107 protein-coding genes and 1 riboswitch (2 of these 108 only partly in view) are annotated in these 114,887 nt (G+C 70.0%); of the genes, 73 read left to right on the forward strand and 34 right to left on the reverse strand.

Features of this window, described 5'->3' with window-relative positions; translation table 11 throughout:
* The 10 genes from murD to ACT89H_RS14530 all read right to left on the reverse strand — a co-directional run.
* Positions 1–409, reverse strand: the 5' portion of a protein-coding gene (gene murD, locus ACT89H_RS14485; protein ID WP_445109335.1) for a UDP-N-acetylmuramoyl-L-alanine--D-glutamate ligase. It extends 1,049 nt beyond the left edge of the window; the window shows 409 of its 1,458 coding nt (coding positions 1–409); the start codon lies at positions 407–409; its stop codon lies beyond the left edge, outside the window.
* A gap of 47 nt (positions 410–456) precedes the next feature.
* Complete coding sequence (mraY, locus tag ACT89H_RS14490; RefSeq protein WP_445109106.1) at positions 457–1,533, reverse strand: phospho-N-acetylmuramoyl-pentapeptide-transferase; 1,077 nt, start codon at positions 1,531–1,533, stop codon at positions 457–459.
* On the reverse strand, positions 1,530–3,068 hold the full coding sequence (locus tag ACT89H_RS14495) for a UDP-N-acetylmuramoyl-tripeptide--D-alanyl-D-alanine ligase (protein WP_445109107.1): 1,539 nt from the start codon (positions 3,066–3,068) through the stop codon (positions 1,530–1,532). Before ACT89H_RS14495 ends, mraY begins: the two co-directional genes overlap by 4 nt.
* A complete protein-coding gene (locus tag ACT89H_RS14500) occupies positions 3,065–4,639 on the reverse strand; it encodes a UDP-N-acetylmuramoyl-L-alanyl-D-glutamate--2,6-diaminopimelate ligase (RefSeq protein WP_445109108.1) in 1,575 nt (524 codons plus the stop codon). Before ACT89H_RS14500 ends, ACT89H_RS14495 begins: the two co-directional genes overlap by 4 nt.
* 292 nt (positions 4,640–4,931) lie before the next feature.
* The gene (locus ACT89H_RS14505; protein WP_445109336.1) at positions 4,932–6,695 is read right to left on the reverse strand and encodes a peptidoglycan D,D-transpeptidase FtsI family protein; all 1,764 of its coding nucleotides are present in this window, start codon (positions 6,693–6,695) and stop codon (positions 4,932–4,934) included.
* A gap of 131 nt (positions 6,696–6,826) precedes the next feature.
* The gene (ftsL, locus tag ACT89H_RS14510; protein WP_445109109.1) at positions 6,827–7,606 is read right to left on the reverse strand and encodes a cell division protein FtsL; all 780 of its coding nucleotides are present in this window, start codon (positions 7,604–7,606) and stop codon (positions 6,827–6,829) included.
* A gap of 121 nt (positions 7,607–7,727) precedes the next feature.
* Positions 7,728–8,702 carry a 16S rRNA (cytosine(1402)-N(4))-methyltransferase RsmH gene (rsmH, locus tag ACT89H_RS14515; protein ID WP_445109110.1) on the reverse strand — a complete coding sequence of 325 codons (975 nt, stop codon included), beginning with the start codon at positions 8,700–8,702 and terminating at the stop codon, positions 7,728–7,730.
* Positions 8,703–8,887: 185 nt separating this feature from the next.
* Positions 8,888–9,319, reverse strand: coding sequence for a division/cell wall cluster transcriptional repressor MraZ (gene mraZ, locus ACT89H_RS14520; RefSeq protein WP_445109111.1), 432 nt, complete (start codon positions 9,317–9,319; stop codon positions 8,888–8,890).
* A gap of 404 nt (positions 9,320–9,723) precedes the next feature.
* Complete coding sequence (locus ACT89H_RS14525) at positions 9,724–10,131, reverse strand: SCO2097 family morphological protein (protein ID WP_445109337.1); 408 nt, start codon at positions 10,129–10,131, stop codon at positions 9,724–9,726.
* A gap of 174 nt (positions 10,132–10,305) precedes the next feature.
* A complete protein-coding gene (locus ACT89H_RS14530; protein WP_040865917.1) occupies positions 10,306–10,746 on the reverse strand; it encodes an SAV_6107 family HEPN domain-containing protein in 441 nt (146 codons plus the stop codon).
* 170 nt (positions 10,747–10,916) lie between these two features.
* On the opposite strand from ACT89H_RS14530, the gene ACT89H_RS14535 reads away from it, so the two are divergent.
* The 5 genes from ACT89H_RS14535 (at position 10,917) to ACT89H_RS14555 (ending at position 16,005) form a co-directional block, all read left to right on the forward strand.
* A complete protein-coding gene (locus tag ACT89H_RS14535; RefSeq protein ID WP_445109112.1) occupies positions 10,917–11,528 on the forward strand; it encodes a GNAT family N-acetyltransferase in 612 nt (203 codons plus the stop codon).
* Between the two features lie 7 nt (positions 11,529–11,535).
* The gene (locus ACT89H_RS14540; protein WP_445109113.1) at positions 11,536–13,101 is read left to right on the forward strand and encodes a phytoene desaturase family protein; all 1,566 of its coding nucleotides are present in this window, start codon (positions 11,536–11,538) and stop codon (positions 13,099–13,101) included.
* Positions 13,098–13,973 (forward strand): carotenoid biosynthesis protein, encoded by an 876-nt coding sequence (locus tag ACT89H_RS14545; RefSeq protein WP_445109114.1) that lies wholly within the window; start codon positions 13,098–13,100, stop codon positions 13,971–13,973. Before ACT89H_RS14540 ends, ACT89H_RS14545 begins: the two co-directional genes overlap by 4 nt.
* An 80-nt stretch (positions 13,974–14,053) precedes the next feature.
* Positions 14,054–14,836, forward strand: coding sequence for an LppM family (lipo)protein (locus ACT89H_RS14550; protein ID WP_445109115.1), 783 nt, complete (start codon positions 14,054–14,056; stop codon positions 14,834–14,836).
* Positions 14,837–14,871: 35 nt separating this feature from the next.
* Positions 14,872–16,005, forward strand: coding sequence for a glycosyltransferase family 2 protein (locus ACT89H_RS14555; protein WP_445109116.1), 1,134 nt, complete (start codon positions 14,872–14,874; stop codon positions 16,003–16,005).
* 28 nt (positions 16,006–16,033) lie between these two features.
* Here ACT89H_RS14555 and ACT89H_RS14560 read toward each other — a convergent pair whose 3' ends face one another.
* The gene (locus ACT89H_RS14560) at positions 16,034–16,741 is read right to left on the reverse strand and encodes a hypothetical protein (RefSeq protein WP_445109117.1); all 708 of its coding nucleotides are present in this window, start codon (positions 16,739–16,741) and stop codon (positions 16,034–16,036) included.
* Between the two features lie 362 nt (positions 16,742–17,103).
* Positions 17,104–17,197: riboswitch (SAM riboswitch) on the forward strand.
* Positions 17,198–17,224: 27 nt separating this feature from the next.
* Here ACT89H_RS14560 and ACT89H_RS14565 point away from each other — a divergent pair.
* The 11 genes from ACT89H_RS14565 to ACT89H_RS14615 all read left to right on the forward strand — a co-directional run bounded on the left by ACT89H_RS14565 (position 17,225) and on the right by ACT89H_RS14615 (position 27,904).
* Positions 17,225–18,235, forward strand: coding sequence for an amino acid ABC transporter permease (locus ACT89H_RS14565; RefSeq protein WP_445109118.1), 1,011 nt, complete (start codon positions 17,225–17,227; stop codon positions 18,233–18,235).
* Complete coding sequence (locus tag ACT89H_RS14570) at positions 18,232–18,999, forward strand: amino acid ABC transporter ATP-binding protein (protein WP_445109119.1); 768 nt, start codon at positions 18,232–18,234, stop codon at positions 18,997–18,999. The genes ACT89H_RS14565 and ACT89H_RS14570 overlap by 4 nt, the downstream gene beginning before the upstream one ends.
* 14 nt (positions 19,000–19,013) lie before the next feature.
* Positions 19,014–19,973 (forward strand): ABC transporter substrate-binding protein, encoded by a 960-nt coding sequence (locus ACT89H_RS14575; RefSeq protein ID WP_445109120.1) that lies wholly within the window; start codon positions 19,014–19,016, stop codon positions 19,971–19,973.
* Between the two features lie 4 nt (positions 19,974–19,977).
* Positions 19,978–20,187: a hypothetical protein gene (locus ACT89H_RS14580; protein WP_445109121.1), complete on the forward strand. Its 210-nt coding sequence runs from the start codon at positions 19,978–19,980 to the stop codon at positions 20,185–20,187.
* On the forward strand, positions 20,184–21,803 hold the full coding sequence (locus tag ACT89H_RS14585; RefSeq protein WP_445109122.1) for an ABC transporter substrate-binding protein: 1,620 nt from the start codon (positions 20,184–20,186) through the stop codon (positions 21,801–21,803). Before ACT89H_RS14580 ends, ACT89H_RS14585 begins: the two co-directional genes overlap by 4 nt.
* A 2-nt stretch (positions 21,804–21,805) precedes the next feature.
* Positions 21,806–22,810, forward strand: a complete 1,005-nt coding sequence (locus ACT89H_RS14590; protein WP_445109123.1) for an ABC transporter permease — start codon at positions 21,806–21,808, stop codon at positions 22,808–22,810.
* Positions 22,811–22,935: 125 nt separating this feature from the next.
* Positions 22,936–23,748: an ABC transporter permease gene (locus ACT89H_RS14595; RefSeq protein ID WP_445109338.1), complete on the forward strand. Its 813-nt coding sequence runs from the start codon at positions 22,936–22,938 to the stop codon at positions 23,746–23,748.
* Positions 23,745–25,367, forward strand: coding sequence for a dipeptide ABC transporter ATP-binding protein (locus tag ACT89H_RS14600; RefSeq protein WP_445109124.1), 1,623 nt, complete (start codon positions 23,745–23,747; stop codon positions 25,365–25,367). Before ACT89H_RS14595 ends, ACT89H_RS14600 begins: the two co-directional genes overlap by 4 nt.
* A 176-nt stretch (positions 25,368–25,543) precedes the next feature.
* Complete coding sequence (locus tag ACT89H_RS14605) at positions 25,544–25,876, forward strand: hypothetical protein (protein WP_445109125.1); 333 nt, start codon at positions 25,544–25,546, stop codon at positions 25,874–25,876.
* 67 nt (positions 25,877–25,943) lie between these two features.
* Positions 25,944–26,750: a DUF1684 domain-containing protein gene (locus ACT89H_RS14610; RefSeq protein ID WP_445109126.1), complete on the forward strand. Its 807-nt coding sequence runs from the start codon at positions 25,944–25,946 to the stop codon at positions 26,748–26,750.
* Entirely contained in the window at positions 26,747–27,904 is a 1,158-nt protein-coding gene (locus ACT89H_RS14615; RefSeq protein WP_445109127.1) for an LLM class flavin-dependent oxidoreductase, read from the forward strand. The genes ACT89H_RS14610 and ACT89H_RS14615 overlap by 4 nt, the downstream gene beginning before the upstream one ends.
* 222 nt (positions 27,905–28,126) lie before the next feature.
* On the opposite strand, the gene ACT89H_RS14620 is transcribed toward ACT89H_RS14615, so the two are convergent.
* Positions 28,127–29,128, reverse strand: coding sequence for a methylenetetrahydrofolate reductase (locus ACT89H_RS14620; protein ID WP_445109128.1), 1,002 nt, complete (start codon positions 29,126–29,128; stop codon positions 28,127–28,129).
* Positions 29,129–29,312: 184 nt separating this feature from the next.
* On the opposite strand from ACT89H_RS14620, the gene ACT89H_RS14625 reads away from it, so the two are divergent.
* The 4 genes from ACT89H_RS14625 (at position 29,313) to ACT89H_RS14640 (ending at position 34,810) form a co-directional block, all read left to right on the forward strand.
* The gene (locus ACT89H_RS14625; protein WP_445109129.1) at positions 29,313–30,446 is read left to right on the forward strand and encodes a polyprenyl synthetase family protein; all 1,134 of its coding nucleotides are present in this window, start codon (positions 29,313–29,315) and stop codon (positions 30,444–30,446) included.
* A 22-nt stretch (positions 30,447–30,468) separates the two neighbouring features.
* Positions 30,469–32,031, forward strand: a complete 1,563-nt coding sequence (crtI, locus tag ACT89H_RS14630) for a phytoene desaturase family protein (RefSeq protein ID WP_445109130.1) — start codon at positions 30,469–30,471, stop codon at positions 32,029–32,031.
* Between the two features lie 83 nt (positions 32,032–32,114).
* Positions 32,115–33,833, forward strand: a complete 1,719-nt coding sequence (locus tag ACT89H_RS14635; protein ID WP_445109131.1) for an alpha-(1->6)-mannopyranosyltransferase A — start codon at positions 32,115–32,117, stop codon at positions 33,831–33,833.
* Positions 33,830–34,810: a phytoene/squalene synthase family protein gene (locus ACT89H_RS14640; RefSeq protein WP_445109132.1), complete on the forward strand. Its 981-nt coding sequence runs from the start codon at positions 33,830–33,832 to the stop codon at positions 34,808–34,810. Before ACT89H_RS14635 ends, ACT89H_RS14640 begins: the two co-directional genes overlap by 4 nt.
* 701 nt (positions 34,811–35,511) lie before the next feature.
* On the opposite strand, the gene ACT89H_RS14645 is transcribed toward ACT89H_RS14640, so the two are convergent.
* Entirely contained in the window at positions 35,512–35,880 is a 369-nt protein-coding gene (locus ACT89H_RS14645) for an Rv2175c family DNA-binding protein (protein ID WP_445109133.1), read from the reverse strand.
* A gap of 117 nt (positions 35,881–35,997) precedes the next feature.
* Here ACT89H_RS14645 and pknB point away from each other — a divergent pair, with 117 nt between their 5' ends.
* Positions 35,998–37,959 (forward strand): Stk1 family PASTA domain-containing Ser/Thr kinase, encoded by a 1,962-nt coding sequence (gene pknB, locus ACT89H_RS14650; protein WP_445109134.1) that lies wholly within the window; start codon positions 35,998–36,000, stop codon positions 37,957–37,959.
* A gap of 69 nt (positions 37,960–38,028) precedes the next feature.
* Here pknB and ACT89H_RS14655 read toward each other — a convergent pair whose 3' ends face one another.
* Positions 38,029–39,414: a class II 3-deoxy-7-phosphoheptulonate synthase gene (locus tag ACT89H_RS14655; RefSeq protein WP_445109135.1), complete on the reverse strand. Its 1,386-nt coding sequence runs from the start codon at positions 39,412–39,414 to the stop codon at positions 38,029–38,031.
* Between the two features lie 625 nt (positions 39,415–40,039).
* Between ACT89H_RS14655 and ACT89H_RS14660 the strand changes: the two genes are divergently transcribed.
* Positions 40,040–40,540 carry a polyadenylate-specific 3'-exoribonuclease AS gene (locus ACT89H_RS14660; RefSeq protein WP_445109136.1) on the forward strand — a complete coding sequence of 167 codons (501 nt, stop codon included), beginning with the start codon at positions 40,040–40,042 and terminating at the stop codon, positions 40,538–40,540.
* A 65-nt stretch (positions 40,541–40,605) separates the two neighbouring features.
* Here ACT89H_RS14660 and qcrB read toward each other — a convergent pair whose 3' ends face one another.
* The 4 genes from qcrB to ctaE form a co-directional block, all read right to left on the reverse strand.
* Positions 40,606–42,225 (reverse strand): cytochrome bc1 complex cytochrome b subunit, encoded by a 1,620-nt coding sequence (gene qcrB / locus ACT89H_RS14665; RefSeq protein WP_445109137.1) that lies wholly within the window; start codon positions 42,223–42,225, stop codon positions 40,606–40,608.
* Positions 42,222–43,394 (reverse strand): cytochrome bc1 complex Rieske iron-sulfur subunit, encoded by a 1,173-nt coding sequence (qcrA, locus tag ACT89H_RS14670; RefSeq protein ID WP_445109339.1) that lies wholly within the window; start codon positions 43,392–43,394, stop codon positions 42,222–42,224. Before qcrA ends, qcrB begins: the two co-directional genes overlap by 4 nt.
* Before the next feature lie 46 nt (positions 43,395–43,440).
* Positions 43,441–44,304 (reverse strand): cytochrome bc1 complex diheme cytochrome c subunit, encoded by an 864-nt coding sequence (gene qcrC / locus ACT89H_RS14675; RefSeq protein WP_445109138.1) that lies wholly within the window; start codon positions 44,302–44,304, stop codon positions 43,441–43,443.
* An 88-nt stretch (positions 44,305–44,392) separates the two neighbouring features.
* Complete coding sequence (gene ctaE, locus ACT89H_RS14680; RefSeq protein ID WP_445109139.1) at positions 44,393–45,004, reverse strand: aa3-type cytochrome oxidase subunit III; 612 nt, start codon at positions 45,002–45,004, stop codon at positions 44,393–44,395.
* Positions 45,005–45,202: 198 nt separating this feature from the next.
* On the opposite strand from ctaE, the gene ACT89H_RS14685 reads away from it, so the two are divergent.
* From ACT89H_RS14685 to ACT89H_RS14695, 3 genes are all read left to right on the forward strand, one after another.
* The gene (locus ACT89H_RS14685; protein WP_445109140.1) at positions 45,203–45,634 is read left to right on the forward strand and encodes a hypothetical protein; all 432 of its coding nucleotides are present in this window, start codon (positions 45,203–45,205) and stop codon (positions 45,632–45,634) included.
* Between the two features lie 277 nt (positions 45,635–45,911).
* Entirely contained in the window at positions 45,912–46,973 is a 1,062-nt protein-coding gene (gene trpD, locus ACT89H_RS14690) for an anthranilate phosphoribosyltransferase (RefSeq protein ID WP_445109141.1), read from the forward strand.
* A gap of 137 nt (positions 46,974–47,110) precedes the next feature.
* Positions 47,111–47,392 carry a hypothetical protein gene (locus ACT89H_RS14695; RefSeq protein ID WP_445109142.1) on the forward strand — a complete coding sequence of 94 codons (282 nt, stop codon included), beginning with the start codon at positions 47,111–47,113 and terminating at the stop codon, positions 47,390–47,392.
* Between the two features lie 4 nt (positions 47,393–47,396).
* On the opposite strand, the gene ACT89H_RS14700 is transcribed toward ACT89H_RS14695, so the two are convergent.
* Together ACT89H_RS14700 and ACT89H_RS14705 are read right to left on the reverse strand one after the other, a co-directional pair.
* A complete protein-coding gene (locus ACT89H_RS14700) occupies positions 47,397–47,672 on the reverse strand; it encodes an Lrp/AsnC family transcriptional regulator (protein WP_445109143.1) in 276 nt (91 codons plus the stop codon).
* Between the two features lie 5 nt (positions 47,673–47,677).
* Positions 47,678–49,456 (reverse strand): DEDD exonuclease domain-containing protein, encoded by a 1,779-nt coding sequence (locus ACT89H_RS14705; RefSeq protein ID WP_445109144.1) that lies wholly within the window; start codon positions 49,454–49,456, stop codon positions 47,678–47,680.
* Between the two features lie 595 nt (positions 49,457–50,051).
* Between ACT89H_RS14705 and ACT89H_RS14710 the strand changes: the two genes are divergently transcribed.
* The 13 genes from ACT89H_RS14710 (at position 50,052) to ACT89H_RS14770 (ending at position 62,822) form a co-directional block, all read left to right on the forward strand.
* Positions 50,052–50,627 carry a C40 family peptidase gene (locus tag ACT89H_RS14710; protein WP_445109145.1) on the forward strand — a complete coding sequence of 192 codons (576 nt, stop codon included), beginning with the start codon at positions 50,052–50,054 and terminating at the stop codon, positions 50,625–50,627.
* Between the two features lie 218 nt (positions 50,628–50,845).
* Entirely contained in the window at positions 50,846–51,910 is a 1,065-nt protein-coding gene (locus ACT89H_RS14715) for an NlpC/P60 family protein (RefSeq protein ID WP_445109146.1), read from the forward strand.
* 132 nt (positions 51,911–52,042) lie between these two features.
* Positions 52,043–53,044, forward strand: a complete 1,002-nt coding sequence (locus ACT89H_RS14720) for a hypothetical protein (protein ID WP_445109147.1) — start codon at positions 52,043–52,045, stop codon at positions 53,042–53,044.
* A gap of 190 nt (positions 53,045–53,234) precedes the next feature.
* Positions 53,235–54,362, forward strand: a complete 1,128-nt coding sequence (locus tag ACT89H_RS14725; RefSeq protein ID WP_445109148.1) for a glycosyltransferase family 4 protein — start codon at positions 53,235–53,237, stop codon at positions 54,360–54,362.
* Positions 54,363–54,391: 29 nt separating this feature from the next.
* On the forward strand, positions 54,392–54,775 hold the full coding sequence (locus ACT89H_RS14730) for a polyketide cyclase / dehydrase and lipid transport (RefSeq protein ID WP_445109149.1): 384 nt from the start codon (positions 54,392–54,394) through the stop codon (positions 54,773–54,775).
* 37 nt (positions 54,776–54,812) lie between these two features.
* Entirely contained in the window at positions 54,813–55,247 is a 435-nt protein-coding gene (locus tag ACT89H_RS14735; protein WP_445109150.1) for an SRPBCC family protein, read from the forward strand.
* Between the two features lie 23 nt (positions 55,248–55,270).
* Entirely contained in the window at positions 55,271–56,545 is a 1,275-nt protein-coding gene (locus ACT89H_RS14740) for an ArsA family ATPase (RefSeq protein ID WP_445109340.1), read from the forward strand.
* Entirely contained in the window at positions 56,535–56,951 is a 417-nt protein-coding gene (locus tag ACT89H_RS14745; protein WP_445109151.1) for a hypothetical protein, read from the forward strand. The genes ACT89H_RS14740 and ACT89H_RS14745 overlap by 11 nt, the downstream gene beginning before the upstream one ends.
* Positions 56,952–56,959: 8 nt before the next feature.
* Positions 56,960–57,958, forward strand: coding sequence for an ROK family glucokinase (locus ACT89H_RS14750; protein WP_445109152.1), 999 nt, complete (start codon positions 56,960–56,962; stop codon positions 57,956–57,958).
* A 178-nt stretch (positions 57,959–58,136) separates the two neighbouring features.
* On the forward strand, positions 58,137–58,868 hold the full coding sequence (locus tag ACT89H_RS14755; protein WP_445109153.1) for a lysophospholipid acyltransferase family protein: 732 nt from the start codon (positions 58,137–58,139) through the stop codon (positions 58,866–58,868).
* Positions 58,869–59,091: 223 nt separating this feature from the next.
* Positions 59,092–59,856 (forward strand): sporulation protein, encoded by a 765-nt coding sequence (locus tag ACT89H_RS14760; protein ID WP_445109154.1) that lies wholly within the window; start codon positions 59,092–59,094, stop codon positions 59,854–59,856.
* Between the two features lie 70 nt (positions 59,857–59,926).
* Positions 59,927–61,492, forward strand: a complete 1,566-nt coding sequence (locus ACT89H_RS14765; RefSeq protein ID WP_445109155.1) for an alkaline phosphatase D family protein — start codon at positions 59,927–59,929, stop codon at positions 61,490–61,492.
* 52 nt (positions 61,493–61,544) lie between these two features.
* A complete protein-coding gene (locus ACT89H_RS14770; protein ID WP_445109156.1) occupies positions 61,545–62,822 on the forward strand; it encodes an FAD-binding oxidoreductase in 1,278 nt (425 codons plus the stop codon).
* 105 nt (positions 62,823–62,927) lie between these two features.
* On the opposite strand, the gene ACT89H_RS14775 is transcribed toward ACT89H_RS14770, so the two are convergent.
* Positions 62,928–63,431 carry an SPW repeat protein gene (locus ACT89H_RS14775; protein ID WP_445109157.1) on the reverse strand — a complete coding sequence of 168 codons (504 nt, stop codon included), beginning with the start codon at positions 63,429–63,431 and terminating at the stop codon, positions 62,928–62,930.
* A 125-nt stretch (positions 63,432–63,556) separates the two neighbouring features.
* Here ACT89H_RS14775 and ACT89H_RS14780 point away from each other — a divergent pair, with 125 nt between their 5' ends.
* Positions 63,557–64,003, forward strand: coding sequence for a MarR family winged helix-turn-helix transcriptional regulator (locus tag ACT89H_RS14780; RefSeq protein ID WP_445109158.1), 447 nt, complete (start codon positions 63,557–63,559; stop codon positions 64,001–64,003).
* Positions 64,004–64,090: 87 nt separating this feature from the next.
* Here the strand turns inward: ACT89H_RS14780 and ACT89H_RS14785 are convergent, their stop codons facing one another.
* The 3 genes from ACT89H_RS14785 to ctaC form a co-directional block, all read right to left on the reverse strand.
* Positions 64,091–64,531, reverse strand: a complete 441-nt coding sequence (locus ACT89H_RS14785; protein WP_445109159.1) for an RICIN domain-containing protein — start codon at positions 64,529–64,531, stop codon at positions 64,091–64,093.
* 315 nt (positions 64,532–64,846) lie between these two features.
* Positions 64,847–65,263, reverse strand: coding sequence for a cytochrome c oxidase subunit 4 (locus ACT89H_RS14790; protein ID WP_445109160.1), 417 nt, complete (start codon positions 65,261–65,263; stop codon positions 64,847–64,849).
* A 13-nt stretch (positions 65,264–65,276) separates the two neighbouring features.
* Positions 65,277–66,368, reverse strand: a complete 1,092-nt coding sequence (ctaC, locus tag ACT89H_RS14795) for an aa3-type cytochrome oxidase subunit II (protein ID WP_445109341.1) — start codon at positions 66,366–66,368, stop codon at positions 65,277–65,279.
* A 364-nt stretch (positions 66,369–66,732) separates the two neighbouring features.
* Between ctaC and asnB the strand changes: the two genes are divergently transcribed.
* Positions 66,733–68,676, forward strand: coding sequence for an asparagine synthase (glutamine-hydrolyzing) (asnB, locus tag ACT89H_RS14800; protein ID WP_445109161.1), 1,944 nt, complete (start codon positions 66,733–66,735; stop codon positions 68,674–68,676).
* 57 nt (positions 68,677–68,733) lie between these two features.
* Here the strand turns inward: asnB and ACT89H_RS14805 are convergent, their stop codons facing one another.
* Together ACT89H_RS14805 and ACT89H_RS14810 are read right to left on the reverse strand one after the other, a co-directional pair.
* Positions 68,734–69,702 carry a carbohydrate kinase family protein gene (locus ACT89H_RS14805; RefSeq protein ID WP_445109162.1) on the reverse strand — a complete coding sequence of 323 codons (969 nt, stop codon included), beginning with the start codon at positions 69,700–69,702 and terminating at the stop codon, positions 68,734–68,736.
* A 233-nt stretch (positions 69,703–69,935) separates the two neighbouring features.
* Positions 69,936–70,286: a HesB/IscA family protein gene (locus tag ACT89H_RS14810; RefSeq protein WP_039797033.1), complete on the reverse strand. Its 351-nt coding sequence runs from the start codon at positions 70,284–70,286 to the stop codon at positions 69,936–69,938.
* Positions 70,287–70,483: 197 nt separating this feature from the next.
* On the opposite strand from ACT89H_RS14810, the gene ACT89H_RS14815 reads away from it, so the two are divergent.
* The gene (locus ACT89H_RS14815; protein WP_445109163.1) at positions 70,484–71,155 is read left to right on the forward strand and encodes a DUF3043 domain-containing protein; all 672 of its coding nucleotides are present in this window, start codon (positions 70,484–70,486) and stop codon (positions 71,153–71,155) included.
* A gap of 175 nt (positions 71,156–71,330) precedes the next feature.
* Here the strand turns inward: ACT89H_RS14815 and ACT89H_RS14820 are convergent, their stop codons facing one another.
* Positions 71,331–71,492, reverse strand: coding sequence for a hypothetical protein (locus ACT89H_RS14820; RefSeq protein ID WP_445109164.1), 162 nt, complete (start codon positions 71,490–71,492; stop codon positions 71,331–71,333).
* Positions 71,493–71,577: 85 nt separating this feature from the next.
* On the opposite strand from ACT89H_RS14820, the gene ACT89H_RS14825 reads away from it, so the two are divergent.
* From ACT89H_RS14825 to ACT89H_RS14845, 5 genes are all read left to right on the forward strand, one after another.
* A complete protein-coding gene (locus tag ACT89H_RS14825) occupies positions 71,578–72,546 on the forward strand; it encodes a helix-turn-helix domain-containing protein (protein ID WP_445109165.1) in 969 nt (322 codons plus the stop codon).
* A gap of 94 nt (positions 72,547–72,640) precedes the next feature.
* Entirely contained in the window at positions 72,641–73,201 is a 561-nt protein-coding gene (cobU, locus tag ACT89H_RS14830; RefSeq protein WP_445109166.1) for a bifunctional adenosylcobinamide kinase/adenosylcobinamide-phosphate guanylyltransferase, read from the forward strand.
* 151 nt (positions 73,202–73,352) lie between these two features.
* Positions 73,353–74,432, forward strand: coding sequence for a nicotinate-nucleotide--dimethylbenzimidazole phosphoribosyltransferase (gene cobT, locus ACT89H_RS14835; protein WP_445109167.1), 1,080 nt, complete (start codon positions 73,353–73,355; stop codon positions 74,430–74,432).
* 106 nt (positions 74,433–74,538) lie between these two features.
* A complete protein-coding gene (locus ACT89H_RS14840) occupies positions 74,539–75,294 on the forward strand; it encodes an adenosylcobinamide-GDP ribazoletransferase (protein WP_445109168.1) in 756 nt (251 codons plus the stop codon).
* 87 nt (positions 75,295–75,381) lie between these two features.
* On the forward strand, positions 75,382–76,095 hold the full coding sequence (locus ACT89H_RS14845; protein ID WP_445109169.1) for an MBL fold metallo-hydrolase: 714 nt from the start codon (positions 75,382–75,384) through the stop codon (positions 76,093–76,095).
* A 1-nt stretch (position 76,096) separates the two neighbouring features.
* On the opposite strand, the gene ACT89H_RS14850 is transcribed toward ACT89H_RS14845, so the two are convergent.
* The 3 genes from ACT89H_RS14850 to ACT89H_RS14860 all read right to left on the reverse strand — a co-directional run bounded on the left by ACT89H_RS14850 (position 76,097) and on the right by ACT89H_RS14860 (position 79,051).
* Positions 76,097–77,194 (reverse strand): branched-chain amino acid aminotransferase, encoded by a 1,098-nt coding sequence (locus ACT89H_RS14850; RefSeq protein WP_445109170.1) that lies wholly within the window; start codon positions 77,192–77,194, stop codon positions 76,097–76,099.
* Positions 77,195–77,300: 106 nt separating this feature from the next.
* A complete protein-coding gene (gcvT, locus tag ACT89H_RS14855) occupies positions 77,301–78,401 on the reverse strand; it encodes a glycine cleavage system aminomethyltransferase GcvT (protein WP_445109171.1) in 1,101 nt (366 codons plus the stop codon).
* Positions 78,398–79,051, reverse strand: a complete 654-nt coding sequence (locus tag ACT89H_RS14860; RefSeq protein ID WP_445109172.1) for a GNAT family N-acetyltransferase — start codon at positions 79,049–79,051, stop codon at positions 78,398–78,400. The genes gcvT and ACT89H_RS14860 overlap by 4 nt, the downstream gene beginning before the upstream one ends.
* 109 nt (positions 79,052–79,160) lie before the next feature.
* On the opposite strand from ACT89H_RS14860, the gene ACT89H_RS14865 reads away from it, so the two are divergent.
* Both ACT89H_RS14865 and ACT89H_RS14870 read left to right on the forward strand, forming a co-directional pair.
* A complete protein-coding gene (locus tag ACT89H_RS14865) occupies positions 79,161–79,967 on the forward strand; it encodes a TetR family transcriptional regulator (protein ID WP_445109173.1) in 807 nt (268 codons plus the stop codon).
* A 9-nt stretch (positions 79,968–79,976) separates the two neighbouring features.
* On the forward strand, positions 79,977–81,488 hold the full coding sequence (locus ACT89H_RS14870) for a leucyl aminopeptidase (RefSeq protein ID WP_445109174.1): 1,512 nt from the start codon (positions 79,977–79,979) through the stop codon (positions 81,486–81,488).
* Positions 81,489–81,698: 210 nt separating this feature from the next.
* Here the strand turns inward: ACT89H_RS14870 and ACT89H_RS14875 are convergent, their stop codons facing one another.
* Entirely contained in the window at positions 81,699–82,061 is a 363-nt protein-coding gene (locus tag ACT89H_RS14875; protein ID WP_445109175.1) for an oxidoreductase, read from the reverse strand.
* 260 nt (positions 82,062–82,321) lie between these two features.
* On the opposite strand from ACT89H_RS14875, the gene sucB reads away from it, so the two are divergent.
* The 6 genes from sucB (at position 82,322) to ACT89H_RS14905 (ending at position 89,333) form a co-directional block, all read left to right on the forward strand.
* On the forward strand, positions 82,322–84,103 hold the full coding sequence (gene sucB, locus ACT89H_RS14880; protein WP_445109176.1) for a 2-oxoglutarate dehydrogenase, E2 component, dihydrolipoamide succinyltransferase: 1,782 nt from the start codon (positions 82,322–82,324) through the stop codon (positions 84,101–84,103).
* Between the two features lie 19 nt (positions 84,104–84,122).
* A complete protein-coding gene (locus ACT89H_RS14885; protein WP_445109177.1) occupies positions 84,123–85,031 on the forward strand; it encodes a TIGR01777 family oxidoreductase in 909 nt (302 codons plus the stop codon).
* Positions 85,028–85,564, forward strand: coding sequence for a GNAT family N-acetyltransferase (locus ACT89H_RS14890; RefSeq protein WP_445109178.1), 537 nt, complete (start codon positions 85,028–85,030; stop codon positions 85,562–85,564). Before ACT89H_RS14885 ends, ACT89H_RS14890 begins: the two co-directional genes overlap by 4 nt.
* A gap of 261 nt (positions 85,565–85,825) precedes the next feature.
* Positions 85,826–86,572, forward strand: a complete 747-nt coding sequence (lipB, locus tag ACT89H_RS14895; protein WP_445109179.1) for a lipoyl(octanoyl) transferase LipB — start codon at positions 85,826–85,828, stop codon at positions 86,570–86,572.
* Positions 86,573–86,657: 85 nt separating this feature from the next.
* The gene (gene lipA, locus ACT89H_RS14900; protein WP_445109342.1) at positions 86,658–87,698 is read left to right on the forward strand and encodes a lipoyl synthase; all 1,041 of its coding nucleotides are present in this window, start codon (positions 86,658–86,660) and stop codon (positions 87,696–87,698) included.
* Between the two features lie 1,050 nt (positions 87,699–88,748).
* Positions 88,749–89,333 (forward strand): transglycosylase SLT domain-containing protein, encoded by a 585-nt coding sequence (locus ACT89H_RS14905; protein ID WP_445109180.1) that lies wholly within the window; start codon positions 88,749–88,751, stop codon positions 89,331–89,333.
* A 364-nt stretch (positions 89,334–89,697) separates the two neighbouring features.
* Here ACT89H_RS14905 and ACT89H_RS14910 read toward each other — a convergent pair whose 3' ends face one another.
* Positions 89,698–91,206, reverse strand: coding sequence for a sugar transferase (locus ACT89H_RS14910; RefSeq protein ID WP_445109181.1), 1,509 nt, complete (start codon positions 91,204–91,206; stop codon positions 89,698–89,700).
* 442 nt (positions 91,207–91,648) lie between these two features.
* On the opposite strand from ACT89H_RS14910, the gene ACT89H_RS14915 reads away from it, so the two are divergent.
* From ACT89H_RS14915 to ACT89H_RS14930, 4 genes are read left to right on the forward strand one after another with little or no spacing between them, the layout of a single operon-like run.
* Complete coding sequence (locus ACT89H_RS14915; RefSeq protein ID WP_445109182.1) at positions 91,649–92,899, forward strand: class I SAM-dependent methyltransferase; 1,251 nt, start codon at positions 91,649–91,651, stop codon at positions 92,897–92,899.
* Complete coding sequence (locus tag ACT89H_RS14920; RefSeq protein ID WP_445109183.1) at positions 92,896–93,678, forward strand: glycosyltransferase family protein; 783 nt, start codon at positions 92,896–92,898, stop codon at positions 93,676–93,678. Before ACT89H_RS14915 ends, ACT89H_RS14920 begins: the two co-directional genes overlap by 4 nt.
* Positions 93,657–94,325 (forward strand): PIG-L deacetylase family protein, encoded by a 669-nt coding sequence (locus tag ACT89H_RS14925; protein WP_445109184.1) that lies wholly within the window; start codon positions 93,657–93,659, stop codon positions 94,323–94,325. Before ACT89H_RS14920 ends, ACT89H_RS14925 begins: the two co-directional genes overlap by 22 nt.
* Positions 94,326–94,327: 2 nt before the next feature.
* Positions 94,328–95,371, forward strand: coding sequence for an NAD-dependent epimerase/dehydratase family protein (locus ACT89H_RS14930; RefSeq protein WP_445109185.1), 1,044 nt, complete (start codon positions 94,328–94,330; stop codon positions 95,369–95,371).
* On the opposite strand, the gene rfbC is transcribed toward ACT89H_RS14930, so the two are convergent.
* Entirely contained in the window at positions 95,355–95,915 is a 561-nt protein-coding gene (gene rfbC, locus ACT89H_RS14935) for a dTDP-4-dehydrorhamnose 3,5-epimerase (protein ID WP_445109186.1), read from the reverse strand. The genes ACT89H_RS14930 and rfbC overlap by 17 nt on opposite strands.
* A 14-nt stretch (positions 95,916–95,929) precedes the next feature.
* Between rfbC and ACT89H_RS14940 the strand changes: the two genes are divergently transcribed.
* From ACT89H_RS14940 to ACT89H_RS15010, 15 genes are all read left to right on the forward strand, one after another.
* On the forward strand, positions 95,930–97,027 hold the full coding sequence (locus tag ACT89H_RS14940) for a class I SAM-dependent methyltransferase (protein ID WP_445109187.1): 1,098 nt from the start codon (positions 95,930–95,932) through the stop codon (positions 97,025–97,027).
* Between the two features lie 8 nt (positions 97,028–97,035).
* Positions 97,036–97,872: a glycosyltransferase family 2 protein gene (locus ACT89H_RS14945; RefSeq protein WP_445109188.1), complete on the forward strand. Its 837-nt coding sequence runs from the start codon at positions 97,036–97,038 to the stop codon at positions 97,870–97,872.
* A 26-nt stretch (positions 97,873–97,898) separates the two neighbouring features.
* Complete coding sequence (locus ACT89H_RS14950; protein ID WP_445109343.1) at positions 97,899–98,954, forward strand: glycosyltransferase family 4 protein; 1,056 nt, start codon at positions 97,899–97,901, stop codon at positions 98,952–98,954.
* Positions 98,951–100,105: a glycosyltransferase family 4 protein gene (locus ACT89H_RS14955; protein ID WP_445109189.1), complete on the forward strand. Its 1,155-nt coding sequence runs from the start codon at positions 98,951–98,953 to the stop codon at positions 100,103–100,105. The genes ACT89H_RS14950 and ACT89H_RS14955 overlap by 4 nt, the downstream gene beginning before the upstream one ends.
* A 143-nt stretch (positions 100,106–100,248) precedes the next feature.
* On the forward strand, positions 100,249–101,553 hold the full coding sequence (locus ACT89H_RS14960; RefSeq protein ID WP_445109344.1) for a lipopolysaccharide biosynthesis protein: 1,305 nt from the start codon (positions 100,249–100,251) through the stop codon (positions 101,551–101,553).
* A complete protein-coding gene (locus tag ACT89H_RS14965) occupies positions 101,550–102,554 on the forward strand; it encodes a CgeB family protein (protein ID WP_445109190.1) in 1,005 nt (334 codons plus the stop codon). The genes ACT89H_RS14960 and ACT89H_RS14965 overlap by 4 nt, the downstream gene beginning before the upstream one ends.
* Positions 102,541–103,926 carry a hypothetical protein gene (locus ACT89H_RS14970; RefSeq protein WP_445109191.1) on the forward strand — a complete coding sequence of 462 codons (1,386 nt, stop codon included), beginning with the start codon at positions 102,541–102,543 and terminating at the stop codon, positions 103,924–103,926. Before ACT89H_RS14965 ends, ACT89H_RS14970 begins: the two co-directional genes overlap by 14 nt.
* Positions 103,923–105,407, forward strand: a complete 1,485-nt coding sequence (locus ACT89H_RS14975) for a Wzz/FepE/Etk N-terminal domain-containing protein (protein WP_445109192.1) — start codon at positions 103,923–103,925, stop codon at positions 105,405–105,407. The genes ACT89H_RS14970 and ACT89H_RS14975 overlap by 4 nt, the downstream gene beginning before the upstream one ends.
* Entirely contained in the window at positions 105,404–106,729 is a 1,326-nt protein-coding gene (locus ACT89H_RS14980) for a glycosyl hydrolase family 28-related protein (protein ID WP_445109193.1), read from the forward strand. Before ACT89H_RS14975 ends, ACT89H_RS14980 begins: the two co-directional genes overlap by 4 nt.
* Before the next feature lies 1 nt (position 106,730).
* A complete protein-coding gene (locus tag ACT89H_RS14985; protein WP_445109194.1) occupies positions 106,731–107,327 on the forward strand; it encodes a YdcF family protein in 597 nt (198 codons plus the stop codon).
* A gap of 19 nt (positions 107,328–107,346) precedes the next feature.
* On the forward strand, positions 107,347–108,675 hold the full coding sequence (locus ACT89H_RS14990) for a glutamate-1-semialdehyde 2,1-aminomutase (RefSeq protein ID WP_445109345.1): 1,329 nt from the start codon (positions 107,347–107,349) through the stop codon (positions 108,673–108,675).
* A 43-nt stretch (positions 108,676–108,718) separates the two neighbouring features.
* Positions 108,719–109,870 carry a glycosyltransferase gene (locus ACT89H_RS14995; RefSeq protein ID WP_445109195.1) on the forward strand — a complete coding sequence of 384 codons (1,152 nt, stop codon included), beginning with the start codon at positions 108,719–108,721 and terminating at the stop codon, positions 109,868–109,870.
* A gap of 574 nt (positions 109,871–110,444) precedes the next feature.
* Positions 110,445–110,942 carry a hypothetical protein gene (locus tag ACT89H_RS15000; RefSeq protein ID WP_445109196.1) on the forward strand — a complete coding sequence of 166 codons (498 nt, stop codon included), beginning with the start codon at positions 110,445–110,447 and terminating at the stop codon, positions 110,940–110,942.
* 59 nt (positions 110,943–111,001) lie between these two features.
* Positions 111,002–111,157, forward strand: coding sequence for a hypothetical protein (locus ACT89H_RS15005; protein WP_445109197.1), 156 nt, complete (start codon positions 111,002–111,004; stop codon positions 111,155–111,157).
* Between the two features lie 116 nt (positions 111,158–111,273).
* Positions 111,274–113,469, forward strand: a complete 2,196-nt coding sequence (locus tag ACT89H_RS15010; protein WP_445109198.1) for an elongation factor G-like protein EF-G2 — start codon at positions 111,274–111,276, stop codon at positions 113,467–113,469.
* 25 nt (positions 113,470–113,494) lie between these two features.
* Here the strand turns inward: ACT89H_RS15010 and ACT89H_RS15015 are convergent, their stop codons facing one another.
* Positions 113,495–114,887: the 3' portion of a hypothetical protein gene (locus tag ACT89H_RS15015; RefSeq protein WP_445109199.1), read on the reverse strand. The gene runs 755 nt beyond the window's last position; 1,393 of the gene's 2,148 nt are visible here — the last part of the coding sequence; its start codon lies beyond the right edge, outside the window; it ends in the stop codon at positions 113,495–113,497.

Raw genomic sequence — 114,887 nt, forward strand, 5'->3', positions numbered from 1 at the left:
CGCGCAGGATCGCGTGGGTCATCTGCGTGGTGGTGGTCTTGCCGTTGGTGCCGGTGACGACCAGCCATTTACGGACCGGACCGTAGATCCTGGCCTGATCGACCCACCAGGCGAACTCCACATCGCCCCACACCGGCGTGCCCTCCGCGACCGCGGACGCCAGCACCGGCGAGTCCGGCCGCCAGCCCGGGCTGGTGATCACCAGCGCGAACCGGCTCCAGTCCGCGGTCTCCAGTTCCGCGGTGGTGGCCACGTCCAGCCCGAGCCCGGCCGCCTCGGCCAAGGCAGCGGCGCCGCCGTCGGTCACCACCGGACGCGCGCCGATATCGTGCAGCGGTTCCACCAGTGAGCGTCCCGACACGCCCCAGCCCGCGACCAGGACGTCGCGTCCGCGTAGGAATTCCAGCATGGGCCCCGGTGTGCGCAGAGCCCGCGGAGAATGTTCGACCATCTCGTTCACCCGACCGCGGAGAGGTATTCGCTGTAGAACAGCCCGAGGCCGACAGCGGAGGCCATCGCGGCCAGGAGCCAGAATCTGATGATCACCGTCGTCTCGGCCCACTTGCTGAGCTCGAAGTGGTGGTGGAACGGCGCCATCTTGAACAGCCGGTTGCGCGTGGTGCGGAAGACCGCGACCTGCAGCACCACCGACGCCGTCTCGGCGACGAACAGCGCACCGATGACGATCATCAGCAACTCGGTGCGGGTGGTGATGGACAGGCCCGCGAGCAGGCCGCCCAGCGCGAGGGAACCGGTGTCGCCCATGAAGATCTTGGCCGGTGCGGCGTTCCACCACAGGAACCCGACGCACGCCGCCGCGCCCGCGGCACAGACCAACGCCAGATCCAGCGGATCGCGCACATTGTAGCAACCGGTCGCGGGCTTGGTCTCGCAGGCGTGGTAGTACTGCCAGAACGTGATGATCACGTATCCGCCCAGCACCAGGCTCATCGATCCGGCGGCCAGCCCGTCGAGTCCGTCGGTGAGGTTCACCGCGTTGGACCACGCGACCACCACGAAGCAGACGAATACCAGGAACACGACAACGCCCATGGTCACGGTGCTGATGTCGCGCACGTAGGACAAGTGCCTGCTGGCCGGAGTGAGCCCACTGCCGCCGCGGAACTGCAAGGCGAGAATGCCGAAGATCACGGCCGAGAGCAGCTGGCCGAGGTATTTACCCGCCGCGGTGAGGCCCAGGTTGCGCTGCTTGCGGATCTTGATGAAATCGTCGACGAAACCCACCGCGCCCAGCGCGGTGGCCAGCCCGAGCACGAGCAACGCCGACGCCGACGGCCCGTCGGCGTCGTAACCGATGCCGATCAGGTGGGAGCCCAGGTAACCGGCCCACATGCCGACCAGGATGGCGACACCGCCCATCGTCGGTGTACCGCGCTTGGCCTGGTGGCTGGCGGGACCGTCGACCCGGATCTCCTGCCCGAAGCCCTGCTTGGCGAACAGCCGGATCAGCAGCGGGGTGAGCAGGATCGAGACCGTCAGCGCGATCGCCGCGGCGAAGAGAATCTGTCTCATCCTGCTGCCTCCGTGTCCTGTCCCACCCCGTTGTCCGCCGTGCCGCCGCGTGCGGCGACGGCGCCCGGGTCGGTCAGATGCTCGGCGACCCGCCACAGACCGACCGACTTCGATGCCTTCACCAGCACCACGTCGCCGGGGGCCACTTCCTGGTCGAGCAGCGTGATCGCCGCCGCGATATCCGGCACGAGGACCGACTCCTCACCCCACGACCCTTCCATCACCGCACCTTGGTGCAGCGCGCGGGCGGGCCGTTCGGTACCGACGACGACCACCCGGCTGACGTCCAGCCGCACGGCGAGCCGCCCGATGGCGTCGTGCTCGATGACGGATTCCTCGCCGAGCTCGGCCATCTCCCCGAGCACCGCCCAGCTGCGCCGCGGCGCCCGGCCCGCGCGCGCCATGCTCACCAGCGCTTTGAGCGCGGCGCGGACCGAGTCCGGATTGGCGTTGTAGGAGTCGTTGACGACGGTGATCCCGTCGGCGGTGGTCCGCACGTCCATCCGGCGGGCAGACGCGGCGCGCGCACCGGACAGCGCCGCGGTGACGGTGTCGAGGTCGGCGCCGCATTCCAGCGCCACCGCGATCGCCGACAGCGCGTTGCCCACATGATGCTCGCCGTGCACGGCCAGGCGCACCTGGGCGCTGCCCGCGGGCGTGTGCACCGTGAATGCGGCCCTGGCCTGGTCGTCGAGCCGGATGTCGGTGGCGCGCACCTCGGCGGTCGCCGCTTGCCCGGCCAGCACCACCCGCGCCTGCGTGCGCGCTGCCATCGCGGCGACCTGCGGATCGTCGGCGTTGAGCACCGCGAGCCCGGTCGGCGGCAGCGCCTCCACCAGTTCGCCCTTGGTCTTGGCGATGGCCTCGCGGCTGCCGAACTCGCCGAGATGCGCGGTGCCGACGTTGAGTACCACGCCGATGCTCGGCGGCGCCACCTCGGCCAGCGCCGCGATGTGCCCCGGCCCGCGTGCGGACAGCTCCAGCACCAGGAAACGGGTGTCCGCGTCGGCACGCAACGCCGTCCACGGGTGACCGAGTTCGTTGTTGAACGACCCGGGCGGGGCAACCACCGTGCCCAGCGGCGCCAGGACGGCGGCCAGCAGGTCCTTGGTGGACGTCTTGCCGGACGAGCCGGTGACGCCGACGACGGTGAGCCCGCCGTCGGCGGCCAGACGCGACACGCTGGCGCGGGCGAGCGCGGCGAGCGCGGTCAGCACGGCGGCGCCGGATCCGTCCGCATCATGGCTGAGCGCAACCGAACTCGACGGCACGGCGCCGCCGCCGGGCTGGACCACGATGGCGGGCACGCCCACCGGCCGCGCCGCCAGCACCGCCACCGCGCCCGCGGCGATCGCCGCGCCCGCGTAGTCGTGACCGTCGGAGCGCTCGCCCGGCAGTGCCAGGAACAGACCGCCGGAAACGATTCGGCGCGAGTCGAATTCCACCCCGCCGGTGACTCGCACCTCCGGGTCTGCGACGTCGTGCAGCGTGCCGCCGACGACCTCCGCGATCTCCCGCAGTGTCATCTCGATCATGAAACCGTCAAGTCCTCCGCGTGGTTACCTTGCGGACTGCGTCTTTCCAATGCGGCCGCGAGTACCTCGCGGTCGTCGAACGGGTGCTTCACGCCCTGGATCTCCTGCCCTGCCTCATGTCCCTTGCCCGCGATCAGCACCACGTCACCGGGGCGCGCCCACGCCACCGCGGCCGCGATGGCTTCCGCTCGGTCCCCGATCTCCCGCACGTCACCGCGTTCGGCCGCCGGGACTTCCAGCGCCCCGGAGCGCAGGGCGGCGCGGATGGCCGCCGGGTCCTCGGTACGCGGGTTGTCGTCGGTGATGATCAGCAGATCGGCGCCACGGGCGCCCACCGCGCCCATCAGCGGCCGTTTCGCCGCGTCCCGGTCACCGCCCGCACCGACCACCACCGCCAGCCGCCCCGCGGTGTCCGCCGCGAGATGACCACGCAGCGTAGCGATCACGGACTCGAGCGCCGCGGGCTTGTGCGCGTAGTCGACGATCGCCAAGAAGTCCTGCCCGCGCTCCACCCGCTGCATGCGGCCGGGCACGTCCACCGTCGCCAGCGCCGGGGCCGCGACCGACGGCTCGATGCCCACCGCGGCGCACACCGCCACAGCGAGCAGGCCGTTGGCGACGTTGTAATGGCCGGGAAGCCGCAGGCGCACGGGAATTTCGCCGTGCGGACCCGCCGCGGTGAAGTCTTGTTCGCCGCCGTGCGCCGACACCGCGCCGGTGACGCTCCAGGCGGCGGTCCGGGTGGTCGACACGGTGACCGGGTTCGGCAGACCCGCGGCCAGCCGCCGCCCCCACTCGTCGTCCACGCAGACCACGGCGGTGCGCGCCGCGACCGGCGAATCCGGTTCGAACAGTTTGCGTTTCGCGGCGAAGTAGTCTTCGAAGTCGGCGTGGAAGTCGAGGTGGTCCTGGGACAGGTTGGTGAACGCGCCCACCGTGAACCGCACCCCATCCACCCGGCCCAGCGTCAGCGCGTGGCTGGACACCTCCATCACCACCGCGTCCACGCCCTGCTCGACCATCAGCGCGAACATCGCGTGCAACTGCGGCGCTTCCGGAGTGGTCAGCGCGCTCGGCACCCGCCTGCCGCCGATCCTGGTCTCGATGGTGCCGATCAGCGCGGTGGACAGTCCCGCGGCGGCCAGACCCGCCTCCACCAGATAGGAGGTCGTGGTCTTGCCCGAGGTTCCGGTGATGCCGACGATGCGCAGCCGCTCGGACGGATTGCCGTAGATCGTGGCCGACAGCTCACCGAGCACCGCTCTCGGGTTCTCCCGTACCAGCACCGGCACGTCGAGCGGCCCGGCGAGCCGCGCGCCCGCCGGGTCGGTCAGTACCGCGACCGCGCCCCGCGCGACGGCCTCCCGCGCGAAACGCGCGCCGTGCGCGCGGGCGCCGGGCAGCGCGGCGAACAGGTCACCGGGCAGCACGGCATCCGAGCGCTGCTCGACACCGGTGACCGACACGTCCGATGCGGGGCTCGTCGCAGCCCCGATGACGGCGGCCAGCGACGCCAGCGGCGTCGACGGCGAACGCTCTGGCCGCACTGCGCGCGGTTGACCGGACTGCACAGAAACCAGGCTCCTTTCGGGGGCGGCGATCGACGTGTCAGGTTACCGGCGACCGGTCACGGCGGGACCATGCGCCCCGTCGCAAAGCCGGGGAGGTCGCCCACCGCACCCTACGGCTTCGTCCGCCCGGCTCGGACCGCGCCACGCGGCACGCGGACGCCACCGGGTGCGGACGCGGCGCGCACGGCGGGCATTCGCTCGCCTCCGGCCCTCGAACACCGCACTCACCTGCTGTTTCCTCCGCACAGATTCGATGTCTTCGCTACCGATCCCACACCCGGAGCGGGTTCGATCACCCTGCCTGCAAGACGAATTGCCGCGACGGCTGGGGGGATGGCGGGATACGGTCGCGCTGCAGCGCCCACGACGCGATGTTGTGGAACAGCGGAGCCACCGAACCGCCCCCGGAACCGTCGGAACTGCGGACGGGCGCGTCGAGCATGAGCCCGATCACGTACCGCGGATTCTCCGCGGGAACCATGCCCGCGAACGTGATCCAGAACGACGATGTGGAGTAGCACCGGCAATCGCGATCGACCTTCTGCGCGGTCCCGGTTTTTCCCGCCACGTGATAGCCCGTGATGGCCGCGGGCCATCCGGTGCCGTTCTGGTTGGCGTTCATCGGGTCACGCTGCACCACCGCCTGGAACATCGTCCGCAAGGTGGCGGCGGTCTGCTTGCTCACCACCCGCACGCCGTCCGGCTGGGTCTCCTCGGTGCGGGTGCCGTCCGGGGCGATCTTCGCCCGCACGATCCGGGGCGGAATGCGGACGCCGTCGTTGGCGATCGCCTGGTACATCCCGGCCATCTGCAGCGCCGTCATCGAAAGGCCCTGGCCGATCGGGAGATTGGCGAAGGTGCCGCCGGACCACTGCTCCCGGTCGGGCATCAGGCCCGCGCTCTCTCCCGGCAGGCCGATGCCCGTGCGCTGCCCGAGCCCGAACCGGTGCGCCATGTCGGCGAAGCGGTCCTCGCCCACGCGCTGCGCGAGCATCAGGGTGCCGACATTGGAAGACCTACCGAAAATTCCGGTGGTCGTGTAGGGCTCGACACCGTGCGACCACGCGTCGTGCACCGTGACGCCCGCCATCTGGATCGCGCCCGGCACCTGATGCACCTCGTCGGGATCGGTCAGCCCGTATTCGATGGCCGCGGCCGCCGTGACGATTTTGTTCACCGAACCCGGTTCGAACACGTCCGTGACCGACGGGTTGCTCAGCTGGGCATTGGCCCACTTCTGCGGTCCCAGCTGGGGATTGAAGGTGTTGTCGTTGGCCATCGCCAAGACCTGGCCGGTCTTGGCGTCCAGGACGACGGCCGACGCGGAACCCGCACCGGAGACGTCCTTGGCCTGCTGCACCTGCTGCTGCACGTAGTACTGCAGATCGGAGTCCACGGTGAGTTCGACGGCGGACCCGTTGACCGCGGGTTGTTCGTCCCGCCAACTGCCGGGGATGACCGCGCCGTCGGAGCCGCGGTCGTAGGTGTGCGATCCGTCGGTACCGGCCAGCACCGAGTCCAGCGACGACTCCAACCCGATCTGCCCGTGACCGTCCCAGCCGACGGCGCCGACGACATTCGCCGCCAGCGAGCCGCCGGGATACACCCGGGGACTCTGCTGATCGGAACCCACTTGCGGGTATTTGTCGGTGATCTCGTCCGCGATCCGCGGATCGACGTTCTGGGCGAGGAACACGAATTGCTCGTCGCTGTTCAGCTTGGCGAGCAGGTCCGATTCCGCGGGCGCGTCTTTGCCGAGTTTGTCGTGGATGGTGCGCGCGATGTCGCGCAACCGCTGGTCCGGATCGGGCGCCTTGTCGTTCTTGGCCTTGGCGTCGGCCAACTCCTTCCGGACCGCGACCGGCCGGAAGTGCAGCGCTTTGGCCGACACGGTGAAGGCCAGCGCCTTGCCGTAGCGGTCGGTGATCGGCCCTCGGGTGGCTGGATCGGGCTGATGGGTGGTGCGCTGGCTGGCCGCCTGTGCCGACAGTCCCGGCGCGGCGATGCTCTGCACCCACAGCAGTTGCAGCGTGACGACGGCGAGCGCGACGAGCATGACCACCCGGCCGACGCCGAGGCGCAACCGGAGCGGACTGTCCGAGACAGCTGAGCGGGGGGGTCGCTGCCCACCCGTGGTGCGGGGCGCCGAGGGCCCGCCCCGCCGGCGCGGCGCAGGGCCGGGATGCCTCACCGCGGCCCTCCGTCGGGCGCCTGCGCGGCTTCCGGCTGCGTCGGCGCCGCGTCCGTGGGCGGCTGGGGCGCGGCGGCCTGGGGCGCGACCGAAGCTGCGGGCGGTCCGGGCTGTGGCGGGTTGATCGCCGAGGCCGGGGTCGGGCTCGCCGCGGTGGGCGCCGCAGTCACCTGCGCGTTGTTCGGTGATCCCGCGTTCGGCTGACCCGGCACCGGCGCACCGGGCGTGGTGGTGACCGGCACCACCCGCTCCCCTCGCGGCGACCGCTCGGAAGGCGAGGCGTTCAGCGGCGGCACGGGAGTGCCCTGAGCCGGGGCCGGCTTGCCGATCACCGTCACCGAGCCGTCCGGGCCGACCAGCAGTCGAGCCGGATCCTTGGCGGGGATCATGCCCAGTTCACGCGCCCGCAGAGCCAGCTCGGGGGCCGAATCGGCGACCTCGACCTCGCGCTGCAAGGCCGCGCGCTCGTCGGCCAACCGCCGGTTCGTGGCCCGCGCGTCACCGAGCTGATAGCTGTCCTCCGCGGCGCGGGTGGTCAGCAGCAAGGTCAGCGCGAGGCCGCAACCGAGCAGGGCGATGATCGCGGTGACGAACGGGATGCGCGCCGCCATCGCCGAGCGCCGGACAGCGGGCAGAAACGTACTGTCCGAGCCGGTTTCGCGCATTCGCCGCCGCGCGTAGGCGCGCTGCGCCGCGCCCGACTTCACCCGCTCGGCGTCCTGGACCCGCCGGGCGACCCGGCCCGGCGCTTCGACGGTCCGCGTCCGCACGCTCATAGATTCCCCTCCTCTGTCCTCCGGGGACCCCGGCCGAGCACAGCGCCGCGCTGTCTCATCCGGTCTCCGCTACCGCTGCGCGACATCCGCACCCGGCCGGCGCGGTGCGGGCATTGCTCGCTCACCGCGCCTCCTGGATCCGCTCGGCGGCGCGCATGCGCACCGGCGCCGCCCGCGGGTTGTCTTCGATCTCCTGTTCGGTCGCCTTCTCCGCGCCACGGGTCAGCATCCGGAACTCCGGTCCCATGCCGGGGAGCTCGACCGGCAGGCCCACCGGCGTCCTGGACGCGGTGTGGGCGGCGAGCTCGTGCTTGACCACCTTGTCCTCCAGCGATTGGTAGGACATGACGACGATGCGGCCGCCCACCCGCAGCGCGGCGAGCGCGGCGGGCAGCGCGGCTCGCAAGGAGTCGAGCTCCCCGTTGACCTCCACCCGCAGCGCTTGGAACGTCCGCTTGGCCGGGTGCCCGCCGGTGCGGCGGGTCGCGGCGGGGATCGTGGCGTACAGCAGCTCCACCAGTTCGGCACTGGTGCGGAACGGTTTGCTCTGGCGACGGCGGATCACCTCGGCGGCGATGCGGCCGGCGAAGCGTTCCTCTCCGTAGGTTCGCAGCACCCGGGTGAGGTCGCCGTGACTGTAGGTATTGAGCACATCGGCGGCGGTGAGTCCGCTGGTCGGGTCCATCCGCATGTCCAGCGGGGCGTCGACGGAATAGGCGAAGCCGCGGTCGGCCTCGTCCAACTGCATGGAGGAGACGCCCAGGTCCATCAGGATCGCCGACACCGAACCGGTGGCGGGCAGCCCCGCCTCCGCCAACGCGTCGACGATGCCGTCATAGCGGGTGTGCACCAACGTGATTCGATCGGCGAACGGCTCGAGCCGCTGGCCGGCCAGCTGCAACGCGGTGGTGTCGCGGTCGAGCCCGACCAGACGGACGCCCGGGTAGGTGCTCAGGAAATGCTCGGCGTGACCGCCGAGGCCGAGCGTCGCGTCGACGTAGACCGAGCCCGGCTCGGCCAAGGCCGGACCGAGCAGCGCGTCGGCTCGCTCCAGCAGAACCGGAACATGGCGGGGACCGCGCTGTTCACGGTTCACCTAGACCTCCCGGAGTCTGCCTCGCGTCGTCGCGCACCGCACACGGGTCGCCTTGATACACAGTGCTTTCTATACGGATACGAATGCCCCGTGGTCTCTGACCGAACTTCGGCACCTGGCGTCGGGGAAGTACGTCAGGGTCCGCGTCCGGGCAGAGACCGCGTGGCACTCGCGCGCGCCCGCGGCTAGAAGATTCCGCCCAGCGACTCGTCTCCGGCTTGCGAGAAGTCCTCCTCGTGCTCGGCGAGGTAGGACTCCCACGCCTGCTTGTCCCAAATCTCCAGGAAGTCGACCGAACCGATCACCACGCAATCCCTTTGCAGGTTGGCGTAGCGACGATGGTCGGCGGACAACACGATCCGGCCCTGCGCGTCCGGACGTTGCTCGTCCGTTCCGGCCGCGAGTGCCCGGACGAACGCACGGGCCTGCGGATTGCTTCGAGACGCGGCCGCGGCCCGCCGGGCGAGCGCGGTGAACTCCTCTTTCGGGTACACGGCAAGGCTGTGGTCCTGCCCCTTCGTGACCATCAACCCTCCCGCCAGATCGTCTCGAAACTTCGCAGGCAACGTGAGTCGCCCCTTGTCGTCCAAGCGAGGTGTGTAGGTACCGAGAAACATCTCGATACCTCCCTAGTCGATCACCTCGATGGTCGGCCCTTCGGTACTGCGCGCTCCACATTACCCCACTTTCCCCCACTTTCAATCGAAACAAGCGGTGATCTGGCTCCCCACTCAGACGATTCCGCAGGTCATGTCAGCTATCACCGGCGTGGAGAACTTTTGCGAGTTCCGCCGACACGCGTCGGCTCAGGTGACAAATGCCCGAAAACACCCAGCAAACCCCCTGGTGCGGCACCGTTCGGGGGCGAAGTGGGGGAAGTTTGTGGGGAGGTGTGGGGGAAGGGGAAATCGGACTCGAAAATCATCCGCGGCGCGATCGGTACACGCACGCGAACCGGCGACGCCGCACCATTACGGTGCGGCGTCGCCGGTTGTGCTGAAGTTGTCCGACTACGGGCGAGCTATTCCTGGTCGAACCGCCGCCGGAAGCGATCCTCCATACGCTCGGAGAAACCGCCGGACTTGCGCTGGCGCCCGCGCCCTCCGCCGGAGGATGCCTGCCCGCCGGACCGGTCGTTCTTGGCGATGTTCTTGGAGGTGCCCAGCAGCAGGAGCACGCCGGCACCGAACATCACGATGAACCCGATCAGGCTGATGATCGGGAAGCCGCCGGGCTTCACGGGCGCCGCGATGCCCGCGACGAGGAGAAAGAGGCCGAGGACGAACAACGCCGCGGCCTGGAGTCTGCGACGACTCGAGGTCGAACGTAGCCGTCCGCCGCGGACGGACGAGGCGAACTTGGGATCCTCAGCATAGAGAGCGCTCTCGATCTGTTCGAGCATGCGCTGCTCGTGCTCGGAGAGTGGCACGGTACCTCCCCCGGCACTAGGACGTGGCTGTCGCCTCCGGGTAGACGACAGATAGCCGACCTTGGCGGCCATCTGTCACCAATGATACGAGTTCGATCAGGGCCAGACCACCTAATGGGCACAGTCGGACGTAGTCCGTCATCAGCCCCGCGCACGGCCGGAGCGAAGGGATACCTAAGCGGTCATATCGCCGGTCACTCCAGGAGCGGGCCGCAACCTGGCCGATGCCGCGAGGAGATCTTCCACGTCATGGAGGAATGCCGCCACCCGCGAAGAGAACTCGTCCGCCTCGTGTTCGTCGACATTCCGGTCCAGGCCTGCCTCCAGCGCCGCCCGGATCTCCGAGCGCGCACTGAAGTAGTCCGCCCACATCACGAATTCCGGCGCGGCGCGCTGCATCAGCACCCACGCGTTGCGCGAGCGCGCCCGGGGCGCGGCATCGGCGCCCGTGAGCGCGATCACGGCGCCCGCGCCGCGCAGCGCGGCCAGGTAGGCGGTGCGGAACCGCTCCCGCGGATCTCGTTCCCCCGCCGCCTGCATGAGCAACCCGTCCGCGCGCTCCAGCAGCTTGCCGGCTCGGCCGGGCCGGCCCGGATGTTCCACTCGACCAGACATCGCCGTCCCTCCACCCTCGCGTACCTTGGCCGGTATACCGCGCTGGAGGTGGCGTGCCCCACCACTTTCCAGCACCGCCCGGACCGAACAGGTATTCGAACGTTTGAATTGAGCTTCAATATAGAGACGCCCACCGACAAACTTCCGCGTCCGCGCGACCGACGAGAGCCATGACCGCCGTCAAGCCCAATCACACTCCCGCGCCCGCCGTCATCGATCTCTCGGTGGCGGCCCTGCGCTCCCGGCTGCACGACGCGCTGGCGGTCTACGTGGCCGCCATGGACTATCCGCGCGGGACCGAGAACCATCGCGCGCCGATGTGGACCGAGCACACCACCCGGCCCGGCTGGCAGGCGGTCGCCGCGGTGCTGCCCGACGACTCCGGCCGGATCGATCTGCGGCGCGCGCCGATCGTGGCGATCGCCTACGGCTATCGCGGGGCCGCGCACCAGTGGTGGCACCAGCAGGTGCACAGCGGAATGCGGCGCTCGGGCTGGCCGGAACACGCCACGCGCGAACTGCTCTCGGACTATTTCGAGCTCACCGAGCTGCATGTGCATCCAGCCGCGCAGGGCCGCGGCATCGGCGGCACGCTGCTGGAACGGCTGCTGCGCGACCGCACCGAGCGTGCGGTGCTGCTGTCGACCCCCGAGGTCGCCGGTGAGGACAACCGCGCCTGGCGTCTGTATCGCAGGCAGGGATTCACCGACGTGGTCCGGAATTTCGTCTTCGCGGGCGACAACCGTCCGTTCGCGATCCTCGGCAGGCGGCTGCCGCTGTGAGGATCACGTGACGGTGATCGTCGTCGGCTCGGGCCACAACGCGTTGGTGGCCGCGTGCTACCTCGCCCGCGCCGGGCACGAGGTCGAAGTGCTCGAACGCGACGAGGTCCTCGGCGGCGCGGTGTCGACGGTCGAGCGGTTCCCCGGCCATCGGGTCGATCGCGGATCGTCGGCGCACATCATGGTCCGCCACACCGGCATCGTCGAGGACCTCGAACTCGACCGTTTCGGCCTGCGCTACATCGACTGCGACCCATGGGGTTTCACCCCGGCGCACGCGGACCGCCCCGCCATCGTGTTCCATCGCGACCTGGATGCCACCTGCGCCGCCATCGCGGCGGCGTGCGGCCGGCGGGACGCGGACGCCTACCGCCGGTTCGTCCTGGTGTGGGGTCCGCGCAGCGCCAGAGTGATGCGGGCCTTCGGCGGCGCACCGACGCCGGGCAGACTGGTCCGATCGTTCTGGGGACTGGACGCGAAGAACGGCGGCAGCGCGCTGTCGCGGGAGTTCTTGCAATCCGGCGATGCGCTGCTGGACTCGCTGTTCGAGGACGAGCGGTTGAAGGCGTCGCTGGCCTGGTTCGGCGCGCAGTCCGGGCCGCCGATGTCGGAGCCGGGCACGGCGCCGATGGTGGGCTTCGCCGCGCTCATGCACACGCTGCCGCCGGGTCGTGCGGTCGGCGGCAGCGGGGCGTTGACCACCGCGCTGGTGGCGCGGCTGCGGTCCGACGGCGGGGTGGTGACCGCGGGCGACGCTGTGTCGGCCCTGCGCCGCGACGGGGACCGCTGGCGGGTGCGCACCGGGTCGGGCCGAGAGTTGCGCGCGAGCGTCGTCATCGCCGGTTGCCACGTCCTGACCACGCTGGATCTGCTCCGCGGCGGCGGCTTCGACGGCGCGGTGCTCGACGACTGGCGCAGGCGCATCCGCGTCGGTCCAGGGATTGGGATGGTGGTGCGAGCCGCCACCTCGGCGCTGCCCCGTTATCCCGGCAGCCCGATCGATCACTCGGCTCGCGGCCTGCAATTCCTGGTGTCCGATCGCGCGCAGTTGCGTCGCGCGCACGGCGCGGCGCTGGCCGGTGACCTCCCGCCCCGGCCGGTCGTGCTGGCCATGAGCTTCAGTGCCGTTGACCCGACCATCGCGCCGCCCGGTGAGCACCAGTTGTCGCTGTGGGCGCAGTGGCACCCGTACCGACCGGCCTCCGGCGCCGACTGGGCCGACCTCGCGCAGCGGGAAGCCGACCGGATCGTCGCCGAAGTCGATTCCCGCGCGCCCGGTTTCGCGGATACCGTGCTGCGCAGGCACGTGCAGACACCCGTGGACCTGGAGCGTGAACTCGGGCTCGTCGGCGGCAACGTGATGCACGTGGAGATGTCGCTGGACCAGATGATGCTATGGCGCCCGCTGCCCGAGCTGGCCGGCCAGCGGGTGCCCGGCGCGCCGGGACTGTATCTGACCGGCGCTTCTACCCATCCCGGCGGCGGCGTCTCCGGCGCCAGCGGCCGCACGGCCGCCACCCTGGCGCTGCGCGACTTGAACCGGCCCGGATTGTCGCGGTGGCTGCGACGATGACGGACTCGGGCGATCGGCCGCCCGCGGTGACACAACGGTCCGCGTCCGCGCGGGAGAGCCCGGCGCAACCCCGGCCCGGATACCGCTCGGCGAGCTTTCTGCTGCCACTGGTCGTGGTCGTCCTGACGATCGTCGCGCAGATCGGCTACCCACTGGCCGCAGGCGCGGCGCGCGACCGGGTCACCGTCGCGGTCGTGCTGCTCTCCGCCGCCGTCGCGCTGACGCACGCGACGGCGACCAGGGGACTCCGCTATGCCGTCGGTTTCCTCCTCATCGTCTCCGGTATCGGGCTCACCGCGGAGGTGATCGGTACCGCGACCGGCATACCGTTCGGCTGCTACGAGTACGCGACCGACCGGCTCGGACCCGCTCTGCTCACGGTGCCGCTGCTCGTCCCGCTGGCCTGGACCGGCGGGATCTACCCGGTGTGGGTGGTGGCCGGGATATGCACGCGGCGCACGGTCGCGCGGGTCGCGGCGACGGCGGTGGGCGCGGTGGGCTGGGATCTGTTCCTGGATCCGCAGATGGTGACCGACGGGCAGTGGACCTGGTGTGACACCCACTCCGGACTACCCGGGCTGGACCGGATTCCGGTGACCAATTATCTCGGCTGGTTCGGCGTCGCGCTGGTGATGGGCTGCTTGCTCGCGGTCTGGGAGCGGGCGGCGCCGGATCCGGCGCGGGTACCACGACCGGCCGCCCGCGCGCTCACGGTCGCCGTCCCGGTGGCCTTCTTCCTGTGGACCTGGCTCGGATCGGCGCTGGCGCACGCGGTGTTCCTCGGTCTACTGCCATCGGCCGGATACGGGTTCGCCGGCATGGGGCTGCTCGGCATTCCGCTGCTCATCGTCCTGGCTCGCGCGCGCCGCTGATCCGGCGCGATTCCCCGGACACCGCACGCCGACGCGCGCTACGACTGGCGCGTTTCATTCCGCGCCGATGGCCTGGCACGATGTCACCCGTGCAGCCGAGTCCCGTCACCACGAAGCTCGATACCCCGGATCTCCCGCCACGGCGGGTCCCACGCCGCGGGGTGCGTGCCGCTTCGATCGTTCTGCTCGCGGCGATCCTGGTCCCGATGCTCGCCGGCTGCCTGCGGGTCCAGGTTTCGATGGGGGTCTCGTCCAATGACCGGGTGTCCGGACGGATCGTCGCCGCCGTGGTCCCCGCCGACGCCGGGGACAAGGGCCCGCAACTGAAGGCGCCCGAGACGCTGGCCGCCAAGGTGCGGGTGGAACCGTACGCCCAGGACGGATACGTGGGCAGCCAGGTCTTCTTCGAGGATCTGTCCTTCGGCGAGGTGCAGCAGCTCGGGGGACTGTCCGAGCAGACCCAGGGCATGTTCCAGTTGCAGTTCCAGCGCACCGGCGACCTGGTCGGCCTGACCGGGCGGGTCGATCTGAAATCGGTGCCGCCGCACGGGTCGGACGTGCAGTTCACCATCGCGTTCCCGGCCCGCGTCGCCAAGACCAACGGCAGCCGCGAGGGCGACAACGTCGTCTCCTGGAAGCTGCCGCCCGGCGATGTCTCCACGTTGCGCGCCGAGGTCAGTTACGCCGACCCGAACACCCGCTCGTTCGCCGGCTGGGCGGGCATCGCGGGCGGCATCACGCTCGCGGTCGCCGCCATCGTCGCCGCCATGGCGTACATGGACCGCAACCCCGCCGCGCCCGGTGCGCCGGAAGCCGGCTTCTCGCTGAGCCGCTGGTGGCGGTCGGTGACGCAGAATCGCTGAGCGACAGGTCGGTATGCCGGGATAGCGTGGCCCGCATGGTGCGGATCCTGCCTTCCTTCGCCACCGCGGTGTCCGTGCTCGGCGCGGGCATCGCGCTGTACAACCGGATCACCGTGCGGCGGCTGCCGAACAACCCGACGACGGTGATCGAACCGGTCACCGTCTGTATCCCGGCACGCGACGAGGCCGACCGGCTACCCGAGCTGATCGGCGACCTGCGCGCCCAGGTGGGCGTGCCGCGCATGGCGGTACACATCCTCGACGACGCGTCCACCGACGAGACCGGCGCCGCCGCCCGCGCGGCGATCGACGGCGACCCGCGTTTCATCCTGCTGCGCAGTGAGTCCGACCCGGGGTCCGGCTGGACCGGAAAGGCGGCCGCCTGCGTCCGGCTGGCCCAGGAGGTGTCGACGCCGGTGCTGATCTTCGTGGACGCCGACGTGCGGCTGGCCCCGACCGCGATCGCGGCGGCGGTCGGCGCGCTGCGCGGACGACGAGCCGCCCTGGTCTCGCCCTGGCCCTTGCAGGTGGCGGGTTCGGTGGCGGAGGCCGTGGTGCAGCCGCTGCTGTGCTGGTCATGGGCCTCGACGCTGCCGGTCACCGCGGCCGATCGAAGCCTGCGGCCCGCCACGGCGGTGGCCTGCGGCCAGTTCCTCGTGTTCGACAACGCCGCCTACCAGGCGGTGGGCGGCCACACGGCGGTGGCCGCAAGCGTCACCGAAGACCTCGACATCGCCCGGACGCTGCGGCGAGCCGGTCACTCCACCGTTCTGGTGGCCGCGGGATCGCTGGCCCGCACCAGGATGTATCGCGGCGCCGCGGAAGTGGACGCGGGCTACACCCGCTGGCTCTGGTCGGCCTACGACGGCACGATAGCGGGCGGAGCGGTGGTGGGACTGGTTGCCGCCCTTGCGTACTGGGTGCCGCCCGTGGCCGCGGTGCTCGGCCATGGTGCGGTCCGCCGGACCGGCCTGATCGGCTGGCTCGCCGCCGTTGCCGGGCGACTGCTGGCCCGTTCGACCGAAACCGGCGGCCCGCTGAAACCCTCGGATGTGCTGGCCGCCCTAGCGCATCCGGTGTCGGTGGGGGCGTATCTGCTGCTGTGGGTGCGATCGCACCGGGCCCGCCGCCGCGGCACGGCGCGCTGGAAGGGGCGCTCGCTGCCCTGAGCGCAGCGCGCCGCGGCGGCCCGGAAACTCATGGGACCGGCGTGATTCCGACTGTCGGCAGGAAGACGCAGGACTTGGCGCCGTTCTGGACCGAGCCGAACACCGCGGCGAGAACCGTGCCCTTGCCGGTATCCACCGGTACGGCACGCACCCCGCCCATCGGCAGGGACGCGACGAGGAAGTCCCGGATCGCCTGCTCCGCGGCGGGACGCAGGTCCAAGGGAACGGCCGCGGGGATCATCGAGCGCGCGACCTCCGGCAACGGTCCCATGGCGGCCGTACCGCCACGGCCGGTGTTCAGATTGAACCAGGCCACTTGCATTCCGGCGGTGTTCGGGCCGTCCGGGCCGAGGCCGTAGGGCACGAAGGTGAACATCGCCTGCCCGGCCTTGACCGCGCTGAGGTCCTGGCCGGGAATCTGGACGGTGTTCTTCGGCCACGGTCCCGGGATGGCGCCTGCCACGGCGGGCGCCAGACCGGCCGTGGTGTTGTCGAGGCAGAACGCCGACGCGCTCGGGTACGCGAACGGCTGGATACCGAGCGCGCGCAGCGCGTCGAGCGCGGCTTGATACGCGCCGAACAGGTCACCGGGGGCGGCGATCGGCACGGGATTCTCGGAGAACGCGGGAAGCGTGACATCCGGAGCCGCGAACGCGGCGGACGGCCCGGCGAACACGAGGGCGATCGAACTGGTCGCGACAGCGGACAACTGGGTCAGACGGCGCAATATGGTCACGAAACCTCCTCATCGGCGGAACAATCGAGGGGGACAGTACTCCGGCAAACGCATTCAACAGCCGAGATTGGGCACAGCAATTCCGTGGCGAGTCCTGTTTGCCCGGAACCGAGCTCACGCCGCGTGTCCGAGCGTCGGCGATACCCGTATGCTGCTTCGGACCATCTCGGTCCCGCGTCGCTCGCCGGCGAAGCTCGGAGCCGGTCTCGGTAGCGCAGCGCACTTCTGGCTACTACATAGATCCGATGAATGCGCGTGGACAAGCTCTACGCTCACGGTGATTACTTCTCTTGTTCCGAGCTTCCCTTGCTTGGCATCATGATTCGGCTCGCCCCTGACACCGCCTGTCAGGGGGTCGGCGCCAACCATCCAGAGCGACCGAGAGACCTGGCTCGTCGACGTCGCAGCAACCCCCCGGTCATCGGGTGCGGGTGCTTCCGCCGGGACCGATGGAGGAACCGAAGTGATCATCGAGGACCCGTCATGAGCGCGTCCACCGCGCCGGACGCCGCGCCCGAGGCCGCCGCGCCGAGCGAACCGGCCCCGACCGGCGCACCGGCCGCCGCCGAGAGCGGCACGACGCCTACCGTCGCGAAGACCCGGCACCCTTGGCGCTGGGTGGTCAGCGCCGTCGCCCTGATCCTGCTCGCCCAGTTCGTGCACGGCCTGGCCACCAATCCCGGCTGGGACTGGCCGACGTTCGCGCAGTACATCACCGCGAAGTCGGTGCTGTCGGCGTTGCGGGTCACCCTGGAGCTGACCGTCTGGGGCACGGCGCTGGGCTTTCTGCTCGGCACCGCGCTCGCGGTCGCCCGGCTGTCGAACAACCCGGTGCTGCGGGTGATCTCGTGGGTCTACATCTGGGCGTTCCGCTCGATCCCGCTGATCGTGCAACTGCTGTTCTGGTTCAACATCGCCTACCTGTACCGGACCCTGTCGGTCGGCATCCCGTTCGGCCCCGCGTTCTTCACCGTCGAGGTGAACGGGGTGATCAGCGGTTTCACCGCCGCCGTGATCGGCTTGGCGCTGCATCAGGCCGCGTACTCGGCCGAGATCATCCGGGCCGGGTTCATCTCGGTGGACGCGGGTCAGCTGGAAGCCGCCGCCGCGCTGGGGATTCCACGGCTGCGGCAGTTCCGCACGGTGGTGGTACCGCAGGCGATGCGCTCGATCCTGCCGAACGCCACCAACGAGGTGATCAGCCTGTTCAAAGGCACCTCGATCGTGTCGGTGATGGCGATCGCCGAGCTGTTCTACCAGGTCCAGGTCATCTACGGGCGCAACGGACGGGTGGTGCCGCTGCTCATGGTCGCGACGGTCTGGTACATCGTGCTCACCACCGTGCTGTCGGTGGCGCAGTATTACATCGAACGCCACTACGCCAAGGGCGCGCACCGCACGCCGCCGCCGACACCGCTGCAACGCGGGTGGCAGAAGCTGCGCGAGATCGCCGCCGAGGCCGGCCCCGCCGCACCGCGCGGAGCGACCCGATGAGCGCCGTACCCGCCGTGCAGGTCCGCGGCGTGCGGAAATCCTTCGGTTCGCAGGAAGTGCTGCGCGGCATCGACCTCACCGTGCGCTCCGGCGAGGTGGTGGCCGTGATCGGCCCGTCCGGGTCGGGCAAGTCGACCCTGCTGCGCGTGGTCAACCACCTGGAAACGCTGGACGCGGGCACCGTGCACATCGACGGCGAGCTGATCGGGTATCGACTGCGCCGCGATCGCCTGCACGCGCTGCCCGATCGCGTGGTGCGCAAGCAGCGCGCCCGGATCGGCTTCGTCTTCCAGCAGTTCAATCTGTTCGGGCACCTGACCGTGCTCGAGAACGTCACGCTCGCACCACTGGCGGCGCAGCGGCGCGACCGCGACGAGGTGGAGCGCGAGGCGCGCCTGCTGCTGGAGCGGGTCGGCATCGGGCACCTGTCCGACGCGTATCCGCGCAGGCTGTCGGGCGGACAGCAGCAGCGGGTGGCGATCGCCCGCGCGCTGGCGCTGCGCCCGCGCGTGATCCTGTTCGACGAGCCCACCTCCGCGCTGGACCCGGAGCTGGTCGGCGAGGTGCTCGACGTGATCCGCGATCTGGCGCACCGCGGCACCGCGCTGGTGATCGTCACCCACGAGATCGGCTTCGCCCGTGAGGTCGCCGACACCGTGGTGTTCCTCGACGGGGGCGTCATCGTCGAGCAGGGGCCACCCTCGGTCGTCCTCGACCATCCAGAACACCCGCGCACCCGCGCGTTCCTTTCCCGAGTCCGTTGACGAACAGGTATCCGATGAAGTTCTCCGCCCTGGTCACCGCCGCCGCGACCGCGGTCGTGCTGCTGGCCACCGGCTGCACCGAACCCGAGGCGGACACCGCCACGCAGCCCGCCGGTTCGATCACCTTCGACCTCTCCCCCGCCCAGTCCGGCCGCGTCCGGGCCGCCAAGGTCGATGCCATCGCCGCCGAAGTGCCGAAGGCGATCCGCGATCGCGGCACGCTGATCGTGACCGGCGCGTCCGGCACCGCGCCGCCGCTGCGGTTCTACGCCACCGACGACAAGACGGTGGTCGGCTCGGAAGTCGACTTCGCCTCGCTGATCGCCGACATCCTCGGCCTGAAACTCGACGCGCAGGTGGCCGATTGGTCGCAGAACTTCGTGCGGGTGGACTCCGGCGAGGTGGACGCGTTCATCTCCAACGTCACCGTCACCGAGGAACGCAAGGAGAAGTACGACTTCGCGACCTACCGCAAGGACAACGTCGCGCTGGAGGTACCGATCCAGAGCAAACTGGACTACAAGGACCGCACGAGCCTGGCGGGCAAGCGGATCGGCGTCGGCAGCGGCACCAACCAGGAGCAGCTGCTGGTGAAGTGGAACGAGCAGAACCGCGCCGAGGGCCTGCCCCCTATCGACATCGCCTACTTCCAGCAGGTCAGCGACTACTACCTGGCGCTGGCCTCGCAGCGGCTCGACGGCTACCTCGGACCGAACCCGACGGCGATCTACCACGCGGCCACCGCGAAACAGACCCGGATCGTGGGCACGTTCTCCGGTGCGGGCGAGGCGCTGCAAGGCGAGATCGCGGTGCTCACCAAGAAGGACAACGGTCTGATCACCGCCGTGCAGCACGCGCTGGCCTACGCCATCGAGCACGGCAGCTACCAGCAGGTGATCGACCGCTGGGGCCTGCAGAGCGAGACGGTCGCCGAATCGCGGATCAATCCGCCCGGCCTGCCGAAAAAACGCTGAGCCGATGACACAGCCAGTGTCGACCAGGACGCCGCGCGTGCACCGGATCGCTCAGGGCGATCCGGTGGCCGCGCGCCTGCGGGCCGAACAGATCGGACCGCACCTGTTCGAGAAATACCTGCCCCTGTCCGGCCCAGCGCTGGCAGCGGCCGACATCGACCCCGACCTGGGCGAGGAACTCGCCCGACCCGAAGTATCTGGAGTTGCCCCGTGATCCGAACCCGTCACCGAATCGTCGCGCTGGCCGGCGCGCTCGCCGCGGCCACCACCGTGGCCGCCTGCGGCAGTGATTCGGCCGCGCCCGGCGGCGACGCGGGCCCGCCCCAGCCGGGCGGTGTACTGCGCTACGGCCTGTCCCAGGCGCCGACCTGCTCGGATCCCGCCCAGGCCGGCACCAATCAGACGCTGTACGTCGCCCGGCAGATCGTGGATTCGCTGACCGACCAGGACCCGGCCACCGGCGAACTGAAGCCGTGGCTGGCGCAGAGCTGGGAGGCGAGCCCCGACGCGAAGGTCTTCACCTTCCACCTCGTCGACGGCGTCACCTTCAGCGACGGCACCCCGCTCACCGCCGACTCGGTGCGCAGCACCTTCGATTCGGTCGTGAAGCTGGGCTCGGGCAAGGCGCCGCTGGGCAGCAGCTACCTCACCGGCTACGTCGGCACCACGGCCGTGGACCGGCTCACCGCGCGGGTCGAGTTCAGCAAGCCCAACGCCGCATTCCTGCAGGCGTCATCGACCGCCCAGCTCGGCATCCTCGCCGACGTGACCACGGCCAAGCCCGCCGAGCAGCGCTGCCTCGGCGACAACATCGGCAGCGGGCCGTTCACCTACGCCGCCTACCGCCAGGACGCCGCGGTCACGCTGGCCAAACGGACCGGCTACCACTGGGGTTCGGCGGTATTCGCCCATCGCGGCGAGGCGTACCTGGACAAGATCGAATTCACTGTGGTGCCCGAATCCGGCGTCCGCACCGGCAGTCTCGCCTCCGGGCAGCTGGACGCGATCAGCGACGCGCTGCCGCAGGACGCCGCGCAGATCGAGGCGGCGGGCGGCCGGGTGCTCAGCACCGCCAACCCGGGTGTGCCGTTCCACTTGCAGCTCAACGTCACCCGGGGACCGCTGCGTGATCCCGCGGTGCGCCAGGCGCTGCTGCCGGCGATCGATCGCAAGCAATTGGTCGACACCGTACTCGGCCCGCAGTTCAAGCCCGCCACCAGCGCACTGGCCGGCACCACCCCCGGCTACACGGACCTGTCGGCACGCCTCGCCTACAACCCGGCGAAGGCGCGCACCATCCTCGACCAGGCCGGTTGGGTCCCCGGCGCGGACGGCATCCGGGCCAAGAACGGTGAGCGGTTGTCCTTCTCGGTGTTGTTCAGCCAGGTGTTCGCGGGCAACCAGGCGATCCTGGAGCTGGTGCAGCAGCAGCTGCGGCAGGTCGGGGTGGAGCTGAAATTGGACCTGGTGTCGGCGGCGGAGTTCACGGCGCGGCAGAACAGCAAGGATTTCGACGCCTCCTACGGCAACACCACCCGCGCCGACGGCGACATCCTGCGCACCTCCTTCGGACTCGACGGGCGCAACCTCAATGCCCGCGGCCCGATCCCCGCACTGGACGACGCGCTGAACGGGCAGGTCGGCACCGTCGACACCGCGACACGCAACGGACTCATCCGGGTCGCGCAGGAGCAGGTGCTCGACGCCGGACTGATGATCCCGACCGTGGAGCTCTCCCAGGCGATCGGAGCGAGCGCGAACACGCGGGATCTGAAGTTCGAGGCTTCGGCACGCTTGCAGTTCTTCGACACCTGGCTGAGCGGACGATAGTCATGGCGCGCTATCTCGCCCTGCGTGCGCTGCAAGCGATCTGGGTGCTGTGGGCGGCGTTCACGCTGTCGTTCGTGGTGCTGTACCTACTGCCCTCCGACCCGGTCTCGATCGCGGCCGACGGCGGCGGCACGGGCACGCCGGTGGACCAGGCCGCCATCGCCGAGCTACAGGCCCGCTACGGGCTGGATCGGCCGCTGTGGGAACAGTATTGGACCGCGCTCGGACACGCCGTGCGCGGTGATCTCGGCCATTCCATCGCGACCGGGCAACCGGTCACCGGCGCGATCGGCGACGCGCTGCCCGCCACGCTCGAATTGGCGGGAACCGCGCTGCTCTTCGCGGTCGTCGGCGGTGTCGCACTGGCGTTCGCGGCGACCCAGACTCGGCGGCCGTGGTTACGCAACGCTCTGGCCGCGCTTCCGTCGTTCGGCGTCTCGGTGCCGACGTTCTGGACCGGACTGCTGCTGTTGCAGGTGTTCTCGTTCCAACTGCGGCTGGCGCCCGCGTTCGGCGGGCACGGTTTCGCGGGCACGGTGCTGCCCGCGCTCACCCTGGCCCTGCCGATCGGCGCGGTCATCGCGCAGGTGCTCACCGCCGGGCTGGAGACGACCTGGCGTCAGCCGTTCGTCGACGTGGCCCTGGCCAAGGGCGGGTCGCGCTGGTGGGTACAACGCACGCACGTGCTGCGCCCGGCCAGCGTGCCCGCGTTCACCATCGCGGGGGTCCTGGTCGGCAACATGCTCGCCGGATCGGTGGTGGTGGAGACGGTCTTCGCCCGCCAAGGTGTCGGGCGGCTGACCCAGACCGCGGTGCTGGCGCAGGACATCCCGGTGGTGCAGGGCATCGTACTGCTCACCTCGGTGGTGTTCGTCAGCGTGAATCTCACGGTGGACCTGCTGTATCCGCTGCTCGACCCGCGCATCGCCGCCCGCTCCCGCGGTGCGCGCGGTGTGTCCGAGCGCAGCGCCGCCGACACTGCCGAGGAGGCGATCGTTCGTGTCTGACCCAGCTCCCATCGTTCCCACCGGGCTCGTGCTCGGCGCGCCGCTCGCCGAGGGGGTGCGGACTCGTGGTTGACGTCACCGAGGAACAGCGCACAGCGGTGCTGCCCGGCCTGCGGCGACCGGTCGTGCGGTGGAAGACGTTGCGCGGCAGCGCCGGACTGGTGGTGGCGGCCGCCGTCGCGCTGCTCGCCGTGGGCTGGGCGCTGGCGCCGTCGGTGTTCGCCGGTGGCGACCCGCTGACCGGCGTGCCCGCGCAGAAGTTGCAGGGCCCCAGCGCTCAGCACTGGTTCGGCACCGACAATCTCGGCCGCGATCTGTACACCCGGACGGTGCACGGCGCAGGCCTCTCGCTGACCGCCACCCTGGCCGCGGTCGGCATCGCGCTGGTCGCCGGGTCGCTGCTCGGGGTGCTGTCCGGCGCGATCGGCGGCGTGGTGGACGCGGTCGTCATGCGGCTGGTCGATGTGCTGCTGTCGGTGCCGGCGCTGCTGCTGTCGCTGGCCCTGGTCACCGCGCTGGGCTTCGGCACCCGCAACGTGGCCGTCGCGGTGGGCATCGCGCTGGTCGCCAATTTCGCCCGCGTGATGCGTTCGGAAGTGCTGCGGGTGCGCCAAGCGGTGTTCGTGGAGGCCGCACACGCCGCGGGTGTGCGCTGGTACACGGTGCTGGCCAGGCACGTGCTGCCCAACTCCTACCAGCCCGTACTCGCCTTGGCCGCGGTGGAATTCGGTATGGCGGTGCTGTCGGTGTCGGCGCTGAGCTTCCTCGGCTACGGCGCGAAGCCGCCCACCCCCGAGTGGGGCACGCTGATCTCGGAGGGCCGCAACTATCTCGCGACCGCGTGGTGGATGACCACCCTGCCCGGTCTCGTCATCATCGCCGTCGTGCTCGCCGCCCAGCGGCTCGGACGCGCGATCGTGAAGGGAGAATCCGCGTGAACGTCCCGGTATCTCCGCTGCTGCACGTCGAGGACCTGCGGGTTCGTTATCGCTCCGACACCGGCCCGGTCACCGCGCTCGACGGTGTGTCGCTGACCGTGGCCCGCGGCGAGGTGGTGGCGCTGGTCGGCGAGTCCGGCTCCGGCAAGTCCACGCTCGCCCACGCCGTGATCGGATTGCTCGGCGCGAACGCCGAGATCGCCGGAGGAACCGTGACCTTCGACGGTGCCGTGGTCGACACCGGTTCCGAACGCGCGCTGCGGCGGCTGCGGGGAGCGCGCATCGGCTTCGTCCCCCAGGACCCCGGACTTTCGCTGAATCCGGTCCGCCGGGTCGGCGCTCAGGTGGCCGAATCGCTGCTGGTGCACGGACTGGCCGAGCGCAAGGCGGCGCGCGGGCGGGCGATCGAGCTGCTGGCCGACGCCGGACTGGACCGGCCCGAACTGCGGGCGGCCCAGTATCCGCACGAGCTGTCCGGTGGGCAGCGTCAGCGGGTGCTGATCGCCGCGGCGCTGGCCTGCGCACCGGATCTGGTCATCGCCGACGAGCCGACCAGCGCGCTCGACGCGACGGTCGCGCGCCGGGTGCTGGATCGGCTCGCCGAGCAGATCGCGGCGCGCGGCACGGCGGTGCTGCTGATCACCCACGACCTGGCGGTCGCCGCCGAACGCGCGGACCGGCTGGTCGTGCTCAACGGCGGCGAGGTGGTGGAGAGCGGCCCCACCGCCGAACTACTGGCCACCCCGCGCCACCCGTACACCAAGCGCCTCCTCGCCGCTTCGCCCAGCCTCGGCCCCACCGACGGCTACCGCGAGCCCAAACCGAGGACCGGCGAGCCGCTGCTGGTCCTGCGCGAGGTGCACAAGACCTTCCGCGCCCACGGGGGCGACAGCGTGACCGCGGTATCCGGAGTCGGCTTCGAACTCGGACGCGGCGAGACGCTCTCGCTGGTCGGCGAATCCGGATCGGGCAAGTCCACCACCGCGCGGATCGCCTTGCGGCTCACCGAACCCGACCGCGGCGAGGTCACCTTCGACGGGCAACCGTTGTCGCGGGCCCGCGGGTCGCGGCTGCGCGCGCTGCGCAAACGCTTCCAGGTGGTGTACCAGAACCCCTACGCCTCACTGGATCCGCGCTGGCGGGTCGGTGCGATCGTCGAGGAACCGTTGCGCGCGTTCGGCATCGGGAACCGCGCACAACGCCGCGACCGGGTGGCGGAGCTGCTCACGCAAGTCGCGCTCCCGGCCGGGTTCGCCCAGCGCAGGCCCGCCGAGCTATCCGGAGGACAGCGTCAGCGGGTCGCCATCGCCCGCGCGCTGGCGCTGCACCCGGAACTGCTGGTGCTCGACGAACCGGTCTCCGCGCTGGACGCCTCGGTGCAGGCGCAGATCCTCGAACTGCTCGACCGCCTCCAGACCGAGCTGTCGCTGAGCTACCTGTTCATCTCGCACGATCTGGCGGTGGTGCGGCGGATCAGCGATCACGTCGCGGTGCTGCGGCACGGCCGCATCGTCGAATCCGGCCGCACCGCCGAGATCTTCGGCGATCCCCAGCACGAGTACACCCGCGAGCTGTTGTCGGCCATTCCGGCACCAGCCGTGACGAACGGCGTGTCGTGATGCCGAATCCGACTTGTCACCACAGTCGCGTACTGAACCGGCAGCGCACGGCTCCTTGCCGCAGCCGTCCGGAACCCGCCATCCCGTCCTCCGCGATTGCCCCTGCCCGCTCACCGGAGCCCACCAACGGCCACAAGCCGAGCACCTGGTGGCACCGACCGAAAAGGATCGCTCTGATGGTGTACTCCGCCTTCGATCGCAAACCCGCCGCCGACGCCGCACCGGCAGCCGCGCAGGACGTTCCCGCCGACCCCGCCGCCTTCGCGGCCGACCAGGCCCGCTGGTGGCGCACCCGCCTGCGCGCTCCACGCGCCGCCGACACCTCCGGCAACGCGCGGGTGCACGCTGTCGCGCCGATCCGCGCCGAGCGGGACCGCCGCGTCGGCCGGTCCGCACCCCGAACGCGCGCCGCACTGTGGCAGCAGGCTTTGTTCCTGGCGCCCGATACCGCCCTGACAGGTATGCACCCGGCGCTGCGGCAGCAGATCGACGCGGAAGGCACAGCCTGATGACGCATACCGTCCCACAGCCCAGCCACTCCTACCGCACTATCGCCCCCGAAGGAGCCATAGCGTCATGACCACCAGCATTACCAGTGTTTTCGAAACCGAGTGGGCACGCTGGCACCACGCGCGCGAAGACCAGCTGCGCGACCCGCTCGGGTTCCTCGGCCTGACCGGGCTGCACTGGCTCACCGACCGCCCGGAGCGGCTGCCGGATGTTCCCGGCACCTGGTGGGTCACCGACGAGAAGGTCTTCATCACCGCCCAGCCCGCCGACCGGCTGGAGTACGACGGGCGCGGCATCGCGGGCGTACAGATCGTCACGCCCGCCGAGGGCGCGCCCGGACTGCACATCCGGCAGGAGAGCCGGGTGCTCGAAGTGATCCGCCGCACAGGTCGCTACGCCGTCCGCGTGCACGACCCCGCCGCGCCCGCCCTGCTGACCTTCGACGGCATCCCGGCCTATCGACCCGATCCGCGCTGGGTGGTCTCCGGGCGGTTCACCCCGTTCGAGCGACAGCGGACCGTGGTCACCGGCGCGGTGATCGAGGGACTCGAACACCACCACAGCGCCGCGGGCACCATCGAGTTCCGCATCGGCGAGGTGACCGAACGGGTCGTCGCGTTCGGTGACCGGAACGACCTGCGTGTGCTGTTCACCGACGCGACGAGCGGTGTGACGACCTACCCGGCCGCACGTTCGCTGACCGTCGGCGCGCCGGACGCGGACGGCACGGTGGTGTTGGACTTCAACCGCGCGGCGAATCTGCCCTGCGCGTTCACCGACTTCGCGACCTGCCCGGTGGCGCCCGCGCAGAACCGACTGCGGGTGGCCATCGAAGCGGGCGAACAGGATCCGCGGCAGGGGCGTGCGGCATGAGCGGATTCGTTCCCCTATCGATCCTGGACCTGTCCCCGATCAGCGCGGGCTCGACCGCGCAGCAGGCGCTGCGCAACACCGTCGACCTGGCCCAGCACGCCGAACAGTGGGGCTACCACCGCTACTGGCTGGCCGAACACCACTTCGTCTCGGTGGCCAGCTCCTCCTCGATCACCCTGATCGGGTTGGTGGCGGCGGCCACCGAGCGCATCCGGGTGGGCTCGGCGGCCGTGCAGGTGGGTCATCACACCTCGGCCTCGATCGTGGAAGCCTTCGGCACGATCGACGCGCTGTACCCGGGCCGGCTCGACCTCGGGCTCGGCCGGTCGGGTCATCGGCGCGGCCGGTTCGGGGCGGAAGCCGCGCGGAACAATGGCGGGAAACCAGTGGCCGACGCGGTGACCGGGCGCACCGAGATCCGCGACGGCGTGGTCATCCCGCCGCCGTTCGACCCCGGCCGCGTCCTGGATCGGTCGAGGTTCATCGCCTCGGTGGGCGCGTTGCAGCAGCGCGGCGCGGAACCGCTGGATTTCGCCGAGCAGATCGACGAGGTGCGCGCCCTGCTGGCGGGCAGCTTCGTCAGCCCCGAAGGTGTTGCGCTGCACGCGGTTCCCGGGGAGAAGGCACAGGTGCGGCTGTGGCTGTTCGGCAGCACGGCGGGCGAGAGCGCGGAACTGGCCGGACGGCTGGGACTGCCGTTCGCCGCGGCCTATCACGTCTCGCCGGGCACCGCGCTGGACGCGGTCGAGGCCTATCGCGCGGCGTTCCGCCCATCCGCCGAACTGGCCGAGCCGTACGTGGTGATCTCCGCCGACGTGGTGGTGGCCGAGGACGACGCGACCGCGCAGCGGCTGGCCGCAGGCTACGGCCAGTGGGTCTACAGCATCCGCAGTGGCGCGGGCGCGGCCGACTATCCCGACCCGGCGGCCGTCGCGCCGCTCACCGCGGAGCAGCGGCGCCTGGTCGACGATCGCCTGGCCACCCAGTTCGTGGGCGCACCCGGCACCGTCGTGGAGCGGCTCGCCGCGTTGCAACGCGTCAGCGGGGCGGACGAGCTGCTGGTCACCACGATCACCCATCGGCACGCCGATCGTCTGGAATCGCATCGGCTGCTCGCCGAGGCATGGGGACTGCGCGCGGCTCGCGCCGCCTGACCGGGGACTCGCCGGTGCGCCCTCGTGCGCACCGGCGGACCCCGGTGATCATCGCGCCCGCGCTCCGGCGATCGGGGTCCGGCCCAGCCGCACCGGAGCACCGTGCGCGACCAGGGATCGCCGACTCGGCGCTACACCCACGTTCCGGACAACCGCCCATCCGCGATCGGTGCACGCCCGGTTCGGCTCGACGTGCACGTTTCGGACGACCGCCCCGCCCGCTCAGGCGTTGACCGGGGTGGCCGTGACGCCGTAACCGAGGTTGGTCAGCACCTCGCTGGTCGCCTTGGCGAAATTCAGCGTGATGAAATGCAGGCAGGGCGCACCCTCGTCGATCAGCCGCTGGGCGATCTCGGTGGCGATCTCGATACCCGCCGCGCGCACCGCCGCGGTGTTCTCCTCGCCGCCGTCGCCCGCCGCCTTGTGCAGCCGGTCCAGCACGGCGCCCGGCAGCGGCCTGCCACACAACTCCTCGGCGCGCTGCACCGTGCGCAGCGACGTGATGGGCATCAGCTCCGGGATGATCGGCTTGGCGCCCTCGATCGGGTCGAGCGCCACGAGGCGATCGCGCAGGCGCAGGTAGTGCTCGACGTCGAAGAACATCTGAGTAATCGAATACTCCGCTCCCGCACGCAGTTTCGCGGCCAGGAACGCGGTGTCGGTGGCCAGGTCCGGCGAGCGGTGATGGCCCTGCGGGAAGGAGGCCACACCGACGTGGAAATCGCCGAGGTCGCGCACGATGCGCACCAGCTCCTCGGCGTAGGAGACGCCGTCGGGATGCTTGTGCCACTCGCCGAGCGGGTCGCCGGGCGGATCGCCACGCAGCACCAGGATGTTGTGGATGCCGGAATCGGCGTACGCGCCGACCAGCGAGCGCAGCTCCGCGACGCTGTGCCCCACCGCGGTCAGATGCGCGACGGGCAGCAGGGTGGTCTCCTGCGCGAGCCGGCCGGTCACGCGGACGGTGCGGTCGCGAGTGGAACCGCCCGCGCCGTAGGTCATCGACACGAACGCCGGGTGCATGCACTCGAACTGCCGGACGGCGCGCCACAGCCGTGCTTCGGCGGCGGCGTCGCGGGGCGGATTGAACTCCACGGAGAACGGCACCGCGTGCCCGGCGTGCGCCCGCAGACTCTGTACGACCGAAGGTGTGCCGGAGACGTTCGGGTGCGTACGGGACGGCCGGCCAGGGGTCGAACTGCCCCGCACGTTGTCGAAAGTCACCGGTTCAGTGTAGAGAGGTGGCCGATGACGGCCCTGTCGGGTCGCTCGGACGCCGCGCGTATTCTTCGCATCGGGCGAGTTGTTCGCCACGCCGAGCGACACGCGACCGCCTCCGCTCGGCCCCGAATCATCCGCAGCGCCCGGGCACCCTCCGCGACCCCGTGCGTTTATCACCCGCACGACCTTGGAGGCTCCTCTGTCCGCCGCAACCGGTACTCAGACGCCGCGCCCCGCGGTGCCGCAGCCGGGCACCCCCGCCTTCGTCACTGCCGTGGAAGACGCTCTGAGCGGCTTCTTCGCCACTCGCCGCCCGGCGGCGCAGCGTCTCGGCCCGGTCTTCGCCGAGGCCACCGAGGCGCTCGAGCAGTTCGTGCTACGCGGCGGAAAACGCACCCGGCCCGCGTTCGCCTGGACGGGGTGGCTCGGAGCCGGCGGCGATCCGGACGCGTCCGACGCCGCGGCGGTGCTCACCGCCTGCTCCGCGCTCGAGCTCGTCCAGGCCTGCGCCCTGATCCACGACGACATCATCGATTCCTCCCACACCAGACGCCGCTTCCCCACTGTGCACGTCGACTTCGGGCAACGCCACCGTGACCGCGGGTGGTCGGGCGACTCGGCGCACTTCGGCGCCAGCGTGGCCATTCTGGTCGGTGATCTGGCGCTGTCCTGGGCCGACGACATGGTGCACGCGTCCGGCCTCGCGTCCGCGGCCATCGCCCGGTTCGCTCCGGTCTGGGCCGACATGCGCACCGAGGTGCTCGGCGGCCAGCTGCTCGACATCAACGGCGAGGCGGGCGGCGACGAATCGGTCGAGGCCGCGCTGCGGATCAACCGCTACAAGACCGCCGCCTACACCGTCGAACGCCCGCTGCACCTCGGCGCCGCCATCGCCGCCGCGGACGAGGAGCTGATCGAGGCCTACCGCGGGTTCGGCACCGCCATCGGGATCGCCTTCCAGCTGCGCGACGACCTGCTCGGCGTGTTCGGCGATCCGGCGGTCACCGGCAAGCCCTCCGGCGACGACCTGCGCGAGGGCAAGCGCACCGTGCTGCTGGCCGAGGCGCTGCGGCGCGCCGACGACACCGATCCCGCCGCGGCCGCACTGCTGCGCTCGAGTATCGGCACCGACCTCGGCGCCGAGCAGGTGCAGCGGCTGCGCGCGGTGCTGGTCGAACTCGGCGCGGTCGACGATGTGGAGCGCCGGATCACCGAACTCACCGACACCGGCCTGGCGGCCATCGAGGCCAGCTCGGCGACGCCCGCCGCCAAGGAGCGGCTGCGCGCGATGGCGCTGGCCGCTACCAAGCGCGCCGCCTGAGCGCCACGACAAGGAGACGCAGATGAGAAGTGTGGCAGGACCGACCGATCGCGTCGTGGTGGTCGGCGCGGGACTGGCCGGGCTGTCGGCCGCGCTGTATCTGACCGGCGCGGGCCGCACGGTAACACTGCTCGAGCGAGCCGACCACCCCGGCGGCCGGGTCGGGCGCTACCGGGGCGCCGACTACGACATCGATTCCGGCGCCACCGTCCTCACGCTGCCCGAGCTGGTCACCGACGCGCTCGCCGCCGTCGGCCGCACCCCGGAGACCTGCGTGCCCCCGCTGCGCATCCACCCGCTGGCGCCGAGCTATCACGCACGGTTCGCCGACGGCGCCGAGATCAGGGTCTTCGCCGATCCGGACGCGATGGCCGCGGAAGTCGAGCGGACGTGCGGCCCGGCCGAAGCACGGGGATACCGGCGTCTGCGCGCCTGGCTGGCGCGGGTGTACGCGGCCGAGTTCACCGAGTTCATGGACACGAACTTCGACTCACCGCTGGATATGGTGCGCATTCCCGAGAAGCGCCGCGCGCTGGCCGAATTGGTGCGACTCGGCGGCTTCGGCAGGCTCGGTCCCCGGGTGCGCGGGTTCCTGCGCGACCCGCGCGCGGCGCGACTGTTCACCTTCCAGGCGCTCTACGCGGGCATGTCGCCCGGGCGGGCGCTCGCCGTCTACGGCGCGATTCCGCACATGGACACCTCGCTCGGCGTGTATTTCCCCGAGGGCGGGATGCAGGCGATCGCCGCGGCGCTGGCGCAAGCGTTCACCGATGCGGGCGGCACGCTGGAACTGAACGCCGAAGTCGTCGGGATCGACTACGCCGCCCGGCGGGCCCGGCGGGTCCATACCGCCGACGGGCGTTCGTTCGACTGCGACGCGCTGGTGCTCACCGCCGACCTCGGCTCGCTCGACCGGTTCGGCGTGCGGCCCCGGCGGGGGCTGCGCGCCTCGCCGTCGGCGGTCGTCGCGCACGGCACCGTCCCCGCCGCGGTCGCGGCCGACTGGCCGGTGCAAGCGCACCACATCATCGAATTCGGGCAGGGCTGGGACCGAACGTTCGCCGAGATCACCGCACGCCGAGGCCGGGGCAAGCTGATGAGCGACCCCTCGCTGCTGCTGACCCGGCCTGCGCTGACCGATCCGAGCCTGTTCATCACCCGCGCCGACGGACGACACGAACCGTTCTCGCTGCTGGCGCCGTGCCCGAATCTCGTGGCCGCGCCGCTGGACTGGCCGCGCCTGGCACCGGCGTACCTCCACGAACTGCTCGCCGTGCTGGAAGCGCGCGGCTACCGTGGTATCGCCGACCACTTCGCCGTCGACCGACTCGACACCCCGCAGACGTGGCTCGATCGCGGCATGCTCGCGGGCACACCGTTCTCGGTGGCCCATCTCTTCGGTCAGACCGGCCCCTTTCGGCCGAGCAATTTCCCACGTTCCAGCGACAATGTGGTTATCGCTGGTTGCGGCACCACTCCGGGCGTGGGCGTGCCGACCGCCCTGCTCTCCGGGAAACTGGCGGCAAACCGCATCGTGGGCGAGATCGGCCCACTTCGCCTGGAAGCCCACGCACCAGCCGGATAGTGTTCCGGACGACGCCGTAAACTAAGCGCCGACCTATTCGCTCGCGGTTGCGACCGCCGACCACTCGGGGGGACCGACACCAGATGGCATCCCCCGAAACGCGCACCGCAGAGGCCGCCTCCGCCGGTGACATCCGTTCCCCGTCGCCCGCCTCCGCAGGTCGCGAATCGGCCACCCCCCGCGGTCTGCTGTGGTGGATCCGCACCGCCGCCGACTTCGCCAGAAGCCCGGAGGGCCATGCCGCCCTGCTCGGCTTCTGCGGCGCGATCATGATCATGTTCGGCGGCTTCGGCGCGGGCAGCGTCCGCAAGCGGGACCCGCTGCTCGAGGCGATGCACCTGTCCTGGCTGCGGTTCGGGCACGGCTACGCGCTGTCGACCATCTGCGTCTGGGTCGGCGTGCTGCTCATGATCACCGCCTGGGTCCGGCTCGGGCGCGCCACGATCGGCACGGGCGACCGGATCGGCGCCGAGGTGACGCTCAACGAGTTGCGCGCCATCGTCGGCATCTGGATCGCGCCGCTGCTGTTCGCCGTGCCGATGTTCAGCCGCGACGCCTATTCCTACCTCGCGCAGGGCGCGCTGCTGCGCGACGGGTTCGACCCCTACCAGGTCGGGCCGGTGGCGAATCCCGGTGTGCTGCTGGACAACGTGAGCCCCGTGTGGACCACCACCACCGCGCCGTACGGCCCGGTGTTCCTGCTGCTCGGACGAGCGATCACCGCCGTGACCGGCGACAACGTGGTGGCGGGCACCATCGCGATGCGGCTGGTCATGCTGCCCGGCCTCGCGCTGATGATGTGGGCGGTGCCATATCTGACCAAGCACCTCGGCGGCAAGCCGACCGTCGCGCTGTGGCTGGCGGTGCTCAACCCGCTGGTGCTCATCCACCTGATCGGCGGCGTGCACAACGAGATGCTGATGGTCGGCCTCATGTGCGCGGGCATCGCGCTGGTGCTGGAACGCCACCACGTGGCGGGCATCGTCGTCGTGGCCATCGGCGTGGCCATCAAGGCGACCGCGGGAGTGGCGCTGCCGTTCCTGGTCTGGATCTGGATGCTGCACGAGCGCGAACGCCGCGCCGCGCAGCGGGTCGGGCGCGACCCGGCGCATCTGCCCGCCGGCGAGCAACCCGGCGACGCCGCGGAACCCACCGAGGACATGCCGCATCCCGCGCTCGTGTTCGGCAAGATCGCGGGGCTCGGTCTGAGCGTGTTCGCGGTCGTCTTCGTCGCCGCCTCGGCCATCGCGGGCGTCGGCATCGGCTGGCTGACGGCGTTGTCCGGGTCCAAGAAGATCATCAACTGGCTGTCGCTGCCGACCGTGATGGCGCACGCGGTCACCTGGGTGACCCCGTTGCGGCTGGAATCGGTGCTCGAGGTGACTCGCGCGATGTGCGCGCTGGCGTTGGTCGCGGTGCTCGCGTGGACCTGGTGGCGGTTCCGGCACAGCGAGCGGGAAGCGGTGCTCGGCATCCTGATCGCGTTCGTCGCGATCGTCATCCTCTCGCCCGCCGCGCTGCCCTGGTACTACTCGTGGCCACTGGCGCTGGCCGCCGGGTTCGCGCTGTCCACCACGACGTTGATGGCGCTGGTCGGCGTATGCACCTGGCTCATGCTGGTCTTCCAGCCGGACGGTTCGATCGGCCTGTACGACTTCTGGCACGTCGTCGCCGCCACCTTCGCCGCGGTCGTGGCGGCGCTGTCGCTGCGCACGGTGGACCCGCTGCGCCTGCGCGCCACGCCGCCGGGCACTGTCGTGGCCGGACCCGGCGAAGCCACCGCGTCACCCGCCGCCCCATGACCGAGGGCCGCCTACCTGGTTCCGCCCTGCTCCCGCTCGCCTACCGCGAGTGCAGGCAGATCGCCGCCACCCACGGCCGCACCTACTTCCTGGCCACCCGGCTGCTGTCGGCCGAGCGACGGCCCGCCGTGCACGCGCTGTACGCGTTCGCGCGCATGGTAGACGACGTCGTCGACCGGGCCGGCCGTCCCGCCGGGGCGCACGATCGCGACCCGGCCGCGGAACTCGACCTGATCGAGCGGGACCTGCGGGCCGCGCTGGAATCGCACCCCGGTTCCGTCGACCAGAGTTCGGCAGCGGGTCCCCGTCCGCGCGCCCTCGTCCTGGCCGCCGTCACCCACACCATCCACCGCTACGGCATTGCCGCGCAGCACTTCTGGACGTTCCTCGATTCCATGCGGATGGACGCGCCCGGCGCCCCCGCGTTCCGTAACCGCTACGCCACCATGGCGCAGCTGCGCGAATATATGCGCGGCTCGGCCGCCGCCATCGGATTGCAGCTGCTACCCGTGCTCGGCACGGTCGTCCCGGTATCCGAGGCCGAGCCCGCCGCCGCCGCGCTCGGCGAGGCGTTCCAGCTGACCAACTTCCTGCGCGACGTCGCGGAGGATCTCGACCGCGACCGCGTCTACCTGCCCGCCGATGCCCTGGCCGCGTTCGGCGTCGACAACGACCTGCTGTTCGAGTGCCGGCGCACCGGGCGGACCGATCCGCGCGTCCGCCGCGCCCTCGCCCACCTCATCGCGGTCAACCGAGACCTCTACCGCCGCGCCGAACCGGGCATCGACCTGCTCCAACCGCGGGTACGCCCCGCTATCCGCACCGCGGCCACCCTCTACGCGGACATCCTGCACCACATCGAACGCAGCGACTACGCCATCTTCGACCACCGTGCGGTAGTCCCCCGCCACCACCGCCTCCGCATAGCCGCCACCGAATTCACCACCGCCACGCTCCGCGGCCGCCGCACCCGCTGACAGCGGGCGTTCTTCTCCGCCACCGCCCGGAGCGCAACTTCACGATCCGTCCCGCATCCGAGCGGCAGCTCCACGAGAAGATGCCACCATCAGCACCGCATCCCGCCCGCCCGAGGCGTACCCGAACCCATGCCGGCACCGTGCACGTAACCGCACCAGCTCAACGCCTGTTTCCGAAAGCAGCCGCTCAGACGAAACGCTCCCCACGCAACCCACCTGAACCACCGATTCCGAGCGCGTACGAGCACGGCAGAACCGACCCAGCAGCCGTAGCGATGCCACCAGCGCCGACCTCGACCCACCGGCAACGGCGCACCCCCGGGTCACGAGGTCACCACCCGACGCGACCACACCACCTCAACCACAGACTTCGAGCCACCACCACCCGAATCACCACGCCGCCTCAACCACAGACTTCGAGCCACCACCACCCGAATCACCACGCCGCCTCAACCACAGACTTCCAGCCACCACCACCCGCCCTACCACACCACCTCAACCACAAATTTCGACCCAACCATCCGACGCGACCACACCACCTCAACCATAGATTTCGAGCGCAGCGAGACCGAGCATGCGCCGTTCGCGGCCCGGCTCGCGTCCGAGTGGCCGCCGCGTACGCGACGAAGGAGCAAGCGGCGGCCACTCGGACGCGAGCCACAAAGGGGCCGCGAACACCCAGCGCCGCAGGCGCTGGAAATTCAGAACGGCTCCGCTGCCGCCCGGCGCAGGACTTCACGGGCCAGGGGCCCGTGCAGGGCGTCGATCGGCTTGCCGGGCAGGGTCTCGTCCTCGGTGAAGATCCACTCGAGGATCTCTTCGTCGGTGTACTTGGCGTCGCGCATCACGGTGATCAGGCCGGGCAGCGGCTTCACGACCGCGCCGGTTTCGTCGAAGAACCGCTCGGGGACGCCCACCAGGCCTTCTCTGCGGACGGCGATCAGTTGATGATCGCGCAGCATCTGGTGCACCCGGGTCACCACCAGCCCGAGTCGCTCGGCCACCTCCGGCAGCGACACCAGGGTCACCGACTGCGGAAGGACGTCGTCACTGCAGGGAAATGCACTCACCCGGACAACGGTAGACGGTCCCGCCCGCACGTCGTGAGACACCCGGGGTGGTGCGAGTCGATACCATCGTGGGGGCCGCACGGAGCGGCCGACTTTGTGAAAGCCGGAGGACTTCTCTTGATCGGCCAGATGCTGGAAGGGCGCTATCGGATCGATGCGCCGATTGCCCGCGGCGGAATGTCGACGGTCTTCCGCGGGGTCGATACCCGCCTGGACCGGCCGGTGGCCATCAAGGTGATGGATCCGAAGTTCGCGGGCGACCCCCAGTTCCTCTCCCGATTCGAGTTCGAGGCGCGCGCGGTCGCCAAGCTCAAGCATCCTTCCCTGGTCGCGGTGTACGACCAGGGCGTCGACGGCGATCATCCCTTCCTGATCATGGAACTGGTGGAGGGCGGCACGCTGCGCGAGCTGCTGCGCGAGCGCGGCCCGATGCCGCCGCACGCGGTGCGCGCCGTCGCCGAACCTCTGCTCGCGGCGATCGGCGTCGCGCACTCCGCTGGGCTGGTGCACCGCGACATCAAGCCGGAGAACGTGCTGATCTCCGACGCGGGCGAGGTGAAGATCGCCGATTTCGGCCTGGTGCGGGCGGTTGCGGCGGCGAACACCACGTCGGCGAGTGTCATCCTCGGCACCGCCGCCTATCTGTCGCCCGAGCAGGTCACCAGCGGTTCGGCCGACTCGCGCAGTGACGTCTACTCCTTCGGAGTGCTGATCTTCGAGTTGCTCACCGGCCGGGTTCCGTTCATCGGCGACACGTCGATCTCGGTGGCCTATCAACGCGTCGAGAACGATGTGCCCAGCCCGAGTGAATTCATCTCGGGGGTGCCGCCGGAATTCGACGAACTGGTCGCCAAGGCGACCGCGCGCGAACCCGGGCACCGGTTCGCGGACGCGAACGAGATGGCGGCCGCGCTGCGGCTGATCGGCGCGGAACTGCGGCTGCCCGCTTATCGGGTGCCGGCGCCGCAGGATTCGGCCGAGCATCTCAGCGCCGGCTATCGAGCCGTCCGACCGGATCATGACGACCGGCCGGGCTTCGCCGGGGCGTCCGCCCACCCGCCGCAGCCGTTGCAGCACACCCGAGTGGTCACCGCCCAGCAGGCCCGCCTCGACAACAACGCGCCGGAGAACTACGACCGGCCACAACCGGTGCGCCAAGCGCACGCCGTACCGCCGTATCCGCCGTACGCCGACGGACTCCACCGTTCCCGGCGAACGGTGTGGCTGTGGGTGGCCATCGTCGCGGTTCTCACGCTGCTGGTCGGCATCGGCGGCTGGTGGCTCGGTGTCGGCCGCTACTCGGCGGTGCCGCCGATCGCCGGGCTGGACACCGACAAGGCGGTCGCCACCCTGCAGAACGCCGGGTTCGAGACCGAGATCCGGCAGAAGGCCTCGGACGCGATCCCGGTCGGCGGCGTGGTGGGCAGCGACCCGTCCGCCGGATCCAAGATCACCAAGGGATCGACGGTCGCCGTCCTGGTTTCCAACGGCAAGCCGAAGGTGCCGGATGTCAAAGCGGGCGACCAGGTCTCGAAGGTCAACCAGTTGATCCGGGACAACGGGTTACAACCGGTCGACGCGGGCGAAGAGGGCAGTACCGCGCCCAAGGGATCGGTTGCCCGGGTAGAGCCGAAGCCCGGCACCGTGCTGCCGCTCGGCGCGCAGGTGAAGGTTTACCGCAGCAAGGGCTCCCAGCCGGTGAAGGTCCCGGACGTACGCGGCAAGTCGACCGAGGAAGCCACCAGGATCCTCACCGCCGCCGGGATCGCGGTCCGCGAGACCAAACCTCAGTTCGATCGCAGCATCGAGGCGGACAAGGCCATCGGCACCCAGCCGGGTGCGGGCGCCACCATCCAATCCGGCGACGGCGTCGTCCTGCTGATCTCCAATGCCCTCCAGATGCCCGATGTCCGGGGGTGGACGGTGGCCAACGCCCGCGCCAAGCTGGAAGGTCTTGGGTTGCGGGTCGAGGTGAAGCAGTTGGCGCGCGCCGACAGCTCTCTGGTGGTCTCGCAAACCCCGGCCATCGGAGTCAACCTCGAGGCGGGCGACACGGTCACCCTGGTGGCACTCCCCTGACGGACGGAGAAGCAACCGAACGGCAGGCGCCCACCCGCCTGCCGTTGGGCGGGATCGTGGTGCGCGACCTCAGCGCAGCATCTCGGCGACGAGGAACGCCAGTTCCAGCGACTGCTGGGTGTTCAGCCGCGGGTCGCAGGCGGTCTCGTAGCGGCCGGACAGATCGAGGTCGGAGATGTCCTGGGCGCCGCCGAGGCATTCGGTGACGTCCTCGCCGGTGAGTTCGATGTGCATACCGCCGGGATGGGTACCGAGCGCGTGGTGCACCTCGAAGAAGCCCTGCACCTCGTCGACGATGCGGTCGAAGTGGCGGGTCTTGAAGCCGGTGGACGACTCGTGGGTGTTGCCGTGCATCGGGTCGCACTGCCAGATCACCTGGTGACCGGTGGCCTGCACCTTCTCGATGATGGGCGGCAGCACGTCGCGGACTTTGCTGTGGCCCATGCGGGACACGATGGTCAGCCGGCCGGGCTCGTTGTTCGGGTCGAGCCGCTCCACGTACTCGACGGCCTGCTCGGGCGTGGTGGACGGGCCGATCTTCAGGCCGATCGGGTTGGCGAGCAGTTCCGCGAAGGCGATGTGCGCGCCGTCGAGCTGGCGGGTGCGCTCACCGATCCAGAGGAAGTGCGCCGACAGGTCGTAGAGCACGGGCTCGCCGATCGCGTTGTGGCTCAGGCGCAGCATGGCGCGCTCGTAGTCCAGTACGAGCGCTTCGTGGCTGGCGTAGATGCGGGCCGCCTTCAGACTCGGGTCGTTCACCCGGCACGCGGTCATGAACGCCAGGCCGCGGTCGATCTCCTCGGCCAGCGCCTCGTAGCGGGCGCCCGCGGGCGACTTGGCCACGAAGTCGCGGTTCCAGTCGTGCACCTTGTGCAGGTCGGCCATGCCCGCGCCGGTCAGCGCGCGCACCAGGTTCATCGCGGCGCTCGCGTTGGCGTAGGCCCGGATCAGGCGCGACGGGTCGTGTTCGCGCAGCGCCGCGTCGGCGACCAGCGAGTTCACCATGTCGCCGCGATAGGACTTGAGACCGCGGGAATCGGTGTCCGAGGATCGCGGCTTGGCGTATTGGCCGGCGATCCGCGCGACCTTCACCACCGGCAGGCTCGCACCGTAGGTGAGCACCACCGCCATCTGCAGCAGCGTGCGAATGTTGCCGCGAATGTGCGGCTCGGTGTTGTCGGCGAAGGTCTCGGCGCAGTCGCCGCCTTGCAGGAGGAAGGCCTCACCGCGGGCCACCTCGGCCAGTTGCCCGCGCAACTCTTCCACCTCGGCGGGCACGCAGATCGGTGGGACGCTCTCCAGCACTGTGCGCATGTTGGCCGCCTGCTCCGGATCCCAGGACGGCTGCTGCAGCGCGGGTCGCGTCAGCGCGTCGTCCAACCGCCTGCGCAGCTCGACGGGCAGCGGCGGCAGTTCCGGCAGGCGATCGATGGGTACGTCGACGGTCCAGTTCACGAGTTCAGCTTACGGACCGCGCACCCCGCGGGGACACCCAGTCCCAGGGGTGGAATCGCTCCACCCAAGGTGATCGAGTTCTGCCCGGAGGGTACCTCCCCGGGCGCGACCGCGGGTCGATTCGTCGCTTCACCGCTACCGTAGAATTCGAGGATTTGTCCACGCGATTCGCTATCGGCTCGGTCGATACCGGAGCTTTTCGGACCGATTGCCCGATTCGCCACCGTTGATATGGTGGATATTCCTGCCGACATAGTTTCCACCCACTCGAGCTTTTGACGGGTAATCGAATTGGCCCTGCGGCTATATCCGCCGATCGCCATGTGAACTTCCGCGACACGCATCGAATGCCTCTCACCCCGCGCCGGAGTCGATACTGCTTTCGGCCCGCCAGGCGCGGATGTACTCGACAGATCCCACACTCCATAGCCGCCGGCCAGGAAGAGCTCCCGATATCACAACGCAGGAGTACTCCACATGATGCCCGCACAGGAGGCTTGCCACGCGACCGTCGCGCTCGTGCCTCGAGCGCGCGACCTTCTACACTGCATACGAGAACACCAGCCATTCCGCCCCCAGTTGCTGCCGAAATGCCGCCGGCGTGAATATCAGAGAGGCACAGTGCTTGAGATATTTTTATGACTGCGAATTCATCGAGGACGGAGTGACCATCGATTTGATCTCCATCGGCGTCGTGTGCGAGGACGGCCGGGAGTACTACGCGGTGTCCACCGAATTCGATGCCGGACGTGCTGGGCCCTGGGTGCGCAAATTCGTGTTACCCCAGCTGCCTTCGCCGTCCTCTCCGCTGTGGCGCAGCCGCGCTCAGATCCGCGACGAGCTGTACGCGTTCCTGGTGCCGCGCCCGACCGTGCAGCCGGAGCTGTGGGCCTGGGTGTCGGCCTACGACCACGTCGCCCTGTGCCAGTTGTGGGGCTCGATGGTCGACCTGCCGAACGCGCTGCCGCGCTACACCAACGAGTTGCGCCAGCACTGGGAGTCGCACGGCCGTCCCGAGCTTCCGCCGATCCCGCCGGACGCGCACGACGCGCTCGCCGATGCCCGGCACAATCTCGCCAAGTTCGAGGCCATCGAGGCCGCGCGCCGCGCGGCACCACGCCTGTGACATCGGCGGTATGACGCGGAAAGGCCCCGAGTCGCTCGACTCGGGGCCTTTCACGTGACCGGCCGTCAGTGGCTGTGCTTGCCGTTCGCGGCCTCCTGCGCCTGCTGCAGCACCTTCAGCTGCCTGTGCTCTTCGGCGTGCTCGATCTCGAAGTGCCGATCGCTCTCCTCCTGCGGGTCGGGCCGCAGGAAGCTGCCGATGCCGGGCTTGCCGGCGGAACCCAGCTTGCTCATCTTCTTCGGCACGGGCGCGCCCTGGTACGCCAGCGGGATCGGGTGACCGTGCTCGTCCACCGGGCCCAGCGGCTGATGCACCTCGATGTACTCGCCGTGCGGCAGACGCTTGATCACACCGGTCTCGATACCGTGCTCGAGCACCGCCCGGTCGCTGCGCTGCAGGCCGAGGCAGAACCGGTAGGCGAGGTAGTACGCCACCGGCGGGACCACGAGCATGCCGATGCGACCGATCCACGTGGTCGCGTTCAGCGAGATGTCGAACTTCAGCGCGATGATGTCATTGACGCACGACAGCGTCAGCACCACATAGAACGCGATGGCCATCGCGCCGATCGCGGTCCGGACCGGGACGTCACGCGGACGCTGCAACAGGTTGTGGTGCGCGCTGGTGTCGCCGGTCAGCCGCTTCTCGATCCACGGGTAGGCGATCAGCAGCGTGAACACCAGACCCATGATCAGCGCGACCCAGAACACCGCAGGCACGGTGTAGCGGCCCAGATACAGCTCCCACGGCGGCATCAACCGGGCCATGCCGTCGGTCCACATCATGTAGAAGTCCGGCTGCGAACCCGCCGACACCTGCGACGGATTGTACGGACCCAGATTCCAGACCGGGTTGATCTGGAACACACCGCCCATGATGCCCACGATGCCGAGAGTGAAGGCGAAGAACGCACCCTGATCGGCGGCGAACACCGGCACGATCCGCGCACCGACCACATTGTTCTCCGTGCGACCCGGACCGGGGAACTGAGTGTGCTTCTGATACCACACCAACGCCACATGCGCGGCGATCAACGCCAGGATGATGCCGGGGAACAACAACACATGCGCGATGTACAACCGCGGAATGATGATGTCACCAGGGAAATCACCACCGAAGATCAGCCAATGGATCCACGTGCCGATGATCGGGACGCTCATCACGATACCGCCGAACGCGGCCCGCAGACCGGTACCCGACAGCAGATCGTCGGGCAGCGAGTAACCGAAGAAGCCCTCGAACATCGCCAGGATCAACAGCACCGACCCGATCACCCAGTTCGCCTCCCGCGGCTTGCGGAACGCACCGGTGAAGAAGATCCGGAACAGATGCACGATGATCGACGCCGCGAACAACAACGCCGCCCAGTGATGCACCTGCCGCACGAACAAGCCACCGCGCACCTCGAAGGAGATGTTCAGCGCCGTCTCATACGCCCGCGACATGGTCACCCCACGCAACGGCTGATACGCCCCGTTGTAGACCACCTCGCTCATCGACGGGTCGAAGAACAACGTCAGATACACACCCGACAGCAGCAGGATGATAAAGCTGTACAGCGCGATCTCACCGAGCAGGAACGACCAGTGCGTCGGGAAGACCTTGTTGATCGACCGCTTGACGAACGCGGCGGCGCGGTACCGCTCGTCCGCCTCGCTGGCTTGGGCTGCGACTGAAGGACTCATGAACGGCGCTCCCAGTAGGCCGGGCCGAGTGGCTCGATGAAGTCGCCGTTGGCGACCAGGAAGCCCTCGGCGTTGACGGTGATCGGCAGCTGCGGCAGCGCGCGAGCGGCGGGACCGAAGACCGGCTTGCCCCATTCGGTCGCGGAGAACTGCGACTGGTGGCAGGGGCACAGGATCCGGTTGGTCTGCTGCTCGAACAGCGAGGTCGGGCAGCCGAGGTGGGTGCAGATCTTCGAGTAGGCGAAGTAGTCGCCGTAGTTGAAGCTCTCCTGCCCCTTGCGCTTGATCGCCTTCTGCGCGTCCTCGGTGCGCAGGCGGATCAGCATGACGGCATTGCGGATGCCGCGCAGCGACTGCAGGGTCGCGTGCTCGTCACCGCGCCACTTTTCCTTCCACGGGAACACCGTCTCCATGGCGCCCGCGTCCAAGTCCTCCGGACGCACCAGCACCACGTCCTCCGGGCGACCGGTGTCGCGGCGGATGTAGATGGTCTCGCCCGGGTAGTCCGGAGTCCAGCCGGAGACCCACAGCGGCGACTTGTCGCCCTTGGCCCACGGGTTCTTGACCAGACCGCCGACGAACACCAGCAGCGCGCCGATGCCGAGCACGCCGACACCCGCGCCCGCGGTGCGGGTGATCAGCTTGCGGCGGCCGAGCGTCGAGGTATCCAGCGCGTCCTGCAGCTCGGCGACCAGGGTGCGGCGCTCGACCTCGGGCGACGGGCCGTCGTGCCGCTCCTGGATGGACAGCTCGGCGGGGATGAACAGCTTGCGGATCAGCACCACCGCGACACCGATGACCAGCACCGAGACGCCGAAGGTCAGGCCGACCAGCGGGGTGAACAGCGAGTAGAGCCCGTGGCCTTCCTCATCCTTGGCCTTGAACTCCCACGGCCAGAACAGGAACACACCGACCAGCGCCGCGGCCGCGATGCCGGACACGGCGAACCAGAAGGCGACCGCGCGCTCGGCACGCTTCTCGGCCCGGGTACCGGGGATCGGGAAGCGCTCGCGGCGGTAGGCGACGTCGACGCCGTCGCGCTCGGTACCGAGCTTGACCAGCTCGTCGCGCGACATCCTGTCGAGGTCCGCCTCGGTGGGCTCCGCCGGGGCGGCGTTCACCGGCTGCTCCTTCGACAGCTGCGCGTCGTGGCCCTCATCCGGCCCCATGTCGTCTCGCTCCTTCTCGCTCATGCTTCCACCTCGCTGCGCTCGCTCATGACCTCGATCCGATCCACATCGCGGCGCCGACGACGAGCGTGATGCCGACCACCCAGATGGCCAGGCCCTCGGTCGCGGGACCGAACCCGCCGAGATCCCAGCCGCCCGGGCTGCGCTCCTCGGTCGCGTTCTTGACGTAGGCGATGATGTCGCGCTTCTCCTCCGCGCTCAGCTGGCGATCGGAGAACTTCGGCATGTTCTGCGGGCCGGTGAGCATCGCGGCGTAGATCTGCTGCTCGCTCGCCGGTTCCAGCGGCGGCGCGAACTTACCGGAGGACAGCGCGCCGCCGCGTCCGGTGAAGTTGTGGCAGGACGCGCAGTTCATCCGGAACAACTCCGAGCCGCGGGCGATGTCGTCGCCGCGCATCGACTCCTGGGCGACCTCGCCGTTGGCGTCCCGGACGACGGTCGGACCGCCGCCGTTGGAGGCCACGTACGCGCTCAGCGCGTCGGTCTGGTGGGCGTCGAACTTCGGCGGCTTGCGCTGCGCCTGGGCCTCGTTGCGGGCCATCGGCATGCGGCCGGAGGACACCTGGAAGTACACCGCGGCCTCACCGACGCCGATCAGGCTGGGGCCGCGGTCGGCCACACCTTGCAGGTTCGCGCCGTGGCAGGTGATGCAGGACGTGTCGTAGAGCTGCTGGCCCTCGCGGATGAGCGCGGACTGATCCTCGTGCGCGGTGGCGCGCTGCGGGTCCGGCGTGAGGGCCGATGCCAGGAAGCCTGCTCCGACGAGGCCCACCAGCAGCGCAAGCCCGCCCGCGATGCGACGGCGAACGCGCCGCTGCCTGCGCGTCTTGCTGGCCTGGCCGTTCCCGGGGCTGGCGGGCTCTGGCGCTGACGGGGGAGATGAACTCATCTGTGTCCCTTTGGAGTAGACGGAACCGACTTGTGCAAAAGATCTTGGGTCGCACCGCGCCCGCTCCAGGGCGGCGCGGCGTCCACGATCAGCGGACGAAGTAGATCGTGGCGAACAACCCGATCCATACGATGTCGACGAAGTGCCAGTAGTAGGAGACGACGATCGCCGCGGTGGCCTGCGCGGGGGTGAACTTGCTGACCTTGGTGCGCACCAGCAGGAACACGAACGCGATCAGTCCGCCGATCACGTGCAGACCGTGGAAGCCGGTGGTGATGAAGAACACCGAGCCGTAGGAGCTGCTGGAGATCGAGGTGCCCTCGTGCACGAGGTTCATGTACTCGTAGCCCTGGCCGCCGACGAAGAACGCGCCCATGATCAAAGTGATGACGTACCAGCGGCGCAGGCCGAACACGTCGCCCTTCTCCGCGGCGAACACGCCCATCTGGCAGGTGAACGACGACGCGATCAGCACGGTCGTGACCGGCACTGCGAGCTTCATGTTCAGCTCGGTCGGCTCCGGCGGCCAGTTACCGTGCGCCTGGGCGCGGGCGACGAAGTACATCGCGAACAGGCCGGCGAAGAACATCAGCTCGCTCGACAGCCAGATGATGGTACCGACGCTGACCATGTTGGGCCGGTTCAGCGAATGCACACGCTGGGTAATGGCCGATCCTGGGGTCCCTACTGCGGTCGTCACGGGGGTAAGTATGACTCGTCGTAGTACGACGGCCGTACCCGGGTACGAAACTCGTTCCTCCGTGTCGGAAAACGCGGGAGAAGACGGGCTCTCGACCAGGCAGGGGCCGGGGCGAGTGATGCGCGCGGCGCTGTGACGAGGCACCCGCGCGGACGAATGCCCGGTCAGCATGACAGGCGAGGGTAAGGAGAAGCTGAGATGAAGGTGAAGGTGGCGCCCGGATTGTGGCGGCGGCTGTTGCGACGGGACCGGGACATCGCCCTCGACCCGGACCGAGCGGATTTGGTCGTGGTCGCGTCGGGCTTCGACGACGCGGAGGCGTGTTCGGCCGCGCTGGCGCGCGCGACCGGGCTGACCCCGGACGCGCCCGCGGTGCTGCGGCATCACCTGCGCATCCCGCCCGGGCAGGTGCGGACCGTCTGCGCGATCGCCGCGCAGGACGGCTACTCCCCCGCGCCGCGGGAGGGTGGCGCGGGCACCGACGAGTTGGAGACGGTGATCCTGCGCCGCGTGCAAGTGCTCGACGCCCTGCACTGCTCTCAGGAACGCTCCCGCATGGCCGGTCTCGCCCAGCGGCACGACGGCATCGCCGACGGCTGGGACGCCCTGCAACCGGGTCCGCGACCGTAACGGTCCCGCCGACCCGGTTTCCGGCCGCTACTCGCCCGACCACAGCGGCTCCACCACGGGTTTCGAGGGCAGCGAGACCGAGCATCCGCCGTTCGCGGCCCGCGCCCTGGGCGCTGGAACAGCGAACACAGCTGGGCGTACCTCCGCCTTCGCTCGGCCATGCGCGGGCTGAGGACGGACTACGTCCGACCGCACCCATTAGGCTGCTTGCGGACGGACTGGTGCCGAACCGGTGTGCCGGGACAGGTCGCGACCAGTGTGACGGGAGAAGTGTGGAATGAGCGTGCGCAGCTGGCCCCAGGTGCTGGGAACCCTCGCCGAAGGTGGCGACCTGACCGCGGACGACACGGCGTGGGCGATGAGCGAGATCATGTCCGACAACGCCACCCCCGCGCAGATCGCGGCGTTCGGCGTCGCCATGAAGATCAAGGGCCCCACTCCGGCCGAGCTGACCGGCTTGGCCACCGGGATGCTCGAGCACGCACGGCTGGTGCGGATCGACGGCGACGCGGTCGACATCGTCGGCACCGGCGGTGATCGGTCCGGCTCGGTGAACATCTCCACCATGTCCGCGATCGTGGTGGCCGCGGCGGGCGTGCCCGTGGTCAAGCACGGCAACCGGGCCGCGTCGTCGAAGAGCGGCGGCGCCGACGTGCTGGAGGCGCTGGGGGTGAAGCTCGCGCTCGGTCCGGAGTCGGTGGCGCGCTGTGTGCGGGAAGTCGGCATCGGTTTCTGTTTCGCGGCCGCGTTCCATCCCGCCCTCAAGTACGCGGGCGCGGCGCGCAGCCAGATCGGCATTCCGACCGTGTTCAATGTGCTCGGGCCGCTGACCAACCCCGCGCAGCCGCGCGCCGGGCTGGTCGGCTGCGCGTTCCCCGACCTGCTGCCCGTGATGGCGGGCGTGTTCGCCGAACGCGGCGCGAGCGCGCTGGTGGTGCGCGGCAACGACGGCCTCGACGAGATCACCACCTCGGACACCACCGAGGCGTGGGTGGTGTCGGGCGGAGGAACGCGACAGGTCACCATCGATCCGACCCGCATCGGTATCTCGCGGGTCGATCTGGACGCGCTGCGCGGCGGCGACGCCGAGGTGAACGCTGGCGTGGCCCGCGACGTGTTCGCCGGCCGCGGTGGCGCGGCCCGGGACGCGGTGCTGCTGAATTCGGCCGCGGCGATCGTGACCTACGACTGGTCGCGCGGCGTGGGCGATCCGCATGCCGATCTGCACGCGGCGCTCGCGGCCGGCGTCGAACGCGCCGCCGAGGCGATCGACACGGGCGCGGCCGCCGCGCTGCTGCAGCGCTGGGCGAAGCTGACGCAGACACTCGGCAACAGCTGACGCGGGCGCCGACACGCCGACCCGAGCGAAGGCCGCGGCCGGGATCGTCGCGGCCGGTAACCTCGGCCGGGCAATTCGGCGCATGCCGAGTCCGCCGGGCACCGCGCCGATCGGTTCGACCGACGAGGAGCACCGACATGCGACCCCTTGCTGCGCTACTCACCCTCCTCGCCGCCGCAGGCATCGCCGCCGCTCCGGGAGCGCATGCCGCCGGGGGCGTGTTGTTCGCCGACGGCGCCGTATACGAGAACCCGGTCGGCTGCCTCGAGGTCGGCGACGGGTCCGACGTGGCGATCCGCAACCGCACCGACAGCGTCGCGCACCTGTACGAGTCGCCGGACTGCTCGGGCGATGTGGTCGTGCTGCCGCCGAACGACGGCGCCTATTTCGCGGTGCGCAGTGTGCGGGTGGCCGACTGAGGGGCTACTCGCCGAGCGAGAACGCAGCCTCCACTTCGGCGCTTGAATACGACTTGAACGCGATGTGCGTGGTGGTGCGCAGGACACCTGGTGTCTTGTCGATCCGGCCGGTCACCACATCGGCGATCTGCTCGTGGTCGCGTACCCGCACGATCGCGATCAGGTCCACGTCACCGGCGCAGGAGTAGACCTCGGTGACGCCCTGGGTGTCGGCCACCGCCTGCGCGGTCTCCGGGATACGGCCGTTGTCGGCGTGGATCAAGACGATCGCGGTAATCATGAGGCTCAGCCTAAGCGGTCCAGATAACCCTGCTCGGTCGGTTGGGCGCGGACCGCGGCGTCGGCCAGTTCCGCCCAGCCCAGCCAGCGCGCCGCGCCGAACATCGGCTCCTGATATCCGTCCGTGGTCCGCACGATCCGGACCCCTGGCCGGGCCAGCCACCGGGCGATCAGGGCTACTTCGTCCGGCGACGCGCCGCGCAACGGCGGGGCGTCCTCGACGGGTTCGTTGCCGGAAATGGCCGCCCCGGTCGGAACCACTGTTTCGGCGGCGGCGACGATCTGCTCCACGACGGGCATCGGCGGCACACCGCGGCGGGCGGTGCCGGACCCCGCCAGGCGCCCGTACCGGATGACCGCGAACTCCCACCCGCCCGTGCCGTCGGGCTGCGCTGCGATCAGTTCGGCGATGCGCGCCACCGCGGCCAGTCGCTGGGTGCGCCGCAGCGCTCGCACCACTCGCGCCGCACGATCGCGCAGCCGCGCCGCCGCCTCGAAATGTTCCGCGCGCGAATAGGTGTCGATGCGGTCGAGCATGAACCGGATCGGCGCGTCACTGTGCCCGGCGAACAACGCGCGCACGAGCGCGGGGGCGGGAGCGTACTGCGCCATGTCCAACGGCTTTCCCGCTGAGCCCGCCGGGCATCCGCCCACCAGGGCGGGTGGGCACTCGTGCGCCGCCTTGCGGGACAGCCGCGCCGTGCAGGTGCGCAACGCGGTGAATTCGGCGATGATCACGCCCAGATCGGCGGCGTCGTTGCGGGAGTGAAACGGTCCCAGCGCGTCACGTCCGGGGTCGCGCACCACCGCGAACCGCGGGAACGGCTCCTCGGTGAGGGTCAGCCACCAGGCCCGCTTCGGGAACTTGGACCGGCGGTTGTAGGGCGGAGTGTGCGCGACCAGCAATCGCAGTTCACGTACCCCCGCCTCGAGCGCGTGCGCGCACACCACGTGGTCGACCCGAATCGCCAGCGACACCATCTCTTTCATCCGCCCCCGGGTCTCCGAACCGGTGAAGTAATTGCGGACGCGGCGGCGCAAGTTCACGGCCGTGCCTATATATAGGACTTCATCGGAAGGACCGCGGAACAGGTACACCCCCGCGGCAGCGGGCAGATCGGCCGCTAAGACGCGTTTGGAGCGCTGCCGGGGCGTGACGTCGGGCAGATAGTCCAGCAGCTCGGTGAGACTGTGGACGCCTTGGTTCCCCACGCGAGCGATCAGCGCGTGCAGCACGTCGACGGTCGCGCGGGCGTCTTGCAGTGCGCGGTGCGTCGGCTGGGTCGCGGCGCCGAGCAGCCGGGCCAGCGAACCCAGCCGCACCGAGGGCGCCTCGTCACGCCCGAGCACCCGTCGTGCGAGCTTCACCGTGCACAGCACCTGCGCGGCGGGCCAGGGGGTGTCGCACCGCGCCGCGGCGGCGCGCAGGAACGCCATGTCGAACCGGGCGTTGTGCGCGACCAGCACCGCGCCCGCGGCGAACTCCAGGAAGCCCGGCAGCACCGCCTCGATGCGCGGCGCGGCGTACACCATCGCGGTGGTGATGCCGGTGACGTGCACGATCGCGGGCGGAATCGCTCGTCCCGGGTTGACCAGCGTCGCGAACTCGCCGAGCACCTCGCCGCCGCGCACCTTCACCGCTCCGATCTCGGTGATGCCGTCGGCCCCGGGGCTCGTCCCGGTGGTCTCCAGGTCCACGACCACGAAAGTCGTGTCGTACAAGGGCGTGTCGAGCTCGTCGAAAGCCAGCTGCTGGACGGCCTGGCGCGGCACGGGATCGGACACGGCGAGCAGCGTAGAGCCACGGTCCGACAGGAACCGGACGCGCGCGTACGCCACGGAATGCGCGAATAACACCGTGGGGATTCCGCGGCGATACCCGGGAAATGATCTAGAAATGCGAAAAAGAGACCCAGATCACAGAATGATCAAAACTGTATCAAACATTGCCGCGAGCCGCGCGGAACGCGATCCATCACCGTCGGGCGTGTCGGGTATCGCCGGCGCTACGGCATACGAACGGACGACCATACCGGCACCTACGGCCGGTTACCGCCTCCTACTTGGTAAAACACCGCAAACACCAACCGCGGGTCGGCGACCCGCCCACCCGACCGTGCGCCCCACCCGAATGCGTCCCACCGCGTGAATTCCCCGCCGTTATCTTTTCGTGATTCGCTGGGAGATATCTCACATGCATTCGCCGGTGAAATTGTCGAGTGACCCCTTTTCGCACTGCCGACGCTTTACAAACGACCGTGATGTGTTCGTAACCTTCTCGAGACCTCACGGAGTCCCGCCGCGCCGACCGGTGCGGCGCCGACGAAGTCCGCGGCACCACCGGGTGCGGCGTCGTGAGGCAGATTGGGAGTACCGCATCATGACGACCAACGCCGCCAAGCGTCACGCAAAGCGCGCTCTTGCCGCCGGGGCCGTCGGCGCTGCCACCATCGGCGCGTTCCTGCTGCCCGCAGCCCCCGCCTCGGCCCAGCCGGTGACCATCCCCGGCGTGGGAACCTTCGACGTTCCGAACGAGATCCCGGTCCCGCCGGGCATCCCGGGCCTCGAGCTGCCTGCTCCCGCTCCCGCTCCCCTGCCCTTCGCCGCGCCCAAGTCGTCCGGCGAGATCGCTCTGGACGCCGCGCTGAGCAAGATCGGCTCGCCGTACGTCTACGGCGCGGCGGGCCCGAACGCGTTCGACTGCTCCGGCCTGGTCCAGTGGTCCTACCGCCAGGCGGGTGTCGAACTGCCCCGCACCAGCGGCGCACAGCTGGCCGCGGGCACCCCCGTGTCCCTGGACGACCTGCGCCCCGGAGACCTGGTCTCCTTCTACGGAGGCGGCCACTCCGGCCTCTACGCCGGTGACGGCAACGTCGTGCACGCCTCCACCTCGGGCCAGCCCGTGAAGCTGGCGCCGATCTCCTCCATGCCGGTGGCCGGCGCTCGCCGCTTCTGAGAAGCAGCTGGTCGGGCCGCGAGATCGCGGCCCGACCGCACCACGGCCCGGTGATCGTCTCGTTCTCTACTGGACATCGACAAGGGCCGTTCCGTAACCTAAACGAGACCTTCGACTGATCACCCCGGTTCGCCCGGCGCAAACCAGGGGCCTGTCGAAGGCATTCCGCGTCGGTTTCGCGAGAGATCGCTTCACAAAAGAACGGGGCACCGCGGGCTGTGGCTGAGCATCACCGGAGACAGCAGACCCAACGTCTGGCGGGAGCGACGCTGGCCGCCGGATTGCTGGCCGCCGGTCTCTACGGCGGCGGCCCGGCGGGAGCGGATCCGGTAGCGCTTCCCACGACCGCCACCGAAGCCGTGCAGCGAATGATCGATCTGTCTCGCCAGTCCGAACAGCTCAACCAGCAGGCACTGGGCGCGGAAGCCGAGCTGGAGGCGAAACTCGCCGTCCAGCGTGACGCCGACGCCCGCCTGGCCGCCGGCACCGATCTGGTGAACCGGGCTCGGGACGAGATCCGCAGGTATCAGCCGGTCATCGACCGGACCGCCATCGCCGCCTACCAGGGCGCCCGCACCAATCGCCTGTTCGCCGTGCTGGTCAGCGACTCACCGCAGCAACTGCTCGACCAGATGTCCACGCTCGATGTGGTGGCCGCGCAGACCTCCGAGCAGCTCGACCACTACAAGAAGGCCACCGACGCCGCGACCGCTGCCGAATCGTCGGCTCGCGCCGCCGCCGACGCCGCACGGTCCGCCGCGCAGAAAGCCGAGGCGGTGCGCATCGATCTGGAACACAAGCGCAGCGACCTCGGCGGCGCCATCGCCCAGGTGGTGCAAGCCTGGGGCACGCTGTCGGCCAAGGACAAGTCGGCTCTGGCCGGATCACCCTTCCCGCCCGGCTTCGACCGCGACAGCCTCTTGCAAGGCCTCGTCCCCGGCAGTGGGACCAGCGCGCTGGCGGCGGGGCTCACGCGGGTGGGCGACCCCTATGTCTGGGGCGCCACCGGTCCGAACCAGTTCGACTGCTCCGGCCTCGTCCAATGGGCGTTCAAGCAGGTCGGCAAGAACGTGCCGAGGACGAGCTCGCAGCAGGCCACTTACGGCACGCCCGTGGCCAAGGAGGATCTGCAGCCCGGCGACGTCGTCTTCTTCTACTCCGACATCTCGCACGTCGGCATCTACGCGGGTAACGGACTCATCCTGCACGCCTCGACCTTCGGCGTGCCGGTCGCGGTCGCGCCCATGGGCTCGACACCGTTCCATTCGGCTCGGCGATACTAGCGGCCGTGAGCGAGCCATCCAGCCGCACCGCATTACCAACGGCCCGACCGACCGGCGACGGGCGACGGTGAGCCACCCGCCCGCTCGACGCGGCACTTCCGCCACCGCCCTGTCCCCGGCCGGGCCGCGCCGATGACCGGCATCCGGAGAGTGCGCGCGTGGTGGTCGGCGCGGCGGCGATTCGAGTTCTGTCTCACCGTCGCGATGGTGGTGGTGCTCACCGGCGTGTGTGTCGCCCTGATCATGTTGCCGAGCACGGTGTTGCCGAAACTGCGGGCCGCGGAGCCCGGGGGGACCGAGGCGGTGGGTCAGGCGGCGGCTGCCGATCCCAGGCTGGCCGAGGTGCGGCGCATCGTCGAACCGTTCGGATCGATCATCGCCCGCCAGGTGCCGACCGGAGACGGGCAGCGATCCCTGGTCGTCGGCCATCCCGACCAGCGGATCGAAATCGACGTGCTCGAACGTGCACTCGCCGACGCCACCGAGGCGGTGACCGACGTCTGGGGTCCCGGCTGGGCACAGTCCGCACTCGTCGTCGTCGCCTCGTCGCCCTCCGAATTCGCGGCCCTGCTGCGCTCACCCGGCCTCCTGCCCACCGAAGTCGCCGCCGCCTCCATCGCCGACCCGGTCACGCCCGGAAGCCGGCCCACCGGCCAGCGCGTCGTCTTCGGTCCCGACACCGGGCGCCGCCTCGATCCCGAGGGCATGGCCGCCTTGCTGCGGCATGAACTCACCCACATCGCCGCTCGCGCCGACACCGCCGACGGCGCCCCGCTGTGGATGCTGGAAGGATTCGCCGACTACACCGCGCACCATCGCGACGGCCAGCGGTTCGCCGACATCGCTCCCACGCTCACCGCGCGCGCTCACGCGGGCCGGATTCCGGAGGATCTGCCGCCCGACCCCGACTTCTCCGGTCCCGACGCCGCTTTCACGTATGAAAAGGCCTGGTCGATCTGCGCCTTCGTCGCCGAGAAGTACGACCGGGCCCATCTCGTCCAGCTCTACCGCCGCATCGCGGCGGGCCCACAGGACGCGGCCACCGAAGACGGCATCCTCCGCGAAGTCCTCGGCACCACCCGCACCGATTTCGTCGACGACTGGCGCGAGTGGCTCCGCACCCGGACCGCCTGACCCATAGCTCGCGTTTGCACCGCCGCCGCGTAGACGACGAAGGAGCAAGCAAGCCACACAGCCGAGCTTTGCGCGGCCGCCGCGTCGGCGACGAAGGAGCAAGCGGCGGTCGCGCACACGCGAGCCACAAAAGGGCCGCGAACACGCCGCGCCGAAGGCGCGGCCGAACAAACACAGTATTTTGTTGCGCATGGCCCGAACTTTGCTGGTTACCAATGATTTCCCGCCACGGCCGGGCGGTATCCAGTCGTATCTGCAGGCTCTGGCCGGCGAACTGCCGCCGGACGACCTCGTGGTCTACGCTCCACGCTGGCGTGGCGACAGCCATCTGAAGTTCGATGCCAGGCAGAAGTTCCAGGTCATTCGCCATCCCACCACGCTGATGCTGCCGACTCCGCTGGTGCTGCGCCGCGCCACGCGGCTGCTGCGCAGCGAGCAGTGCGACACGGTGTGGTTCGGGGCGGCGGCGCCGCTGGCGCTGATGTCGCCCGCGCTGCGTCGGGCGGGCGCCGAACGCATTCTGGCCAGCACGCACGGCCATGAGGTCGGCTGGTCGATGCTGCCCGCGGCCAGGCAGGCGCTGCGCGCGATCGGCGAGCACACCGACGTGGTCACCTACGTCAGCCGCTACACCCGCCGCCGGTTCGCGTCCGCGTTCGGCCCGAATGCGGCGCTCGAGTACCTGCCGCCCGGCGTGGATTCCGAGGTCTTCCGCCCGGATCCGGCCGCACGTGCCGAGCTGCGCGGCCGGTACGGCCTGGGCGAGCGCCCGACCATCCTGTGCCTGTCCCGGTTGGTGCCGCGCAAGGGTCAAGACGCGCTGATCCTGGCGATGCGCGAGATCCGCGAACGAGTGCGCGGCGCGGTCCTGGTGATCGCGGGTGGCGGTCCCTCCGAAGACAAGTTGCGCGCCCTCGCGGCGACCGCGGGCGTCACCGAGGACGTGGTGTTCACCGGCCGCGTCCCGTCCGGCGAGCTGGCCGCGCATCACACGCTGGCGGACGTCTTCGCCATGCCGTGCCGGACCAGGGGCGCGGGGCTCGACGTGGAAGGGCTCGGCATCGTCTACCTGGAAGCGTCGGCGTCCGGCGTCCCGGTGGTCGCGGGCAATTCCGGCGGCGCGCCGGAGACCGTGATCGAGGGCAAGACCGGTCGGGTGGTGGACGGCCGTTCCGTGCAGCAGATCGCCGACGCACTGGTGGAGATCCTGTCGGACCGGGACGCCGCCGCGCGGATGGGCGCGGCCGGGCGCGCGTTCGTCGAGCAGCAGTGGCGCTGGGACAGCCTGGGCGCGCGGCTGCGCCAGCTGCTGCGGTGATCGGCGTCGCATCTACTACGCTCAGCGGAGTGAGCAGTATCCAGGTCGCAGATCAGACCTTCGTCGCCGCACCGGGGGGTGCCGTGGCCGAGCTGCTGGCGGCCCCGAGCAATTGGCGCCGGTGGTGGCCGGACCTGTCCCTGGAGGTCCGGGAGGATCGGGCCGAGAAGGGCGTCCGCTGGGCGGTGTCCGGCGGCCTGACCGGGACCATGGAGGTGTGGCTGGAGCCCGCGCTCGACGGGGTGATCCTGCACTATTTCCTGCACGTCGAGCCGGTGCCCGCGCTGCCCGAGGGCAAGCTCGCCGCCGCCAACCGGGCGCGCCGGGTCGCGGGCAAGAACATGTCGTTCGAGGTGAAGTCCCGGTTGGAGGCGGGCCGCCCCGCCGGTGTCACTCCCGCGCCCCAGCCTTGATCTACCAGCACCGACGCTGAAAGGAACCGCTGTACGCATGGCCGACCGGACCCAGAGATCGATCGTCATCGAGGCCCCGTCGCAGCAGGTGATGTCCGTCATCGCCGATCTGGAGTCCTACCCGGAATGGGTATCGGCGGCGAAGTCGGTGGAGGTGCTGGAGGTGGGGCCGGACGGTTTGGCCGAGACCGCGCGGTTCGTGCTGGACGCCGGGGTGGTCAAGGACACCTACGTCCTGTCCTACGACTGGCGCGCCGACCGCAAGGCGGTCAGCTGGCGGCTGCTCAGCGGCGAGTTGCAGAAGACGCAGAACGGCACCTATGAGCTGTTCGATCGGCCCGGTGGCACCGAGGTCATCTACACGCTGACGGTCGATCTGAACATCCCGATGATCGGCATGTTCAAACGCAAGGCCGAGAAAGTGATCACCGATACCGCGCTGAAGGAACTGAAGAAACGGGTCGAAGGCTGACCGCGCGCGCGACCCGGGTCGAACTGTTCATCGGCAAGGGTGGAGTGGGCAAGACCACGCTCGCGTGCGCCACCGCCATGGCCGAGATCAGGTCCGGCCGTCGCGTGCTGGTCGCCTCGCTCGATCAGGCGCATTCGCTGGGCGATGCGCTGGGTTTCCGGTTCCCGCACGATCCGGGCACCGTCACCGGTGTGGCCACTGTGCTGCCCGGGTTGGACGTGATCGAGATCGATTCGCTCGCGCTGCTGGAGGACCGGTTCCGTGACGTGGTGCGCCTCATCTCGACCGGCCGCGGGCACGAGCACGGTTTCGACCTCACCGCGCTGGACCCGGCGGAGCTGACCGGACTGCCCGGCGTGCAGGAACTGCTGATGTTGGTGGAGATCGCCCAGTTCGCCGCGGAGGACGACTGGGATCTGATCGTCGTCGACTGCCCGCCCTCGGCGGACATGCTGCGCATCGTCACCGCGCCGGGGACCCTGCTGGGCTACATCGAACGGATGTGGCCGCCGCACGCGCGAGCGATGAGCGCCGTCGGCACCGACCTGCGGCGCGCCGTGCTGGCGGCCACGGTGGAAAGAATCGTCCAGGCGGTCACGGAAGTTCGCGATCTGCTCGCCGACCACCGGCGCACGAGGGCGCGGCTGGTCACCCTCGCCGAGCGAGTCGCGGTGGCCGAATCGCAGCGGGTGCGTTCCGCCGCGGCGCTGCTGGGCCTGCGGCTGGACGCCGTGGTGGTGAACAAGGTGCTGCCCGACCTCGCGGCGGCCGCCGGAGCCGAACACCCAGCGGTGCAGTGGTATTCGAACCGGCGCGGCGAGCAATCGGACGCCATCGCCGAGTTGCGGAGCACGATGCCGGGTATCCCGGTGCTGATCGCGCCGCACACCGGTCCCGAGCCGATCGGGCTGAACTCGCTGGCCGCGCTGTCGTACGCGACGGACTCGGCGGGCGACACCGGGGACGCTGCGCTTATGCTGAGCGACAATCAGACGGAGGTCGACGCGAGTTCCAGCGAACCGCTGGTTCTCCTGGAATCCGGCACCGGATCGCAGTCGGTGTACGCCCTGCGCATGCACCTGCCGGTGGTCGACGCCGCCACATTGCGCCTTGGCCGAGTGGAGGACGATTTGATCGTGGGAGCGGACGGTGTCCGGCGCAGGGTGCGCCTCGCGCCGGTATTGCGGCGGTGCACGGTCGACGGCGCCGAGCTCGATGACGGATACCTGGTGGTCCGCTTCCGGCCGGACCCTCGGGTCTGGGCGCACACGTCCGAAAGTGACGGATATGACCGGTGATCCGCACTCGCCCCGAGGCGACCGGGTCGGCGGCCGCACCGCGCCCGACGGTGTCGCCGAATTCGCCGAGGAACTGAAGTTGTTGGCCGAGGCGGTGCTGGAACGGGTCGAGCCGGTGCTGCGGCGCGCGGCCGACGGACCGGTCGAGTGGTCCAGTTGCAGCTGGTGTCCGGTGTGCGCGGCCGCGGCGCTCGTGCGCGGCGAGCACCACGACGTGCTGGCCGCGATCGCCGATCACGGCACCGCGATCGTCACCGTGCTGCGCGAAGCGCTGGCGGGAGAGCCGGTCGAACCCGTCATGCCCAGCGACGTCGACCCGCAGACCGGCGCGCCGCATCGCCACGGTCCAGCCGAGGACGGCAACGGTCCTCGTTACGTCGACATTCCCGTGACGATCAAGGTATGACGCACCAGATGGCCGGTACACGACCGCTGACCGTCGGAATAGACGTCGGCGGCACCAACATTCGGGCGTCGGTGATCGATGACAGCGGCGAGGTGCTGGACACGGTCCAGGCGCCCACGCCGCATTCCGCGCGAGCGCTGGAGGACGCGCTGGATCGGGCCGTGCGCGACCTGTCCGGCAGGCACGCCATCGGCGCGGTCGGCCTGGCGGTCGCCGGATTCATCAACGGTGATCGCTCGACCGTCCGGTTCGCCCCGCACCTGCCGTGGCAGGACGCCCCGGTCGCCCAGCGGCTCACCGAACGGCTGGGCCTGCCGGTGATCCTGGAACACGACGCCAACGCGGCGATGTGGGCCGAGTACCGGTTCGGCGCCGCTGCGGGCGGGCACAACGTGGTGCTCGTCGCGATCGGCACCGGCATCGGCGCCGCGCTGCTCATCGACGGCCGGCTGTACCGGGGCACGCACGGCGTCGCACCGGAACTGGGTCATCTGCAGGTCGTTCCGCAAGGGCGGGCCTGCCCGTGCGGCAAGCAGGGGTGCTGGGAGCGCTACTGCAGCGGAACCGCCCTGGCGGACACCGCGATCGAGATGATGGCCAGCGACACGGTGCGTTCGGTGCTGGCCAGGGATGTGGCGCGCGATCCGGGCTCGCTGACCGGGCGGCGGGTGGCGGGCGCGGCGCAGGACGGCGACCCGCTCGCCGTACGGGTGATGGCCGACTTCGCGCGCTGGCTCGGGCTCGGGCTGGCGTTCGTCAGCGATCTCTTCGATCCCGACCTGGTGGTGATCGCGGGCGGGGTGAGCAGTTCGGCGCCGCTGTTTCTGGACGAGGCGCGCGAGGAGTACGCGCGCGCGATCACGGGCGCCGGACACCGGCCGCTGGCCCGTATCCGGACCACCCAGCTCGGCGAGGCAGCGGGCATGATCGGCGCCGCCGACCTCGCCAGGGCGGCCTTCTCCGCCGGCGCGCGCAAGTCCGCGCGCGTGGCACGGAGCAACCGGTGACAGCACCGGCCACGACCCTCGTGGCCTGCCGCGACACGCCGAAGGTCGCCATCGGTCGGCGTCAGGGCCGAAGTGTGGTGAGATTTCCCGCTGCGGTTGGATGTGATCTCGCACCGGCGGTAAAGTCGGCAACTGAAGCAGATGCCCGTAACTATCCCGGTCCCGGGGGAAGGACGTCATGTTCTACTGGCTGCTGAAGTTCGTGCTGCTGGGACCGTTCATTCATCTCTACAACCGGCCTACGGTCGAAGGTGTGGAGAACATTCCGGCGGACGGGCCGGCCATCATGGCGGGTAACCACCTTTCCTTCGCCGACTGGCTGTTCGCTCCTTTGCTGAGCCCGCGGCGGATCAACTACCTCGCCAAGGCCGAGTACTTCACCACCCCGGGCATCAAGGGCCGGTTGCAGAAGTTCTTCTTCAGCGCTTCGGGCCAGTACCCGATCGACCGCAGCTGCGCCGACGCCGCCGAGGACGCGCTGAACGCCGCCCGCAAGCTGCTCGATCAGGGCCGTCTGGTCGGCCTCTACCCCGAGGGCACCCGCTCCCCCGACGGTCGCCTGTACAAGGGCAAGACCGGCTTGGCCCGCCTCGCTTTGGAGACCGGCGTGCCCGTCATCCCGGTCGCCGTCATCGGCACCGACGAGGTCAGCCCGCCCGGACCGTTCCGCTGGCGCCGCAGGAAGGTGACCGTCAAGTTCGGCGAACCGATCGACTTCTCCCGCTACGAGGGCATGGGCGGCAACCGCTTCGTCGAGCGCGCCGTCACCGACGAGGTCATGTACGAGCTGATGCAGCTCACCGGGCAGGAGTATGTCGACGTCTACGCCCACAGCCTGAAGAAGGGCGTCCCCAACGGCAGCCGCCCCGCCGCCGTCCCCGTCCGCATCCCGGACACCGCCGCGGGCTGATCGCCGCGGCACAGTGTCGATCGCGGCCCCGAGGCGGCGTCGATAACGCCTGCAGTGACAAGGATCCCGCTACTTGCGACGCCTTCTTCGCCGCCGGTCGATCGACGACCTGACGAACTAGGCGCAAACCGACGCGTGAACGATGCCCTGGACTCGGCCGAGTTGTCCAGGGCGACAAGGTAATGACAAGCCTTCGGTAAGACGGCCCGGCGAGAATACGAGCATGTTCAAGAAGTTGCTGGCGGCGGCCGGGATCGGCGGGGCCGACGTGGAGACCGAGTTGTTCACACCGGGTGTGCAGCCCGGGGGCACGGTGGAGGGCATGATCCGGTTGCGGGGCGGGGCGGTTGCGCAGGAGATCACCCACGTGGCCGTCGAGTTCGTGACCAGGGCCGAGCAGGAGTACGAGGATCACGAAGGCGTGCGCGACATCGCCTTCGGCCGTACGGGGGTGCACGGACCGCTGCACCTGCCCGAGGGTGCGCCAGTCGAATTCCGGTTCGCGGCCCGCGCGCCGATGGAAACACCCATCACCTTCTACAACGGACGGCACCTGCCCGGCACGGTGGTCGCACTGCGCACGATCGTGGAGATCCACGGCGCGGTGGACGCCGCCGACACCGACCCGATCGGCGTCGGCGCACTGCCCGCCCAGCACGTCCTGCTGGAAGCGGTGGAGCACTTGGGATTCCACCTGTGCAGCGCGGACGTGGAAGCGGGCCGGGTGCACGACACGCCTCAGACGCTGCCGTTCTACCAGGAGATCGAGTTCGCGGGTTCGCCGCACTACCCCGGCTTGAACCAGCTCGAGGTGACTTTCGTTCCGACCGAGACCGGCATGAGCGTGGTCCTGGAAGCCGACAAACGCGGTGGCCGGTTCTCCGAGGGCCGAGACGTGTACGACGCGCTGTGGGTGGACTACCAGCACCTGGGCGGCGTGGACTGGGCGGGCGAACTGCACCACCGCATCGCTCGCTTGGCGCACTGAGCTCTGCTTGTTGTCCACCCGGACCCGACTCGTTCACGCGCCGTTGACGTAGTTGCGTCAGGGTTGGATCATGACCGGCTCGGACTCGAGACCCTCCCGGCGCACCATATTGCGCGCCTCCGCACTCGGACTCGTGGCAGCCCCGGCACTGGCGGCATGCTCGCCGGGCAACGGCCCGGCGCTGGTCCGGCAGCGGCCGGTGCTCACGCACGGGGTCGCGGTCGGCGATCCGCGCTCGGACGGCGCCCTGATCTGGGCCCGCGCCGATCGCCCCGCCACCTTGATCGTGGAAACCGCCGCCACAGAATCGTTCACCGATCCCAAGCGTTTCACCGGGCCGCTGCTCACGCCGGACTCCGACGGCACCGGCCGGGTACGGGTCAACGGCCTGCCCGCCGGAACGCAGGTGCACTACCGGGTGACGCTGCGTGGCGAGGACGGCGCCACCTCCGAACCGGTCACCGGCGTCTTTCGCACCGCTCCCACCGCCGCGGCGGACATCCGGCTCCAGTGGTCCGGCGACGTCGCGGGCCAGGGCTACGGCATCAACCCGGCGCTGGGCGGAATGAAGATCTTCGCCGCCATGGCCGCCCGCGACCCGCACCTGTTCCTGCATTCCGGCGACTCCATCTACGCCGACGGACCGCTGCAGGAAACGGTCGCCCTGCCCGACGGCCGGATCTGGCGCAATGTGGTGAGCGAGGCGAAAAGCGCTGTCGCGCAGACTCTCGATCAGTTCCGCGGCAACTACGCCTACAACCTGACCGACGAGAACTACCGCCGCTTCAACAGTTCGGTCGCCCAAGTGGTGCAGTGGGACGACCACGAGACGGTCAACAACTGGTACCCGGGCGGGCTGGTCGCCGAATCCAAGGGCTACACCGAACGCGCCATGGACACCCTGGCCACCCGCTCCTGGCAGGCTTTCCACGAGTGGATGCCGCTGGAGCCGAGGGAAGCGGTGGACGGGCGCCTGTACCGCAAGATCGGCTACGGTCCGCTGCTCGACGTCTTCGTGCTGGACATGCGCACGAACAAGGACGCCAACAACGCGAACAACGGACCCGACGGCCGCATCTTCGGCCCGGCCCAGACGAAGTGGCTCATCGACAGCCTGCGCGAATCCACCGCCACCTGGAAGATCATCGCCAACGACCTGCCGCTCGGCCTGGTCGTCCCCGACGGCGAGCAGAAGAACACCACCGCCTTCGAGGGACCCGCCAACGGCGACCCCGGCGCACCGTCGGGCCGGGAACGCGAGATCGCCCAGGTGTTGTCGTCGATCAAGGCGAACAAGGTGGCAAACGTCGTCTGGCTCACCGCCGACGTGCACTACACGGCGGCCCACCGCTATTCGCCCGCACGCGCGGCTTTCACCGACTTCGACGAGTTCTGGGAGTTCGTCTCCGGTCCGCTCAACGCGGGGGCGTTCGGCCCGAACCAGCTCGACGGCACGTTCGGTCCGGAGGCGGTCTACGTGCACGCTCCGCCGGTGCAGAACAGCTCGCCGCTGGATGCCTTCCAGCATTTCGGCGAGGTGCGCATCGACGGAAAGTCAAGGGAACTGACCGTCGATCTGTGCGACGCCGCCGGATCCGTCCTGTTCAGCAAGAGCCTTGCGCCCGCGTCGCGGTGACACCCGCGTTCGGGGAAGCGGCGCGGGCCGCGCTGTGGTTAGCTTTTCTGCCATGAGCACGCCGCACATTGTCTCCAACGCCGAGGAATACCTCCCCCGCGATACCGCCGATGTCGTTCGCACGGTGCGGGATTCACGCGGGCGATCGGAACGGCTGATGGTGCGCGGCGGCGAGCTGATCGACGAGGGGCTCGCGCTGCCCGCCCAGCCGACCGTGGTGTCGCTGCGCCGGATGAATCAGGTGCTGGACATCAACCTGGGCCGGCGCACCGTCCGGGTGCAGGCGGGCGCCAAACTCTCCGATATCGACCGCAGGCTCGGCGCGCACGGCCTCGGCCTGCCCATCGTCGGCGACCACCGCGACATCACCGCGGGCGGCTTCGCCTCGGTCGGCGGTGTCAGCGCGGCGTCGCACAAACACGGCCTGTTCATCGACCAGATCGTCGATCTGGAGTACGTGGACACCGACGGGCGCATCGGCACCTGCGGACGCACCCACCACACCGAACGGTTCCAGCGCATCCTGGGCGCGGGCGGCCGGGCGGGCATCATCACCGCGCTCACCCTGGACGCGATCGAGATCGACAAGGAACGCACCTGGCTGACCACCCACGCCGACCGGTTCCTCGACTTCGACTCCTTCGTCGAGCACGCCTACGCCGAGATCCTGCGGCCCGGCAATGCCGAACTGCAGGTCGGCCGCTGGGTCGACACGGCGCCGCTGAAGGTGGCACACCCGGTCGGCACCGGCCACGTACAACTGGGCACCGTCCGCTTCGGACAATGGTCGAGCCTGTACCCCACCGCGCCCACGCGGGGCCTGCGCGCCCGCCGCGAAGTCGGCTCGCGCGCACGGAAGTCGCTGGGCGCCATCGCCTCCGCCGCACCCGGCAAAGCGGGCATGCCCGTACGCAACGCGGCCGCGGGCGCCGTGCTGTTCGCCCCGAAGGTGCAAACCCTGCGCGACGCCGAGTATCTCGCCGATACGGCACTCAGCTCCTCCGAGCGAGGCCCCGCCTACCGGGTGGGCATTTTCGCGCCCCTGTCGAGCTACACATCGGTGTTCTACCGCCTGCACGACCTCTTCTCCGGCCACCGCGAACACACCGGCTGCTTCACCGTCATCTCCGCCATGACCTACGGCGTCCGCTCCCGCTACCTGCGCACCGAATCCGCCGCCCGCGGCCTGCCCACCGAAGACCACGGCCTGATCACCTTCACCTGCCGCCTCCGCCCCGCCGCGCTCCCCTCGGAACTGTTGCGCGACATCGTCTCCGGCATCGAGGAGATCTGCCGCTCGGAAAACGCACTGCGGTACGAGGCGGAGTAGCGGCTCGATCGTCCGGCCACCGCCCGCCGCGCTGCTGACGCAACGGCGGGCGGACCTGCGTCAGGGAACTGGAACTCCTGGGTTACCGCCGGCGCGGATCCCGTTTCACCGCGTGGTCGTCTCCGGTGGAAGCCCGGACGCTCGCGGAGTTCGAGTCGTGCTCGCACCCGCTCCCTGGCCGGTGTGTCGCCCAGTCCGGCTCATCCCCAGGAACATCGACGCCAGACCCAGCAGCACGGCGAGTGCGCCCGCGACCACGTTGTTCCAGATCGTCGATGTGGTATCGACGTTCCCGCTGACGATCCATGGAGCGACGATCGTCCACAGGCCGATCAGCGGAGCGGCCCAGACGATGCCGTGTGTCCGCCCGTACACCGAGGCGAATCCGAGGGCCAGCATCGCGAGGGCGATACCGCAGATCAGGTTGTTGACGGTCAAGGTCGAGAATCCGTTGAATCCGACCACCCACGGGGAGATCGCGGTATAGAGCCCGGTCAAGAACAGCAGGCCGGTGACCGCCTGGGCGTCCGGCTCTTCCGAGGCGCGCTCGTATTTCTCCCGCAACTCCACGATGTCGGGATGCCGACTCATCATGGTTTCACTACTCATGCTCTCCACCACCTTCGGGAATAGTGGCGAATCGAAGCTCTCTCGAGCTGGGCGGCCCGCCAGGGCGCAACGCGGCCGTCCCGATCGCCGGTCACTCATATATCATACTGTGATAATATCACTTCATGATGGAAGGGTCGATGTCCGCGCCCGCCCACCCCACCGACCAGGAGTACTCGAGGCTGCTGGCGTTGCGCACCGGGCTTCGCCAGCTGCTGCGGTGGAGTGAGCGCCGGGCGGCCGAAGCAGGGCTCACCGACACCCAGCACCAACTGCTGCTGGCGATCCGGGGGCATTCCGGCCCGGACGGGCCCAGCATCGGAGAGATCGCCGGATACCTGTCCGCCCGCCACCACAGCGTGGTGCAACTGATCGATCGCACCGAGCAACTCGGCCTCGTCGCCCGCAGGCGGGGCGAGCACAAGGACCGCCGCGTCGTCCGCCTCACGCTGACCGAGACGGGCAGGCAAGCCCTGGCCTCACTCGGCGCCACACATCTCGACGAGTTGCAGCGACTCACCCCCCTGATGAGCATGCTGGACGACCCCGAAGTGGTGGCGCAGGCCGGGTGAGCGTTCGCTGCCGGACACGGCACGAGCCAGACGCTGGGCTACCTTCGGCGCCCGAATGTGGACGCGCTGCCCGCGCCGGGCGGGCGATCACGCGTGCTCGAAGTGCCACCACTGACTGTCGCGGCATGGCGCGTACCGCGCCAGTCCGATCCGATCGGTGCCGGTGTCACCGCCGTGACCGGGTAGATCGAGGACGAGTTCGCCGGCGGGCCAGACAGCGATGCGGTAGCGGTCGGGGTCGGCTTCGTCGGTCATGATCTGCCAGCCCATCGGCGGGCCACTGCACTCGACATGCGCTCCCGCACTCACCAGCCCGTCACCGAGTCCCAGCCGAGTGCCGGTGCGTCCGCTGACGATGTACCAGATTTCTTCACCGAATTCCGGCGCGGTGGACAACAGCCAGTGCTGCCATCCGTCCTCGACACCCGGCTCACCCACCACCGTCACCTGATCAGCGCTGTCGAGCGCGAGCACACGACCGGTGCCGACATTGACGATCCGGTAAACGCCCTCGCGCAACCCAGCCATGGTCTGCCGTCCTCACCGTCCGCGAAAAGTCCGAAGCCCACGGCCATCGCAGGAGTTCCCACGCCAGAGCTTTCCGCACCTGTGGGCTACCCGCCCGTTCACTCGTGAATCACATTCGAGTGCGCGGACGCGCTCGCGTTCCCGACTACTTACGCTCCCGGGATCGTCGGCTCGCACGCTTCGGGTTTCAGCTTCTCAACGGCTGCTCACACGAAAGCGCTCGGCCGGGATATCCCAGCCGAGCGCGTCGCTATGCCTTTGTCCGCCACCGCGGCACCCGGAACCTCCGGTGCGCCGCTCCGGTGACTATCGAGCTCAGTGCTTCTCCGGCCCGAGGTAGTACTCGAACACCAGTCCCGCGGCGGCGGTCAGGACGCAGACGACGCCGATACCGATCAGCCAGAACTGGAAGAACGCCAGACCGAGCGCGGTCACCGAACCGGCGGCGGCCAGGGTGATCGGCCAGAAGCTGCCGGGCGAGAAGAAGCCCAGGTCGCCGGCGCCGTCCACGATCTCGGCGTCCTCGTAGTCCTCCGGGCGCAGGTCGAGACGACGGGCGACGAACCGGAAATAGGTGCCGATGATCAGCGACAGGCCCGCGGTCAGCACCATGGCCGTGGTACCCGCCCACTCGACACCGGTGCGCGACTGACCGGTGAAGAAGCCGTAGACGCACGCGATGATGACGAAGAACACCGTGAGCAGTTCGAAAATCCGCGCTTCGATCTTCATCTCAGATCAATCCTCACTTGCTCTCGGCCGAGGCCGCGCTCTTGGTGTCGCGCCTGGTGTTGAACGGCGTGGTGGACGTGGCGACCGGGGACTCCCCGATGGACTGGAGCGCCTCGGCGTTGGTCTTGCCCGCCTGGCGTGCGTCCAGGTACTTGGTGAACTTCTCCGGCGTGACCGCGCGGACCTCGAAGTTCATCATCGAGTGGAAGGTGCCGCACATTTCGGCGCAGCGGCCGACGAACGCGCCTTCCTTCTCGATCTTGGAGATCTGGAAGACGTTGTCGGAGTGGTTTTCCTTCGGGTTCGGCATCACGTCGCGCTTGAACAGGAACTCCGGCACCCAGAAGGCGTGGATCACGTCGGCGGCGGCGAGCTGGAACTCGATGACCTTGCCGGTCGGCAGCACCAGAACCGGGATCTCGTTGCTCGAGCCGATCGTCTCGACCTTGTCGTAGTGCAGGTAGGACAGGATGTCGTTCTCCGGCTTGCCGTGCACCGGGCCCGGCTGCGGGTGACCATCCTTGGTCCGTTCCTTGTACCCCTCGAGCTGTTCCTGGTTGAGCGCCTCACGGGAGGTGTCGATGCCGTCGAACCGGTAGCCGTCCTTGAAGTCGACGTTGCGGTAGCCGAACTTCCAGTTCCACTGGAAGGCGGTCACGTCGACCGTGACGTCCGGATTGTCCACCTTCTCGTGCACGTAGTTCTGCACGACCACGGTGAAGTAGAACAGCACCGCGATGATGACGAACGGGATCGCCGTGTAGGTCAGCTCCAGTGGCACGTTGTAGCCGGTCTGGCGCGGGAACTCCGGGGAGTCCGCCTTCTTGCGGTGGAACGCGACGGTCCAGAAGGTCAGGCCCCAGACCAGCACGCCCATCGCCAGCGCGGCGATGACCGACCAGGTCCACAGTTCCCGCATCCGGGTGGCCTGCGGCGTGATGCCCGAGGGCCAGCCGAACCGCAGCCAAACATTGTCGATCGAGCAGCCCGAGACGAGCAGCGCGGTGATCCCCAAGGACACCGCCAGCCCGGCCCGCCGAAGGATGCGGCCCCGCCCACCCCGGGCGGGTCGTGCCCCGATCTCTTCGCTCGCCTTGTGCGCCACGCTCACGCCTTCCTGGTCGCCACACATTCCGACAGTGCATCGTCGGGGCTGCGATCGGCCCCGACGATACGTCCTAAGCTCGTTTCAGGGCGCCCTCCGGGCCGGCGCATTTCGCGCGGGTCGCCTGAGAGAGACCTGAGTACTACGCAGCGTAGACCAAACGCACCCCCGGTTTGTCGTCGGGTCGGCTTCGGCACCGCACCGGGCCCGCCGGGATCATCGTCACCAGCTATTCCGTCCGGGACACGACGCGCACGACGCGCGGATGCGGCGGGTGCGGCATACTCGGACACTAGATTTCGTCCCCTTGCGCCCCGTCCGGTGCGCGCGTATCCCGACTGCGAGAAATGAGGTTGCCGACGCCGTGTGTGGACTGCTCGGATTCCTGGCATCTGACGAGGCGGCACCTGGCACGGTGGAGCAGGTCTACGAGGCCTTGCACTGTGTGCGTCACCGCGGCCCGGACGAGCGCGGTACCTGGCACGACGACCAGGTGATCTTCGGCTTCAACCGCCTGTCGATCATCGACATCGAGCACTCGCACCAGCCGCTGCGCTGGGGCCCGCCCGAGCAGCCCGACCGCTACGCGCTGACCTTCAACGGCGAGATCTACAACTACCTGGAGTTGCGTGCGGAACTCGCCGAGGCGCACGCCGCCGAGTTCCCGGACGGCAGGATCTTCCACACCGAAGGCGACAGCGAGGCCATCGTCGCCGCGTTCCACTACTGGGGTCCCGAGGCGGTGCGGCGGCTGCGCGGCATGTTCGCCTTCGCGATCTGGGATACCGAGACCCAGGAGCTGTTCCTGGCCCGCGACCCGTTCGGCATCAAGCCGCTGTTCCTGGCCACCGGGCCGGGCGGCACCGCGTTCGGCAGCGAGAAGAAGAGCCTGCTGGAACTGCTGCCCGCGCTGCGGTTGAGCGACGAGTTGGACCCTCGGGCCCTGGAGCACTACACGGTGTTGCAGTACGTGCCCGAGCCGGAGACGCTGCACAAGGACATCCGCAGGCTGGAATCGGGCAGCTACGCCACGGTGCGGCCCGGTGCCGCGCCGGTCGTCACCCGGTATTTCACGCCGAAATTCCCGGTGCGCCCGTTCACCCCGGGTTCGGCGGCGGCACGCTACCGGGAGATCGCCGCGGCGCTCGAGGACTCGGTCGCCAAGCACATGCGCGCCGACGTGACGGTCGGCTCGTTCCTGTCCGGTGGCATCGACTCCACCGCGGTGGCGGCGCTGGCCATGCGGCACAACCCCAAGCTGATCACGTTCACCACCGGGTTCGAACGCGAGGGCTACTCGGAGGTGGACGTGGCCGCCGAGAGCGCCGAGGCGATCGGCGCGCGCCACGTGGTGAAGGTGGTGTCCCCCGCCGAGTTCGCCCAGGCGATCCCGGAGATCGTCTGGTACCTCGACGATCCGGTGGCCGACCCGGCGCTGGTCCCGCTGTACTTCGTCGCCAAGGAGGCCCGCAAGCACGTCAAGGTGGTGCTCTCGGGTGAAGGCGCCGACGAGCTGTTCGGCGGCTACACCATCTACCGCGAGCCGCTGTCGCTGAAGCCCTTCGAGAAGCTGCCCCGCGGCGTGCGCAGGCTGGCGGGCAAGCTGTCGGATCGGATCCCGGACGGCACGAGGGGCAAAAGCCTGCTGCACCGCGGCTCGCTGACGCTGGAGGAGCGTTACTACGGCAACGCGCGCAGCTTCAACGACGCCCAGCTGCGCGCCGTGCTGCGCGAGTTCCGGCCGGAATGGACCCACCAGGACGTCACCGCGCCGCTGTACGCGCAGTCGCGCGGCTGGGACCCGGTGGCCCGGATGCAGCACCTGGACCTGTTCACTTGGCTGCGCGGCGACATCCTGGTCAAGGCCGACAAGATGACCATGGCGAATTCACTGGAACTGCGCGTGCCGTTCCTGGACGCCGAGGTGCTGAAGGCGGCCGAGGGGCTGCCGTTCGACCAGAAGATCACCAGGGAGACCACGAAGTACGCGCTGCGTCAGGCGCTGGAGGGCATCGTGCCGCCGCATGTGCTGCACCGCGCCAAACTCGGCTTCCCGGTCCCGCTGCGGCACTGGCTGCGCGGCACGGAACTCTACGACTGGGCGCGGCAGCAGATCGCCGAGTCACAGACCGATCACCTGCTGAACAAGGCCGCGATCAGCGAGATGCTGGTCGCGCACCGGGCCGGCACCGCCGATCACAGCCGCAGGCTGTGGACACTGCTGGTGTTCATGGTGTGGCACGGCATCTTCGTCGAGGACCGGATCAAGCCGGAGATCCAGGAACCGGCCTACCCCGTCTCGCTCTGACCGCGGAACGTGAGAAGGCGCGCACCCGGCCGGGTGCGCGCCCTTCGTCAGCACGATCTACAGCAGCGTCTTGATGTCCGCCGCGGCCTCGGGACCGTAGGCCTCGGTGAGGCGCTCGAGCGCGGACTCCTTGTTGAGCGTCCATTCCTGGGTACCCATGGTCTCCAGCACGAGCACGGCGATCAGGGAGCCCAGCTGTGCGGACCGCTCCAGACTCAGCCCAGCGGTGTGCGCGGTGAGGAAGCCTGCGCGGAAGGCGTCGCCGACACCGGTCGGCTCGACCTTCGCCCGCTCGGGCACGACGCCGACGGTCACCTCGGTGCCGTCGCGGTCGACGATCCGCACACCCTCCGCACCCAGGGTGGTGACGCGGACGCCGACCTTCTGGGCGACCTCTTCCTCACTCAGACCGGTCTTCTGCAGCAGCAGCGCCCACTCGTACTTGTTCGTGAAAAGATATGCGGCGCCGTCGATCAGCTGCACGGACTGGTCGCCGTCCAGACGGGCCAGCTGCTGCGACGGATCGGCGGCGAACGGGATGCCGAGTTCACGGCATTCGGCGGTGTGCCGCAGCATCGCCTCCGGATCGTTGGCGCCGACCAGAACGAGGTCGAGCTGCTGGGTCTCGGACAGCTGGGCGATGGAGATATCGCGGGCCTCGCTCATCGCGCCCGGGTAGAACGACGCGAGTTGGGCCATGTCTTCGTCGGTGGTGCAGACGAAACGCGCGGTATGCGCGCGCTCGGATACCAGCACGGTGGAGCAGTCGACCCCGTGCTTCTCCAGCCAGGCGCGGTACTCGCCGAAGTCGGCGCCCACGGCGCCGACCAGCAGGGGCGTGCGATTGAGCAAGCCCATGGCATACGCGATATTGCCCCCGACGCCGCCGCGACGGATCTGCAGATCGTCGACGAGGAAGCTCAGTGACACGTGGTCGAGCTGATCGGCCAGCAGTACGTCGGCGAACCGTCCGGGAAAACGCATGAGGTGGTCGGTCGCGATGGACGCGGAAACGGCTATGGACACGTGGCTGAGCCCCTTCAACGGTAGGCGGCAGGCGGTGCAGACCGGGACGCGAGTCCCGACCTCACCGTAGCTGAACCGCCTCCCCGAGTCTTCAGGCCGTAGCGTGTGAGCGGCACCGGATTTGCGTTCAGGTCCTGCGTACGTGCCGCTCGAGGGCTGGGCGTTCCCGGCGAGTTACCCAGGTTCTCGCGCCATCGGTCGTCGCGTGTCGTGGGCCCGCCGGGGTCATTGCCTCAGTTGAAGGAGTCGCCGCAGGCGCAGGAGCCGGTGGCGTTCGGGTTGTCGATGGTGAAGCCCTGCTTCTCGATGGTGTCGACGAAGTCGATCGAGGCGCCCTGCACGTACGGCGCGCTCATCCGGTCGACGGCCAGGGTGACGCCACCGAAGTCGACGGTCAGGTCGCCGTCGAGCGAGCGGTCGTCGAAGAACAGCTGGTAGCGCAGGCCCGCGCAACCACCCGGCTGCACCGCGATCCGCAGCGCCAAGTCGTCGCGACCCTCCTGGTCCAGCAGTGCCTTCGCCTTCGCGGCGGCGGCGTCGGTCAGAGTCACACCGTGGGTGGCGGTCTCGTTCTGCACAGTCATGAACTCTCCTCGAGGAACCTGTGGTCAACCCGTGAACAGCGCACGGGTCGTGTCGGTAAACACCACTCGGCAGGCTGCTATTCCTCCATCTTGCCACCACCCCGTCCGAGGTGGCACGCAACCTGCGTGACCCCGCGCACTCCCGGCGAATCGGACCGCATTTCTCGCCGCGTTACCCATCGAATAGCCTGGTCGGTGTGAAATTGTTCCGTCGCGGCGAGTCAAGCACCACCGACGCGACCGCCGAATCGACGGTGGTCACGAACGGCGACTCGGCCGCGGGCACCACCCGCGCGGCGGCCACGGCCACCGCGGGCAAGGGCCGTCCCACCCCGAAACGCCGTGACGCGCAAGGCAAGCGACGCGGCCCGGTAGCACCCGCTCCGCTCACCGCGAAGGAGGCCCGCGCCCGGCGCAAGGCCGCGCGGGGCACCAAGGAGGAGCGCAAAGCGGCGGCCGCGAAGCGGCGCGAGGCCGCTGCGGATCGACGGGAGCGCATGCTCGCGGGCGAGGACAGATACCTGCCGCCCCGCGACCAGGGTCCGGTCCGGGCCTTCGTCCGTGACATCGTCGACGCCAGGCGCAACCTGGTCGGCCTGTTCATGCCGATGGCGCTGGTGCTGATTTTCTCGATGTTCCTCGCGCCCGGGCTGCAGACCGTCGTCACCTTGGCCATGCTGGTGATGATGCTGTTCATGGGCATCGAGGGCATCCTGCTCGGCCGTGTGGTGAACAACCGGGTCCGGGAGCGTTTCCCGGAGACCACCGACGGCGGGTACAGCCTCGGGTGGTACGCGTTCGTCCGCGCCTCCCAGATCCGCAAGATGCGCGCCCCGAAGCCGCGGGTCGCCCCGGGCGACGCTGTGTAATTCGGCCGCGTAATTCGGTCGCGTAGTTCGGTCGCGCGGTTCGTCGCGGCGTGTTCGCGGCACAGGCTCGGTCCCGCTGCGCTCGAAAGACGTGGTTGCCGTGCGCTGGGCACGTCGACGGTGGGGCGCTCGCGCACAAGGCGCGCAGTTCGGACGCCGGGTTCGTTCGGGTCGGTCAGCGGTGGTGGATGTTCCGGGCGAGCATTGCGGTCAACTCGGAGTGCAGGCGCTGCGCGTCGCGGTCGATCACATGCGCGGAGCCCGCCCGGTCCGCGCTGCGGGCGATGACTGTGGCGAAGACCACGATGGCCGCCAGGGAGACGATAAATGTAACCATGGCAGCAATTTTGCGGTCAGTAATTTACCGCCGAAAGTGGCAGCACTGACACTGTTCGTAAAAATTCGGCCATTAGACTGGCGGCATGCTGTCGAAGATCGCCGTGGTGCTGTCCGAACGGATGGCCATGTTCGAATTCGGGGTGGTCTGTGAGGTTTTCGGCCTCGACCGCACGGCCGACGGACTGCCCGCCTTCGATTTCCGGGTGTGCGGGGCCGATCCGGGCGTCCCGCTGCGCTCGACGAGCCCGGGTATCACCGTCACACCGGAGTACGGGCTGGAGGAATTGACGGCGGCCGATCTGGTGGCCATCCCGGCCGCCGCGGCCGACCAAGGATTCGATCCGCGGGTCGTCACGGCCATCCGCGACGCGGCAGCCGCCGGGGCGACCGTGCTCACCGTGTGCTCCGGAGCGTTCTTGGCCGGGGCGGCCGGGCTGCTCGACGGCCGCAAATGCACCACGCACTGGCGCTATGTAGAGCAGCTCTCCGCTGAGTACCCTCGGGCGACCGTCGATCCGGATGTGCTGTTCGTCGACGAGGGCGACCTGATCACCAGCGCGGGCACCGCCGCGGGCATCGACGCCTGTCTGCACCTGGTGCGACGCGAGCTCGGCAGCGCCGTGGCCAACGCGATCGCCCGGCGGATGGTGGTGCCCCCGCAGCGCGACGGCGGGCAGCGCCAGTTCATCGAACGCCCCGTCGCGGCGTGTGCCTCCGACAGCCTCATTCCCACCTTGGAGTGGATGAACGAGCACCTCGACCGGCCGCACTCGGTGGAAGACCTGGCCACGCGCGCCAATATGTCCACCCGCACCTTCGCACGCCGATTCGCCGCCGAGACCGGAACCACCCCGGTGAAATGGCTCACCAACCAGCGCGTGTTGCTGGCCGAGCAACTGCTCGAGGAAACCGGCCTCGGTCTGGAACACATCGCCGACCGCTGCGGCTTCGGCTCCGCCGCCCTCCTGCGCCATCACTTCCAACGCCTCGTCGGCATCGCCCCCACCGAGTACCGACGCCGTTTCGGGCGCCGCCCCGAAGCATCCGCCTGATCGCAGAACGAGACGTCCGCTCGCCAGTTCGCTGGGGCGCGGGTCGCAGCGGGAGTCACAGGGCAACCCACGGTTCGATTGATACCGTGCATCCGTGCCGGAAAGTTCCTCACCCGCGACGCCACGCAGCACCCTCGTTCTGGGTGGGGCGCGGTCAGGGAAGTCGGCGTTCGCCGAGGACCTCGCGGTGCGGGCGGGCGGCCCGGTGCGCTATCTCGCTACGGCGGTGCCCGATCCCGCCGACCACGATTTCGCCGAGCGCATCGCCAAGCACCGCGGCCGACGCCCGGCCGGCTGGTCGACCATCGAAAGCGCGGACCCGACCGTGGTTCTCACCGCATCCGTGCCGACACCGCCCGCGGTCACCCTGATCGACGACATCGGCACCTGGCTGACCGCCCGCATCGACGCGCGCGAGGCTTGGGAGTCCCCACGCGGCACGGTCTCCCCCGACACCGACGCACTGGTCGCGGCCGTCGCCGCCTACACCGGCGATCTCGTTATCGTCAGCCCGGAGGTAGGCATGGGCGTCATCCCGGCCACGCGGTCGGGCCGCCTTTTCCGCGACGAGATCGGCACCCTCAACCAGCGCCTGGCCCAGATCTGCGACGAGGCCTTCCTGGTCGTAGCGGGTCTCCCCGTTCGTCTCAAGTAGCCCGCGAGACCACGGGTGACGACCCCTGCTACCCCGCATTCACATGCGCCGACCGCTGCGGAGGGTCAGGTCACGGGCCCACGTCGTGATCGGGCAATGGCAAGATTGGGCGGCGTAGTCGGCGGAACCGCCATGACCGAAAGGCTCGATAGTGACGCACGGATTCGGACCGGTAGCGCCTCCGGACACACAGTTTCGTGCGGCGGCCGAGCAGCGGCAAGCGCAGCTGACCAAACCCGCGGCCGCGTTGGGCCGATTGGAGCAACTCGGCAACTGGGTGGCGGCCTGCCAGGGCACGTGCCCGCCGAAGCAGTTCGAGCGCGCCAGGGTGGTGGTCTTCGCCGGGGATCACGGCATCGCGCGGCACGGGGTGTCGGCGTATCCGAGCGAGGTCACCGCGCAGATGGTCGCGAACTTCCTGGGTGGTGGCGCCGCGGTGAACGCACTGGCGGCGGTGGCGGGCGCGACGGTCCGGGTGGCGGACATCTCGGTCGATGCCGACACCGGCCCGCTGGTGTCCGAGCACAAGGTGCGTCGCTCCAGCGGGGCGATCGATCGCGAGGACGCGCTCACCGCCGAGGAGGTGCGGGCGGCGATCGAAGCAGGCCGCGCCATCGCCGACGAGGAGATCGACGCGGGCGCCGACCTGCTGATCGCGGGTGACATGGGCATCGGCAACACCACTCCGGCCACCGTGCTCGTCGCGAGCCTGACCGACACCGAGCCGGTCGCCGCGGTCGGCCGCGGGACGGGCGTCGACGATGCCGGATGGATCCGCAAGGTCGCCGCGATTCGCGACGCGATGCGCCGCGCCCGCCCGGTAGTGAAGGACCCGGTCGAACTCCTGCGCGTGGCCGGGGGCGCCGACTTCGCCGCGATCGCGGCGTTCCTCGCGCAAGCCGCCACCCGGCGCACGCCCGTCATTCTGGACGGGGTCGTCGTCACGGCCGCGGCGATGGTCGCCGAGGATCTCGCCGCGGGCGCGAGCGCTTGGTGGCTGGCCGGTCACCGCTCCACCGAACCGGCACACGACCTCGCGCTGCGACACTTGCGCCTGGATCCCCTGCTCGACCTGACCATGCGCTTGGGCGAAGGCTCCGGCGCCCTGACCGCCCTTCCGATTCTCCGCTCGGCGGTGGCCGCTCTTGCGGAGATGTCCACCTTCGCCGAAGCGGGCGTCAGCACCGCCGACGCCGAACCGGCCAGCGCCACGCCGAACCTGCGCAAGTGACGTTCTCCGGCGCCACCTTTTCCCGTTCGTCGACGGCGACGGGGGCGGAGCAATCTCGCGCCGACGGCCTCGTCGGCTGTGTCACGACCGGTCCGGACGGCCCGGCGTGAACGGGGTTCGGCTGGCGATTTCCTGGCTCACGGTGCTGCCGGTCCGTGGACCGGCTGTCGTGGACCGGTCGGCGGCGGGCCGGGCGATCCTGCTGGCGCCGCTGGTCGGTGCCCTGCTCGGGGCCGGGGCCGCGGGCCTGCTCTGGGCGCTGACCCGGGTCGGGGCGAGCGCCTCGCTGGCCGGGCTGCTCGTGGTCGGCGCGCTGGCGTTGCTCACCAGGGGTATGCATCTCGACGGCCTGGCCGACACCTTGGACGGGCTGGGCAGCTATGGGCCCCCCGAGCGGGCCAGGCAGATCATGAAGAGCGGCGGCGCCGGGCCTTTCGGCGTCGCGGGACTCGTGTTCGTCATCGGCGTACAAGCGTTTGCGCTCGGGTCCCTGGCCGATTCGGGCCGGTGGTTCGCCGTCGCCGTGGCCGTGGTGACCGGCCGTGTCGCGGTGATCCTCGCCTGCCGGGGCGTCCCGGCCGCACCGGGCACCGGGTTCGGCGTTCTGGTGGCCGGCACCCAGACCGCCGCCGCTGCGGCCCTGTGGTGGGTGGCCGCGGTGGGCCTCGCCGGGTTCGCCGTCCCGGGCCGCCCGTGGCTCGGCCCCCTCGCCGTGACGCTCGGCCTGGTCGCGTCGACGATTCTGGTCCGGCACTGCGCACGCCGTTTCGGCGGACTTTCCGGTGACGTCTTGGGCGCCGCGGTCGAGACCACGGTGGCGCTCACGGCGGTCGTGCTGTCCCTGGCCGTCCAGCCCGGCTGACCGTTCCCGGGGGCAGGAGTCCGGGTCACTGGAACTTATCCGGCCGTGGCGCGCGGGGCGTCTGGGTCGGGCAATAAGGTGGGCGGTATGTCTTCTGAGCGCCTGTATTTTCGCCAGTTGTTGTCGGGACGCGACTACGCCGTGGGCGATCCGATCGCGACGCAGATGCGCAACTTCGCGTATCTGATCGGCGATCGGGAAACGGGCGAGTGCGTGCTGATCGATCCGGCCTACGCCGCGGGTGATCTGGTGGACATCGCCGAGGGCGACGGCCTGCGACCGATCGGGGTGCTCGCCACCCACCACCACCCCGATCACGTAGGCGGCACCATGCTCGGGTTCGCGCTGGGCGGCGTGCGGGAACTGCTCGAAAAGACAAGCCTCCCAGTGCATGTCAACGCCAAAGAGCTGCCGTGGGTGGCCAACGTCACCGGGATCGCCGAGAGCGAGCTCACCGGCCACGAGCACGGCGACAAGGTCACCGTCGGAGCTTTCGAGATCGAACTACTGCACACGCCCGGTCACACCCCCGGCAGTCAGTGCTTCCTGTTCGACAACCGCCTCATCGCGGGCGACACCTTGTTCGTCGACGGCTGTGGCCGCACCGACTTCCCCGGCGGCGATTCGGACGACATGTTCCGCAGCCTGCGCTACCTGGCCGGACTTGCCGGCGACCCGGTGGTCTATCCGGGCCACTGGTATTCGCAGGAACCCAGCGCGGCACTGTCCACTGTCCGGGACAAAAACTACGTCCTGCGTCCGCAGACGCTGGAGCAGTGGCACATGCTGATGCCGGGCTGAGTCACATCCGCCGCATCCACCCGTGCTTGTCGGCGAAGGTGCCGCGCTGGATGCCGGTGAGGGTGTCGCGCAGGGCCATGGTCACCGCGCCGGGCTCGCCACCGCCGATGGTGAATTCGCCCGCGCCGGAACGAACCCAGCCGACCGGCGTGATCACCGCGGCGGTGCCGCACGCGAAAACCTCGGTGATCTCGCCGGATTCGGCGCCCTTGTGCCACTCCTCGACCGAGATCCTGCGTTCCTCGACCGGGAAGCCGGAATCGGCGGCGAGGGTGAGCAGCGAGTCGCGGGTGATGCCCGGCAGCAGCGAACCGGACAGTTCCGGGGTCACCAGCCGCGCGTCGGAGCCGGAACCGAAGACGAAGAACAGGTTGTTGGTGCCCATTTCCTCGACGTAGCGGCGCTCACACGCGTCCAGCCACACCACCTGGTCGCAGCCCTTGGCCGACGCCTCGGCCTGGGCCAGCAGCGACGCGGCGTAGTTGCCCGCGACTTTCGCCTCGCCGGTACCGCCCGGTGCGGCGCGCACGTATTCGGTGGACAGCCAGACCCGCACCGGTTTGACCCCGCGCGGGAAGTACGCCCCCGCCGGGGAGCCGAGCAGCAGGTACTTGTAGGCCGCGGCGGGCTTCACGCCCAGCCCGGCCTCGGTGGCGAACATGAACGGCCGCAGGTACAGCGATTCCTCGCCGCCCGCCGCGGGCACCCAGTCGCGGTCCACCTCGAGCAGTTGACGCACCGACTCGACGAACAGTTCGTCCGGCAGCTCGGCCATCGCCATCCGGCGAGCCGACCGGCGGAAACGCGCGGCGTTGGCGTCGATGCGGAAACAGGAGACGCTGCCGTCGCTCTGCCGGTAGGCCTTGAGTCCTTCGAAGATGGCCTGGCCGTAGTGGAACACCATGGTCGCGGGGTCCAGGGTCAGCGGCCCGTACGGCTCCACCCGCGCGTTGGTCCACGTGCCGCCGACGTAATCGATCGAGACCATGTGATCGGTGAAGTACCGCCCGAACCCCGGCTCCGCCAGTACCTCCTGTCGCCGCTGCGCCGGAAGTGGCGCGGGATGCGGAATACGGGTGAACTGTGCGGCAGCGGTCATGCCGACGATCCTATCCGGCCCGATTCCAGCCATTTCGCCACGGTCCGCACCCCTGTCCGCCGCGCCATCGGCGGCCGATCGCCCGCGCGTCCGGGAGAAGGGCGAGTTACTTCGTGCTGCTCCGGACGAACGGCGGGCGCACGACTTTGCACCGCAGGCGCCGGCCGCGCACGTCGACCTCGACCTCGGCACCGGGTTCGATGCCGGCCGCGGTGTCGAGCAGGGCCAGCGCGATGCCGAGCCCGAGGGTGGGCGAGAAGGTGCCGGAAGTGGTTTCGCCGACCGGCTCGCCATCGCGCAGCACGGTCTGCCCCGGCCGGAGCACACCGCGATCGAGTGCCTCGAGACCCAGCAGGATTCGACGCGGACCAGCCGACTTCTCCTGCTCCAGAGCGGCCTTCCCCCAGAACTGCGGCTTCTGCCAGCCGACCGCCCACTCACAGCGCGCCTGCACCGGGGAGATGTCCAGGGAAAGTTCGTGCCCGTGCAGCGGATAGCCCATCTCGGTGCGCAAGGTGTCGCGGGCCCCGAGCCCCGCCACCTCGCCCTCGGCGGCGCGCACCCGCTCGACCAGGGCGCGGAACAGCGGTTCGGCGTCGTCCCAGCGCGGCAGCAGCTCGTAGCCGTGCTCGCCGGTGTACCCGGTGCGGCAGACCCGGACGGGGCGGCCGGCCCACTCGGCGTCGGCGTAGGCCATGTACTCGAGATCGGTGGGCAGCCCGAGCGCGCTCAGCACACCGGCGGAGCGCGGGCCCTGCACGGCGAACACGGCGTAGTCGCGGTGCTCGTCGGCCACCGTGACGCCCTCGGGCGCGGCCTTGCGCAGTTCCGCGACGACCGCCGCGGTGTTGGCGGCGTTCGGCACCAGGAAGATCTCGTCGTCGCCGACGTAGTAGGCGATCAGGTCGTCGATCACTCCGCCGTCCGGGGCACAGCACAGCGTGTATTGCGCCTTGCCCGGCCGGATCCGGCCGAGATCATTGGTCAGGGCCGAGTTCACGAACGCCGCGGCGCCCTGGCCGCGTACGGTCGCCTTGCCGAGGTGGCTGACGTCGAACAGCCCCACCGTCGTGCGAACCGCCCGGTGCTCGGTCACCGTGCCCGCGTAGGACACCGGCATCTCCCAGCCGCCGAACGGGGCGAAGGTCGCCCCCAGCTCGATGTGCACGGCGTGGATGGGGCCTTGCCGGAGGTTCGTCTCGGTCACCGGCCGAGCTTATCCGGGACCAGGGTGTCGCGGGCGCGCGCGCACCGAGGCCGGAACCACATCGGGATGAGCGTCGGGCCGTGCTCCGGCAAGGTGTGGGTGGTTCCGGTCGGCGCGAATCCGCAGCGGCGGTAGAGCCGAGCGGATCGTTCGGTACTGGCTTCCAGGAACGCCGGGAGGTCCGCCTCGGACGCCGCCGTCAGCCGATCGGCGAGGATCGCCGCACCGGCCCCCTTGCCGCGATGCTCCGGCACGGTGACGATCACCTGCAGATAGCGGTGCGGGAACTCGCGGGGGTGTTCGCGGGCGAGCAGGTCGGTGACGATCGCCAGCCGCTGCGCCACGCGCAAGTCGGGCGCCTGTTCGAGCATGGTCCGCACCTCGGCGGCTTCGTCGGCGAATCGCTCGACCGACGTGACGTGCTGCCAGATCGACATCGACCAGATCTCCTCGCCTGCCCCGGCGACCCAGATCTCGTCGTCGCGCAATGCTCGGTCGACCAGACCGGGCACGAACGCGGTGCGGAAACGTGTATCGGGCTGTCCTTCGAGCACCCACGCGGTCACCACTTCGTCCGCGCCGGCGACGCCGAACGCCTCGATCAGCGCGTCCCGGTCCTGGACACCGGCCCGGCGAGCGGTGATCTCCATTCGTTTCCCTTTTCCCTGCGAACACCGTATTTCTGCACAAATCTAGGCAGGTCACAGCCAGATCACTACTATTTCGTCACACCTGTTCGTGTGTCGAAACGGAATCTGGATGACCTGCGCGATCTGCCGCAACGAACTCGCCCAGCCGAGCCGGGGCCGACGGCGCAAGTACTGCTCACGTTCTTGCCAGGCCCGTGCCTATCGCGCCCGCCGCGCGGCGCTTCCCGTACGTCGCCCCACCCGTCCGACGCGGCTGACCACGGTCGGGATCGCCCGTGCGGCGGTGGAGCTGGCCGACCGCGACGGGATCGACGGCCTCACCATGCGCCGCCTGGCCGGCACCCTCGGCATCGCGACCGCCACCCTCTACCGCCACTTCCCCGACCGGGAGGCACTGCTGGCGAGTATGGCGGAGCTGGTGCTCGACGAGATCCCACCGCCCGGGGCGGAGTGCATCGACCGGCGTCCCCGGCTCCGGCACGAGGCGCACCAGGAATGGCGCCTCTATCGCAGGCATCCGTGGATGCTGCCGCTGCTGGCGCGCGTACGCCCGCCGCTCGGCCCGGCGTTGCTGGACATCCTGGAGCGGAATTTCGCCGCCCTCGATCACCCCGGCCTGACCCGGGAGACCGGATTCGCGATCTACCTCGCGTTGTCGGGCCTGGTCCAAGGGCTCGCGCTGCTGTGGAGTTCGGAAGGCGCCGACCGCCTGGGCGATCCGCGCGACGCCACGGAGGCGGCCGCGCTGCGGCACGAACTCGCCGAACTGCTCGACCCCGCACGGCGGCCCGTCCTGCACCGTTACTTCACCGACCTCGACTTCGGCTTCGAGATGGACTTCGACGACCTGCTCGCGACCGCGGTGGAACTCCTGCTCGACGGCGTCGCGGTGCGCCATCCGGAACGAACCGAATAGCCTGTGCCAATGACCGCTGTTGCAGATCGCTCGCTCGGACCGGAACTGGCACGCACCGAGACCATCGGCGCGGACACCGATGTCCTCGTCATCGGGTTGACCTCCTCGGAGGACGGTCCCGCCATCGTGCCCGAGGACCTGTTCGGCGACGTGCTCACCGCCGACGTGCGAGCGGAACTGCTCGATCAGCTCGGCGCGGTGGGCGCCAAGGGCAAGGCCGAGGAGCTGACCCGCATCCCGGCGCCGGCCGGACTGGACGGAGTGACCAGCGTCCTGGCCGTCGGCCTCGGCTCCGCCGAGAAACTCGACGCCGAGCAGATCCGCCGTTCGGCCGGTGTGGCCGCCCGCTCGCTCTCCGGCACCGAACTGGTGGTGACCACACTGTCCGGGCTGGATATCGGTGCCGCCGCCGAGGGCTTCTACCTGGGCGCCTACTCGTTCACGCCGTTCCGCTCGGACAAGTCCGCGCCCAAGCCGGACGAGCGGCCCGTGGCCCGCGTCGAGTTGCTCGTGCCCGAGCCGGGATTCGGCGAGGAAGCCCTGTTCCGCGCGCAGCTCACCGCCGAGGCCGTGGCCACCGCACGGGATTTCGTGAACACCCCGCCCAGTCACCTGTTCCCGGCCGAGTTCGCCTCGCGCGCCCGGGAACTCGCCGAGGCCGCGGGCCTCACCGTGGAGGTGCTCGATGAGAAGGCGCTGGAAGCGGGCGGTTACGGCGGCGTGCTCGGCGTGGGCAAGGGCTCCTCGCGCCCGCCACGCCTGATCCGGATCACCTACGCGGGCGGCCCGAAGAAGGTGGCGCTGGTCGGCAAGGGCATCACCTTCGACACCGGCGGCATCTCCATCAAGCCCGCCCAGAACATGGAGAACATGACCTCCGACATGGCGGGTGCCGCCGCCGTGATCGCCACCACGCTGCTGGCCGCGCGGCTGAGCCTACCGATCACCGTCACCGCAACGGTGCCGATGGCGGAGAACATGCCGTCGGCCACCGCGCAACGCCCCGGCGACGTGCTCACCCAGTACGGCGGCACCACCGTCGAGGTGCTCAACACCGATGCCGAGGGCCGGTTGATCCTCGCCGACGCGATCGTCCGCGCGAGCGAGGACGAGCCGGAATACCTGATCGACGTGGCCACCCTGACCGGGGCGCAGATGGTCGCCCTCGGCACCCGCACGCCCGGCGTGATGGGCACCGACGAATTCCGCGACCGGGTGGCCCGCATCTCCCGCGAGGTCGGGGAGAACGGCTGGGCCATGCCGCTTCCGGCCGAACTGCGCGGCGACCTGAACTCCAAGATCGCCGACCTGGCCAATGTGGCGCCGCACCGCTGGGGCGGCATGCTCTCGGCCGGGCTGTTCCTCAAGGAGTTCGTCCCGGAGGACGTGCAGTGGGCCCACCTCGACGTGGCAGGCCCGGCCTACAACACCGGCGGTCCGTTCGGCTACATCGGCAAGGGCGGCACCGGTGTCCCGGTCCGCACGCTGATCGCCGTGCTCCAGGACATCGCCGGGGAGTGAGCGACAGGCGCGTCGTCCGAGGTTGTTCCTGGACGACGCGCTTCATCCTCGGGAGCCGCGGCACGCGTCCCGCCCGCCCGCGAATTCCCACTCCGAAGAGACTCCGGTGCGGGTCGCGACGTGTTGGACTTTCGGCGTGGGAGCGTCGGCTCGCAGGTGTACGGCCGCCGCGGACCCGGCGAAATCGGGCGGAAGGGACGATCCGACGGCTCAGAGGTCGTACAGATCACGCTCCATGTCGCGCTGCCGCTGCACCCGCTTACGAGCGTCGTAGTCGCGCATCCGCTGTGGATATCCGGTCTTGCGGACATCGTAGACGGGGATGCGCAAATCCTTGGCAATCCGTTGTGCCCCGCGCTCGCCGACCACCCGGCGCGTCCATTCACCATCCGCGGCGATCAGGATCACCGTGACATCTGTCACCGTGGTCTTCGGTTCGATGTAACCTTCGACCCCCGCATGCGTACGCACCCAGTCGGCCAGATAGCGCGCGTCCTGTGCGGACACCGAACCCCCACGTAGAGTGCCGCCACCCCGGGCGGCGCCGCCTCGGAAACGATCCAGCAAACCCAACGACGCCGACCTCCTTTTCCCGCACCGGAGAATGTTCACCGCCGGTCTTCCCATACTGCCAGCTCGGCGTAGTTGACCGCCCTGTGCTACATGAATCGTGGGCGAGTGCAAGGATGGACCGCGGTACAAGAACCACACGGATCTCCGGTGCCAGCACAATGATCGGTGGCTTCCGGTCGAGCGTCGCGACCCGCGGCGAGCGTCCGCAGCGAGATCAACTGTTGTAGAACCCCGTCGAGCAGTCAGAGGAGTCAACGGACATGGCCTTCTCCGTCCAGATGCCCGCTCTTGGTGAGAGCGTCACCGAGGGAACGGTGACCAGGTGGCTGAAGCAGGAAGGAGACACGGTCGAGGTCGACGAGCCGCTGCTCGAGGTCTCCACCGACAAGGTCGACACCGAAATCCCGTCCCCCGCGGCGGGTGTGCTGTCGAAGATCGTCGCCAACGAGGACGATGTGGTCGAGGTCGGCGGCGAGCTCGGCGTGATCAGTGAGCCCGGTGCGGCGGCTTCCTCCGCTCCCGCGCCCGCTCCGGAAGCCGCGGCGCCCGCGCAGGAGACCCCGGTCCCCGCGGAGGAAGCGCCCGCCGCTGAGCCCCAGCCCGCCCCCACAGCCCCCACAGCCCAGGCCGCCTCCGCGTCGTCCGGTGACGGCACGCCGGTGAAGATGCCGGAACTCGGCGAGTCGGTCACGGAGGGCACCGTCACCCGCTGGCTGAAGTCCGTCGGTGACGAGGTCGCCGTCGACGAGCCGCTGCTCGAGGTCTCCACCGACAAGGTCGACACCGAGATCCCGTCGCCCGTCGCGGGCACCCTGCTGGAGGTCACCGCCCAGGAAGACGACGTCGTGCCCGTCGGTGGGCAGCTCGGCGTCATCGGCAGCGGAGCACCGGCGGCCGCAGCGCCCGCGCCCGCGCCGGCCCCGGCTCCCGCACCGAAGCCTGAACCGGCTCCCGCCGCCCCGGCTCCCGCTCCCGCCGCCGCGGCTCCTGCCCCGGCCCCGGCCCCGGCTCCCGCACCCGCCCCGGCTCCGGCGCCGAAGCCCGCCCCGGCTCCCGCGCCCGCCGCCACCGCGGCCGCCGAATCCTCCAACGGCGCAACGCCCTACGTCACTCCGCTGGTCCGCAAGCTGGCCGAGGAGCACAACGTCGATCTCGCCGCGATCACCGGTTCCGGTGTCGGTGGCCGCATTCGCAAGCAGGACGTGCTCGCTGCCGCCGAGGCCAGGAAGGCACCGGCTCCGGCTGCCGCTCCGGCCGGGTCCGCTCCGGCCACGCGGGCGCCCGCGGCACCGGCCGCCGCCCGTTCGCAGCTGGCCCACCTGGTCGGCACGGTGCAGAAGGCCAACCGCATTCGCCAGATCACCGCGACCAAGACCCGCGAGTCGCTGCAGACCACCGCGCAGCTGACCCAGGTGCACGAGGCCGACGTCACCAAGATCGCGGCGCTGCGCAAGCAGGCCAAGGCGGCGTTCAAGGAGCGCGAGGGCGTCAACCTGACGTTCCTGCCCTTCTTCGCCAAGGCCGTGGTCGAGGCGCTCGGCGTGCACCCGAACGTCAACGCCAGCTACGACGAGTCCAGCAAGGAGATCACCTACCACGCCTCGGTGCACCTCGGCATCGCCGTCGACACCGAGCAGGGCCTGCTGTCCCCGGTGATCCACAACGCCAGCGACCTGTCGCTGGCCGGACTCGCGCGCGCCATCGCCGACATCGCCAACCGGGCCCGCAACGGCGGGCTCAAGCCCGACGAGCTGGCCGGCGGCACCTTCACCATCACCAACATCGGCAGCCAGGGCGCGCTGTTCGACACCCCGATCCTGGTTCCGCCGCAGGCGGCCATGCTCGGCACGGGCGCGATCGTCAAGCGCCCGGTCGTGGTGACCGACGAGACCGGCAACGAGTCCATCGGCGTCCGTTCGATGTGCTACCTGCCGCTCACCTACGATCACCGCCTGATCGACGGCGCCGACGCCGGTCGCTTCCTGACCACGATCCGGCACCGGCTCGAGGAAGCGGCGTTCGAGGCCGATCTCGGCCTGTGAGGAAGGTCGCACGGCACGTATGAAGGTCGTGATCGCCGGCTCGTCCGGGTTGATCGGGACGGCGCTCGTCGCGGCCGTGCGCCGCGACGGGCACGAGGTCGCCAGGCTGGTGCGCAGGAAACCGGCGGCTCCGGACGAATTCGCCTGGAACCCGGCCCGCGCCCACCTGGACGAGCGGGCGCTGCGCGGCGCCGACGCCGTGGTCAACCTGTGCGGCGCCGGCGTCGGGCGGCGGCGCTGGACCGGCAGCTTCAAACAGGAGTTGCGCGACAGCCGGATCACACCCACCGACGTGCTGGCCGCGGCGGTCGCCGCCGCGGGCGTGCCCGTGCTGCTCAACGCCAGCGGAGTGCACTACTACGGCGGCGACACCGGCGACCGCGTGGTGGACGAGACCTCCCCCGCCGGTTCGGGATTCCTCGCCACGCTGTGCCGAGACTGGGAGAGGTCGACCGAGCCCGCGGCGGCGGCCGGGGTGCGCACGGTGCTGTTGCGCAGCGCCGTGGTGCTGTCACGTGCCGGTGGCCTGCTCGGCCTGCTGCAGCCGCTGTACGCGCTCGGCTTGGGCGGGCGACTGGGCAGCGGCCGTCAGTACCTGCCGTGGATATCGCTGGCCGACGAGATCGGCGCGATCGTGTTCGCGCTCACCCATGACGCGGTGTCCGGCCCGATCAACGTGGTCGGCCCCGCGCCGGTCACCAACGCCGAGTTCAGCCGCGCGCTGGGCCGGGTGATGCATCGCCCGACTCCGCTCGTCGTCCCGGCGTTCGCGCTGCACGCGCTGGTCGGCGAGCTGGCGCAGGAGGCGATTCTGCACGGCCCGAGAGCGATTCCCACCGCCCTCGAGGAAGCGGGCTACCAGTTCCACCATCCCAGCATCGGCGCCGCGCTGGCGGCCGCGCTGGGACGATCCGGAGATGCTCGATGACCGACCGACTCGACGCCGGCCCCACCACCGTCATCCGCGACGCCACCACCGACGATCTTCCGGCGATCCTCGAGATCCACAACGCGAATATCGCCACCTCCACCGCGATCTGGGACACCGAGCGAGTCGGCCTGGACGAGCGCCTGGGCTGGTTCCGGGCCCGCACCGGCGCGGGGCTGCCCGTGCTGGTCGCCGAGATCGACGGGGAGCCGGCCGGTTACGCGAGTTACGGTCCGTGGCGCGCCAAGTCGGGATACCGCTACACGGTCGAGAACTCCGTGTACGTCGACGAACGCTTCCAGCGTCGCGGCATCGCCACCGCCCTGCTCACCGACCTGATCGACCGTGCGCGCCGCGCGGGCACCGTGCACGCCATGATCGCCGCCATCGAATCCTCCAACACCGGTTCGATCGTGCTGCACGAGCGCGTCGGCTTCCGCACCGTCGGCGCGCTGCCCGAGGTGGGCCACAAATTCGGCCGCTGGATGGATCTGACCCTCATGCAGCTGACCTTGCCGGTCGAGGTCGACTGACCCGCGTCTGCGCGCTCGGCCTGCCGAATCGCCGGGCATTCGCGCGAAGGCGCTGAGCTGCGCGGGACTCCCCTCGGTCGATCGTCGTCGCCACCGCGAGCGCGGGGCGGTATCCACTGCTGACCGCGCGGTGTCGGTGACGAAGGTTCTCGCTGCTTGCGCAACCTTCCAGCTCTCCCCCTGGCAACCCCGGTCCGGCTGTGGGGGTTCCCACATCGAGGCGCTGGAATCGGCCGACCCTGTGGGCGTACCGTCGTCGCTGTGACCAACCCGCGCACCATCGTGTCCGCCCGATTCGACACGACCCCGATCGTGGTCGAGGATCTCGGGCTGATCGACTACCACGCCGCCTGGGACCTGCAACGCAGCATCGCCGAGCAGCGCGCCGATGGCGACGGAACCGATCATCTGCTGCTGCTCGAGCACCCGTCGGTGTACACCGCGGGCCGCCGCACCGAGGACGGCGATCTGCCGATCGACGGCAGCCCGGTGGTGCAGGTGGACCGCGGCGGGAAGATCACCTGGCACGGCCCCGGCCAACTGGTCGGCTATCCCATCGTGCGGCTCGCCGAGCCGGTCGACGTCGTCAACTACGTGCGCCGCCTCGAGGAGGCGTTGATCACCGTGTGCACCGGTCTCGGCCTGGTCTGCGGCCGCGTCGAGGGCCGCTCCGGCGTCTGGCTGCCCGCCACCGAGTTGTACGCCGAACGCAAGGTCGCCGCGATCGGTGTGCGGGTGCAGCGCGGCGTGGCCCTGCACGGCGTCTCGCTCAACTGCAATGCCGCCATGGACGGCTTCCAGGCCATCGTCCCCTGTGGCATCCGCGACGCGGGCGTCACCACGCTGACCCGCGAGCTCGGTCGGGAAGTGACCGTCGCCGAGCTGAAGCCACTCGTGGCCGACGCCCTCCTCCGCGCGCTGGACGGCGAGCTGCCGGTCACCGAGTACGACATCTCCCGCGGCACACCTGATACCACCACCCCGCAGTTTCCGATCGCGACGGCGTAAGGTCGATCAGGTGACCTCAGTCGATACCCCGACACCGCACGGCGCCGCCGCAGCCGAACCTGCCGCGGCACTCCCGGGTCCCTCCGTGGCTACGCAAGCCACCTCCTCCGGGCCCGACGCTCGTGCCGCGAACGGCCGCAAGCTCTTGCGCATCGAAGCCCGCAACGCGGAAACCCCCATCGAGCGCAAACCCAAGTGGATCCGCACCCGCGCCACCATGGGCCCCGAGTACTCCGAACTCAAAGGCCTGGTGAAGCGCGAAGGTCTGCACACTGTCTGTGAGGAAGCGGGCTGCCCCAACATCTTCGAGTGCTGGGAAGACCGCGAGGCCACCTTCCTGATCGGCGGCGAACAGTGCACCCGCCGCTGTGACTTCTGCCAGATCGACACTGGCAAGCCCGCCGCCCTGGACCGCGACGAGCCGCGCCGCGTCGCCGAAAGTGTCCAGGCCATGGGCTTGCGCTACTCCACCGTCACCGGCGTCGCCCGCGACGACCTGGACGACGGCGGGGCCTGGCTCTACGCCGAAACCGTCCGCGCCATCAAGCGTTTGAACCCGCACACGGGCGTGGAGTTGTTGATCCCCGACTTCAACGCGAACCCCGACCAACTCGCCGAGGTCTTCGCCACGCGCCCGGAAGTGCTGGCGCACAACCTCGAAACGGTCCCGCGCATCTTCAAGCGCATCCGCCCGGCCTTCCGCTACGAGCGCTCCCTCGCGGTGCTGACCGCCGCCCGCGACGCGGGGCTGGTCACCAAGTCGAACCTCATCCTCGGCATGGGCGAAACCCCCGAGGAAGTCACCCAGGCCATGCGCGACCTGTATGAGGCAGGCTGCGACATCCTCACCATCACCCAGTACCTTCGCCCCTCGCCCCGCCACCACCCGGTGGACCGCTGGGTGAAGCCGGAGGAGTTCGTCGAGCACTCCAAGACAGCCGAGGAGATCGGCTTCGCAGGCGTGATGGCCGGACCCCTGGTCCGCTCCTCCTACCGAGCCGGGCGGCTGTACGCCCAGGCGATGGCGCACCACGGGCGCGAGATCGCTCCCGAGATGGCGCATCTCGCCGAGGAGGGCACCGCGTCCCAGGAAGCCGGCTCTGTTTTGGCCCGTTTCGGCAGCTGACCCGCCTCCTTGCGGTTTCGGCCCTCGCGCTGCTCTTGATGCGCGAGGGCCGACGCATGTCTACGAGGTTCGTTGCGGATGAACCAAGTTTTGAACTCAGTAAGTTGCACCTTGGTTCAGGAGACGATGGCTCGCCTTCCTGGAGCGCGGCATTCCGCCCATCGAACGCGGCCGTGGCGATGTCGCGCTGAACCGGATCGAACGCTCATGGACCACTCGGCGTGGACGCGCTATCGAGCAGGTGGTCCGCGAATCCCTCATGCGCCTACTGCCCGATGAGCGGTGGCCGGACACCGAAGCCGTCGGCAAGTAGGCAGCCTTGCCCGCTCGGCGCTCGCAGTGCCCGGCAACGGCCAGGACACCCGCCTGGTGGCCGTTTCCCGATGCGGTATCGCGGAAAGCGTGCCGCTGGCAATGCATTGGGGCCCAGCGGATCTCGTCCGAGCATGAGAGTAATCCATCTCGGGCATGTTCGAGGCACTGAACCGCCATTTACGGCAACCATCGAGTGCGTCGGCGGAGGATGGCGATGGTCGTCGCATACGCCATGGAGAATTCGCCGATACCTTGCGTCGGACGGTCTTATTCCGGCCGGTTCCGCCCGCTTCCAGTGATCGGATCGAGACGATCTCGGTTTCGTTACGGTGAATTTCGTTTTGTGTCATAAATCACGTTTTCATGCGAAAGCCCTGGTCAGGGCATCGTATTCCGAGGCAAAAACGTCGGTCCAAGATCGCCAATTACTGGTATTAATCTATCGTTTTCCAGATGTTCACCAGCCGTGATCAAGCTGAGATCAGGTCCGGAAAGAGACCCGAGAAACGAGCTCCCATGGCTTATTTCTCTCCGGGTACGGCAGCGGCACCGAAGGGCACCGCCCCGAATCGTGCACCGCGTCGCGCCGCCAGGAATTCTGACCCTGGCTTTTCACAACGAAATCCGAAAACCGCACAGAGCCGAGACGGCGAACACCTTACCTGGTGCCCGCCGTGGATCCCGCGCTGGTTTTTCCGGCCGGATCGCCCGCACGAACAAGGAACTGATTTCTCGATGCCTGACGCACGCCTTTCTATTTTCCGCCGCCCGTCCCTGCGCAAGGGCGCGGCACTCGCCGCCACCGTCGGCGTGATCGCCGTCGGTTTCTCCGCCGGAGTGGCGGTAGCCGACGACAGCGTTCCGGCCCCGGTGGCACCGATCGCCGCCGCCGCGCCGATCGATCTCCCTGGCCTGCCGGTACTACCCGCGCTGCCTGCGCTGCCAGGACTGCCCGGAGTGGCGCCCGAGGGTATCGCGCCCGCGCCGCCCCAGGTCTACGAGAACAACCTCGACGGCTGGATTCGCCAGTCCCTCGACATCATGCGCGTGCACGGCATCCCGGGTAGCTACGAGGGCATTCACCGCAACATCATGCGCGAATCCGGCGGCAATCCCAAGGCCATCAACCTGTCGGACTCCAACGCCGCCAAGGGCACCCCATCCAAGGGCCTGCTCCAGGTGATCGACCCGACCTTCAACGCCTACCACGTCGACGGCACCCCCTTCGACATCTGGGACCCGGTCGCCAACATCACCGCCGCCTGCAACTACGCGGCGCATCGGTACGGCTCGATGGACAACGTCAACGGGGCCTACTGAGCCTCGAATCCGAGCAAGCGCCTCCTCGTCATCTCGACGCGGAGGCGCTGCCGTTTTCCGGCGCGATTCCAGTTCCCACGATCGGCCGCTGACCTGCGAGACCGTCGTTGTCCAGCACGCCGGCGATCGCGGTCCGGACACCGACGCCGGGTCGCCATGCGGGCGGTGACATGCGTGTGGCGGTACGGTGCTGTCAGGTCCGGCGCGGCGGGCTGATCGACCAGGCGGTCCGCCGCTCGTTCGATACCGTGCCGCTGTGCAGGGCGCATCGCCGCAGACCATCGCCACGGCCGCGAGGTCGACACCGGCATCGTCGCCGCCGTGTGTCTCGAACGGGTATCCCGTCGGGGCGGCGGGATCGCGGTCAGTACGCCCCTTCTCCCTCGACGATCGCGCGCACGGTGCGGGTGATGATCCAGAGGTCCAGCAGCATCGACCAGTTCTCCACGTAGAAGATGTCCCGCTCCACCGACTCCTCCGGGGACAGGTCGGAGCGGCCGCTCACCTGCCACAGACCGGTGATGCCGGGCCGCACCAGCAGCCTGCGGCGCGTCACGCCGTCGTAGGAGTGCACCTCGCGGCGCACCTGCGGGCGCGGGCCGGCGACGCTCATGTCGCGGCGCAGCACATTGAGGAACTGCGGCAGTTCGTCGAGGCTGTACTTGCGCAGGAAACGACCGACCGGGGTGACCCGCGGATCGTTCTTCATCTTGAAGAACAGCGGGTTGCCGCCGTTGGCGGAGATCAGCGTGTGGACGTGCCGGTCCGCGTGCACGTACATGCTGCGGAACTTGATCATCCGGAACGGCCTGCCGTCCATGCCGATTCGTTCGGAGAGGTAGAAGACCGGCCCGTGGCTGCTGAACTTCACCGCGGCGGCGATGATCACCAGTATCGGCGCGACCAGGGTCAGCACCAGCAGCGAGAAGCAGATGTCGAAGACGGCCTTGCGCAGCGAGAGCGCGCGCTCGTACTGGGGGCGTTCGATGTGCAGCATGGGCATGCCCGCCAGCACCTGGCTGGACATGCGGGTGCCGGAGATGTCCATGACCCCGGGTGCCACGCTGAGCTCGGCACCGAAGGAGTCTAGATCCCAGGCGAGTTGGCGGATGTCGCGTGGGCCCAGACGGTCGGTGGCCATCACCACGACCGTGTCGGCGCCGGTACGCCGGGCCGCCCGGACGACCGAGCGGTCGTCGCCCACCACCGGGATCTCTCGCCCGCCCACCGCGATGGTCGCCGGTTCGCCCGGCTGCGGGCCCGCGGCGGTGCACACGCCGACCACGTGGTAGCCGTGCATGTGGTTGCGGTCGAAGGTGGCGGCGATGGCGCGCGCCGCGTCCGGGCCGCCGACCACCAGCACCGAACGCCGGTAACGGCCCAGCGCCCGATGGCGGGCGGCGTTGCCGCGCCACAGCGCGCGGGTGGCGATCAGGCCGGCCAGCCCGACCGGGAGCGCGACCACGAGATGGTCGTACGCGGCGTCCAAGCGCAGCACCAGTGCGCCGATGGCGATGGCGCCGAACAGATGCAGCGTCACCGAGATCACGCGACGGTACTCCTCGGTGCCGCTGCCCACGGTGCGGTGGAAGCGAGTGTCGCGCCAACCCAACGCCATCGACCACGCGACCACGACCGCGCAGGACAGCGCGACGGCTGGAGCGCCGAAGTCCGGATCCCAGGACAACGCATGCGGCGCGGCCGGATCGATGCTGATCACCTGGGCCAGCAGGGCCGCGCCGGCGATGGCGAGGATATCGGTGACGACCAGTCGACGGACGTAATTGGTGCGCCAGCGGTCCCGCTCCCCGGGATGGGAGATGTGCAGGCGCAGGTCGACGGCACCACCGGTGCCGCTGAGTTCGAGAACCATGAATGAAACAACCTGCTCGAAGCTTGAACTGTGCGGAATTCTTCGCTGCTGTGGGAGAGCGGAGAATTCCTTGTGTCATCACGTCCGGCGATGGCGAGTGCGAAGCCGGGCGGATCTGCTGCGAAAGTTTGCCCCGGATCGCGGTTCGACACAAGTGATAAGAGACTGGTCACAACCGTGTAACGGCCGGCCTGACGAAACCCGGTGTGCGCGTGAGGAAAGACTCCGACCGCCGTGGTGCGGCGCAACGGCGGTGATCCGGGACTTCGACCGCTCGTGCCGTTAGCTCGAAACATGCTGTTCATCATGTTCGCGGCGGATTCGGCCGCCGCCCCGGCTCGCGTGCGACGCGCGCGGGTGATAACTTCTCCGCTCGGTAGAGAAATCGCTTCTCGGGCTGCGGGGCGCCGTCGGCGAGTTCGTCGTTTCTAGTGGAGCCCGTGTGCGTTGTCGTCTGTGTGATTCGGTCGGATTGACCAGCGTGGTGGATTTGGGGGCCACACCCCCGTGTGAGAAATTCCTGTCCGCCGCTGAGCTGGACCTGCCCGAGCCGACCTATCCGCTGCACCTGCGAGTGTGCGCGGACTGCCTGCTGCTGCAGATCCCCGCGTTGATCACCCCGGAGGAGACGTTCACCGAATACGCCTACTTCTCCTCCTACTCCGACAGTTGGGTGCGGCACGCGAAGACCTTCGTCGATGACGCGGTGGTCCGACTCGGCCTGGGCAGCGGGTCTTTCGTCGTGGAAGTGGCCAGCAACGACGGGTACCTGCTGCGCAATGTGGTGGCCGCCGGTATTCCGTGCCTGGGCATCGAGCCGTCGGTGAACGTGGGCGCGGCGGCACGCGCGGCGGGGGTGCCCACCCTGGCCGCGTTTCTGGACGAGGACCTGGCGGCGACGGTGCGCGCGGAGCACGGCCCGGCCGACCTGGTGGTAGCCAACAACGTCTACGCGCACATTCCCGACCTGCGCGGCTTCACCCGCGCGCTGCGCACCCTGGTGGCCGACGACGGCTGGGTGTCGATCGAGGTGCATCACGCGCTGAACCTCGTGCGGTACGGGCAATTCGACACCATCTATCACGAGCACTTCCAGTACTACACGCTGCTCTCGGCGCGGCGCGCGCTGGCGACCGCCGGGCTGGCGGTGGCCGACGTGGAGACGCTGCCGACTCATGGCGGGTCGCTGCGGATCTGGGCCAGGCCGGAGGCGGTGGCCTCGCCGTCCGCGCGGGTCGGTGAGCTGCTGGCGGTAGAGGCCGCGGCCGGGCTGCACGACGCGGCGGGATACACGGCGCTGCGCACCCGCGCCGAGACGGTCCGCCGGGAACTGCTGCGCTTCCTGCTCGACCAGCACGCGGCGGGTAAACGGGTGGTCGGCTACGGCGCGCCGGGCAAGGGCAACACACTGCTGAACTACTGCGGCATCCGGCCGGATCTGCTCGAGTACACGGTGGATCGCAACCCGTACAAGCATGGCAAGTTCACCCCTGGTACCCGCATTCCCATCCACCCGCCGGAACGGATCGACGTGGACCGCCCCGACGTCGTGGTGGTGCTGCCCTGGAATCTGGAGGCGGAGCTGACCGCGCAGCTGCGGCACATCGGCGCGTGGGGTGGCCGGCTGGTCTTCGCGCTGCCCGCCCTGCGTGTGGTCGATCCGGCGGCGAACCGGGAGGCCTGCGCGCGATGAAAGTCGTTCTGTTCTGCGGCGGCTATGGCATGCGGATGCGCAACAGCGACACCGACGTGGTCCCCAAGCCGATGCAGTTGGTCGGGCCACGCCCGCTCATCTGGCACGTCATGCGGTACTACGCGCATTACGGGCACACCGAGTTCGTGTTGTGCCTCGGCTACGGCGCACACCACATCAAGAAATTCTTCCTGACCTACGAGGAGACGATGTCCAACGACTTCGTCATCCGCGACGGCAAGGTCGAACTGCTGCAGTCCGATATCGCGGACTGGACCATAACTTTCGTCGACACCGGTCTGGAGTCGCCGATCGGGGAGCGGCTGCGCCGGGTGCGCCCGCACCTGGACGGCGACGAGATGTTCCTGGCCAACTACTCCGACGTGCTCACCGACGCGCCTCTGGACGAGATGATCGGCCGTTTCCGCGATTCCGGCACCGCGGCCTCGATGATGGTGGTGCCGCCGCAGTCCTCGTTCCACTGCGTGGACCTGCTGCCCAGCGGTGAGGTCAAGGACATCACGCCGGTGGGGAAACTGCCGATCTGGGAGAACGGCGGTTATTTCGTCCTGACCCAGGAGATCTTCGACCACCTCCCGCCCGGCGGCGACCTGGTGGAAGACGCTTGCGGCGCGCTTGCCGCGCGGGGCAGGCTCCTCGGCTACCAGCACTTCGGGTTCTGGAAGCCGGCCGACACCTTCAAAGAACGCGCCGAACTGGACGCCGGATACCACCGTGGGGACCGGCCGTGGATGGTATGGGAGCGTCCCGCGTCGTGATCACGCTGATTCCCACGCGACTCGATGAGATCGCGTTGCTCGGCGCGCACTGCGACGACATCGCCATCGGCGCGGGCGCGACCCTGCTGACCCTGGCGCGCCGCCGCCCCGGCCTGCGGGTACACGCGCTGGTGCTCTCCGGCGGCGGCACCCCGCGCGCCGAGGAGGAGCGGGCCGCCCTCGAAACCTTCTGTCCCGGTGCGGATCTCACGGTGACCGTGCACGACGTGCCGGACGGCAGAGCGCCCGCGCACTGGGATCGGGTGAAGAACGCGGTGGCCGCCTTCCGCCGCGCGACCGAGCCGGACCTGGTGTTCGCGCCGCAGCGCGCGGACGCGCATCAGGACCATCGGCTGCTGGCCGAACTGGTGCGCACCGAGTTCCGCGACCACCTGATACTCGGCTACGAGATCCTGAAATGGGAGACCGACACCCCGCAGCCCACCGTGCTGCACCCGGTCGCACCCGAGGTCGCCGCCGAGAAGGCGGCGCTGCTGGCGAAATGTTATCCCTCCCAGGCCCACCGCGACTGGTTCGACGACGACGCGTTCCTCGGGCTGGCGCGGGTGCGGGGAGTGCAGTGCCATGCCGCGTACGCGGAAGGCTTCGTACTGGACAAGGCCGTCCTCGAGCTCGGAGGTGCGTAGCGATGCGTGTTCTCGTCACCGGTCACCAGGGCTATCTCGGCACCGTCATGGTGCCGGTGCTGCGGGCGCGCGGGCACGAGGTGACCGGCCTGGACACCGGATACTTCGCGGACTGCGTGCTGGGTGCGGCGCCGCAGGACCCGCCCGGGCTCGCGGTCGACCTGCGCGAGGTGACCGCCGAGCACGTGGCCGGGTTCGACGCGGTGATCCACCTGGCCGCGCTCTCCAACGATCCGCTGGGCGCGCTGGTCCCGCAGATCACCCACGACATCAACCACCATGCCTCGGTGCGGTTGGCGCGGCTGGCCAAGAATGCCGGCGTGCGGCGTTTCCTCTACGCCTCCACCTGCTCGGTGTACGGCGCGGCGGGTGACGGCTTGGTGGACGAGAGCGCGCCGCTGCGCCCGCTCACCCCGTACGCGCAGAGCAAGGTACGGGTGGAGGACGACCTGGTGGCGCTGGCCGACGCCGAGTTCGCGCCGGTCTTCCTGCGCAACGCCACCGCGTTCGGTTTCTCGCCCCGGCTGCGCGCCGACATCGTGCTGAACAACCTGGTCGGGCACGCGGTGCTGAGCGGGGTGGTGAAGGTGCTCTCGGACGGCACCCCGTGGCGGCCGCTGGTGCACGCCGAGGATATCGCCGAGGCGTTCGCGGTGTGCCTGGAGGCGCCGGTCGCGGCGATCCACTGCCGCGCGTACAACATCGGGACCGAGCGGAACAACCGGACCGTGGCCGAGATCGCGCACACCGTCGCGGCCGTGGTGCCCGGCGCCGAGGTGGTCATCACCGGGGAGTCCGGCGCCGATCCGCGGTCCTACCGGGTCGATTTCGCCGCCGCGCGCCGGGAGCTCGGCTTCGAGGCGCGCTGGAGCGTCGCCGACGGCGCGGCCCAGCTGTGCACCGAGTACCGTGCCCGCGGCCTCACCGCGGCGGACTTCGACAGCAGGTTCGTGCGGCTGGCGCGACTGCGCGAACTCGGCGACCGCGGTCTGGTGGACGCCGAGCTGCGCCTAGCGGCGTCGAACGGGGTCAGAGCCGATGCGTGAGCGAGTCCAGCAGGTCACGCCAGCTGCCCGCGGCCCGGTCGCGGGCCGACACCACGGTGACCGGCCGCGGCCAGGCCAGCGCGAGGTCGGGGTCGTCGTAGGCGACCGCGATGTCCTCGGCCGGGTCGTGCGGGCGGTCGATGCGGTAGCAGACGTCGGCGGTCTCGGTGAGCGCCTGGAAGCCGTGCAGGAAACCCGGCGGCACGTACAGGTGCCGGAAATCGTTGTCGTCCAACCGGAATGCCTGACTGCGACCGAAAGCCGGGGAGTCCGGCCGGATGTCGACCAGCACGTCGTGCACCGCGCCGTGCGCGCAGCGCACCAACTTCGCCTCGCCCCGGCCGCGTCGCCCGTGCAGGCCGCGCACCACCCCGCGCGCCGACCGCGACTGCGAGTCCTGCACGAAGGCCGCGCTCGCGCCCGCACCCATGCCGGCGTCGAAAGCGGACGCGTCGAAGGTGCGGGTGAAGAAGCCGCGCTCGTCGTGGAACGGCTCGGGCACCAGGACCAGAACGCCGGGAAGCTCGGTCTGCTCGATACGCATCGGGTGATCGTGCCATGAGCGGCGTCGACCTGTCCGGCTGCCTGGCGTGCGGCAGTCGCGTGCTGATCCGGGTGCTGGAACTGGGCCGGATGCCCGCCGCCGACCACTTCCCGCCCGCGAGTTCGCCGCCGCATTCCGGCGAGGCAGCGCACCCGCTGGCCATGGTGCTGTGTCGCGCCTGCGGGCTGGCCCAGCTCGCCGAGGACGACACCGAGACGGCCGAGCCGCGTGGCGTGGAGCCGCGCGCGCTGCGCGAGCAGGCCGCCGACGCCGTCGCCCGGGTGGCCGCCGCGGGTCTGCTGCGCGGGCGCACCGTGCGCGAGTTCGGCAGCCCGCACGGCGGCAGCTGGCTGGATCTGCTCGCGGCACAGGGTTTCACGTCCACCGGTGGTCCGGCGGACGTGGTACTCGACAGTTTCGGGCTCATGCACGAACGCGATCAGCGGGCCGCTGTCGCCGAACGGGCGGCGGCCACCGCTGCGGGCGGCGTGCTGTTGGTGCACTATCATCCGCTGCACACCATCGTCGCGGGACACCAGTGGAACGCGTTGCGGCACGGCCATTTCGCGTACTACAGCCTCGCCGTGCTGCGGAACATGCTCGGCGCGGCGGGGATGTCCGTCGTCACGGCGTGGGATTTCGAGCTGTACGGCGGCACGGTGCTGATCGCGGCGGTGCACGGCGCGGCCGAACCCGACGCAGCAGTACACCGGGTGCTGGCCCGGGAGGTGCGGTCGGACGATCCGGGCTTCGTCGGAGGATTGCAGCGCGCCGCCGACCGGCAGACCGAGAACCTGCGCGTCGCCTTGGAACTGGAGTCCGCGCGCGGTTCCCGGGTGTACGCCTACGGCGCCGCGTCCCGCGCGGTCGCGCTGTTCTGCCGGGCCGGGATCAGGCGGTCGCTGGTGGCCGGGGTGGCCGATGCCTCGCCCGCCAAGCAGGGCAGGCGGATGCCCGGCACCGACGTGCCGATCATCGCGCCCGCCGACCTGGTCGCCGCGCGGCCGGACCGGGTGCTGCTGACCGTGCCGGACCTGCTCGCCGAGGTCTCCGAACGCCATCCCGAACTGGCCGGACGCTGGCTGGTCGGGGAACCGACGGCGCACCGATAGGAGGGGATATGGTGAGTCTTTCGGTCTGTGTCCCCGCCTACCAGGCGGGGCGGACTCTGGAACCGACGTTGCGCTCGATCCTGAGCCAGGACGTCGACTTCGAACTGCTGGTGCTCGACAACGCGAGCACCGACGAGACCGGTGCGATCGCCGCGTCGTTCGACGACCCTCGGGTGCGGATCGAACGCAACGACGCGACGCTGCCCATCGGTGACAACTGGAACCGGGCCATCGGCCTGTCCACCGGCGACCTCGTGAAAGTGGTGTGCGCGGACGACCTCCTGCTGCCCGGCTCGCTGGCCGCCCAGCTCGAGGTGATGCGCGATCCCGCCTTCGCGCTCAGCTCGTCCCGGTTCCAGGTGATCGACGAGCGCGGCGCGCTGGTGGAAACCGGGCTCGGGCTGCCCGGCCTGGACGGTGTGCGCAGCCCGCGCGATCTGGCCCGCACCATCGTGCGCCGCGGCCCCGCCGACTTCGGCCCGACCGCGGCGGCCATGTTCCGGCGCGCGCACTTCGACCGGGTCGGCGGGCTGCGCGGTGATCTGGTGTTCCCGATGGACGTCGACCTCTTCGCTCGGGTCGGTCGGTTCGGGCTGTTCTACGGCCTCGTCGAAGTGGCCGCCGCCTGGCGCGACTCGACCTTCAACTTGTGCAGCCGCACCTCCTCGCTGCGCAAGCTCACCGAGACGCTGCGCTTCCATCACCGCATCGCGCGGGACCACCCGCGGTTGCTGTCCCCGCTGGACGTCGCGGTGGGCGACCTGCGCCTGGCCCGTACCGCGCTGGAACGGGTGCGGGTGCGCACCGAGCACCTGCTGCGCTCCCGGTCGGAGAACAACCAGTGACCGGGCACGCCGTGCCGCGCGTGCACATGACCGGGTCGGAGTGGTTCGGTTCGGCCCCTGGCGGGCTGAACCGCTATTTCACCGACCTCTACGCCGCGCTCGGCGACCGCGCCGACATCGCGGTCTCGGCGGCGGCGTTCGGCGCCGCACCCGAGGGTGGGCGCTCCTGGGGCCCGGTGGGCGGCTCGACGCTGCACCGGGCGCGCACCGCGTTCACCGACGCACCTGCCCGAAAGACCGTCCTGGACCGGCACTTCGCGCTGTACGGCCCGCCGGCGCTGGGTCCGCGCGGCAGACATCCGCTGGTGGTGCACTTCCACGGACCGTGGGCCGCGGAGAGCCGGATGGCTGGGGAAAGCGCGCTGGTCACCCGGGCCAAGTACCTGCTGGAGCGCGTGCGCGCGCTGGCCGCCGACCGGTTCGTGGTGCTCTCCGAACACTTCCGCGAGCTGCTGGTCGCCGACTACCGCGTGCGCCCGGAAGCGGTATCGGTGATCCCGCCCGGCGTCGACCTGGAGCACTTCCGCCCGCGGGCGCCGCGCGATCCAGGGGCGGGCCGGACCGTGCTGTGCGTGCGGCGGCTGGAGCATCGCATGGGCATCGACGTGCTGCTGCGCGGCTGGAGCGCGGTCGCCGCCGCGCACCCGGACGCCCGGCTGGTGATCGTCGGCGCGGGCACCGCCGAGTCCGAACTACGTGCCGCCGCCGAACCGCTCGGCGCGAGCGTGCGCTTCGCCGGGCGGGCCACCGACGCCGAGCTCACCGAACTGTACGCGCGGGCCGCGCTCACCGTGGTGCCCTCGGTGGCGCTGGAGGGATTCGGGCTGATCGCGCTGGAATCCCTGGCGGCGGGCCGGGCACCGGTGGTCACCTCCTGCGGTGGGCTGCCCGATTCGGTGCGCGGGCTGGACCCCTCGCTGATCGTGCCCGCCGGCGATGCCGAGGCGCTGGCCGCCCGGCTGATCGCCGCGCTGGACGGAGCGCTGCCGGACGCCGCGCGCTGCCGCGCCCACGCCGAGACCTTCTCGTGGGCGTCCGCCGCGGACCGGCACGTCGCGCTCTATCGGGAGCTCGCCGCATGATCAGCGCCGTCTTCCTCACCCACACCGCCGCGCCCTCGGGCGCCGAACTGGCGACCTTGCGCCTGCTCACCGCGCTGCGGGCGGGCGGCGCGGTGCGGGCGTCGGCGCTGCTCACCGAAGACGGCCCGCTGGTCGAACTGCTCCGCGCCCGGGGTGTTCCGGTCACGGTGCAGCGCAACGACTTCGACAGCCGCTCGTTGACCATCGCCGGCTCGGGACCGCTGCGCTTGGTCACCGGGGCGTGGGAACTGGTGCGGCTCGGGCGCGCCGTGGGCGACACGCTGCGCGGCGCGAACGCCGACGTGGTGGTCGCGCAGAGCACCAAGGCGCTGCTGATGGGGGCGGTCGCGGCGCGGCGGGCCGGGATCCCGCTGGTGTGGCAGGTGCACGACCGGGTCTGCGCCGACTACTTCGGCGCGCTGCTCGCGTTCGCGCTTCGGATACTCGGGCACTGGGCCGCGCGCGGGATCGTGGCCAACAGCCGCGCCACCCTGAGCACCTTGTCCATCCGGCGGCGGCCCGCCGTCGTCGCCTACCCCGGCATCGAGGACGCGCCACCGGTCGATCGGGCGCCGCAGCGCCCGGCCGAGGCGGTCCGGATCGTCATGGTGGGCAGGCTCACCCCGTGGAAGGGCCAGGACGTACTGCTGCGCGCGCTGGCGCTCGCCGCGCACCGGCCCGCCGCGGTGACCATCGTCGGCGGCACCTTCTTCGATGAGGAGCAGTACCGGGCCGACCTCGAGCACCTGGCCGCCGGACTGCCCGTGCCGGTCGAGTTCACCGGGCACGTAGGCGATCCCGCACAACACCTGGCGAACGCCGATATCGCGGTGCACTGTTCGGTGACCGCCGAACCGTTCGGCCAGGTGGTGGTCGAGGCCATGCGCGCCGGGTGCGCCGTGATCGCGGCCGCCGCGGGCGGGCCCGTCGAGATCGTCCGGCCCGAGGTGAACGGGCTACTGGTGCCGCCGGGCGATCCGGTCGCTCTGGCCGCCGCGCTGGACCGGCTCGTCACCGACCCGGCGCTGCGCACCCGGCTCGCGAAGGCGGCCGTCGAACGGTCCCACGACTTCGGTATCGCCGCGACCGCGGCCACCGTCACCGGGCTGCTCGAAACGGTGACCGGGCGGAAGGCGGTGACCGCACCGTGATCCGCAACTCCGAGATCACCGTCCCCATCCGGATCGTGCCCCGGCACTACCCGGTGCCGCTGGACGGCCTGCGGACGCCGGACTACGACCTGCCGACCGAGGTCATCCCGGCCTTCGCCGACTGGCCCACGCAGAAACTACCGGTGGTCACCCAGACCGCCGCGGCGCCCACCTCACGCGTACGCGAACTGCTGGGAGTGGCGCGTGACATCGCCTTCGTCAGCTTCGGCAAGTACGGCCAGTACCTGGTGACGGTGGCGACGTTGCCGCTGATCGCCCGAGTGCTCGGCGCCGAAGGACTCGGCTTGCTCGCCATCGGTATGTCGTCGTATTTCCTCGGCTCGCTGATCGTGGATCTCGGCATCACCTCGTATCTCGCGGCGCGTGTGCAGGAGTCGGGGATTCAGAAGGACGCGGTCAACCGCACCCGGGGCACGTACCTGGTGATCCGCGGCGGCATCCTGGCGACGATCGCGCTGGCGCTGGCGGCGGTGGTGGCGGCGGGGGTCCCGGAGCACCTGCTGATGATCGTTCTCGGGCTCTTCGTCGGCGGTTTCTGGTCGATGTCGGAGGACTGGGTGCTGATCGGGCAGGGCCGGTTCGGGGCCTCGACGCTGTACCAGGGCGTGGCCCGGGTCGGATACCTGCTCCTGCTGCTGCTCGTGCTGCCGCGCATCCCGACGGCCGAGGTGGCACTGCTGTGCCTGCTGGGTTCCTCGGTGATCAGCGTCGCGCTGACCTGGTGGGACACCTGGCGCGGCTTCGGACCGCCGGGCGTCCCCCGCGGGGTCGTGGCGCTGCTGCGGGCGGCGGCGCCGGTGGTGACCGGGCGACTGCTGTTGACCAGCTACGGGCAGGGTTCGGCGGCGGTGTACGGCACGGTGCTGGACGCCGCCTCGCTCGGCCTGTACTCGGCCTCGGACCGGCTGGTGCGTGCGGTGCAGTCGCTGCTGGACCCGATCGGTTTCGCGCTGCTACCCCGGATGGCGAAACGCGGGAGCGACGACCGGTTCTGGCCGGACGCGCTGCGCGCGCTCGCGGTGTGCGTGGCGGCGGCGTGTGTGGCGAGCGGGCTGCTGTGGCTGGCGGCCCCGATCGTGGTGCCGCTGGTGTTCGGCGCCGAGTTCACCGAGGCGGTCGCGGTGCTGCGGCTCGAGGTGCTCATCCTGCCCGCCACCACGGTGACCTCGTTCGTCACCACCGCGGTGCTGCCGGTCCGGCAGGACACCGTCGGCGTGCTGGTCGGCGCGGTCACCGGCACCTGCGTCGCGGGCATCGCCCTGCTCGTCGCACTGCGCACCCATTCGGTGTGGACCCTGGTGGGCGGCGTCCTGGCCGCCGAAATCGCCGTAGCACTCTGGTATCTCGCGCGCACGCGCGGGCTGATCACGCGGGAACGCGCCGCGGGCGGGCCACTGCCCGCCGGCGCGGAAAGAAGGACGCGATGAAGATCCTCTTCGTCGGCGACGACTGGCTCGGGAGCAACGCGCGCTCGCTTGCCGAAGGTTTCCGGCAGCTGGGGCACAAGGTGATGGTGATCGACTCGACGGCGGCGACCCTGCCGCCGCGGCTGTCGCCGTCGTGGCTGTACGCCAAATCACATGAGCAGCGCGCACCCTGGACGGTCGAGCGCGTCCACACCCGGCTGGAGCGCGCCGCCGCCGAACTGCACCCGGACCTGGTGTTCGCGTTCAAGTCGGTGCACCTGGACCAGCGCAGGCTGCTGGACATCCCGGCCGCGCTGCACGTGCACTACAGCCCGGACGACGTCGCGAACCCGGTGAACACCACCCCGGCCTACCTGGCGCACGAGGCGGAGTGGGACCTGATCGTCACCACCAAGCGGCACAACCTGCGCGAGCTACTGGCCCGCGGTGCCAAACAGACGCTGTTCGTGCGCAGCGCCTACGACCCGGCCTGGCACCATCCGGCCGCGAAGCGCACCACCCGGCAGTACCTGGTCGGCTTCATCGGAGCCTGCCGGCCCGACCGGCGCGACGGCATGGTCTCGCTGGCCCGCACCTACGGCGCGCAACTGCTGGTGTGCGGGCCGGGCTGGCGCCGGGTGCGGCAATTGCGCACCACCAGGGCGGAAGTGTCCGGCGCGGTGTACGGCGAGGACTTCTCCATCACCGTGGCCTCGGTGACCGCGAATCTGGTGCTGCTCAACTCCGACAACCGCGACACCCACACCTGCCGTACCTTCGAGGTGCCCGCGGCGGGCGGGCTGTTCGTCGGCGAGCGCACCGACGAGCACGCCGAACTGCTCGACCACGGCGCGGAGGCGTTCCTCTTCTCCAGCCGCGACGAACTCGACGAGATCCTGGAGCGTTGCGCGCTGTACCCGGACCAGGCGGTCAAGATCGCCGAGGCCGGGCACCGCCGCATCGTGGAGGGCAGGCACACCTACACCGACCGGGCGAGGGAGATCCTGCATGCCCTCGACTGAGGCGGTGCTGACCGCGAACGTTCCGCTGCTCGTCGTCATCGGCGCGCTGGCGGCGATGCTGCTGGCGGCGATGCTGGTCTCCGGGGTGCTGCGGGTGCTGCTCATCGCGCAGACGGTGTACTGGGCGATGTCCTACGTGGCGCGTCCGGTGGTGCTGCTGATCGTGCGCCCGGAGCCGCGCTTCGGCGACAATGTGGCCGATCCCCGGTTGGCCCGACTCGGGTACGACGCCGGGATCGAGGCCGCGCTGCGGCCGGTGGCGTTCGGGCTCACCGTCTACGCGTTGCTGATCCTCGGCTACGCGCTGTGGGCGCGGCGGCACGCGCGGCCCGACCGGGTGGCCGCGGCGGCCGGCGATCCGGATCTGATCGCCACGCTGTGGGTGCTGTACGTGCTCGGCACACTGGCCCGACTGGTCAGTGTGGCGGCGGGCGTTGCGGGGGCAGCGGGCGAGGTGGCGAGCGCCTCGCCGATCCTGAGCCTGCTCACCATGCCCGCCACGCTGGGCGCGGTGGGGCTCATCGTGTTCGCCCGGCCCGCTCGCGGCCAGGCCACCGTGCTGCTGTTCGGGATACTGCTGCTGGGCGAGCTGTGGTGGACCACCGCGATCCAGTCCAAGACGCCGATCCTGGGCGCCGCGCTGGCCGTGGCGGTGCGATTCGCGCTGACCGGGTGGACCGGACGGAAACTGCTCGGCATCGGCGCGGTGGCGGTGGCGGGCATCGCGGGGTTCGATTGGTTGCAGTCGCTCAAGTCGACCCCGTATCTGCGTGCCGAGGCGGCCGCGGTGGATTCCGCGTACCCGGAGCCGGTGCGCCCGTTCCTCGGCCTGCTGCGCCGGTTCGACCTGCTGGAGGCGGCGACCGACGCCTACTACACCACGCCCGGCACCTGGCTCACGCCGGACGAGGTGCTCGTGCATCTGGCCCGCAGCCTGGTGCCGGCGCAACTGCTGTCCGGGGAGAAGTTGCAGGCCGGCACGGCGTGGGCCGGCGAGGTGCGCGGTGCCTCGGTGGACATGAGCCAGGTCTCGGTGTCGCTGGCCGAGGGCAGTATCCCGGAGGGGTACGTGCTCGGCGGCTACACCGGGGTGGTGGTCGGGGTGGGGGTCACCGCGGTGGTACTGATCGGGTGGTCGCGCGCGCTGTACGCGCGGCACCTGGTGCCGGTCTTGTTCGGCATCGGGCTGATCGAGGTACCAGTGGTGTTCGAACGCGGAATGCTCGGAACCGCTGAGACATTCGGCAAATATCTGCAAGTCGTCGTGCTGGCCTGGCTCGTCCGCCTCGTGGTGGGCGACCTGCGGCGGCGCCGAGAACGGACGACCGCGCGGCCGGTCCCCGTGACCGTGGGAAGCGAAGGAAGACAATGAGGGAACTGTCCGACTATCTTGGCATCGTGCGCCGGCGCTGGGCGGTATTGCTGGCCGGGCTGGTGCTGGGCCTGGCGCTCGCGGCGTTCCAGGCCCAGTCGATGCCGAAGACATACACGGCGACCAGCACCGTCTACGTGTCGATGGCGACCGGCACCTCGGTCGCCGACTCCTATCAGGGTGGCCTGGCCGCGCAGCAGCGGGTGCGCTCGTACCTGGAGTTGGTCGGCAGCGACTTCGTGCTGGACCGGGTGATCGGCCAGCTAGGGCTCGGCTTCTCCCGCGCCGACCTGCGCGGCAAGGTGTCCGCCGATTCACCCCCCGCCACCTCGCTGCTGCGGATCACGGTCACCGACACCCAACCGGAGCGCGCCCGGCTGCTGGCCGACGAAGTGGTCTCCCAATTCCGCGCCCTGGTGGACGACCTGGAGACGACCGAGCGCACCGCCGCGCCCGCGGCCCGGGTCGCCGTGGTGGACCGCGCCGAGCGGCCGACCGAGCCGAGCGGTCCCGCGCGCAGCAAGTTGCTGGTGGCGGGCGGGCTGGCCGGACTGCTGCTCGGCGGCGGGCTGGCGCTGCTGCTGGACCGTTTCGATCGGCGGGTGCGCACCGTCGCCGACCTCACGCCGCTGGGACAGCGGCTGCTCGGCACCGTCGCGCTCGGCGAGACCAGCGAACGCGACGACCTGCGCGCGGTTCGCTCCCTGCTGCCGGAGGACGCGAAGACGGTGCTGTGCACCGGGCTGGGCGCGCACTCCGAACCGGCGCTGGCGGTCGGCTTGGCCGGTGCGCTGGCCGCCACCGGCAGCCGGGTACTGCTGATCGACGCGGACACCACCCGCACCGGCGCTTCCGCGCTGTTGCCCGCCTCGGAAATCGACCGGTCGGCGAGCAACGGCACACCGCAGCCGCAGCCCGCACTCGCCACCGTCGGCGCGGACGACGAGATGCTGGTGAATGCCAGCCAGACGACCACGGTGCTGGACCTGCGCGCCGTCCAGAGCGCCCCGCCGTCCGCGGCGATGGAGAAGACGCAGGCCGCCTGGCACACCGGCGGACTGGCCGCCCTGCTGCGCGGTGACGGCTCGATGGATGATGCCGTGACCCGCTGGCCCGGTGGCGGTTTCACGGTGCTGCCGCTCGGCGCCGCGGACGGACAGACCTCGGACCTGCTGGCCTCCGGTCGGTTCGACGCGGTGCTGCGCGCGGCCAGGGACCGCTACGACCATGTGGTGGTGGACACCGCCGGGCCCGCCGCCACGACGGACGCGCTCGCGGTGGCGGCGAAGTGCGCGGGCACCGTCGGCGTGGTGGTGTTGCGCAAGGGCCGCACCGATCGCGCCGAGGCCGCGTTGACCGCGCTGGCCGGGGCCGGTGCCACACTGACCGGGATCGTCGCGGTCGAGGTCTCGCGCGGCTGGTGGCGGCGGCGTGGCGGCAAGCGTATGCCGGCGGTGCCGGAATCCGGGCGGGAGCGGTGAGTGGCCTACGACGACGGCACTTGCTGGCCGCGACGTTCGGCGTGGCCGCGGTGCCGCTGGCCGCGTGTGAAGCGGAGCTGCCCGCCCGCACCGGGGCGGTGAATTCGACCGTGCGCGATGTGCGCGAGTTCGGCGCCGTCGGCGACGGGAAGGCCGACGACACCGCGGCACTGGCCGCGGCCTGCAAGACCGACGGCGCGCCCCTGGTGCTGTATCTGCCCGCGGGGTGCTACAAGGTCACCGCGTGGCCGGAGCTGCCGGACCACGCCGTCGTCTACGGCGACGGCGCCGACGCCACCACGGTCTTCTGCGACACCGACACCACGCTGGTCGCACTGCGGGACAAGCAGCGGGTCCGGTTCTCCCGCTTGGGTTTCTACCTGACCGGTCCGACCGCGACGGCAGTGCAGCTGAGCGGGTGCTTCCGGTGCGGCTTCGACCAGGTGCTGATCCGCGGCAACCACCTGAGCGACAACCATCCGCGCTACAGCGGACAGCGCGGCGTGGTGCTGGAGAAGAACACCGGTGGCACGTCGTTCGTCGACTGCGACATCAACAACTTCGGGGTCGGGCTGGTGACCTCGTGCATCCAGAATTACGTGACCTCCTCGAAATTCACCAGCAACCGGATCGGTGTGCTCGGCACCGGCAACGATCACAACGCCGGACTCTCCATCGCCAACAGCGAGTTCGTCTCCGACAACGATCCCGGCACCACCGACCGGCACATCCAGATCGACGGCGCCGCGAACAACTGGTGGATCACCAACACCTGGTTCGAGGGCGCCGAGGTGGCGGTGCAGGTGGGCGCGGCCGGGCGGGGCGGGCCGTCGCAGTTCGGCATGGTGAACTGCAAGGCGTCCGCGCGCTCGGTGGTGCTGGACCTGATCCATTGCAGGCAGCCGTATCTCGCCAATGTCGGCTTCGACCCGGATCCCGGGCGCAGGCCGGTGGAACTGCGGATCGATCCGGAACACTGCCCGGAGGGCACCGCGGTCAATCTGGTCTCCAGCGCGGGCGACGACATCGACGCCGCGGCCTTCCCAGAGCACTGGCAGGTGATCGGCCGCGGCCGGACGCACCGGCCGACCTTCACCGGCACCGTGACCGCGCAGGGCCGCGGGGACGGTGAGATTCTGCGTGCGCGGGCCGCCGACGGCGCGGCGGTGGCCTCGGTGCTCGCCAACGGCGCCTACGTCTCCGATCGCGCGGATGCCGGTGTGGTGCTGCGGGATCCGGAGGGCGGGTACTGGCGCTTGGTGGTCTCGCCGACCGGCGCGGTGAGCACCGCGCCGCTGGGCAAGGATCGGCCGGCGCGCTGAGATGCCGGTGCCGTCCTCCACCCCACCCCACATCGCACACGTCTCCCGTCGGCGGCGGACAGTGGCGCGCCGGTGGGTCGCTGTGCTGGGCGGCCTGCTGGTGGTGGCCGCGCTCGCGGTGGCCGGGCTGCCGGTGTTCGTGTACCCGCAGGTGGATCCGCTGCGCCCGGCCGACGCCATCGTGGTGCTCGGCGGCACCCCGTACGAGCGGTTCGACATCGGGCTCGACCTGGCCCAGCGCGGTTACGCCCCGGAACTGGTCATCTCCGCCTCCACCGGCCTGGACGACCCCGCCATGGCCCGCTACTGCGACCGCGAATTCCGTTTCCGTGTCTCGTGTTTCGAGCCGGACCCGTGGACCACGCAGGGGGAGGCGCAGGAGATCCGGCGCCGGGCCGCCGCGCAACACTGGCAGCACATCATCGTGGTGACCTTCACCCCGCACGTGTCGCGGGCGCGCTACATCATCGGCAAGTGCTTCGACGGCGAACTCACCATGATCGCCAGCCCCAGCCGAACCGACCTGCCGTTCACCGCCTGGATGTACCTGCGCCAGAGCGCCGGCTATCTCCGGGCCTTCACCGAGATCGGCTGCTGAGCCGGAAGGAGCGAGCGTGATCACCGACTTCACGCGGAGCAATGCCGCCCAGGCGCGGCTGCACGATCTGGTGCCCGGCGGCGCGCACACCTACGCCAGGGGTGCCGACCAGTACCCGGAGGGCATGGCTCCGGTGCTGGTGCGTGGCTCCGGATGCCGGGTGACCGACTGCGACGGCAACGAATTCGTCGAGTACGGCATGGGATTGCGCGCCGTCACGCTCGGCCACGGCTACCGCCCGGTGGTCGAGGCGGTGGCCGCCGCCATCGCCGAAGGCAGCAATTTCTCCCGGCCGACCGTGCTGGAACTGGCTGCCGCCGAGGACTTCCTGGACTTGGTACCGGCCGCCGACATGGTCAAGTTCGGCAAGAACGGCTCGGACGCCACCACCGCCGCGGTGCGCCTGGCCCGCGCGGTCACCGGCCGGGTCACGGTCGCCGCGTGCGCGCAGCCGTTCTTCTCGGTGGACGACTGGTTCATCGGCACCACCGCCATGTCCGCGGGCATTCCGGAGCCGGACACCGTGTCCTTCCCGTACGGCGATCTCGTCGCGCTGGAAGCGGTACTTGCCGGGCACGATGTGGCCTGCGTGATCATGGAGGCCGCCACCGCGCTGCTGGAACCGCCGCCCGGTTATCTGCCGGGGGTGCGCGCGTTGTGCGACCGGTACGGTGCGCTGCTGGTGTTCGACGAGATGATCACCGGGTTCCGCTGGGCCGCGGGCGGCGCGCAGCAGGTGTACGGGGTCGCACCCGACCTCTCCTGCTGGGGTAAAGCCATGGGCAACGGCTTCCCGCTCTCGGCGCTGGCCGGCAAACGCGAGTACATGGAGCGCGGTGGGCTGCGCACCGACGACCCGCGCGTCTTCCTGCTGTCCACCACGCACGGCCCGGAAACCGGTGCGCTGGCGGCATTCCGGGCCGTAGTGCACGCCTACACCGTCACCGACCCGGTCGGCCGCATGGAACACGCCGGGCGCAGGCTGCGCGCCGGATTCGAGGAGATCACCGCCGAACTCGGCATCGCCGAGCACCTGCGGGTCGCCGGGCGGCCGTCCTGCCTGATCTTCCAGACCGACGACTCGCAGGGCAGGCCGTCGCAGGAGTTTCGCACCCTGTTCCTGCGGGAACTGTTGCGCCGCGGCGTCCTCGGACAGTCGTTCGTCACCTCCGCCGCGCACACCGATGCCGACATCGACCACACCGTGGAAGCCTGCCGCGGCGCCGCCGCCGTCTACGCGCGGGCACTGGACCGCGGTGGGGTCGAGGGCCTGTTGGAGGGCCGCCCGGTCGCGCCGGCGCTGCGCGCGCACGCCGCGCCGCGCCGACTCGCGGGGGCGACCCGATGAGAGCGGCCCACTTACGATCACGAGTTCTCAGGAGGTTCCGGCCATGAATGACGGTAGTGACATCGGCGGACCGCGGATCGCGGTGGTGCACGAGCGGTTCACCGAGTACGGCGGCTCCGAGGCCGTGGTCGGCGAATTCGCCCGCACCTGGCCGGGGGCGCGGGTCTTCGCCCCGATCGTGGATCCGGCGGCCGCGCCCGCCATCGCGCACCCTCCGTGGGACACCGTGGAAACCACCTGGCTCTCCCGCGCCCATGCCGCCACCGGCCGCCGATCGCACGCCCCGCTGCTGCCGCTGGTGCCGCGCGAGCTGCGCCGACTGCCCCTGCGCGACGGGTTCGACGCGGTGGTGGTGAGCCACCACGCCTTCGCCGTGCAGGCGGCGCTCGCCACCGACGTCCCGGTGGTCGCCTACGTGCACAGTCCGGCCCGCTGGGCGTGGGATCCGGCCTTTCGCGCGCGGGAGGCGGGCGGTCCCGTGGGCCGGGCCGCGCTGGCCGCGCTCGGTGTGCTCGCCAGGCGCTCCGAGCTCGCCGCCGTGCCCCGGATCACCCGGGTGGTGGCCAACTCCCGCGCCGTCGCCGACCGGGTGCGCGACTGGTGGGGCGCGACCGCCACCGTGGTCAACCCACCGGTGCGGCTGGACCGTTTCGCCCCCGACCCGTCCGTCCCACGCGAGGACTTCCTGCTCTTCGCCGGACGTCTGGTGCCGTACAAGCGCCCGGACCTCGCGATCCGTGCCGCGCAGCGCTGCGGCAGCCGCTTGGTGGTGGTCGGCGACGGCCGCTATCGCCGCCACCTGGAGGCCATGGCCGGGCCGGAGACCACCTTCCTCGGCGCCGCCACGGACGACGTGCTGGTGGACATGTACCGCCGCTGCCGCGCCGTGCTCATGCCGGGGGTGGAGGACTTCGGCATAGTCCCCGTGGAGGCCATGGCCTGCGGCGCCCCGGTGCTCGCGGTCGGGGCGGGCGGCGCGCTGGACAGCGTGATCCCCGGCCTCAGCGGCGCGCACGTGCCCCCGGGCGACGACGACGCCGTGATCGAGGGTTTCGCCGAGGTGCTGGGCAACCACGACGCCGCCGCGTACGACCCGGCGGCGGTCCGCGCGCACGCGGAAACCTTCGGCCCGCGGGCCTTTCGCGCGCGGATGGCCGCGGTGGTGAACGAGGTGCTCGCGCCCGCACCGGCCTGAGGACGCCCCGCACGCACCTTGCCGGTCGACGCGCCGTGCGCCGAACACGCCCAACCCTGCCGCCCTGCGCTCGAGATCCGCTGCCCTGCGCTCGAAATCCGCTGCCGCCTGCGCCAAGTCCTCCGCGGCGGGGTGCACTCCACACGTTGCCGTCCGCTGGACGACGAAGGCTGCGGCACAGCGGATTTCGGTACCGACTGGCCGGGACGCCGCGTGCGATCCCACGCGCGCGAACAGCCCTTCCGGCCGACGAGCACCCGTCGGCGCGGGTCACGCCGGTACTCCCGCCAGTGACAACAAGCCCAGCGACGAGGACACCTAACCTTGCCCTATGCCTCGCTGGAGTACGCACCGCCGGAAGCCGGCGCAGGTGGGCCGGCTGGCGCGAGTGGGCAGCGATCCCGAAAGCTTTTCAGCGGCAACCCTTTCCAGGTCGATAACCAGATCGATCACCGCCGCCGCGAGCGGGCCGAGCGCATCGTCGAACGCGGACGACGAAGCACCGCCGCCTCCGTCCCGCGCGCGTCCCGGCTCGCTCGCACCCACGAGCGAAACCGTCTCGCGGACCACGACGATGGCGATGCCGCCGCCACCACGGCGTCAGCACGACGAGCCGCACCGGCTGTACCACTCCGGCGCGGCCGCTTTCGTCGGACTCTGTGTCGGTGTGCTTCTCCTGCTCGTGTCGGGGTGCCTGCTGGTGAACCACCCGACGGGAACGTCGGCATCCACGGCGGCGCTGCACACCAGCGCACCGAGCAAGGCGCCGACGTCCACCGTGCCCACGGCACCACCGGTAGCCGCTGCCCATCCCGTCCGGACGGGCATCGGGGTGACGTTCGGAAAGGTCACCGCGAACGACGGGACGACCATGGTGGTCAGGAACGCGTTCACCAGCAGCAGCGTCAAGGTCCGTGCCGACGCCGCCACCCATCTGCACGTCCTGGTCGCCCAGCGTGCGACGGACATCCGCGTCGGCGCCGTCATCGCCGTCTACGGGCGGCAATATCCCGATCACACGATCGTCGCCGAGGTCATCACCGGCATTTCGATCGGGGCCCCCATCAGATGAGCGGGGGTCGCCCCCGGCAAGCGATCAGCGGCGGCTGCTCCACCGCGACGGCCGCGCCCGTGCTGTTTCGACCCCGCCTCGCCGCCTTCGGCGTCTTCGTCGACGAGCGCCGCTGCTGGGTGGGCAACGAGAACGGCGACGTGTTCACCGTGACTCCGGACGGCGTGGTCGCCGGCCGCAAGTGCGCGTGCGAGAGCATCGCCGGGACCGGGTAGCCCTCATCCACCTGCGAACGACTGGCTCCGCACCCTGATCTGCCGATTCGTCGACGCAACGCCACGCCCGGTGGGAAGGTGGAGGTACGGCAGGTGTCGGCAGAGGAGCGTGACACATGGTGGACAAGACCAACGGAGCTGCCGCGGGCGACGGCGGCGTGCTGACGGCGGACCGGCCCGAACAGATCCGCAACGTGGTCCTGGTCGGGCACAGCGGGTCGGGCAAGACCACCCTGGTCGACGCCATGGCGCTCACCGCGCGGGTGGTCAATCGCGCCGGGCGGGTCGAGGACGGCACCTCGCTGTCGGACTACGACGAGATCGAGCATCGCCAGCACCGATCCGTGCAGCTGTCGGTGGTACCGGTGATGTGGGGCGGCGTGAAGATCAACCTCGTCGACACGCCCGGATACGCGGACTTCGTCGGCGAACTGCGGGCGGGGCTGCGCGCGGCCGATGCGGCACTGTTCGTCATCTCGGCGGCCGAGGGAGTGGACGGCATCGCCGGCGCGACCAGGGCGCTGTGGGAGGAGTGCGCCGCGGTCGGGATGCCGCGCGCGATCGTGATCACCCATCTGGACACGGCCCGCGACGAGTACGACGAGATGACCGAGGCCTGCCGCACCGTGCTGGGCGGCGGCTCCTCGGAGAGCATCCTGCCGCTGCACCTGCCCGTGTACGGCCCGAAGAATCCGGACGGGCACCGGCCGGTCACCGGCATGGTGGAGCTGCTGCCGCACTGCGTGGGCGACTACTCCTCCGGAGAGGAGGTCCAGGGCGACCCGTCGCCCGATCAGGCGCCCGCGCTGGAGGAGGCGCGCAATCGCCTCATCGAGGGCATCATCGCGGAAAGCGAAGACGAGAGCTTGATGGAGCGCTACCTCGACGGCGAGGAGATCAGCCTGGCCACGCTGGTCGCCGACCTGGAGCGCGCGGTCGCGCGGGGCAGCTTCCATCCGGTGCTGTTCGCCGCGCCCGCGCCCGAAGGGGCCAGGCAGGGCCTCGGCACGGTGGAGCTCCTCGACCTGATCACCGGCGGCTTTCCGACGCCGGTCGAGCACCCCATTACCGCCGGTAACGGCGCCGAGCCCCATCCGCTGCGTTGCGACCCGGACGGCGAGCTGGCCGCGGAGGTCATCCGCACCGCGTCCGACCCGTACGTCGGGCGGGTCTGCATGGTCCGCGTCTTCTCCGGCACCTTGCACGCCGACGACACGGTGCACGTCAGCGGGCACGGCCTGGAGGATCGCGGCCATGAGAGCCACGAACTCGACGAGCGGGTCGGCGCGATCTCGGCTCCGTTCGGCAAACAGCAGCGCCCACTTCGCCGGGCGATCGCGGGCGACATCGCCTGCGTCACCAAACTCGGGCACGCCGAGACCGGCGACACGCTGTCGTCGACCGACAGCCCCTTGCGGATCGAGCCGTGGCCGATGCCCGATCCCCTGCTGCCCGTCGCCATCCGCGCGCACAGCAAAGCCGACGAGGACAAACTCTCGCAGAGCCTCGCCCGGCTGGCCGCCGAAGATCCGGTGCTGCGGCTCGAGCACAACGCGCAGACCCATCAGCTGGTGCTGTGGTGCCTCGGCGAAGCGCACCGCGACGTCGCGTTGGAACGATTGCGGACCCGGTTCGGCGTGCAGGTCGACGTGACCGACCACCAGGTGGCGTTGCGAGAGACGTTCGCGGGCAAGGCGACCGGGCGCGGCAGGCATGTGAAGCAGTCCGGCGGACACGGGCAGTACGCAGTGTGTGAGATCGAAGTCGAACCGCTGCCCGAAGGGTCCGGGATCGAGTTCGTGGACAAGGTGGTCGGCGGAGTGGTCCCGCGCCAGTTCATTCCATCGGTGGAAAAGGGCGTCCGCGCGCAGGCCACCCGCGGATTGACCGCCGGCTTTCCGCTCGTGGACGTGCGCGTCACCCTGTTCGACGGCAAAGCCCATTCCGTCGACTCCTCCGATGCCGCCTTCCAGACCGCGGGCGCCCTCGCCCTGCGTGAGGCGGCGGCGGCCGCGGGAATCAAAGTACTCGAGCCGCTCGCCGAGGTCTGGGTGCTGGTCACCGACGAATACGTCGGACCGGTCCTGAGCGACCTGTCCAGCCGCCGCGGTCGCGTCCTCGGCACCGAGCCGCACGGCGCGGGGCGCACCCGCATCCACGCCGAAGTCCCCGAACTCGAACTCAGCCGCTACGCCATCGACCTGCGCTCGATCTCCCACGGCACCGGCGATTTCACCCGCGGGTACGCGCGCCACGAACCGATGCCGAATCAGGTCGCCGCCTCGGTGCGCGGAGAGAAGGCACGCGCGTAGTTCCGCGGCCATGCCGTCGGGCCGCTCAGGTCTGTTGCGGTGGTGGCCCTACGGGCGGTGGAGCAGTCGGCTGCTGCGCCTGGCTCGTGGTCGGCGGCGGTGCCGCCGCAGTACCGAGGCCGGCGTTGCCGGTATCCAAACCGGTGGGATGCAGGTATCCCGCGAAATTGCCGTACTTCTCTTTCAGCGGTGGATTGTTGGGATCCAGTGGAACGAGATGCCCGCCGTCCAGGACGAACAACCTATTGTGCTCCTGATCCCGCACAATCAAGGCGCTGTGTCGCTCCCACTGAAGAATATCGCCCGTCTTCAGCTCGCCCGGACCGTTGACCACCGCGGGCGGATGATCCGCTGTCAGCTCACCCGCAGTTCCCTTATACGCGGATACCGCGTCGAGGGCGACGTTCTGCACCTGTTTCTGCAAGGCCTCCGCCACCGGCGGGGATGCCTTGACATTCGTATTGTCGATGGGAACATCCACCGTCGTACCCGGCGTCGTCACCGGCGGCGGAGTGCCCGCGTAGGTCGGCGCCGTCACACCGGCCGGAGATGCCTGAGCAGTTTGCTGGGTGGTCGACGCCTGCGTGGCGCGCTCTCGTTCTCGCGCCCGGTCGCGCTCGTGACGTGAATCCCGGTCGTCGTCGTAGCCTCTGTCGTCGCTGCTCGGCTGACGGGACGGATTACCCTGCAGGGCGCTCATCAGGGCCATTTGTGCCATCAGACCGGACGTATCGTTTCCGGCGCCGGCCGGCATGGTGGCCGGCGTGGCCGTGGTGCCGCCCGACCCGGATCCCGAGCCGGTTCCGCCTTGCATCGCCGTGGTGGGCAGAGAAGCGGGGACCGTGCGCGACGCGGTCGTATTGCCCGTCCCGTTGTCGAGGGCGGTCTGGGTGGTGTCCGCCGAACCCGTGGCGTCCGGTCCGAGCAGGTCGTCGTAGGTGGAACTGAAGTCCTCATTCTGACCGGCCTGCTGGGCGGTGGTGCCTGCGGTGCCCTGAGTGCCGGTGTCGAAGCCGCCGTTGAAGCCGCCGTTGTAGGCGCCGTTGTTCGCGCCGCCGTTGTTGTTCGCACCGCTGTTGTTGTCAGCGCTGTTATTGCCCTTGTCGCCCTTGTCGTCTCCCTTATCTCCTTTGTCGCCCTTTTCGTCGCCTTTATCGCCCTTCTCATCACCCTTGTCGGTGGGATATCCCGGGAAATCGCCGTATTTCTTGCCCACGCTCTCGGCTCGATGCGCGTAATCAGCGACCTGATCTACACAGAACTGGACGGTCTCACGGACGATTCCGTATATCGGCCCCTCTTCCACCACATTCTGAATACCGGGAGCCGTGAAATTACTTTTATTGAAAGTGCTTCCGCCGTAGTATCCCGCGTAAGGTCTCTCGAGCGCTGCCCAGATGTCCTCATGCGCCGATTGG

The organism is Nocardia aegles, from assembly GCF_052545135.1.

Coding starts and splice junctions, on each gene's coding strand:
- mraY (WP_445109106.1), bottom strand. CDS start 1,533: ATGAGACAGATTCTCTTCGCCGCGGCGATCGCGCTGACGGTCTCGATC.
- ACT89H_RS14495 (WP_445109107.1), bottom strand. CDS start 3,068: ATGATCGAGATGACACTGCGGGAGATCGCGGAGGTCGTCGGCGGCACG.
- ACT89H_RS14505 (WP_445109336.1), bottom strand. CDS start 6,695: ATGCTCGTCGCGCTCGCCGTCGTCACGCTGCAACTGCTGTGGGTGCAG.
- ftsL (WP_445109109.1), bottom strand. CDS start 7,606: ATGAGCGTGCGGACGCGGACCGTCGAAGCGCCGGGCCGGGTCGCCCGG.
- mraZ (WP_445109111.1), bottom strand. CDS start 9,319: ATGTTTCTCGGTACCTACACACCTCGCTTGGACGACAAGGGGCGACTC.
- ACT89H_RS14530 (WP_040865917.1), bottom strand. CDS start 10,746: ATGTCTGGTCGAGTGGAACATCCGGGCCGGCCCGGCCGAGCCGGCAAG.
- ACT89H_RS14535 (WP_445109112.1), top strand. CDS start 10,917: ATGACCGCCGTCAAGCCCAATCACACTCCCGCGCCCGCCGTCATCGAT.
- ACT89H_RS14545 (WP_445109114.1), top strand. CDS start 13,098: ATGACGGACTCGGGCGATCGGCCGCCCGCGGTGACACAACGGTCCGCG.
- ACT89H_RS14550 (WP_445109115.1), top strand. CDS start 14,054: ATGTCACCCGTGCAGCCGAGTCCCGTCACCACGAAGCTCGATACCCCG.
- ACT89H_RS14555 (WP_445109116.1), top strand. CDS start 14,872: ATGGTGCGGATCCTGCCTTCCTTCGCCACCGCGGTGTCCGTGCTCGGC.
- ACT89H_RS14565 (WP_445109118.1), top strand. CDS start 17,225: ATGAGCGCGTCCACCGCGCCGGACGCCGCGCCCGAGGCCGCCGCGCCG.
- ACT89H_RS14570 (WP_445109119.1), top strand. CDS start 18,232: ATGAGCGCCGTACCCGCCGTGCAGGTCCGCGGCGTGCGGAAATCCTTC.
- ACT89H_RS14575 (WP_445109120.1), top strand. CDS start 19,014: ATGAAGTTCTCCGCCCTGGTCACCGCCGCCGCGACCGCGGTCGTGCTG.
- ACT89H_RS14580 (WP_445109121.1), top strand. CDS start 19,978: ATGACACAGCCAGTGTCGACCAGGACGCCGCGCGTGCACCGGATCGCT.
- ACT89H_RS14590 (WP_445109123.1), top strand. CDS start 21,806: ATGGCGCGCTATCTCGCCCTGCGTGCGCTGCAAGCGATCTGGGTGCTG.
- ACT89H_RS14605 (WP_445109125.1), top strand. CDS start 25,544: ATGGTGTACTCCGCCTTCGATCGCAAACCCGCCGCCGACGCCGCACCG.
- ACT89H_RS14610 (WP_445109126.1), top strand. CDS start 25,944: ATGACCACCAGCATTACCAGTGTTTTCGAAACCGAGTGGGCACGCTGG.
- ACT89H_RS14615 (WP_445109127.1), top strand. CDS start 26,747: ATGAGCGGATTCGTTCCCCTATCGATCCTGGACCTGTCCCCGATCAGC.
- crtI (WP_445109130.1), top strand. CDS start 30,469: ATGAGAAGTGTGGCAGGACCGACCGATCGCGTCGTGGTGGTCGGCGCG.
- ACT89H_RS14635 (WP_445109131.1), top strand. CDS start 32,115: ATGGCATCCCCCGAAACGCGCACCGCAGAGGCCGCCTCCGCCGGTGAC.
- ACT89H_RS14640 (WP_445109132.1), top strand. CDS start 33,830: ATGACCGAGGGCCGCCTACCTGGTTCCGCCCTGCTCCCGCTCGCCTAC.
- qcrB (WP_445109137.1), bottom strand. CDS start 42,225: ATGAGTCCTTCAGTCGCAGCCCAAGCCAGCGAGGCGGACGAGCGGTAC.
- qcrA (WP_445109339.1), bottom strand. CDS start 43,394: ATGGGGCCGGATGAGGGCCACGACGCGCAGCTGTCGAAGGAGCAGCCG.
- qcrC (WP_445109138.1), bottom strand. CDS start 44,304: ATGAGTTCATCTCCCCCGTCAGCGCCAGAGCCCGCCAGCCCCGGGAAC.
- ACT89H_RS14685 (WP_445109140.1), top strand. CDS start 45,203: ATGAAGGTGAAGGTGGCGCCCGGATTGTGGCGGCGGCTGTTGCGACGG.
- trpD (WP_445109141.1), top strand. CDS start 45,912: ATGAGCGTGCGCAGCTGGCCCCAGGTGCTGGGAACCCTCGCCGAAGGT.
- ACT89H_RS14695 (WP_445109142.1), top strand. CDS start 47,111: ATGCGACCCCTTGCTGCGCTACTCACCCTCCTCGCCGCCGCAGGCATC.
- ACT89H_RS14700 (WP_445109143.1), bottom strand. CDS start 47,672: ATGATTACCGCGATCGTCTTGATCCACGCCGACAACGGCCGTATCCCG.
- ACT89H_RS14710 (WP_445109145.1), top strand. CDS start 50,052: ATGACGACCAACGCCGCCAAGCGTCACGCAAAGCGCGCTCTTGCCGCC.
- ACT89H_RS14720 (WP_445109147.1), top strand. CDS start 52,043: ATGACCGGCATCCGGAGAGTGCGCGCGTGGTGGTCGGCGCGGCGGCGA.
- ACT89H_RS14725 (WP_445109148.1), top strand. CDS start 53,235: ATGGCCCGAACTTTGCTGGTTACCAATGATTTCCCGCCACGGCCGGGC.
- ACT89H_RS14735 (WP_445109150.1), top strand. CDS start 54,813: ATGGCCGACCGGACCCAGAGATCGATCGTCATCGAGGCCCCGTCGCAG.
- ACT89H_RS14745 (WP_445109151.1), top strand. CDS start 56,535: ATGACCGGTGATCCGCACTCGCCCCGAGGCGACCGGGTCGGCGGCCGC.
- ACT89H_RS14750 (WP_445109152.1), top strand. CDS start 56,960: ATGGCCGGTACACGACCGCTGACCGTCGGAATAGACGTCGGCGGCACC.
- ACT89H_RS14755 (WP_445109153.1), top strand. CDS start 58,137: ATGTTCTACTGGCTGCTGAAGTTCGTGCTGCTGGGACCGTTCATTCAT.
- ACT89H_RS14760 (WP_445109154.1), top strand. CDS start 59,092: ATGTTCAAGAAGTTGCTGGCGGCGGCCGGGATCGGCGGGGCCGACGTG.
- ACT89H_RS14765 (WP_445109155.1), top strand. CDS start 59,927: ATGACCGGCTCGGACTCGAGACCCTCCCGGCGCACCATATTGCGCGCC.
- ACT89H_RS14770 (WP_445109156.1), top strand. CDS start 61,545: ATGAGCACGCCGCACATTGTCTCCAACGCCGAGGAATACCTCCCCCGC.
- ACT89H_RS14775 (WP_445109157.1), bottom strand. CDS start 63,431: ATGAGTAGTGAAACCATGATGAGTCGGCATCCCGACATCGTGGAGTTG.
- ACT89H_RS14780 (WP_445109158.1), top strand. CDS start 63,557: ATGATGGAAGGGTCGATGTCCGCGCCCGCCCACCCCACCGACCAGGAG.
- ACT89H_RS14785 (WP_445109159.1), bottom strand. CDS start 64,531: ATGGCTGGGTTGCGCGAGGGCGTTTACCGGATCGTCAATGTCGGCACC.
- ACT89H_RS14790 (WP_445109160.1), bottom strand. CDS start 65,263: ATGAAGATCGAAGCGCGGATTTTCGAACTGCTCACGGTGTTCTTCGTC.
- ACT89H_RS14810 (WP_039797033.1), bottom strand. CDS start 70,286: ATGACTGTGCAGAACGAGACCGCCACCCACGGTGTGACTCTGACCGAC.
- ACT89H_RS14820 (WP_445109164.1), bottom strand. CDS start 71,492: ATGGTTACATTTATCGTCTCCCTGGCGGCCATCGTGGTCTTCGCCACA.
- ACT89H_RS14825 (WP_445109165.1), top strand. CDS start 71,578: ATGCTGTCGAAGATCGCCGTGGTGCTGTCCGAACGGATGGCCATGTTC.
- ACT89H_RS14845 (WP_445109169.1), top strand. CDS start 75,382: ATGTCTTCTGAGCGCCTGTATTTTCGCCAGTTGTTGTCGGGACGCGAC.
- ACT89H_RS14850 (WP_445109170.1), bottom strand. CDS start 77,194: ATGACCGCTGCCGCACAGTTCACCCGTATTCCGCATCCCGCGCCACTT.
- ACT89H_RS14860 (WP_445109172.1), bottom strand. CDS start 79,051: ATGGAGATCACCGCTCGCCGGGCCGGTGTCCAGGACCGGGACGCGCTG.
- ACT89H_RS14865 (WP_445109173.1), top strand. CDS start 79,161: ATGACCTGCGCGATCTGCCGCAACGAACTCGCCCAGCCGAGCCGGGGC.
- ACT89H_RS14870 (WP_445109174.1), top strand. CDS start 79,977: ATGACCGCTGTTGCAGATCGCTCGCTCGGACCGGAACTGGCACGCACC.
- sucB (WP_445109176.1), top strand. CDS start 82,322: ATGGCCTTCTCCGTCCAGATGCCCGCTCTTGGTGAGAGCGTCACCGAG.
- ACT89H_RS14885 (WP_445109177.1), top strand. CDS start 84,123: ATGAAGGTCGTGATCGCCGGCTCGTCCGGGTTGATCGGGACGGCGCTC.
- ACT89H_RS14890 (WP_445109178.1), top strand. CDS start 85,028: ATGACCGACCGACTCGACGCCGGCCCCACCACCGTCATCCGCGACGCC.
- ACT89H_RS14905 (WP_445109180.1), top strand. CDS start 88,749: ATGCCTGACGCACGCCTTTCTATTTTCCGCCGCCCGTCCCTGCGCAAG.
- ACT89H_RS14910 (WP_445109181.1), bottom strand. CDS start 91,206: ATGGTTCTCGAACTCAGCGGCACCGGTGGTGCCGTCGACCTGCGCCTG.
- ACT89H_RS14920 (WP_445109183.1), top strand. CDS start 92,896: ATGAAAGTCGTTCTGTTCTGCGGCGGCTATGGCATGCGGATGCGCAAC.
- ACT89H_RS14925 (WP_445109184.1), top strand. CDS start 93,657: ATGGGAGCGTCCCGCGTCGTGATCACGCTGATTCCCACGCGACTCGAT.
- ACT89H_RS14930 (WP_445109185.1), top strand. CDS start 94,328: ATGCGTGTTCTCGTCACCGGTCACCAGGGCTATCTCGGCACCGTCATG.
- rfbC (WP_445109186.1), bottom strand. CDS start 95,915: ATGCGTATCGAGCAGACCGAGCTTCCCGGCGTTCTGGTCCTGGTGCCC.
- ACT89H_RS14940 (WP_445109187.1), top strand. CDS start 95,930: ATGAGCGGCGTCGACCTGTCCGGCTGCCTGGCGTGCGGCAGTCGCGTG.
- ACT89H_RS14945 (WP_445109188.1), top strand. CDS start 97,036: ATGGTGAGTCTTTCGGTCTGTGTCCCCGCCTACCAGGCGGGGCGGACT.
- ACT89H_RS14950 (WP_445109343.1), top strand. CDS start 97,899: ATGACCGGGTCGGAGTGGTTCGGTTCGGCCCCTGGCGGGCTGAACCGC.
- ACT89H_RS14955 (WP_445109189.1), top strand. CDS start 98,951: ATGATCAGCGCCGTCTTCCTCACCCACACCGCCGCGCCCTCGGGCGCC.
- ACT89H_RS14965 (WP_445109190.1), top strand. CDS start 101,550: ATGAAGATCCTCTTCGTCGGCGACGACTGGCTCGGGAGCAACGCGCGC.
- ACT89H_RS14970 (WP_445109191.1), top strand. CDS start 102,541: ATGCCCTCGACTGAGGCGGTGCTGACCGCGAACGTTCCGCTGCTCGTC.
- ACT89H_RS14975 (WP_445109192.1), top strand. CDS start 103,923: ATGAGGGAACTGTCCGACTATCTTGGCATCGTGCGCCGGCGCTGGGCG.
- ACT89H_RS14985 (WP_445109194.1), top strand. CDS start 106,731: ATGCCGGTGCCGTCCTCCACCCCACCCCACATCGCACACGTCTCCCGT.
- ACT89H_RS14995 (WP_445109195.1), top strand. CDS start 108,719: ATGAATGACGGTAGTGACATCGGCGGACCGCGGATCGCGGTGGTGCAC.
- ACT89H_RS15000 (WP_445109196.1), top strand. CDS start 110,445: ATGGCGATGCCGCCGCCACCACGGCGTCAGCACGACGAGCCGCACCGG.
- ACT89H_RS15010 (WP_445109198.1), top strand. CDS start 111,274: ATGGTGGACAAGACCAACGGAGCTGCCGCGGGCGACGGCGGCGTGCTG.